This is a genomic window from Arthrobacter hankyongi, from assembly GCF_022012395.1.
In the GTDB taxonomy this organism is placed as follows: Bacteria; Actinomycetota; Actinomycetes; order Actinomycetales; family Micrococcaceae; genus Crystallibacter; species Crystallibacter hankyongi.
In genome coordinates, this window is sequence record NZ_JAKLTQ010000005.1 from 112442 (window position 1) to 226630 (window position 114189).

Annotated in this window: 111 protein-coding genes, 1 tRNA gene and 3 pseudogenes (2 of these 115 only partly in view); 56 read left to right on the forward strand and 59 right to left on the reverse strand. The window is 67.2% G+C overall.

Features of this window, described 5'->3' with window-relative positions:
- A protein-coding gene (locus LVY72_RS09370; protein ID WP_237820123.1) for a multicopper oxidase family protein crosses the window boundary here: on the reverse strand, nt 1-123 show its 5' portion. Its footprint begins 2064 nt before the window's first position; the window shows 123 of its 2187 coding nt (coding positions 1-123); the start codon lies at nt 121-123; its stop codon lies off the left edge, out of view.
- A gap of 322 nt (nt 124-445) precedes the next feature.
- Nucleotides 446-529, reverse strand: a tRNA-Leu gene (locus LVY72_RS09375).
- A 191-nt stretch (nt 530-720) separates the two neighbouring features.
- On the opposite strand from LVY72_RS09375, the gene LVY72_RS09380 reads away from it, so the two are divergent.
- Together LVY72_RS09380 and LVY72_RS09385 are read left to right on the forward strand one after the other, a co-directional pair.
- A complete protein-coding gene (locus LVY72_RS09380; RefSeq protein WP_237820125.1) occupies nt 721-2025 on the forward strand; it encodes a M20/M25/M40 family metallo-hydrolase in 1305 nt (434 codons plus the stop codon).
- Nucleotides 2026-2052: 27 nt separating this feature from the next.
- Nucleotides 2053-3204, forward strand: a complete 1152-nt coding sequence (locus LVY72_RS09385; protein ID WP_237820367.1) for an acyl-CoA dehydrogenase family protein — start codon at nt 2053-2055, stop codon at nt 3202-3204.
- Nucleotides 3205-3209: 5 nt separating this feature from the next.
- Here the strand turns inward: LVY72_RS09385 and LVY72_RS09390 are convergent, their stop codons facing one another.
- On the reverse strand, nt 3210-3443 hold the full coding sequence (locus LVY72_RS09390; protein WP_237820127.1) for a DUF5703 family protein: 234 nt from the start codon (nt 3441-3443) through the stop codon (nt 3210-3212).
- 52 nt (nt 3444-3495) lie between these two features.
- Here LVY72_RS09390 and LVY72_RS09395 point away from each other — a divergent pair, with 52 nt between their 5' ends.
- Nucleotides 3496-3795 (forward strand): hypothetical protein, encoded by a 300-nt coding sequence (locus LVY72_RS09395; protein WP_237820129.1) that lies wholly within the window; start codon nt 3496-3498, stop codon nt 3793-3795.
- Between the two features lie 19 nt (nt 3796-3814).
- On the opposite strand, the gene LVY72_RS09400 is transcribed toward LVY72_RS09395, so the two are convergent.
- A complete protein-coding gene (locus LVY72_RS09400) occupies nt 3815-4753 on the reverse strand; it encodes an aldo/keto reductase (protein WP_237820131.1) in 939 nt (312 codons plus the stop codon).
- Between the two features lie 124 nt (nt 4754-4877).
- Between LVY72_RS09400 and LVY72_RS09405 the strand changes: the two genes are divergently transcribed.
- Nucleotides 4878-5702, forward strand: coding sequence for an undecaprenyl-diphosphate phosphatase (locus tag LVY72_RS09405; protein WP_237820133.1), 825 nt, complete (start codon nt 4878-4880; stop codon nt 5700-5702).
- A 97-nt stretch (nt 5703-5799) separates the two neighbouring features.
- Nucleotides 5800-7056, forward strand: coding sequence for a cysteine--1-D-myo-inosityl 2-amino-2-deoxy-alpha-D-glucopyranoside ligase (gene mshC / locus LVY72_RS09410; RefSeq protein ID WP_269092349.1), 1257 nt, complete (start codon nt 5800-5802; stop codon nt 7054-7056).
- A gap of 86 nt (nt 7057-7142) precedes the next feature.
- Here mshC and LVY72_RS09415 read toward each other — a convergent pair whose 3' ends face one another.
- Entirely contained in the window at nt 7143-8027 is an 885-nt protein-coding gene (locus LVY72_RS09415; protein ID WP_237820137.1) for a PAC2 family protein, read from the reverse strand.
- A 123-nt stretch (nt 8028-8150) separates the two neighbouring features.
- Between LVY72_RS09415 and LVY72_RS09420 the strand changes: the two genes are divergently transcribed.
- From LVY72_RS09420 to LVY72_RS09505, 18 genes are all read left to right on the forward strand, one after another.
- Nucleotides 8151-8894 carry an HAD family hydrolase gene (locus LVY72_RS09420; protein ID WP_237820139.1) on the forward strand — a complete coding sequence of 248 codons (744 nt, stop codon included), beginning with the start codon at nt 8151-8153 and terminating at the stop codon, nt 8892-8894.
- Nucleotides 8891-10072, forward strand: a complete 1182-nt coding sequence (locus tag LVY72_RS09425) for a site-2 protease family protein (RefSeq protein WP_237820141.1) — start codon at nt 8891-8893, stop codon at nt 10070-10072. Before LVY72_RS09420 ends, LVY72_RS09425 begins: the two co-directional genes overlap by 4 nt.
- Before the next feature lie 127 nt (nt 10073-10199).
- Complete coding sequence (locus tag LVY72_RS09430; protein ID WP_237820143.1) at nt 10200-11246, forward strand: tRNA (adenine-N1)-methyltransferase; 1047 nt, start codon at nt 10200-10202, stop codon at nt 11244-11246.
- 252 nt (nt 11247-11498) lie between these two features.
- A complete protein-coding gene (gene arc / locus LVY72_RS09435; protein ID WP_237820145.1) occupies nt 11499-13250 on the forward strand; it encodes a proteasome ATPase in 1752 nt (583 codons plus the stop codon).
- A gap of 14 nt (nt 13251-13264) precedes the next feature.
- Nucleotides 13265-14869, forward strand: coding sequence for a depupylase/deamidase Dop (dop, locus tag LVY72_RS09440; protein WP_237820148.1), 1605 nt, complete (start codon nt 13265-13267; stop codon nt 14867-14869).
- 97 nt (nt 14870-14966) lie between these two features.
- Entirely contained in the window at nt 14967-15170 is a 204-nt protein-coding gene (locus LVY72_RS09445) for a ubiquitin-like protein Pup (protein WP_237820150.1), read from the forward strand.
- 3 nt (nt 15171-15173) lie between these two features.
- Nucleotides 15174-16013 carry a proteasome subunit beta gene (prcB, locus tag LVY72_RS09450; protein WP_237820152.1) on the forward strand — a complete coding sequence of 280 codons (840 nt, stop codon included), beginning with the start codon at nt 15174-15176 and terminating at the stop codon, nt 16011-16013.
- A 2-nt stretch (nt 16014-16015) separates the two neighbouring features.
- On the forward strand, nt 16016-16747 hold the full coding sequence (prcA, locus tag LVY72_RS09455) for a proteasome subunit alpha (RefSeq protein ID WP_237820154.1): 732 nt from the start codon (nt 16016-16018) through the stop codon (nt 16745-16747).
- A 5-nt stretch (nt 16748-16752) separates the two neighbouring features.
- Nucleotides 16753-18114, forward strand: coding sequence for a Pup--protein ligase (gene pafA, locus LVY72_RS09460; RefSeq protein ID WP_237820156.1), 1362 nt, complete (start codon nt 16753-16755; stop codon nt 18112-18114).
- Between the two features lie 99 nt (nt 18115-18213).
- Entirely contained in the window at nt 18214-19143 is a 930-nt protein-coding gene (locus tag LVY72_RS09465) for an FKBP-type peptidyl-prolyl cis-trans isomerase (protein WP_237820158.1), read from the forward strand.
- Between the two features lie 34 nt (nt 19144-19177).
- The gene (locus LVY72_RS09470) at nt 19178-19573 is read left to right on the forward strand and encodes an FKBP-type peptidyl-prolyl cis-trans isomerase (RefSeq protein ID WP_237820160.1); all 396 of its coding nucleotides are present in this window, start codon (nt 19178-19180) and stop codon (nt 19571-19573) included.
- 163 nt (nt 19574-19736) lie between these two features.
- The gene (locus LVY72_RS09475) at nt 19737-21740 is read left to right on the forward strand and encodes a helix-turn-helix transcriptional regulator (protein ID WP_237820163.1); all 2004 of its coding nucleotides are present in this window, start codon (nt 19737-19739) and stop codon (nt 21738-21740) included.
- 3 nt (nt 21741-21743) lie between these two features.
- Complete coding sequence (locus tag LVY72_RS09480) at nt 21744-22085, forward strand: hypothetical protein (protein WP_237820165.1); 342 nt, start codon at nt 21744-21746, stop codon at nt 22083-22085.
- 28 nt (nt 22086-22113) lie between these two features.
- The gene (tatA, locus tag LVY72_RS09485; RefSeq protein ID WP_237820167.1) at nt 22114-22392 is read left to right on the forward strand and encodes a Sec-independent protein translocase subunit TatA; all 279 of its coding nucleotides are present in this window, start codon (nt 22114-22116) and stop codon (nt 22390-22392) included.
- Nucleotides 22393-22398: 6 nt separating this feature from the next.
- A complete protein-coding gene (gene tatC / locus LVY72_RS09490; protein WP_237820169.1) occupies nt 22399-23244 on the forward strand; it encodes a twin-arginine translocase subunit TatC in 846 nt (281 codons plus the stop codon).
- A 90-nt stretch (nt 23245-23334) separates the two neighbouring features.
- A complete protein-coding gene (locus LVY72_RS09495) occupies nt 23335-26166 on the forward strand; it encodes a DEAD/DEAH box helicase (RefSeq protein WP_237820171.1) in 2832 nt (943 codons plus the stop codon).
- A 72-nt stretch (nt 26167-26238) separates the two neighbouring features.
- Nucleotides 26239-27900 carry an amidohydrolase gene (locus tag LVY72_RS09500; RefSeq protein ID WP_237820173.1) on the forward strand — a complete coding sequence of 554 codons (1662 nt, stop codon included), beginning with the start codon at nt 26239-26241 and terminating at the stop codon, nt 27898-27900.
- Between the two features lie 429 nt (nt 27901-28329).
- The gene (locus tag LVY72_RS09505; protein ID WP_237820175.1) at nt 28330-29064 is read left to right on the forward strand and encodes a polyprenol monophosphomannose synthase; all 735 of its coding nucleotides are present in this window, start codon (nt 28330-28332) and stop codon (nt 29062-29064) included.
- Between the two features lie 71 nt (nt 29065-29135).
- Here LVY72_RS09505 and LVY72_RS09510 read toward each other — a convergent pair whose 3' ends face one another.
- The 5 genes from LVY72_RS09510 to LVY72_RS09530 form a co-directional block, all read right to left on the reverse strand.
- Nucleotides 29136-29483 (reverse strand): RNA polymerase-binding protein RbpA, encoded by a 348-nt coding sequence (locus LVY72_RS09510; RefSeq protein WP_237820178.1) that lies wholly within the window; start codon nt 29481-29483, stop codon nt 29136-29138.
- Between the two features lie 173 nt (nt 29484-29656).
- Nucleotides 29657-30595 carry an SPFH domain-containing protein gene (locus tag LVY72_RS09515; protein WP_237820180.1) on the reverse strand — a complete coding sequence of 313 codons (939 nt, stop codon included), beginning with the start codon at nt 30593-30595 and terminating at the stop codon, nt 29657-29659.
- Entirely contained in the window at nt 30592-31074 is a 483-nt protein-coding gene (locus tag LVY72_RS09520; protein ID WP_237820369.1) for an NfeD family protein, read from the reverse strand. The genes LVY72_RS09515 and LVY72_RS09520 overlap by 4 nt, the downstream gene beginning before the upstream one ends.
- A 120-nt stretch (nt 31075-31194) precedes the next feature.
- Nucleotides 31195-32076, reverse strand: coding sequence for a methyltransferase domain-containing protein (locus LVY72_RS09525; RefSeq protein WP_237820181.1), 882 nt, complete (start codon nt 32074-32076; stop codon nt 31195-31197).
- Nucleotides 32077-32095: 19 nt separating this feature from the next.
- On the reverse strand, nt 32096-32728 hold the full coding sequence (locus LVY72_RS09530; protein ID WP_308190733.1) for a peptide deformylase: 633 nt from the start codon (nt 32726-32728) through the stop codon (nt 32096-32098).
- Nucleotides 32729-32806: 78 nt separating this feature from the next.
- On the opposite strand from LVY72_RS09530, the gene LVY72_RS09535 reads away from it, so the two are divergent.
- Nucleotides 32807-33049: a hypothetical protein gene (locus tag LVY72_RS09535; protein WP_237820183.1), complete on the forward strand. Its 243-nt coding sequence runs from the start codon at nt 32807-32809 to the stop codon at nt 33047-33049.
- Here the strand turns inward: LVY72_RS09535 and LVY72_RS09540 are convergent.
- Nucleotides 33043-34005 (reverse strand): hypothetical protein, encoded by a 963-nt coding sequence (locus LVY72_RS09540; protein WP_237820185.1) that lies wholly within the window; start codon nt 34003-34005, stop codon nt 33043-33045. The genes LVY72_RS09535 and LVY72_RS09540 overlap by 7 nt on opposite strands.
- A 34-nt stretch (nt 34006-34039) precedes the next feature.
- On the opposite strand from LVY72_RS09540, the gene LVY72_RS09545 reads away from it, so the two are divergent.
- From LVY72_RS09545 to mgtA, 8 genes are all read left to right on the forward strand, one after another.
- Nucleotides 34040-34861 (forward strand): MBL fold metallo-hydrolase, encoded by an 822-nt coding sequence (locus LVY72_RS09545; protein WP_237820187.1) that lies wholly within the window; start codon nt 34040-34042, stop codon nt 34859-34861.
- A 52-nt stretch (nt 34862-34913) separates the two neighbouring features.
- Nucleotides 34914-35366 (forward strand): SRPBCC family protein, encoded by a 453-nt coding sequence (locus LVY72_RS09550; protein WP_237820189.1) that lies wholly within the window; start codon nt 34914-34916, stop codon nt 35364-35366.
- A gap of 702 nt (nt 35367-36068) precedes the next feature.
- Nucleotides 36069-36716, forward strand: coding sequence for a TnsA-like heteromeric transposase endonuclease subunit (locus LVY72_RS09555; protein ID WP_237820191.1), 648 nt, complete (start codon nt 36069-36071; stop codon nt 36714-36716).
- Nucleotides 36709-38805, forward strand: a complete 2097-nt coding sequence (locus LVY72_RS24625) for a TnsB C-terminal domain-containing protein (protein ID WP_237820193.1) — start codon at nt 36709-36711, stop codon at nt 38803-38805. The genes LVY72_RS09555 and LVY72_RS24625 overlap by 8 nt, the downstream gene beginning before the upstream one ends.
- On the forward strand, nt 38796-39821 hold the full coding sequence (locus LVY72_RS09565) for a TniB family NTP-binding protein (RefSeq protein ID WP_237820195.1): 1026 nt from the start codon (nt 38796-38798) through the stop codon (nt 39819-39821). Before LVY72_RS24625 ends, LVY72_RS09565 begins: the two co-directional genes overlap by 10 nt.
- Nucleotides 39818-40717: a hypothetical protein gene (locus LVY72_RS09570; protein WP_237820197.1), complete on the forward strand. Its 900-nt coding sequence runs from the start codon at nt 39818-39820 to the stop codon at nt 40715-40717. Before LVY72_RS09565 ends, LVY72_RS09570 begins: the two co-directional genes overlap by 4 nt.
- Before the next feature lie 363 nt (nt 40718-41080).
- Complete coding sequence (locus tag LVY72_RS09575) at nt 41081-41650, forward strand: site-specific integrase (RefSeq protein WP_237820199.1); 570 nt, start codon at nt 41081-41083, stop codon at nt 41648-41650.
- A gap of 665 nt (nt 41651-42315) precedes the next feature.
- The gene (gene mgtA, locus LVY72_RS09580) at nt 42316-45039 is read left to right on the forward strand and encodes a magnesium-translocating P-type ATPase (RefSeq protein ID WP_237820202.1); all 2724 of its coding nucleotides are present in this window, start codon (nt 42316-42318) and stop codon (nt 45037-45039) included.
- 447 nt (nt 45040-45486) lie between these two features.
- Here mgtA and LVY72_RS09585 read toward each other — a convergent pair whose 3' ends face one another.
- Both LVY72_RS09585 and LVY72_RS09590 read right to left on the reverse strand, forming a co-directional pair.
- Nucleotides 45487-45936, reverse strand: coding sequence for a hypothetical protein (locus LVY72_RS09585; RefSeq protein WP_237820204.1), 450 nt, complete (start codon nt 45934-45936; stop codon nt 45487-45489).
- Nucleotides 45937-46132: 196 nt separating this feature from the next.
- Nucleotides 46133-46435: a hypothetical protein gene (locus LVY72_RS09590; RefSeq protein WP_237820216.1), complete on the reverse strand. Its 303-nt coding sequence runs from the start codon at nt 46433-46435 to the stop codon at nt 46133-46135.
- Nucleotides 46436-46620: 185 nt separating this feature from the next.
- On the opposite strand from LVY72_RS09590, the gene LVY72_RS09595 reads away from it, so the two are divergent.
- The gene (locus LVY72_RS09595; protein ID WP_237820217.1) at nt 46621-49803 is read left to right on the forward strand and encodes a beta-phosphoglucomutase family hydrolase; all 3183 of its coding nucleotides are present in this window, start codon (nt 46621-46623) and stop codon (nt 49801-49803) included.
- A gap of 39 nt (nt 49804-49842) precedes the next feature.
- Nucleotides 49843-50307 carry a pyridoxamine 5'-phosphate oxidase family protein gene (locus LVY72_RS09600; RefSeq protein ID WP_237820219.1) on the forward strand — a complete coding sequence of 155 codons (465 nt, stop codon included), beginning with the start codon at nt 49843-49845 and terminating at the stop codon, nt 50305-50307.
- A gap of 110 nt (nt 50308-50417) precedes the next feature.
- On the opposite strand, the gene LVY72_RS09605 is transcribed toward LVY72_RS09600, so the two are convergent.
- The 4 genes and pseudogenes from LVY72_RS09605 to LVY72_RS09620 all read right to left on the reverse strand — a co-directional run bounded on the left by LVY72_RS09605 (nt 50418) and on the right by LVY72_RS09620 (nt 54353).
- Nucleotides 50418-50888: a pyridoxamine 5'-phosphate oxidase family protein gene (locus tag LVY72_RS09605; protein WP_237820221.1), complete on the reverse strand. Its 471-nt coding sequence runs from the start codon at nt 50886-50888 to the stop codon at nt 50418-50420.
- Between the two features lie 68 nt (nt 50889-50956).
- On the reverse strand, nt 50957-53380 hold the full coding sequence (gene ppsA, locus LVY72_RS09610) for a phosphoenolpyruvate synthase (RefSeq protein WP_237820223.1): 2424 nt from the start codon (nt 53378-53380) through the stop codon (nt 50957-50959).
- A gap of 155 nt (nt 53381-53535) precedes the next feature.
- Nucleotides 53536-53736, reverse strand: a pseudogene (locus tag LVY72_RS09615) (CU044_2847 family protein); the annotation flags it as partial.
- Between the two features lie 182 nt (nt 53737-53918).
- Nucleotides 53919-54353, reverse strand: a complete 435-nt coding sequence (locus LVY72_RS09620) for an Hsp20/alpha crystallin family protein (protein WP_237820225.1) — start codon at nt 54351-54353, stop codon at nt 53919-53921.
- A gap of 248 nt (nt 54354-54601) precedes the next feature.
- Between LVY72_RS09620 and LVY72_RS09625 the strand changes: the two genes are divergently transcribed.
- Nucleotides 54602-55054 (forward strand): universal stress protein, encoded by a 453-nt coding sequence (locus LVY72_RS09625; RefSeq protein WP_237820227.1) that lies wholly within the window; start codon nt 54602-54604, stop codon nt 55052-55054.
- On the opposite strand, the gene LVY72_RS24630 is transcribed toward LVY72_RS09625, so the two are convergent.
- From LVY72_RS24630 to LVY72_RS09645, 8 genes and pseudogenes are all read right to left on the reverse strand, one after another.
- Nucleotides 55051-55218: a hypothetical protein gene (locus tag LVY72_RS24630; protein WP_308190741.1), complete on the reverse strand. Its 168-nt coding sequence runs from the start codon at nt 55216-55218 to the stop codon at nt 55051-55053. The genes LVY72_RS09625 and LVY72_RS24630 overlap by 4 nt on opposite strands.
- Nucleotides 55219-55361: 143 nt before the next feature.
- A pseudogene (locus LVY72_RS24635) lies at nt 55362-55574 on the reverse strand (cation transporting ATPase C-terminal domain-containing protein); the annotation flags it as partial.
- Entirely contained in the window at nt 55571-56521 is a 951-nt protein-coding gene (locus LVY72_RS24640; RefSeq protein ID WP_308190734.1) for an HAD-IC family P-type ATPase, read from the reverse strand. The pseudogene LVY72_RS24635 and the gene LVY72_RS24640, both read right to left, overlap by 4 nt.
- 145 nt (nt 56522-56666) lie before the next feature.
- A pseudogene (locus LVY72_RS24645) lies at nt 56667-57194 on the reverse strand (HAD-IC family P-type ATPase); the annotation flags it as partial.
- A complete protein-coding gene (locus LVY72_RS24650; protein ID WP_308190736.1) occupies nt 57130-57552 on the reverse strand; it encodes a cation-transporting P-type ATPase in 423 nt (140 codons plus the stop codon). The gene LVY72_RS24650 and the pseudogene LVY72_RS24645, both read right to left, overlap by 65 nt.
- A 4-nt stretch (nt 57553-57556) precedes the next feature.
- Complete coding sequence (locus tag LVY72_RS09635) at nt 57557-59452, reverse strand: heavy metal translocating P-type ATPase (protein WP_237820375.1); 1896 nt, start codon at nt 59450-59452, stop codon at nt 57557-57559.
- Nucleotides 59453-59972: 520 nt separating this feature from the next.
- Nucleotides 59973-60206, reverse strand: coding sequence for a DsrE family protein (locus LVY72_RS09640; protein WP_237820229.1), 234 nt, complete (start codon nt 60204-60206; stop codon nt 59973-59975).
- A 175-nt stretch (nt 60207-60381) separates the two neighbouring features.
- Nucleotides 60382-60639, reverse strand: coding sequence for a metal-sensitive transcriptional regulator (locus LVY72_RS09645; protein WP_237820231.1), 258 nt, complete (start codon nt 60637-60639; stop codon nt 60382-60384).
- A gap of 122 nt (nt 60640-60761) precedes the next feature.
- On the opposite strand from LVY72_RS09645, the gene LVY72_RS09650 reads away from it, so the two are divergent.
- The 4 genes from LVY72_RS09650 to LVY72_RS09665 all read left to right on the forward strand — a co-directional run bounded on the left by LVY72_RS09650 (nt 60762) and on the right by LVY72_RS09665 (nt 64024).
- A complete protein-coding gene (locus tag LVY72_RS09650; RefSeq protein ID WP_237820233.1) occupies nt 60762-61382 on the forward strand; it encodes a rhodanese-like domain-containing protein in 621 nt (206 codons plus the stop codon).
- Nucleotides 61379-62149: a sulfite exporter TauE/SafE family protein gene (locus tag LVY72_RS09655; RefSeq protein WP_237820235.1), complete on the forward strand. Its 771-nt coding sequence runs from the start codon at nt 61379-61381 to the stop codon at nt 62147-62149. Before LVY72_RS09650 ends, LVY72_RS09655 begins: the two co-directional genes overlap by 4 nt.
- Nucleotides 62150-62211: 62 nt before the next feature.
- Complete coding sequence (locus tag LVY72_RS09660; RefSeq protein WP_237820237.1) at nt 62212-62508, forward strand: rhodanese-like domain-containing protein; 297 nt, start codon at nt 62212-62214, stop codon at nt 62506-62508.
- Between the two features lie 112 nt (nt 62509-62620).
- Nucleotides 62621-64024 carry an MBL fold metallo-hydrolase gene (locus LVY72_RS09665; RefSeq protein WP_237820239.1) on the forward strand — a complete coding sequence of 468 codons (1404 nt, stop codon included), beginning with the start codon at nt 62621-62623 and terminating at the stop codon, nt 64022-64024.
- Between the two features lie 76 nt (nt 64025-64100).
- Here LVY72_RS09665 and LVY72_RS09670 read toward each other — a convergent pair whose 3' ends face one another.
- From LVY72_RS09670 to LVY72_RS09700, 7 genes are all read right to left on the reverse strand, one after another.
- A complete protein-coding gene (locus tag LVY72_RS09670; RefSeq protein ID WP_237820240.1) occupies nt 64101-64649 on the reverse strand; it encodes a GIY-YIG nuclease family protein in 549 nt (182 codons plus the stop codon).
- 149 nt (nt 64650-64798) lie between these two features.
- Entirely contained in the window at nt 64799-65497 is a 699-nt protein-coding gene (locus LVY72_RS09675) for a C40 family peptidase (RefSeq protein ID WP_237820242.1), read from the reverse strand.
- 655 nt (nt 65498-66152) lie between these two features.
- The gene (locus LVY72_RS09680; protein WP_237820244.1) at nt 66153-66539 is read right to left on the reverse strand and encodes a hypothetical protein; all 387 of its coding nucleotides are present in this window, start codon (nt 66537-66539) and stop codon (nt 66153-66155) included.
- 148 nt (nt 66540-66687) lie between these two features.
- Nucleotides 66688-67614, reverse strand: coding sequence for a hypothetical protein (locus LVY72_RS09685; protein ID WP_237820246.1), 927 nt, complete (start codon nt 67612-67614; stop codon nt 66688-66690).
- A gap of 668 nt (nt 67615-68282) precedes the next feature.
- Nucleotides 68283-68603, reverse strand: a complete 321-nt coding sequence (locus tag LVY72_RS09690) for a GYD domain-containing protein (RefSeq protein ID WP_237820248.1) — start codon at nt 68601-68603, stop codon at nt 68283-68285.
- 221 nt (nt 68604-68824) lie between these two features.
- Nucleotides 68825-69517, reverse strand: a complete 693-nt coding sequence (locus LVY72_RS09695) for an SRPBCC family protein (RefSeq protein WP_237820250.1) — start codon at nt 69515-69517, stop codon at nt 68825-68827.
- Nucleotides 69510-70142, reverse strand: coding sequence for an ArsR/SmtB family transcription factor (locus tag LVY72_RS09700; protein ID WP_237820252.1), 633 nt, complete (start codon nt 70140-70142; stop codon nt 69510-69512). The genes LVY72_RS09695 and LVY72_RS09700 overlap by 8 nt, the downstream gene beginning before the upstream one ends.
- A gap of 156 nt (nt 70143-70298) precedes the next feature.
- On the opposite strand from LVY72_RS09700, the gene LVY72_RS09705 reads away from it, so the two are divergent.
- Complete coding sequence (locus LVY72_RS09705) at nt 70299-70835, forward strand: flavodoxin domain-containing protein (protein WP_237820254.1); 537 nt, start codon at nt 70299-70301, stop codon at nt 70833-70835.
- A 61-nt stretch (nt 70836-70896) separates the two neighbouring features.
- Complete coding sequence (locus LVY72_RS09710; RefSeq protein ID WP_237820256.1) at nt 70897-72456, forward strand: DUF4389 domain-containing protein; 1560 nt, start codon at nt 70897-70899, stop codon at nt 72454-72456.
- 136 nt (nt 72457-72592) lie between these two features.
- On the opposite strand, the gene LVY72_RS09715 is transcribed toward LVY72_RS09710, so the two are convergent.
- Nucleotides 72593-72904 carry an antibiotic biosynthesis monooxygenase family protein gene (locus tag LVY72_RS09715; protein WP_237820257.1) on the reverse strand — a complete coding sequence of 104 codons (312 nt, stop codon included), beginning with the start codon at nt 72902-72904 and terminating at the stop codon, nt 72593-72595.
- A gap of 161 nt (nt 72905-73065) precedes the next feature.
- Between LVY72_RS09715 and LVY72_RS09720 the strand changes: the two genes are divergently transcribed.
- Both LVY72_RS09720 and LVY72_RS09725 read left to right on the forward strand, forming a co-directional pair.
- The gene (locus LVY72_RS09720) at nt 73066-74052 is read left to right on the forward strand and encodes a S1C family serine protease (protein ID WP_237820259.1); all 987 of its coding nucleotides are present in this window, start codon (nt 73066-73068) and stop codon (nt 74050-74052) included.
- 212 nt (nt 74053-74264) lie between these two features.
- Nucleotides 74265-74582, forward strand: a complete 318-nt coding sequence (locus tag LVY72_RS09725) for an NIPSNAP family protein (protein ID WP_237820261.1) — start codon at nt 74265-74267, stop codon at nt 74580-74582.
- Here LVY72_RS09725 and LVY72_RS09730 read toward each other — a convergent pair.
- A complete protein-coding gene (locus LVY72_RS09730) occupies nt 74579-75373 on the reverse strand; it encodes a putative protein N(5)-glutamine methyltransferase (protein ID WP_237820263.1) in 795 nt (264 codons plus the stop codon). The two genes, LVY72_RS09725 and LVY72_RS09730, sit on opposite strands and share 4 nt — an antisense overlap.
- A gap of 67 nt (nt 75374-75440) precedes the next feature.
- Nucleotides 75441-76112, reverse strand: coding sequence for a helix-turn-helix transcriptional regulator (locus LVY72_RS09735; protein WP_237820265.1), 672 nt, complete (start codon nt 76110-76112; stop codon nt 75441-75443).
- An 88-nt stretch (nt 76113-76200) separates the two neighbouring features.
- On the opposite strand from LVY72_RS09735, the gene LVY72_RS09740 reads away from it, so the two are divergent.
- Nucleotides 76201-76635, forward strand: coding sequence for a DoxX family membrane protein (locus LVY72_RS09740; RefSeq protein WP_237820267.1), 435 nt, complete (start codon nt 76201-76203; stop codon nt 76633-76635).
- 15 nt (nt 76636-76650) lie between these two features.
- Here the strand turns inward: LVY72_RS09740 and LVY72_RS09745 are convergent, their stop codons facing one another.
- From LVY72_RS09745 to LVY72_RS09760, 4 genes are all read right to left on the reverse strand, one after another.
- Nucleotides 76651-77076 (reverse strand): SRPBCC family protein, encoded by a 426-nt coding sequence (locus LVY72_RS09745; RefSeq protein ID WP_237820268.1) that lies wholly within the window; start codon nt 77074-77076, stop codon nt 76651-76653.
- Between the two features lie 62 nt (nt 77077-77138).
- Nucleotides 77139-78647, reverse strand: coding sequence for a multicopper oxidase family protein (locus LVY72_RS09750; RefSeq protein WP_237820270.1), 1509 nt, complete (start codon nt 78645-78647; stop codon nt 77139-77141).
- A 41-nt stretch (nt 78648-78688) separates the two neighbouring features.
- On the reverse strand, nt 78689-79213 hold the full coding sequence (locus LVY72_RS09755) for a hypothetical protein (RefSeq protein WP_237820272.1): 525 nt from the start codon (nt 79211-79213) through the stop codon (nt 78689-78691).
- Nucleotides 79210-79797, reverse strand: a complete 588-nt coding sequence (locus tag LVY72_RS09760; RefSeq protein WP_237820377.1) for a sigma factor-like helix-turn-helix DNA-binding protein — start codon at nt 79795-79797, stop codon at nt 79210-79212. The genes LVY72_RS09755 and LVY72_RS09760 overlap by 4 nt, the downstream gene beginning before the upstream one ends.
- 108 nt (nt 79798-79905) lie before the next feature.
- Between LVY72_RS09760 and LVY72_RS09765 the strand changes: the two genes are divergently transcribed.
- Both LVY72_RS09765 and LVY72_RS09770 read left to right on the forward strand, forming a co-directional pair.
- The gene (locus LVY72_RS09765; protein ID WP_237820274.1) at nt 79906-80283 is read left to right on the forward strand and encodes a DUF3054 domain-containing protein; all 378 of its coding nucleotides are present in this window, start codon (nt 79906-79908) and stop codon (nt 80281-80283) included.
- Nucleotides 80284-80335: 52 nt separating this feature from the next.
- Nucleotides 80336-80617, forward strand: a complete 282-nt coding sequence (locus LVY72_RS09770; protein ID WP_237820276.1) for an Lrp/AsnC family transcriptional regulator — start codon at nt 80336-80338, stop codon at nt 80615-80617.
- 80 nt (nt 80618-80697) lie between these two features.
- Here LVY72_RS09770 and trpD read toward each other — a convergent pair whose 3' ends face one another.
- Nucleotides 80698-81750, reverse strand: a complete 1053-nt coding sequence (gene trpD / locus LVY72_RS09775) for an anthranilate phosphoribosyltransferase (protein WP_237820278.1) — start codon at nt 81748-81750, stop codon at nt 80698-80700.
- A gap of 147 nt (nt 81751-81897) precedes the next feature.
- Here trpD and ctaE point away from each other — a divergent pair, with 147 nt between their 5' ends.
- From ctaE to qcrB, 4 genes are all read left to right on the forward strand, one after another.
- A complete protein-coding gene (ctaE, locus tag LVY72_RS09780) occupies nt 81898-82536 on the forward strand; it encodes an aa3-type cytochrome oxidase subunit III (RefSeq protein WP_237820280.1) in 639 nt (212 codons plus the stop codon).
- An 86-nt stretch (nt 82537-82622) separates the two neighbouring features.
- Nucleotides 82623-83435: a cytochrome bc1 complex diheme cytochrome c subunit gene (qcrC, locus tag LVY72_RS09785; RefSeq protein ID WP_237820282.1), complete on the forward strand. Its 813-nt coding sequence runs from the start codon at nt 82623-82625 to the stop codon at nt 83433-83435.
- Nucleotides 83436-83535: 100 nt separating this feature from the next.
- A complete protein-coding gene (gene qcrA, locus LVY72_RS09790) occupies nt 83536-84573 on the forward strand; it encodes a cytochrome bc1 complex Rieske iron-sulfur subunit (protein ID WP_237820284.1) in 1038 nt (345 codons plus the stop codon).
- 2 nt (nt 84574-84575) lie between these two features.
- On the forward strand, nt 84576-86261 hold the full coding sequence (qcrB, locus tag LVY72_RS09795) for a cytochrome bc1 complex cytochrome b subunit (protein WP_237820286.1): 1686 nt from the start codon (nt 84576-84578) through the stop codon (nt 86259-86261).
- Between the two features lie 143 nt (nt 86262-86404).
- On the opposite strand, the gene LVY72_RS09800 is transcribed toward qcrB, so the two are convergent.
- From LVY72_RS09800 to LVY72_RS09825, 6 genes are all read right to left on the reverse strand, one after another.
- Nucleotides 86405-87193 (reverse strand): GntR family transcriptional regulator, encoded by a 789-nt coding sequence (locus tag LVY72_RS09800; protein ID WP_237820288.1) that lies wholly within the window; start codon nt 87191-87193, stop codon nt 86405-86407.
- 155 nt (nt 87194-87348) lie between these two features.
- Nucleotides 87349-87750, reverse strand: a complete 402-nt coding sequence (locus tag LVY72_RS09805; protein WP_237820290.1) for a cytochrome c oxidase subunit 4 — start codon at nt 87748-87750, stop codon at nt 87349-87351.
- Between the two features lie 2 nt (nt 87751-87752).
- On the reverse strand, nt 87753-89480 hold the full coding sequence (gene ctaD, locus LVY72_RS09810) for an aa3-type cytochrome oxidase subunit I (protein WP_237820292.1): 1728 nt from the start codon (nt 89478-89480) through the stop codon (nt 87753-87755).
- A gap of 18 nt (nt 89481-89498) precedes the next feature.
- Complete coding sequence (gene ctaC / locus LVY72_RS09815; RefSeq protein ID WP_237820294.1) at nt 89499-90341, reverse strand: aa3-type cytochrome oxidase subunit II; 843 nt, start codon at nt 90339-90341, stop codon at nt 89499-89501.
- Nucleotides 90342-90529: 188 nt separating this feature from the next.
- A complete protein-coding gene (locus tag LVY72_RS09820; RefSeq protein ID WP_237820296.1) occupies nt 90530-90916 on the reverse strand; it encodes a HesB/IscA family protein in 387 nt (128 codons plus the stop codon).
- Between the two features lie 120 nt (nt 90917-91036).
- Nucleotides 91037-92452 (reverse strand): dipeptidase, encoded by a 1416-nt coding sequence (locus LVY72_RS09825; protein WP_237820298.1) that lies wholly within the window; start codon nt 92450-92452, stop codon nt 91037-91039.
- A gap of 136 nt (nt 92453-92588) precedes the next feature.
- Between LVY72_RS09825 and LVY72_RS09830 the strand changes: the two genes are divergently transcribed.
- A complete protein-coding gene (locus LVY72_RS09830; protein WP_372463691.1) occupies nt 92589-93185 on the forward strand; it encodes a DUF3043 domain-containing protein in 597 nt (198 codons plus the stop codon).
- 130 nt (nt 93186-93315) lie between these two features.
- Here LVY72_RS09830 and LVY72_RS09835 read toward each other — a convergent pair whose 3' ends face one another.
- Nucleotides 93316-94383, reverse strand: a complete 1068-nt coding sequence (locus LVY72_RS09835; RefSeq protein WP_237820300.1) for a quinone-dependent dihydroorotate dehydrogenase — start codon at nt 94381-94383, stop codon at nt 93316-93318.
- A gap of 85 nt (nt 94384-94468) precedes the next feature.
- Here LVY72_RS09835 and LVY72_RS09840 point away from each other — a divergent pair, with 85 nt between their 5' ends.
- The gene (locus LVY72_RS09840) at nt 94469-95467 is read left to right on the forward strand and encodes an alpha/beta hydrolase (RefSeq protein WP_237820302.1); all 999 of its coding nucleotides are present in this window, start codon (nt 94469-94471) and stop codon (nt 95465-95467) included.
- A 10-nt stretch (nt 95468-95477) separates the two neighbouring features.
- Here the strand turns inward: LVY72_RS09840 and LVY72_RS09845 are convergent, their stop codons facing one another.
- The 3 genes from LVY72_RS09845 to leuA form a co-directional block, all read right to left on the reverse strand.
- A complete protein-coding gene (locus LVY72_RS09845; RefSeq protein WP_237820304.1) occupies nt 95478-96284 on the reverse strand; it encodes an isoprenyl transferase in 807 nt (268 codons plus the stop codon).
- 10 nt (nt 96285-96294) lie between these two features.
- Nucleotides 96295-97047 carry a DNA repair protein RecO gene (gene recO / locus LVY72_RS09850; RefSeq protein WP_237820306.1) on the reverse strand — a complete coding sequence of 251 codons (753 nt, stop codon included), beginning with the start codon at nt 97045-97047 and terminating at the stop codon, nt 96295-96297.
- 85 nt (nt 97048-97132) lie between these two features.
- Nucleotides 97133-98890 carry a 2-isopropylmalate synthase gene (leuA, locus tag LVY72_RS09855; protein ID WP_237820308.1) on the reverse strand — a complete coding sequence of 586 codons (1758 nt, stop codon included), beginning with the start codon at nt 98888-98890 and terminating at the stop codon, nt 97133-97135.
- A 269-nt stretch (nt 98891-99159) separates the two neighbouring features.
- On the opposite strand from leuA, the gene LVY72_RS09860 reads away from it, so the two are divergent.
- Nucleotides 99160-101100, forward strand: a complete 1941-nt coding sequence (locus LVY72_RS09860; RefSeq protein WP_237820310.1) for a M13 family metallopeptidase — start codon at nt 99160-99162, stop codon at nt 101098-101100.
- 100 nt (nt 101101-101200) lie between these two features.
- On the opposite strand, the gene LVY72_RS09865 is transcribed toward LVY72_RS09860, so the two are convergent.
- From LVY72_RS09865 to LVY72_RS09885, 5 genes are all read right to left on the reverse strand, one after another.
- On the reverse strand, nt 101201-102721 hold the full coding sequence (locus LVY72_RS09865) for an LCP family protein (RefSeq protein ID WP_237820312.1): 1521 nt from the start codon (nt 102719-102721) through the stop codon (nt 101201-101203).
- A gap of 278 nt (nt 102722-102999) precedes the next feature.
- Nucleotides 103000-103941 carry a GTPase Era gene (era, locus tag LVY72_RS09870; protein WP_237820381.1) on the reverse strand — a complete coding sequence of 314 codons (942 nt, stop codon included), beginning with the start codon at nt 103939-103941 and terminating at the stop codon, nt 103000-103002.
- 74 nt (nt 103942-104015) lie between these two features.
- Nucleotides 104016-105380: a hemolysin family protein gene (locus LVY72_RS09875; protein ID WP_237820314.1), complete on the reverse strand. Its 1365-nt coding sequence runs from the start codon at nt 105378-105380 to the stop codon at nt 104016-104018.
- A complete protein-coding gene (gene ybeY, locus LVY72_RS09880; RefSeq protein WP_237820316.1) occupies nt 105377-105850 on the reverse strand; it encodes an rRNA maturation RNase YbeY in 474 nt (157 codons plus the stop codon). The genes LVY72_RS09875 and ybeY overlap by 4 nt, the downstream gene beginning before the upstream one ends.
- Nucleotides 105847-106899 carry a PhoH family protein gene (locus LVY72_RS09885; protein ID WP_237820317.1) on the reverse strand — a complete coding sequence of 351 codons (1053 nt, stop codon included), beginning with the start codon at nt 106897-106899 and terminating at the stop codon, nt 105847-105849. The genes ybeY and LVY72_RS09885 overlap by 4 nt, the downstream gene beginning before the upstream one ends.
- A 299-nt stretch (nt 106900-107198) precedes the next feature.
- Between LVY72_RS09885 and LVY72_RS09890 the strand changes: the two genes are divergently transcribed.
- Nucleotides 107199-108197, forward strand: coding sequence for a GerMN domain-containing protein (locus LVY72_RS09890; protein WP_237820319.1), 999 nt, complete (start codon nt 107199-107201; stop codon nt 108195-108197).
- Nucleotides 108198-108275: 78 nt separating this feature from the next.
- Here LVY72_RS09890 and LVY72_RS09895 read toward each other — a convergent pair whose 3' ends face one another.
- From LVY72_RS09895 to hrcA, 3 genes are all read right to left on the reverse strand, one after another.
- Entirely contained in the window at nt 108276-109052 is a 777-nt protein-coding gene (locus LVY72_RS09895) for a 16S rRNA (uracil(1498)-N(3))-methyltransferase (RefSeq protein WP_237820321.1), read from the reverse strand.
- 3 nt (nt 109053-109055) lie between these two features.
- Nucleotides 109056-110183, reverse strand: a complete 1128-nt coding sequence (gene dnaJ / locus LVY72_RS09900) for a molecular chaperone DnaJ (RefSeq protein ID WP_237820323.1) — start codon at nt 110181-110183, stop codon at nt 109056-109058.
- Between the two features lie 70 nt (nt 110184-110253).
- Nucleotides 110254-111267, reverse strand: coding sequence for a heat-inducible transcriptional repressor HrcA (hrcA, locus tag LVY72_RS09905; RefSeq protein ID WP_237820325.1), 1014 nt, complete (start codon nt 111265-111267; stop codon nt 110254-110256).
- A 284-nt stretch (nt 111268-111551) separates the two neighbouring features.
- Between hrcA and LVY72_RS09910 the strand changes: the two genes are divergently transcribed.
- Entirely contained in the window at nt 111552-112394 is an 843-nt protein-coding gene (locus LVY72_RS09910) for a DUF3097 domain-containing protein (RefSeq protein WP_237820327.1), read from the forward strand.
- Between the two features lie 94 nt (nt 112395-112488).
- Nucleotides 112489-112932, forward strand: a complete 444-nt coding sequence (locus tag LVY72_RS09915; RefSeq protein WP_237820329.1) for a DUF4870 domain-containing protein — start codon at nt 112489-112491, stop codon at nt 112930-112932.
- Nucleotides 112933-112977: 45 nt separating this feature from the next.
- On the opposite strand, the gene hemW is transcribed toward LVY72_RS09915, so the two are convergent.
- A protein-coding gene (hemW, locus tag LVY72_RS09920) for a radical SAM family heme chaperone HemW (RefSeq protein ID WP_237820331.1) crosses the window boundary here: on the reverse strand, nt 112978-114189 show its 3' portion. The gene runs 18 nt beyond the window's last position; only the last 1212 of its 1230 coding nucleotides appear in the window; its start codon lies off the right edge, out of view; it ends in the stop codon at nt 112978-112980.

Genomic DNA, 114189 nt, shown 5'->3' on the forward strand with positions numbered 1-114189 from the left:
GGCGAGAAACGGGAGACCCCATCCCTGCGCGGCAACGAGCGCGGCGCCGGCACCTCCTGCCGCACCCAGCCGCAGGAGCGTACGGCGGGAAATTCCACCGTCCTGGGCAGTTTCCTCGGACATCGGTCTGCACCTCCTTCAGGTGGGACGCACCCTCGGGCCTGCGGGCCCGGGCCTTTATCCCAATACCTCCTGGGGCAGTTTCGCCAGGCGGCAACCCCACGCGAACACTGTGGAGTGCGGACCCTATGAAAAAACTGGCAATCGGCCAAAGGCGCGCGCAGCGGCGTAATTCGAGGACGGAGGGGCCGCAGAAGGTTCCCCGGGGTCCGCGCCAGCGGCTTCAGGACGGCCATCAGCGGCTGGTTCCGCTGCGGACTGTCCAGGGCGGGGAGGACAAAAGAAGGCCCCCGGAAATCCTTGGATTTCCGGGGGCCTTTCCCAGTGCGCGGAGGGGGACTTGAACCCCCACCCTCAATAAGAGGACTAGCACCTCAAGCTAGCGCGTCTGCCATTCCGCCACCCGCGCAGGTGTCGATTCCGATTGGTCCGGCGAACCGTTCCGCTCGAAAGCAGCGAAAAAAACTCTAACACGCTTTTGCCGAACTACTAAATCAGCGCCGCGCGCGTCGTGAAAGATGGCCCCCGGCGGCGGCGGATCTCCCGGCAGGCGGCAGACAACGGACGCTAGGCTGGGATTCTGACCACCAAGGAGGCGCCATGACCGTACCATCCCCGGCAGAGGAAGTCGTCCGCATCTGCCAGGATCTGATCCGCTTCGATACGTCCAACTTCGGGGACAACGAGGGCCCGGGGGAGCGGGCGGCCGCCGAGTATGCCGCCGCACTGCTGGACGAGGTCGGGCTCGCCTCGGAAGTCTTCGAGTCAAGTCCCGGCCGGGCCTCCGTGGTGGCCCGGCTGGAAGGCGAAGATCCCGCCGCGGGCGCGCTGGTGGTGCACGGCCATCTTGATGTCGTGCCGGCCCAGCGGCAGGACTGGTCCGTGGATCCGTTTGCCGCGGAGGAGCGCGACGGACTCATCTGGGGCCGCGGCGCGGTGGACATGAAGGACATGGATGCCATGATCCTGTCCGTGGTGCGCAACCTGGCGCGTACCGGCACCAAGCCGAAGCGGGACTTGGTGATCGCATTCTTCGCGGATGAGGAGGCCGGTGGGAAGTATGGCGCACAGTGGGCGGTGGACAACCGGCCGGAGCTGTTCGACGGCGCCACCGAAGCCATCTCGGAGGTCGGCGGCTTTTCCTCCACCGTGGGCGGCCGGCGGGCCTACTTCCTGCAGACGGCGGAGAAGGGCCTGGCCTGGCTGCGGCTCGTTGCCCGGGGCCGGGCCGGACACGGTTCCCAACTGAGCGAGGACAACGCCGTGACCACGCTGGCCCGCGCGGTGACACGGATCGGGGAGTACCGGTGGCCGATCGAACTGACCGATACCATGCGCCGGTTCCTCGACGGCGTCACGGAACTCACCGGCGTCGAATTCGATCCCGACGATCCCGGCGTCCTGCTCAAGGAGCTCGGCACGGTGGCCCGGTTTGTCGGTGCCACGCTGCAGAATACTTCCAATCCCACCGTGCTCAAGGCCGGATACAAGGACAACGTGGTTCCGGGACTGGCCGAGGCGCGCATCGACGCCCGGCCGCTGCCGGGCCAGGACGAGCTGGTGCTGGCCAAGATCAAGGAACTGGCCGGCGCGGGTATCGACGTCAGCTACATCCACAACGACGTCGCACTGGAAGCGCCCTTCGCCGGAAACCTGGTGGACGCCATGGTGGATTCGCTGCACGCGGAGGATCCGGACGCCGTCGTGCTTCCCTACACGCTCTCCGGCGGCACCGACAACAAGGCGCTGCATCGGCTGGGGATCACCGGCTACGGGTTCGCGCCGCTGCGGCTTCCCGAGGAGCTGGACTTCACCGGCATGTTCCACGGCGTGGACGAGCGGGTGCCGGTGGACTCGCTGAAGTTCGGCACCCGCGTGCTGCACCGGCTGCTGACGACGTACTAGGAAGGCAAGGAAGGAATCCGCGTGCCGATCACCATCGAGGAACTGCTCACCGACGGGATGCTGGAGACGTTCCGGGACCGGGCTGCCGGCTATGACGCGGCCAACAGCTTCTGCCATGAAGACCTGGCGGAGCTGAAGGACGTGGGCTACCTGAAGATGTTTGTGCCCGAGGAATGGGGCGGGCTGGGATACCGGCTCGAGGAAGCCTCCCGGGCCCAGATGCGGCTGGCGTCGGCGGCCCCGGCCACCGCCCTGGCGGTGAACATGCACCTGGTCTGGACCGGGGTGGCCCGCGTGCTGCGGGCGCGCGGCGATGACTCCCTGGACTATGTGCTCCGGGAGGCCGGGCTGGGCGAAGTCTTCGGCTTCGGCGTGTCCGAAGCGGGCAATGACCAGGTGCTGTTCGATTCCCGCACCGTGGCGGCTCCGCTCGAGGGCGGCGGCTACAGTTTCACCGGCACCAAGGTGTTCACCAGCCTGTCGCCGGCCTGGACCCGGCTGGGTGTGTTCGGGCGGGACGACACCGGGGCGGAACCGCAGCTGGTCTGGGCGTTCATCGACCGGCAGGAGCCGGGCTATTCGATCAAGGACGACTGGGACACGTTGGGGATGCGCGCCAGCCAGTCCTGCACCACGGTCCTGGCAGGAGCCGAGGCCCCGGCGGACCGGGTGTTCCGGAAGCTGCCGGTGGGGCCGAATCCCGATCCGCTGGTCTTCGGCATCTTCGCCACATTCGAAATCCTGCTGGCCTCCGTTTATGCCGGGATTGGCGGGCGGGCCGTGGAGCTGGCGGTGCAGGCAGCGCAGCGGCGGATGTCGCTGAAGACCGGCAAAAGCTACGCCCAGGACCCGGATATCCGCTGGCGGGTGGCCGATGCCGCGCTGGCCATGGACGGGTTGTACCCGCAGCTCCAAGTGATCTCGCGCGATGTGGATGAGCAGGCGGACCACGGCAGGTTTTGGTTCGCCAGGCTCTCCGGTGCCAAGATCCGCGCGACCGAGACGGCCAAGCAGGTCGTGGAGCTGGCGGTGCGGGTCTCCGGGGGTGCGGGCTACTTCCGCGGCAGCGAGCTGGAACGCCTCTACCGGGACGTGCTGGCCGGCCTGTACCACCCGTCCGACGACGAATCCGCGCACGGCACCGTTGCCACCGCGTGGCTCGGCCCGCTGGAGGACTGAAGCCGCTACACCGTGGCTTCCACGCGCAGGATCCGGCGCCTGAGCCAGTACTTGCGGCTGCCGCCCAGGTACAGCCGGGTCCGGACCAGGTCCCACTTGCCGTATTCGGCGTGCTCGACCAGCGCGCGCCGGGCCTCCTTGAGGGATTCGCCCTTGGTGACCGTCAAAATCAGGTACTCGTATTGGCGGGCATAGTCGCGTTCGCGTGCTGGTTCGTTGGCCAGAAATTGTTCCCTCATTGCCCTCCCATTCTCTTCACTTATTCTTCCCTCTACGGCTAACGTCTACTACATGAGCATTGATCCGCGTGTTGCCCTCCAGTCACTCACGACCGCTCTAGAGGAACATCTGGCGGCTGCGGCCAGCCGGCGCGGTGACGACGATCCTAACGTTGAATCGGCCTTCTCGGCCATCATGGAAGCCTTCGAAACCTATGAGGACGCCCTCTACGACAGCTACGGCGAAGTGACGCCGCTGGTGATCTACGACGAGTCGGCCGAGGAAGACGAAGACGACGAGGAAGAGGACTTCGACGACGCCGACGAAGTCGCCGATCCGTTCGACGACGATCTGGAGATCGAGGAAAAGTAGCGCGGCCGGGCCGCCGGGATCAGGCCGGCGGGGCGGAAATATCGTTCAGGGCCGAAACGATTTCGGCCGGCATGCGCCGCGGCACCGACTTCAGGATCTGCTCCAGCTGCGCCGGGGTCCGCGGACCAATTACCGCGGTATCGATGCCCGGCTGCTGCAGTGCCCAGCTGAGCGCCAGGTCCAGCGGTTCGCCATCCAGGCCGCGGGCCGCGGTGGCCAGGGCGTCCACGATCCGCGACGGGCGCGGTTCCAGGTAGGGCGCGATGGAATCCGCCCGCAATTCCGAGGCTCCGCGCGAGTCCGCCGGGATGCCGCCGCGGTACTTGCCGGTCAGCACGCCGCGGCCCAGCGGTGACCAGGCCATCACGCCGGTGCCGAGCGCGGCCGCGGCCGGGATCACCTCACGTTCGGCCGTGCGGCGGACCAGCGAGTATTCGGACTGGATGGCCACGAGCGGAACGCGGCTGAGGCACGCGGCCCGGGCCAGCTGCCAGCCGGCATAGTTCGAGACACCGACGTACCGTGTCCGGCCGGAGGTCACCGCGAACTCCAAGGCGGACAGTGTTTCCTCCAGCGGCACCTGTGCGTCCCAGGTGTGCACCAGCCACAGGTCCAGGTAATCGGTGCCCAGCCGGGCCAGGCTGGCGTCGAGGGACCGGAGCATGGCCCCACGCGAGGCGTCGACTTCCCGTTCGCCCTTGCGCACGCCGACGCCGGCCTTGGAGACCAGTGTGAGTTCCTGCCGGGGCACCATTTCGCCCAGGAACGAGCCGACGATCGCCTCGCTGTTGCCGTCCGCATAGAGGGCGGCAGTGTCGATCAGCGAGCCCCCGGCATCGAGGTACTTGCGCAGCATCTGCCCTGCATTTTCCTCGTTGGTCTCTTCGCCCCAGGCCATCGTGCCCAGGGAAAGGACCGGGACTTTCAACCCGCTGGTGCCTAAACGCTTGTGCTCCATAGCCCACAAGCTTAAAGCAGGGCCGCGGCAACTTCGTAACGGACCGGCGCGGCGCGGTTGCTACTTCCGTCTTATCCAGTGTCCGGTAGCGGGCCATGCGGGCCGGTGCCCTATTGTCGAATGTGTGAATTGGATAGAAGCGGCGTTCCTGGGCCTGGTCCAGGGCCTGACAGAGTTCCTCCCTATCTCTTCCAGCGCGCACCTGCGCATCGTGGGCGAGTTCCTGCCCGGGGCTTCGGACCCGGGCGCTGCGTTCACCGCGATCACCCAGCTGGGCACGGAGACCGCCGTCGTGGTGTTCTTCTGGCGGGACATTGTCCGGATCGTCAAGGCATGGTTCGGATCATTGACCGGCAAGGTACCCCGTAATGATCCGGACGCGCGGATGGGCTGGATGGTCATCATCGGCTCGCTGCCCATCGTGGTCCTGGGCCTGCTGTTCCAGGACCAGATCGAGAGCACCTTCCGCAGCCTGTGGTTGGTGGCCACCATGCTGATCGTTTTTGGTGTGTTCCTGGCCATCGCGGACACCGTCGGCCGGCAGAAGCGCGAACTGGTCCACCTGACCTACAAGCACGGCATCCTGTACGGCTTCGCGCAGGCGCTGGCGCTGATTCCCGGGGTTTCCCGTTCCGGCGGCACCATCACCGCCGGCCTGTTCATGGGCTACACACGCGAGGCAGCCGCCCGCTACTCATTCCTGCTGGCCATTCCCGCCGTCTTCGGCAGCGGCCTGTACCAGTTGGCCAAGAGCATCGGGGAGCCGGGCCCGTACGGCCTGGGCGAGACGGCGCTGGCCACGGCAGTGGCCTTCGTGGTCGGATTCCTGATCATCCGGTGGTTCCTGCACTACGTCTCGACCCGCAGCTACCTGCTCTTCGTCTGGTACCGGATCGGTCTGGGTACCCTGTTGTATATACTTCTGGGTTTGGGCCTGATCAGCGCCTGAGCCAGGGAATTTCTCCGGCTCTGCGGAGCTTATTCTGTTCGGCCCCTTGAGTCTTCGCGCGGGCGTTATCAGCGGTATTACCGGAAGGAACGAAATTTTGCTTGGTTGGAATGCCCCGGTCGTGCCCGAAATTCCGGGGGGATCGGACGAGCTGTCACTCTATGACACGTCCGCCGGGGCACGGGTGCGGATTGAACCGGCTCCGGCCGGGTCGCTCTACGTCTGCGGCATCACCCCCTACGACGCCACGCACATGGGGCACGCCGCCACCTACGTCAGCTTCGACCTGCTCAACCGCTACTGGCTGGACGCCGGCCGGACGGTCCAGTACGTGCAGAACGTCACCGACATCGACGATCCGCTATTGGAGCGCGCCCAGGCCACCGGGGTGGACTGGGAACAGCTGGCCAAGGACCAGACCGAACTCTTCCGTGCCGACATGGAGGCGTTGAACGTGCTCCCGCCCCAGGAGTACATCGGGGCCGTGGAGTCCATCGCCTGGATCGTACCGGCGGTGGAGCGGCTGATTGCCGACGGCGTGGCGTACCGGGTGCCGGGCACGGCAGGCGAGCCCGACGGCGACGTCTACTTCGACACGGTGGCCGCCGCCGGCAGCGGCTGGGAGGTCGGCCGGACCTCGAGGCTGAGCGAGGCTGAAATGCTGCCGCTGTTCGCCGAACGCGGGGGAGACCCGGATCGTCCGGGCAAGCGGCACCGGCTGGATCCGCTGCTGTGGCGCGTGGCGCGCGACGGCGAACCGAACTGGCCCGGCGGCACGCTCGGCGACGGACGGCCGGGCTGGCATATCGAGTGTTCGGTGATCGCCCGGAAGTTCCTGCCGGAAACCTTCGATGTCCAAGGCGGCGGCTCCGATTTGAGCTTCCCGCACCACGAGATGAGCGCGGGCCACGCCTACGCCCTGACCAGGACCCCGCTCGCGCGGCACTTCGTGCATGCCGGCATGGTCGGCCTGGACGGCGAGAAGATGAGCAAGTCGAAGGGCAACCTGGTGCTCGTTTCCCGGCTGCGCGAGGCCGGCGAAGACCCGGCCGCGATCCGGACCGTGCTGCTTGGACAGCACTATCGCTCCGACTGGTTCTGGACCGATGAACTGCTCGAGGCCGGCAGGGCGCGCCTGGCCGCCTGGCGCGCCGCCGCCCCGTACGTGGCCGCCGCGGCGGTCCCGGCTCTGGCCGACGAGATCCGCAGCGCCCTATCCGCCGACCTGGACGCGCCGGCGGCTCTGGCCGCCGTGGATGCGTTCGCCCGGGCCGCACGCGACGGCGCGGAGCCGGCAGACGGTGCCGAAGCCTTCGCCAAGGTCCTGGACGCCTTGCTGGGCATCCGCCTGTAGCCAGTTCACCATGAATAAGGAAGCCCCGCCGGTTCAAACCGGCGGGGCTCCTTATGTGCCGGCCGATGTCCCGGCGGGCGGCAGGGCTATTCCTTACGGCGCTTCTTGAGGTAGCGCTCGAATTCACGGGCAATTGATTCACCGGTGGCTTCGGGCAGCTCCGCGGTGTCCTTCGCCTCCTCCAGCTGGCGCACATAGGCGGCGACTTCCGGGTCCTCGGTGGCCAGTTCGTCCACGCCGCGTTCCCAGGCCTCGGCCTCCTCGGACAATACCGAGGTCTCCAGCGGAACCTGCAGGATGTCCTCGATCCGGTGCAGCAACGCGAGTTCGGCCTTGGGGGAGGGGGACTGGCCCACATAGTGCGGCACCGCGGCCCACAGCGAGACGGTGGGGATCCCGGCCATCGACGCAACCTCGGCCAGCACGCCGATGATCCCGGTAGGCCCCTCGTACTGGCTGGTTTCGGTGTTCAGCGCCTGCCGGACAGCGTCGTCGTCGCTGGTGGCGGTCACCGGGATCGGCCGGCTGTGCGGCACATCGGCCAGCAGGGCACCGACCAGCAGGATGCAGTTGACGTTCAGCTCCGTGGCATGGGCCAGCAGTTCGGCGGTGTAGGCACGCCAGCGGTAGGAAGGCTCCACCCCGTGGACGAAGATGACGTCGATGTCCGAGCGCGGGATGCTGCACCGGGTCAGCTTCGTGGTTGGCCACTTGATGTGGCGCTGGCCGGACGCGGTGCGGCGGATAATCGGCCGGGTGAACTGGAAGTCGTAGTAAAGGTCCGGATCGATGGTGGCCACCTTCGAACCGTCCCAGAGCCGGCTGAGGTATTTGACTGCGTCGGTTGCCGCTTCGCCTGCGTCATTCCAGCCTTCGAAGGCGGCGATCATGACCGTGAGCCGTTGCTGGCCGCCGTCCGACGCCGGCTTCGGGAACAGCCTCCGCAGGCCCTGCGTCTGATTGTTTTCCATCTCGCTCACCTTTTCACCCTAGCCCTCAGCCAGTGAGTTGTCAGTGAGGCTGGCGCCGGTTCGCGCTGAGCATAGCCGGACCGCGCAGAGGGCGCCAGGCGGCGGAAACCGTAGACTTGAGGCATGCGTTCTCCCGCCGACCCGGGTTATCCGGGCATACAGCCACGCGTCCAAGCCGTCTTTTGGGACATGGACGGAACCCTGGTGGACACCGAGCCTTACTGGATCGATGCGGAGCAGCGGCTCGTCGAGCGGTTCGGTGGTTACTGGTCGGAGGAACTGGGCCGAGGGTTGGTGGGCAACGCGCTGCCTGTTTCGGCCGGTGTCCTGCAGGAGGCGGGCGTCCGGCTGGAAATCCGGGAGATCATCGACGAACTGATCGGCTCGGTGGTAGACCGGGTGCGCGGGCGCATCCCCTGGCGTCCCGGCGCGCGCGAACTGCTGGCCGAACTGTCCGAGGCCGGCATCCCCACCGCCCTGGTGACGATGTCCGAGCAACTGCTGGCCCGGGAAATTGTGGACCAGCTTCCGAGGGGCAGCTTCGACTACCTGGTCACCGGGGACATGGTGGCCCAAGGCAAGCCGCACCCGGAACCATACCTGCGCGCCGTCGAACAGCTGTCCGCCGCCCAGCCGCGGGTGGACAAATCCCGGATCATCGCGCTGGAGGATTCCCTCCCCGGGGCTACCTCCGCCCAGGCCGCCGGGCTGGTCACCGTGGCGATTCCGCACGTGGTGCCGGTTCCCCGGGACCCGGGACGGCATCATTGGGACACCCTGGCCGGGCGTGGCCTGGCGGATCTGGAAGCCCTGGTAGCCAGTGCACCGGGGCTGCCGGAGGCCGCCGGGCTGCGGGGCACGGCATGAGCCGGGTCCAGCCGGACAACGGCAGCGGCCCGGCCGGCCCGGACGAGCCGCAGCCGCGCAGCGAGGGCATCCCGCTGGGCAGGATCGGCGGAGTGCCGGTGATCCTGGCCTGGTCCTGGTTCGCCATTGCCGCCTTCATCGTGCTGGTGTTCACCCCGCAGGTCCAGTCCATCATTCCCGGCATCGGCAGCACCGGCTACCTGGTCTCCTTCGGCTATGCGGTGCTGCTCCTCTTGTCGGTGCTGTTCCATGAGCTGGCCCACGCCCTCAGCGCCCGCGCCTTCGGCTGGCCCACCACACGGATCGTGCTCAACGTCTGGGGCGGGCACACCCAGTTCGACAACTTCCAGGCCTCGGCCGGCCGGTCCCTGGTGGTGGCGCTGTCCGGCCCCGCCGCCAACTTCCTGCTGGCCGGCGCGGGCTGGCTGGTGCGGCCGGTGTTCACCGGCCATCCGGTGGGCTGGCTGCTCACGGACAGCTTTGTGCTGGTGAACCTGGCGGTAGCGGTCTTCAACGTCCTGCCCGGCCTGCCGCTCGACGGCGGCCGGCTGGTGGAATCGGCGGTCTGGAAGGCCACCGGCAGCCAGGAGAAGGGGACGGTGGCCGCCGGCTGGGCGGGACGGATCATCGTGATCCTGCTCGTCTTCGGGTTCGCCGTGCTGCCGGTGCTGCTGGGCCAGCGCCCCGACCTGCCGCTGGTGCTGATGATGGTGCTCGTCGGCGGGTTCCTCTGGACCGGGGCCAGCGCTGCGATCAACCACGCCAGGATGCGCCTGCGGCTGCCGGCCGTGACCGCCGGCGGGCTTCAGCGCCGTGCCACCGGGCTGCCCGCCACCTCCTCGGTGTCGCAGGTGGCTGCGGCACGGCAGGCCAGTCCCGGCACCGAAGTCATACTGACCGCGGCAACCGGCCAGCCGGAAGCAGTGGTGGACCTGCAGGCCCTGCAGAGCGTGCCCGCCGCCGCCGCGGGAGCCACGCCGGCGGCGTCGGTCGCCCGCGCGCTGGCCCCGGGCGCCTATGTGCCGGAATGGGCCGCCGGGCAGGAGCTGGTGCAGTACCTGGCCCGGGTCGCCGGCAGCGAGTATGCCGTCATCGACGGGCAGGGCCGGATCACCGGGCTGCTGCTGCAGGATTCGGTGGTCCGGGCACTGACCGGCAAGGCTTCCGGACGCCGCTGAGCGTCCACGCCACAGCCGGCCCCGGCATAGAATCAATGGGCCGCAGAGAATCATCGGCCACATCCGCCGCCGGACAGTTCCAGCACTGGTCCCGGCACCCGTCCCTTCGACCGGAAGTAGTACCAGCATGAGCGCATCCACCATCCCGCACGGAGCCGACCAGCGCCGGGGGCCTCTGCGGCCAGGCGAGCGGGTGCAGCTGACGGATGAAAAGGGCCGGATGAACACCATCACGCTCACTCCCGGCGGGGCATTCCACACCCACCGCGGGTTCCTGCCGCACGACGACCTGATCGGTGTCCCGGAAGGCAGCGTGGTCACCAACACCGTCGGCCACCAGTACCAGGCGCTGCGCCCGCTGCTGTCCGACTTCGTCCTGTCCATGCCCCGGGGTGCCGCCGTCGTCTATCCCAAGGACGCCGGCCAGATCGTCACCATGGCCGACATTTTCCCCGGTGCACGCGTGGTCGAAGCGGGCGTGGGTTCGGGCGCGCTGAGCATCTCGCTGCTGCGGGCGGTGGGCGACGGCGGCTACCTGCACTCCTACGAGCGCCGCGAGGAATTCGCCGACATCGCCCGCGGCAACGTGGAAACGTTCTTCGGCGGCACACATCCGGCCTGGTCCATCTCCATCGGCGACTTCCAGGACGAGGTGGTCAAGAAGGAGCAGCCGGGCAGCGTGGACCGGGTAGTGCTTGACATGCTCGCGCCCTGGGAATGCCTCGATGCGGTGGCCACCGTCCTGGCCCCGGGCGGGGTGTGGATCAACTATGTGGCCACCGTGACCCAGCTCTCCCGCACCGCCGAGGCGATCCGCGCCGACGGGCGGTTCACCGAACCCGATGCCTGGGAGTCCCTGGTGCGAGGCTGGCACGTGGAGGGCCTGGCCGTACGCCCCGACCACCGGATGGTGGCCCATACCGGCTTCCTGCTCACCGCCCGGCGCCTGGCCGAGGGTGTGACCGGCCTGACACCCAAGCGCCGTCCGTCCAAGACCGGGTTCGCGGCCGAGGACGTCCAGGCCTGGACCGGCGACGAGGATTCCTGGAATGCCGAGGGGCTGGGCGAACGGCAGGTATCGGACAAGCGGCTGCGGCGGGCGGCCAAGGATGCCGCCTCCACGGTCCAGCGGGGCGCCTTCAAGGAGACGCCGGAGTCCGGACAGCCGCAGTAGCGGTCCCCGCGCGCCGGTCCGGTGCTGCGAAACCTTTACCGTATCTTTATCTGGCGGCCAGCGGCTGTTCCGGGCTGCGCCCTGCCGCGTCCCGGCGCGCTTCAGCGCCCGGGGAAGGGTCCTGCCGGCGGCCGCGCGGCCCGGAATTATGGCAGCCTCTGCGGCGTTTTCATTGTCAAGCCGACAAGACTTCGTAAGGTAGACGGATTAGGGTCGTAGGAAGGCACCCGTTTCAAGAGAGCAGGTACGGTGATGAGTGAAAACCAGAACCCGATGCATGAACCGGCGCCGGACGGGGGAGCGTCCGATGAATTGACGGTTGCACAGCGCCAGCTCAATGTCCTGCGGGACAAGATCCGGAACCTGGACAAGCAACTGGCTTCCGCGACCATCAACAACAGCCGGCTCGTAGCCATGCTTGAAGCGGCCAAGAGCGAGATCGTCAGGCTCAAGGATGCATTGGAACGGGACGGCGAAACGCCCTTCAGCTTTGCCACGATCACCCAGGTCAACCATGCCAAGCAGACCCGCACCGGCATGAACGCGGCGGCCACGGTGCAGGACAGCGTGGACATTGTCCAGTCCGGCCGCAAACTGCGTGTGGCGGTCAGCCCGCTGATCAACCTCAGCCAGCTCAGCCCCGGCCAGGAAGTCCTGCTCAACGAGTCCCTGACGGTGGTGGCCGCATTGGGCTTCGAGCGTGCCGGTGAGCTGGTGACCATCAAGGAAATGCTCGACACGGACCGCGTGCTGGTGATCGGCCGGGCCGACGAGGAGCGCGTGGTCAAACTCTCCGGTTCGCTCATGCGCCAGCGGCTGCGGGTCGGCGATGCCATCTCCATCGATGCGCGCAGCGGCTTCGCGCTGGAGAAGATCCCGCGCAGCGAGGTGGAGAACCTGATCCTGGAGGAAGTCCCGGACATCTCCTACCAGGATATCGGCGGCCTCGGCCCCCAGATCGACGAGATCCGCGACGCCGTCGAACTGCCCTTCCTGCATCCCGACCTCTACCGCGAGCACGGTCTGAAGGCGCCCAAGGGCATCCTGCTCTACGGCCCGCCCGGCTGCGGCAAGACGCTGATCGCCAAGGCGGTGGCCAACTCGCTGGCCGTGCGCGCCGTCGAGCGCACCGGCACCAAGGAGGCCCGCAGCTACTTCCTGAACATCAAGGGCCCGGAACTGCTGGACAAGTATGTGGGCGAAACCGAACGGCACATCCGCCTGATCTTTGCCAGGGCAAGGGAGAAGGCCTCGGACGGCAGCCCGGTGGTCGTGTTCTTCGACGAAATGGATTCGCTGTTCCGCACCCGCGGCACCGGCGTTTCCTCCGACGTCGAAACCACCATCGTGCCGCAGCTGCTCAGCGAGATCGACGGTGTGGAAAAGCTGGAGAACGTCATCGTCATTGGTGCCTCCAACCGCGAGGACATGATCGATCCGGCCATCCTGCGGCCGGGCCGGCTGGATGTGAAGATCAAGATCCAGCGCCCGGATGCCGAAGCGGCGGCGGACATCTTCGCCAAGTACATCACCACCGACCTGCCAATCCATGCCGAAGACCTGGCCGAGCACGGCAATGACCGCCAGGCCACCGTGGCCGCGCTGATCCAGCGGACGGTGGAAGCCATGTACTCGACGGACAAGTCCAACGAGTACCTGGAGGTCACCTACGCCAGCGGCGATACGGAAATGCTGTATTTCAAGGACTTCAACTCCGGCGCGGTGATCCAGAACGTGGTGGACCGGGCGAAGAAGAATGCCATTAAGGACCTGCTGACCAGCGGGCGGAAGGGCCTGCGGATCGAACACCTGCTCCGCGGCGTGGTGGACGAATTCCGCGAGCACGAGGATATGCCCAACACCACGAATCCGGACGATTGGGCGCGCATCTCCGGCAAAAAGGGCGAACGCATCACTTACATCCGTACGATCATCCAGGGCAAGGCGGGCCAGGAAGCCGGCAAGTCCATCGAGACCATGCCGAATACGGGGCAGTATCTGTGAGCGTCAACCGGGTCATGGGGACCGAAACGGAGTATGGCATCCATGCTCCGGGGGATCCGCTGGCCAATTCCACGGTGCTCTCCTCGCAGATCATCAACGCCTACGCCGCCACGGTGCGCGCCGGGCTGGGCAACCTGGCCGGCACGCGCTGGGACTATACGGATGAGGAGCCGCTGCACGACGCGCGCGGCTGGGAAGTCTCCCGGGCGGAGGCGGATCCGTCCCAGCTGACCGACATGCCGCCGGTGCTGGACGCCGAGCAGATCGCCCTCGCCGGCGGCCGCCGGCCGTCCGGGAACGATCTCTACGCCGAAGAGTCCTCCGGCGGGGTGCTGATGAACATGGTGCTCAGCAACGGTGCCCGGCTGTACGTGGACCATGCGCACCCCGAGTATTCCAGCCCGGAGGTGACCAATCCGCTGGACGCGGTGCGCTGGGACAAGGCCGGGGACTTGGTGGTGCTCACCGCCCTGCGCCGGATCGCCCAGACGCCTGGCTTCGCCCCGGTGAACCTGTACAAGAACAACACGGACAACAAGTCCGTCTCCTACGGCGCGCACGAGAACTACCTGATGCCGCGCAGCGTGCCGTTCGGGCACATTGTCACCGGTCTGATCCCGTTCTTCGTCTCCCGCCAGATCATTTGCGGGGCGGGCCGCGTGGGACGGGGACTGACCGGGCGGCAGGGCGGCTACCAGATCAGCCAGCGGGCGGATTTCTTCGAGGCCGAGGTGGGCCTGGAGACCACCATCCGGCGCCCGATCATCAACACCCGGGACGAACCCCACGCGGTCGCGGAGAAGTACCGGCGGCTGCATGTGATCATCGGCGATGCCAACCTGAGCGAGGTCTCCATCTACCTGCGGCTGGGCACCACCGCGCTGGTGCTGTCGATGATCGAGCACGGCGACGTGCCGCAGATCCAGCTGCACGAGCCGGTCCAGGCCCTGCAGGCGATCAGCCACGACCCGACGCTGCAGCAGAAGGTGGCGCTCAAGGACGGCAGCATGGTCACCGGGCTGGACCTGCAGGAAATGTACCTGGAGGCGGCCGCGGCGCACTGCCGCCGGCTGGGCACGGACGAGGGCATGACCGCCGATGTGCTGGAGCGCTGGGGCCGGCTGCTTCAGGTGCTGCGCCGGGATCCGCTTCAGGCCGCCGCGCAGCTGGACTGGGTGGCCAAGCTGAAGCTGCTCGAAGCCTACCGGGAGCGGGACGGACTGGACTGGTCCGCGGCGCGGCTGGGCCTGATCGACCTGCAGTACGCGGACCTGCGCCCGGAGAAGGGATTGTATTACCGGCTGGCGGCCCGGGGAAAGATGGAGCGGCTGCTCGAGGATGCGGCCATCCGGGACGCCGTGCGCGAGCCGCCGGCGGACACCCGGGCCTTCTTCCGCGGCAAGTGCATCGACAGGTTCCCCGAACAGGTGGTCGGGGCCAGCTGGGATTCGGTGATTTTCGACCTGCCCAACAACCGCAGGCTGCAGCGGATTCCCACCCGGGAACCGCTGCGCGGGACGCGGGAGCTCACCGGCAGGCTCTTCGAGGAGTCCGCCTCGGCCGAAGAGTTCATTTCGGCATTGCTGGGTCCCGGTCCAGTCAATGGCGTGGCAACATAGGCACTAGTCCGAGCGTGATTACGTTATTAACAGTGCCGGCGCCGCCGGCATCAGGCAGTGGGCACCAAGGGACCGTACAACCGTCAAGGAGGCAGTGATGGCAACCAAGGACCGCAAGAATGTGGAAAGCCGCAGCGTCGAGGAAGAGTACGACGACGTTCCCGCGCCGGAACCTGCCGCCGCCCCGACGGCTACGGTCGAGACCGAGGGCACGGATGACCTGCTCGACGAGATCGACGGCGTGCTGGAGCAGAACGCCGAGGAGTTCGTGCGCGGATTCGTGCAGAAGGGCGGTCAGTAATCCATGACCATGCCGGCAGGCGGTCCAGGTTCGGTTTTTTCGCAGATAGCCCATTCGGCAACGGCTTCGTTCTCCGAGTATCTGGCGCGCACGGCGCCGGAGCTGCTGCCCGGTGCCCGGGGCGCGGTGTCCGGCGGGGTCCAGGTCCCCGCCGGCGCGGTGCCGCATGCCACCACGATCGTTGCGATGACGTTCGCCGGCGGCGTGCTGATGGCGGGGGACCGGCGGGCGACCATGGGCAATGTGATCGCCAGCCGGCATATCGAGAAGGTCTTCCCGGCGGACCAGTATTCGGTCCTCGGGATCGCGGGCACGGCCGGGATCGCCCTGGATGTCACGCGGTTGTTCCAGGTGGAACTGGAGCATTACGAGAAGATCGAAGGCACGCTGCTGAGCCTGGAAGGCAAGGCCAACCGGCTCGGGGCCATGATCCAGGGCAACCTGGGGCTGGCGATGCAGGGCCTGGCCGTGGTCCCGCTGTTTGCCGGTTATGACACGGACCGGCGCGAAGGCCGCCTCTTCTCCTACGACATCACCGGCGGCCGCTACGAGGAACAGGAGCACCATTCGGTGGGTTCCGGCTCGGTCTTCGCCCGCGGCTCGCTCAAGAAGCTGTGGAAGCCGAACCTGGACGAAGCCGCCGTGGTGCGGGTCGCGGTCGAGGCGCTCTACGACGCCGCGGACGACGATTCAGCCACCGGCGGCCCGGACGCGGTCCGGCAGGTGTGGCCGGTGGTGTACACGGTGAATGCGGCCGGTGCCCGGCGCATTCCCGAAGCCGAGCTGGCCGCCACGTCCGAGGCAGTCATCGCCTCGCGCACCATCGCCGGACGGGAGGCCTGAGCATGACGCAGCAGTTCTATGTCTCGCCCGAACAGCTGATGAAGGACCGGGCAGACTTCGCCCGCAAGGGCATTGCCCGCGGCCGGTCGGTCATGGTGCTCAGCTGCCGCGAGGGAATTGCGCTGGTGGCTGAGAATCCCTCGGTGTCGCTGCACAAGGTCGGGGAGATCTACGACCGGATCGCCTTCGCCGCCGTTGGCAAGTACAACGAATTCGAAAGCCTGCGCCAGGCCGGCGTCCGCTACGCGGACGTGCGCGGCTACTCCTACAACCGCGGGGACGTCACGGCCCGCGGGCTGGCCAGCGTCTACGCCCAAAGCCTGGGCGCGGTGTTCACTGCGGACACGAAGCCGTTCGAGGTCGAACTCGCCGTCGCCGAGGTTGGCACGACCCCGGCGCAGGACCACCTGTACCGGCTGACCTTCGACGGCTCGATCGCGGACGAGAAGGGCTTCGTGGTGATGGGCGGCCAGGCCGACTCGCTCAGTGAGTCCCTGCGCGGCAGCTGGCAGGAATCCATGGACTTCCCGGAGGTCATCCGGACCGCCGTGGCGGCCTTGTCAGGCGGCGGCGCCGGCGAGAACCCGGATCCGGGTGCCCGCCGGCTCTCGCCGGACCTGCTTGAAATCGCGGTGCTGGACAGGGACCCGCTGTCCAGCCGGGGCAACCGCCGTGCGTTCCGCCGGCTGCCGGCTGCCGAGGTCGCCGCGGTACTGGGTACAGGGGAGGACTGACAGTCATGGACCGGCGCATTTTTGGTGTGGAGACCGAGTTCGGCATTTCCTACTCGGCTCCGGAATCCCGTCCGCTCTCGCCGGAAGAGGTGGCCCGCTACCTCTTCCGCAAGGTGGTGACCTGGGGCCGGTCCTCCAACGTATTCCTGACCAATGGTTCCCGCCTGTACCTGGACGTGGGGTCGCATCCGGAGTACGCGACCGCCGAGTGCGACGACGTGGCACAGTTGGTCGCCCAGGACCGCGCCGGGGAGCTGATCCTCGAGGACCTGATGAACGAGGCCCAGGACCGGCTGCACAAGGAGGGTTTCGAAGGCAGCGTCTACTTGTTCAAGAACAACACGGACTCCGCCGGAAACTCCTACGGCAGCCACGAAAACTACCTCATTCCCCGGAAGCTGGAGTTCTCCCGGCTGGCGGATATCCTGATCCCGTTTTTGGTCACCCGCCAGCTGCTGGTCGGGGCAGGCAAGGTGCTCAAGACCCAGAACGGCTCGATCTACGCCTTCTCCCAGCGCGCCGACCACATCTGGGAAGGCGTCTCCTCTGCGACCACCCGGTCCCGTCCCATCATCAACACCCGTGACGAGCCGCACGCGGACGCCGAGTACTACCGCCGGCTGCATGTGATCAACGGGGACTCGAACATGTCCGAGACCACCACGCTGCTGAAGATCGGCACCGTGGACCTGCTGCTGCGGATGATCGAGGCCGGGACGATCATGCGGGACCTGCGGCTGGAGAATCCGATCCGCAGCATCCGGGACATTTCCCACGACCTGACCGGCACCAGGGCGCTGAAACTGGCCAACGGCAAGGAAATGTCGGCCGTACAGATGCAGCAGGAGTACCTGGCCAAGGCCAAGGACTTCATCGACGAGCATGGGGCGCACACTCCGCATGTGCCCAGGATCCTCGACCTGTGGGAGCGGACGCTGGACGCCGTCGCCAGCGGAAACCATGAGGGCATCGCCCGGGAAATCGACTGGGCGATCAAGAAGAAGCTGATCGAGCGGGTCCAGGCCCGCCACGGCCTCACCCTGGAATCGGCACGGCTGGCCCAGCTGGACCTGACCTACCACGACATCTCGCGCACCCGCGGGCTGTTCTACCTGCTGCAGAGCCGCGGCGAGGTGGACCGCGTCGTGGACGATGCCGACGTCAAGTCTGCGGTGGACACCCCGCCGCAGACCACCCGGGCCAAGCTGCGCGGGGACTTCGTGCGCGCGGCACGCGAACACGGCCGGGACTTCACCGTGGACTGGGTGCATCTGAAGCTCAATGACCGGTCCCAGCAGACCATCCTGTGCAAGGACCCCTTCCGCAGCACCGACGAAAGGGTCGATACCCTGCTGGCCTCGCTCTGAACGGCGCCGGGACCGCGCTGCCGTCCGGCCCCTGCCTGCCCCGGCACAGTTTTCTCTGAAAGAATGGGCACGGCAATGACCTCCATTGAAAGTTGAACCGTGCGCAAAATATTAGCAATCCTGCTGCCTTGTGCCCTGCTGCTGTCCGCATGCGCAGGCGCCGAGGATGGTTCCAACGGCGGTTCTTCCGCCGGAGCCACGTCGCTGGACGCAGTGAAAGTGACCCAGGCCGGCGCCGGCAAGGCCCCCAAGGTGGAGTTCGACACTCCGCTGGAACTGCCCAAGACCACCGCCAAGGTGCTCAAGGAAGGGGAGGGTGCGGGAGCACAGGACGGCCAGTGGATCCGATACCGCATGGCCGGCTTCGACGCCACCACCGGAACCCAGAGCAGCGAAACCTACACCGCTGCCGGTGCCCAGACCCTTCCGGTCGACAACTCCCTGAAGTCCGGCGATCCGGACCTGTACAACGCGCTCAAGGGCGTCAAGACCGGCTCCGAGGTGGCCTACTACTACAAGGCTCCCGCCGCCGGCAACGCCTCCGCGCCCGCCCAGCACCCGCAGCTGGTGGTCCTGACGGTCGAAGACGTCAAGAACAAGCCCGTCAAGGCCAGTGCCGCCGAGGTCGCGGAGCTGGACAAGGCGGGCAAGCTGCCGAAGATCACCTTGGACGCCAAGGGCGTACCGTCCGTGAAGCTGCCGGAAGGCAACCAAGCGCCGGACAACCTGGTCGTCCAGGTGCTTGAGGAAGGAACCGGCAAGACGGCAACGGCCCAGAGCACCGTCAAGGCGAAGTACGCCGGCTGGAACTGGGGCAAGGGCAAGGAATTCGACTCCAGCTACTCCCGTGGCGAGGCCGCCGAGTTCCCGCTCAACCAGGTCATCGAAGGCTGGACCAAGGGCCTGACCGGACTGAAGCAAGGCTCCAAGGTCATGCTCTCCATCCCGGCCGAAATGGCCTATGCCAGCGGCCAGGGCGACGCCATCGGCGACCTGGTCTTCTACGTCGATCTCACCGAAGTCAAGTAATCCACCACCTGTTCCCCAACGAAAGGAAACACCTATGTCATTCGGCCAGCGCGAATACGACCGCCAGAAGCCCGAGATCGAATTTCCCGGCACCGAGGCCCCGACCGAACTGCGGATCGAGGACATCATCGTCGGCGATGGCCCCGAGGCCAAGTCCGGGGATACCGTCTCCACGCACTATGTCGGCGTGGCCTGGTCCACCGGCGAGGAGTTTGACGCTTCCTGGAACCGCGGGGCCCCGCTGGACTTCCGGGTAGGCGTCGGCCAGGTCATCCAGGGTTGGGACCAGGGCCTGCTGGGTATGAAGGTCGGCGGCCGCCGCCGGCTGGAGATCCCCTCGGAAATGGCTTACGGCGGCCGCGGCGCCGGCTCGGCAATCGGCCCGAACGAGTCCCTGATCTTCGTGGTGGACCTGCTCGCCGTCCGCTAGGGATTGGGTTCCTCCCAGCGTGTCGACTTCGTCGCCACGCTGGGGCCCTCGGAACCCACTCAAAGGGCATCCGGGCGGGGTGGCGATGAACGTTAGGTCATCGTTACCCCGCCCGTTTCATTAACTTCGCCGCCTGGCACGTCCAGACAGTAACGTTGGAGCCATGTCCGTGTCCAAGACCGAGCGCCTGCTGAACCTGACCATCGCCCTGTTGGAGCGGCGTCGCGGGTACAGCAAGGAAGAACTGCGCTCCCTCATCCCGTCCTACCAGGAGGCTTCCAGCGAGGAAGCCTTCAACCGCCAGTTTGAGCGGGACAAGGAAGAACTGCGGGACATGGGAGTGCCGGTCGAGACTTTCTCCGAGGACACCTTCTTCGACCACGACCAAAGCGCCAGCAGGTACCGGATCGACCGCAGCGCCTACCGGCTGCCGGAGGTTTCCTTCACCGCGGAAGAGACCGCAGTACTCTCGCTGGCGTCCCGGGTCTGGCAGCAGGCGTCGCTGGGCTCGGCCGCGGCCCGGGCAGTGCGCCGGCTGGACGTGCGCGGTGCGTTGGCCGAGTCGGATACGCTGATCGGCGTCGAACCGCGGCTGCGGACCGCAGAACCCGCCTTCGATGACATGCTCGATGCCGTCCTGGACCGCTACCCGGTGTCTTTCGCCTACCGCGCCGGCGGCGCCGGCGAGGTCACCGCCCGCCGGGTTGAACCGTGGGGCCTGGGCAACCGCTTTGGCAACTGGTACCTGGTCGGCCGGGACATCGACAAGGGCGGCGAGCGGACCTTCCGGCTCTCCCGCGTGGTGTCCGAGGTCAAAAAACTGTCCGGCCGCTTCGAACGGCCCGATGGTTTCACTATGCGTGCGGCCCTGGCCGCGCTGGATCCGAGCGGGCGTGACCAGATGGCAGAGCTGCTGCTGCGGCCAGGCCGGGCGAATGTGTTCCGCAGCGGCGCGGCCGTGGCGGACTCCGCGCAGTCGGGCTGGGACCGGGTCGCTTACCGGTTCAGCGACGTCGACGTGCTGGCCGAGGAAATCGCGGCGCACGGGGCGCAGGTGCGTGTGGCCGCGCCGCCGGAACTGGCGGAGGCCGTCCGGCGCCGGTTGGAAGGGGCGCTGGCGGCGGCCCGGGAACCCGCGCCGTCGTACCGGCTGCCGGAACCGGCAGTGCGTGCCGGGGCCCCGCGCCAGAAGACGTCCTCGCTGGACCGGCTGCCGCGGCTGCTGGACCTGGTTTCCTACGTCACCGCCAACCAAGGCGCGGATCTGGCCGAAACCGCCAGGCTGTTCCACATCTCGACCGCCCAGCTGGTCAAGGACCTGAACCTGCTCTTCGTCTGCGGTGCCCCCGGCTACGGCCCGGACCAGCTGATCGAAGCGGATTGGGAGTCCGGCAGCATCTTCATCCGGAATGCGGATGAGATCGCCCAGCCGGTGCGGCTGGGGCTGGATGAGGCGTTGTCCCTGGTGGTCGGGCTGCAGGCCTTGGAAACCGTACCCGGGGTGGGGGACCGCAGGGCCCTGACCACCGCCCTGCGCAAGCTGCTGGAGGCGACCGGCGGCGACGACGGCTTCCGCGCTGTAGCCGCGGATTTCGACGACGCCCAGGCCGCGCCGTACGTGCAGCAGCTCCAGGACGCGGTGCTGGCGCACCAGACGCTGAGCATGGAATATCTTGTGCCCTCACGCGACGAGGTCACTGTCCGGCAGATCGATCCGCTGCAGGTCTTTGCCCAGGACGGGCACTGGTACCTCAGCGCCTGGTGCCACAAGCAGCAGGGCAAGCGGCAGTTCCGGGTGGACCGGATCCGTTCCCTGGCCGCCAGCGGCAGGCACTTTGCCGGGCCTGAAGGCCCCGACGCCGGATTCCCGCAGAGCCTGTTCACCCCGCGCGAGAGCGACGAGCATGTGGTGCTGCGCATTTCGGCACGGCTGGCCACGCTGGCCGAGCAGTACAACGCGGTGCGCCGCGTCAGCCTGGCCGACGGCGGGATCGTGGCCGAACTGCGGCTCGCCTCGACGGCATTGGTACCGGGACTGGTGGCGCGGCACGGCGGCGAAGTCTCCGTGCTCGAGCCGGCCGGCCTGGCCGCCGGCACCCTGGCCTGGCTCCGCGAAGCGGCCGAAGCGGCCGGGCCGTTGGCCGCCACCTGCCGGAAGGGGGCCTGAGCCGTGCCGTTCTGGTTCTGGATCCTGCTCTGGGTGGCACTGTGCGCAGTTGCCCTGCTCTTTGTGATCTTCCTTGGCTGGCGGATCTTCCGGGCCTTCATGGCCACCCTGGCCGAGTTCGAGCAGGCGGCTGCCAAGTTCCAACCGCCGCCGGCAGCCGGGCCGGACGCGCCGGATACCGGCATTGAGGCCTTCGTGCCGGCGGTCTTCCTGGACCCCGGGCAGGCCCGCGCGGACTTCACCGAGGGCAAGGACCGCCGGCGCCAGGCCCGGCGGGACCGGCGGGTGGCGCGCCGGGCGGCGCGGGGCCAGCGGCAGTCATTGAGTGACATCGGACTGACGTAGGATTGATTCGAACGAAAGGAACTGCGTTATGGGACGCCTCTTCGAAAGCCCGACGACAATCATCATCCTGGTCATTGTTGTCATCCTGCTCTTCGGTGCGCCGAAGCTTCCCGGCCTTGCCCGCAGCGTGGGTCAGTCCCTGCGGATCTTCAAGTCCGAGGTCAAGCAGATGAAGGACGATGATCCTTCGGCACCTGCCCCGGACCAGCCCGTGGAAGGCCGTGTGGTGAATCCGCCGCAGAATGTCCGCAACGAAGAACAGGCGCCCAACGCCAACGGCGGCACCAAGCCGCCGAGCCAGCAGTAAAGGCCGATGGCTCGAAAGACCGGACGAAAGGCCAACCCGGAAGGACGGATGCCGCTCAAGGAGCACATCCGGGAACTGCGGAACCGGCTGATCGTCTGCGCTGTTGCGGTGCTGGCCGGCGCCGTCGGAGGATGGTTCCTCTACGATCCGGTGATGGCGGCGGTCCAGCAGCCAATGTTCGAAATCTCGGCCCAACAGGGACGCCAGGCCGAGATCAATTTCGGCAGCGTGGGCTCGCCCTTCGACCTGAAGATCCAGATCTCGATCTTCCTGGGCATCCTGATCAGCTCGCCCATCTGGATCTACCAGGTCTGGGCCTTCATCACGCCGGGTTTGAAGACCAAGGAACGCCGCTACACCCTGGGCTTCATGTTGGCCGCGGTGCCGCTGTTCCTGCTTGGGATCTATTTCGGCTGGCTGGTGCTGCCCGAGATCGTCAAGGTCCTAACGATGTTCACGCCCGCCGGCGGCTCCAACATCATCCTGGCGACGGACTATCTGACCTTCGTGATGCGCATGCTGCTCTCGCTCGGTGTTGCGTTCCTCACCCCGGTGGTCCTGGTCGGGATCAACTTTGCCGGACTGCTCAGTGGTCGCCGGATCGTCAAGAGCTGGCGGATCATTGTGTTCGTCGTGTGCGTGGTGGCGGCCATGGCCGCCCCGGGCCCGGATGCGATGTCCATGTTCCTGCTGGCCGGACCGCTGCTGTTCCTGTTCTTCGTCGCCGTGGGTGTCTGCCTGGTCAATGACAAGCGCCGGGAACGCCGGCAGGCAGCGCGGGAGGCCGACATCGCCAAGACCGCCGGCCGGGCGACCCCGCTGGAGGAACTCGGCGGATCCGCCGAATCCTGAGCGCGGGGTGCCCGCGGCCCGCGCCCTCAGGCTGCCAGCCGGGTGCGCACCGGTTTTAGGGCGCCGCCGGACAGCGCGTAGGCTTCTAATATGAGTTCTCCATCCGAGCGGTACCGGGCCGCGGCCGACAGGGCGGCGTTCCAGAAAACCAGCCTGTATGCCTTTGCGCAGACCCTCGGATTCGAGCTGGACCCGTTTCAGCGCGAGGCCTGCGAAGCGGTCGAAGCCGGCCGCGGTGTCCTGGTGGCCGCACCGACCGGGGCGGGCAAGACGGCGATCGGAGAATTCGCCGTGTACCTGGCCCTGCAGCGCGGGTTGAAGGCCTTCTACACCACGCCGATCAAGGCGTTGAGCAACCAGAAGTACAACGAGCTGGCGCGCACCTACGGCTCCGAACGGGTGGGCCTGCTGACCGGGGACGTCTCGGTGAATCCGGATGCCGATGTGGTGGTCATGACCACCGAGGTGCTGCGCAACATGCTCTACGCCAACTCGGACACGCTGGCGGACCTGGGCTTCGTGGTGATGGACGAGGTGCACTACCTGGCCGACAGGTTCCGCGGCGCCGTGTGGGAGGAAGTGATCATCCACCTGCCCGAGGACGTGCAGCTGGTTTCGCTGTCCGCCACGGTATCCAACGCCGAAGAGTTCGGCGCCTGGCTGGACACGGTCCGGGGTGATACCGACGTCGTCGTCTCCGAGCACCGCCCGGTGCCGCTGTGGCAGCACGTTATGGTCGGCAAGGACATCCTGGACCTGTTCGCCTCGGAAGTTGCCTTCGACGAGGCCGCGCCGGCGCTGGCCTCGGATTCGGCCCGGCCGGACAGCCGGTACACGGTCAATCCCGAGCTGGTGAAGCTGGCCAGTTCAGAGAGCCGGCTCAACCGCAGCGCCAACTGGGGCCGCCCGGGCGGCCGGCGCGGGCGGCGCGTCCCCGGCCGTCCGGTCCAGACGCTGACCCGGATTCCCAAGGCCAGCAGGCCGCAGGTCATCGCCCGGCTGGACAAGGAAGGGCTGCTGCCGGCCATCACCTTCATCTTCTCCCGCAACGGCTGCGAGGCAGCGGTCCGCCAGTGCCTGGAGTCCGGGCTGGTGCTCACCACCGAGCGGGAGCGGCAGATCATCGCCGACCGGGTGGACGAGGCCACCCGGGACATTCCCGACGAGGACCGGGACGTGCTCGGCTACTGGACCTGGCGCGAAGGCCTGGTCCGCGGGATCGCCGCCCACCATGCGGGCATGCTGCCGGCGTTCAAGGAGGTGGTGGAGCAGCTCTTCGCGGACGGGCTGATCCAGGCCGTCTTCGCCACCGAGACCCTGGCCCTGGGTATCAACATGCCCGCCCGCACGGTGGTGCTGGAGAAGCTGGACAAGTTCAACGGCGAGGCGCACGTGAACATCACCGCCGGCGAGTACACGCAGCTGACCGGCCGGGCCGGGCGCCGCGGCATCGACGTCGAGGGCCACGGGGTGGTGCTCTGGCAGCCCGGTACGGACCCGGCTGCGGTGGCCGGCCTGGCCTCGCGGCGGACCTACCCGCTGAACTCCAGCTTCCGGCCCACTTACAACATGAGCATCAACCTGATTGCGCAGTTCGGCCGGTCCCGGGCCCGGGAGATCCTGGAAACCTCCTTCGCCCAGTTCCAGGCCGACCGCTCGGTGGTCGGCCTGGCCAAGCAGGTGCGCAGCCGGGAGGAATCCCTGGCCGGTTACACCAGCGCGATGGCCTGCCATCTCGGGGACTTCACCGAGTACGCCGAGCTGCGCCGGCAGCTCAAGGACGCCGAACACGACTCCGCGACCTCGCGCTCCCGGCAGCGCCGGCATGCGGCCGCGGACTCAATGGAAAGGCTGCGGCGCGGGGACATCGTGGAGGTCCCCGGCGGGCGCAGCGAGGGCTACGCCGTCGTGCTCGCAACGGACTTCTCCGGACACGAACCGCGGCCAAGCGTGCTGACCATGGATAAGCAGGTCCGGCGGCTGTCCGTGCAGGACTTCGACGGCCCGGTGGAGGTGGTCTCCAGCATCCGCGTGCCGAAGACCTTCAACGAGCGCAGCCCGAAGTCGCGCCGGGACCTGGCCTCCTCCATCCGCAATGCCCTGCACGAGCACCGGCCACCGCGGCGTGGTGCCGAGTTCCGTGACTTCGTCCTGCCCGGTTCGGAACGGCACGAGCGGCAGATCACCGAACTGCGGCGCAGGCTCAAGGCCCATCCGTGCCACGGCTGCAGTGAACGCGAGGACCATGCCCGCTGGGCCGAACGCTGGTACAAGATGCGCCGCGAAACCGACCAGCTGATGGGACAGATCCAGGGCCGGACCAATACCATCGCCAAAACGTTTGACCGGGTATGCGAGGTGCTGGCCGCCTACGACTACCTGCAGACGCAGCCGGACGGCAGTGTATCGATCAGTCCTGCGGGCGCCAGGCTGCGGCGGATCTACGGAGACCGGGACCTGCTGGTGGCGCTGTGCCTGGGACGCGGGGCCTTCGACGACCTGGACGCTGCCGAGCTGGCGGCCTTCGTCTCCGTGCTGGTGTACCAGTCCAAACGGGAGGAACCCGGGCTCCGGCCCCGGATGCCCGCCATCGCCCTGGAAACCGCGGTGGAAACCGCCGTGCAGGAATGGGCCGCGCTGACCGAACTCGAGGAGCGGCACCGGCTGCCCTTGAGCAGCGAGCCGGAATTCGGCCTGGTCTGGCCGATCCACAAGTGGGCCCGCGGACGCGGGCTGCAGGCCGCGCTGCAGGGTACCGACCTGGCCGCCGGCGACTTTGTGCGCTGGGCCAAGCAGGTGATCGACCTGCTGGACCAGCTGGCGAAGGTGCCGGGTCTGGAGCCCCGGATCGCCCGGCTCTGCCGCGAGGCGATCGGGCTCGTCCGGCGCGGCGTCGTGGCCTATTCGGGCATTTCGGACTAGGTCCGCCCTGCGGCGCAGGGCGCCCGTGTCGCCAGCCGGCGGAAATCGACTGTTTTACTGCGAAGGAGCCTCATGAGCACATCCCTGCCGTCCGCCACGCCGGAACACACCGGCCCCACCCTCTACCGCAACGGATCGGTCTACAGTCCCGCGGATCCCTACGCCACCGCCATGCTGATCGATAACGGCACGGTTGCCTGGGTCGGGTCCGAGCCTGCCGCGTCCTCCATCGCGGACGGCAGCATGTCGATCGTGGACCTCGACGGCAGGCTGGTGGCACCCGGCTTCGTGGACTCGCATGTGCACCTGACCGAGGCCGGCCTCGCGCTGGAGTCCCTGGACCTGACTGCGGCGGCGTCGGTGGCCCAGGTGCTCGAGCTGGTGGCCGAGCAGGCAGGCCGGGAGGCGGGCCCGGTCCTGGGCCACGGCTGGGACGAGACCCGCTGGCCGGAACACCGGCCGCCGACCGCGGCCGAGCTGGACCGGGCCGCCGGCGGCCGGGAGGTTTACCTCAGCCGCGTGGATGCCCATTCCGCGGTCGTCTCCGGCAGCCTGGCGGCCCGCGCCGGACTGACCGCGGCCGAGGGCTGGTCCGCGTCCGGGCAGGTGCGCATGGCCGCCCACGAGCTGGCACGCGCCGCCGTCCGCGGCCTGGCGCCCGGGCGGCGCCGCGAAGTGCAGGAAAGGGCGCTGCACCATGCTGCCGCACGCGGCTACGTAGCGGTGGCCGAAATGGGCGCCCCGCAGATCGCCCCGGCCGAAGACCTGCTCTCGCTGCTGGAACTGGACGGGACCGGCCCGCGCCAGCTGCCGAAGGTGCTGCCCTACTGGGGCGAACTGGTCCGGACGCCGGAGGAACTGGCCGGGCTGGTGGAGCACTTCGGTGGCCGGCTGCGTGGCCTGGCCGGTGACTTGAACATCGACGGCTCCATTGGATCACATACCGCCTGCGTCCACGGCGGTTATGCTGACGCAGCAGGGGAGCCGGGGATGCTGTTCCTCGGTGCCGAGGAAGCTGCCCGGCATTTGGAGCTGTGCACCGAAGCGGGGATCCAGGGCGGGTTCCATGTTATCGGTGATGCCGGTCTGGACCGCGCACTGGAGGCGCTGGAACTGGCCGCGCAGCGGGTGGGGGAGGCGAAGCTCCGTGCCGCGGGCCACCGGCTCGAACACGTCGAGATGCTCCCGCCGGGCGCCGTCGGAAAACTGCTCGACTACGGCATCAGCGTCAGCATGCAGCCGCTGTTCGATGCCTACTGGGGCGGGAATTCCTCGCTGTATGCGGCACGGCTGGGCACCGACCGCGCCCTGGGCATGAACGCCGTCGGCACGCTGCAGACCGCCGGCGTGCCGGTCTGCCTGGGTTCCGATGCCCCGGTCACGGCCCAGGATCCGTGGGCCACGGTCCGTGCCTGCCTCGAGCACCACAACCCCGCCGAGAGGATCTCCGCGCGGGCCGCCTTCCTGGCCCATACCCGGGCCGGTTGGCGGGCCGCGGGGGAGCCGAACCCGCTCCAGGGGCAGCTGGCGCCGGGGACTCCGGCCACCTTCGCCGTCTGGGACGTGCAGGAACTTTCGGTGCAGACCCCCGACAACCGGGTGTCGGCCTGGAGCACCGATGCGCGTGCCGGCACGCCGTTGCTGCCGTCGCTCGACGTCGACCGGATGCCGCGCTGCGAACGCACGGTGATCGACGGCGCCACGATCTACGACAGCGGCGCACTCGGCCGCTGAGAGGTCCGGGCCGGTCCGCCACGCGGGCTGCCGCGGCAATTTGCGAACGCCCATACGCCAGCCTGACCTGCGGAAACAGGGCATTGCGGCAGGCCAGAGCGCCATTGACAGCAGCCGCAGACCACGTAAGCTAGGTGCTCACCGGGCGGGAAAAACCATCAGGGTCCCGCCCCGCCGGTCCCGGACAGGCCCGCCAGGACGTTTGTTCTTGTGCGCCCGGCAGCCGCAGCGGAACCGGCGCCTAAATGGGTAGGTCTGCGTGCCCGTAGATAACGAGCTGCCGGTTCACGGGGAAGCGGCAGCTCGGCCCGAAGGCGCGCAGGCCTACCTTTTGTCTGGCCTGGCCCGGGCTGCCGGCAAGCCTCGATATACTGAACTGTTTGCGCCGCCAGCCGCGGCGCGGCAGCGAAGACTTCGAAAGGCAGCTGAGTGCGGGTCGTCACCATCATTCCCACCTACAACGAGATCGAGTCCCTCCCACTGACGGTCTCACGCCTGCGGAAGTCGGTCCCCGGCTCGGATGTGCTGGTGGTCGACGACAATTCCCCGGACGGTACCGGAGCCTTGGCGGACAGGATGGCGGCCGAGGACCCTGCCATCCATGTGCTGCACCGGCGGGGCAAGGAAGGCCTCGGGGCGGCCTACATCGCAGGCTTCAAGTGGGGCCTGGACCAGGGCTATGACGTGCTGGTGGAAATGGACGCCGACGGCTCCCACCAGCCCGAAGAACTTCCCCGGCTGCTCGACGAGCTGGCACGGGGCGCGGATATGGTGAAGGGATCGCGCTGGGTGGCCGGCGGCAAGGTGGTCAACTGGCCGCTGCACCGCAAGCTGCTCTCCCGGGGCGGCAGCCTGTACTCGCGGATCCTGCTGGGAGTGCGCGTGCACGACATCACCGGCGGTTTCAACGCTTTCCACGCCCGGACGCTGCGCAGCATCGACCTGGACGCGGTGGAATCGGTCGGTTACTGCTTCCAGGTGGACCTGACCTGGAAGACCTTGCGGCGCGGTCTGACCGTACGCGAAGTCCCCATCACGTTCGTCGAGCGCGAATTCGGCCAGTCCAAGATGAGCGGCAACATCGTGCTCGAATCCATCCTGCTGGTGACCAAGTGGGGTTTGTCCGCCCGCTGGCGGAAGCTGGCCGGACGGGCCACCGGCTGACCGACACGGCCTTAACGCAGCAGGAGGGGCACCCGTTCGGGTGCCCCTCCTGCTGCGTTTGGTCCGGCAGCCTACGCGGAGCGGCGCTCTCCACGGCGGGCGCGGAGGTCGTTCAGCCGGTCCTCGAGGATCTGCTCGAGCTCTTCGATGCTGCGGCGCTCCAGCAGCATGTCCCAGTGGGTGCGTACCGGCTTCTCGTTGCCGTCCACCGGCTTCTCGCCGTTGACCAGGATGGCTTCCTTGCCGGTCTTGGAAACCCAGGTCGGGGGGATCTCAGCCTCGGCGGCGAAGGTGACGAAGACCTGCTCGCCGTCCTCGCAACGGTATTCAACGCGCTGCCGCGGTGCCGGCTCGACGCCGGATTCCGTCTCCATGCTCTGCGCTCCGAGGCGCATACCCCGCAGGCTACGATCGCTCATGATCTCTCCCTCTTGTCTTGGTAGGCCACTGCCGCACGGCCCATGACCCGCACTAGCTTCAACGACGGCACCGGGTCAACTGTTCCCGGCCACCGCGCAGCCAGGCGCGCTTCAGCTTCTCAGGCAAACAACCAATTATAGTGCGGAACCGGCGCTCCGGTAAACCTGGCCCGTCACGGCTTCCCGAGTTCCGGTCCGGCCGGTCCGGACTCCGGCGGGGCCTCCGCTGCCTCGGCGGGGGAGCCGAGCACGTTGCCGATGCCCTTGAGTGCCTCGCCCACTTCGCTGGGAATGATCCAGAGCTTGTTGGCCGTGCCTTCGGCCAGCTTGGGCAGGGTCTGCAGGTACTGGTAGGCCAGCAGCTTCTGCGTCGGATTGCCCTTGTGGATGGCGTCGAAGACCTTCTCGATGGCCTGGGCCTCGCCGTCGGCCCGGAGGATGGCAGCCTGGGCATCGCCTTCGGCCTTCAGGATCGAGGACTGGCGCTGGCCTTCGGCGGTCAGGATCTGGGATTGCTTCGTGCCCTCGGCGGTCAGGATCAACGCCCGGCGGTCCCGCTCGGCCCGCATCTGCTTCTCCATCGACTCCTGGATCGAGTGCGGCGGATCGATCGCCTTCAGCTCCACCCGGGCGACCCGGATGCCCCAGCGGCCGGTGGCCTCGTCCAGCACCCCGCGCAGCTGCCCGTTGATCTGGTCGCGGGAGGTCAGGGTCTGCTCCAGGTCGAGCCCGCCGACGACGTTGCGCAGGGTGGTGGTGGTCAGCTGCTCGACGGCTTGGATGTAGTTGGCGATCTCGTAGGTGGCCGCCCGCGCGTCGGTGACCTGGAAGTAGACCACCGTGTCGATGGAGACCACCAGGTTGTCGGAGGTGATCACCGGCTGCGGGGGAAAGGAAACCACCTGCTCGCGCAGGTCCAGCAGCGGCAGCAGCCGGTCCACGAACGGGATCAGGATGGTCAGCCCGGGATTGAGTGTGCGCTGGTACTTTCCCAGCCGTTCGACGACGCCTGCCCGCGCCTGCGGAACGATCCGCACCGACCTGGACAGCACGATCACCACGAAGATGACCAGGACCAGGAGGACGATTCCCGCGCCGGTAATGCCGTTCATGCTTCCCCCACTTCGTTGTCTTTGAACGCCCCGCCGACCGGGGCCACTACCGCGGTCGCACCGTCGATGCGTGCCACCTGCACCCGCTGTCCGGCCGGAATCTGCGAGCCGTCGCTGGAACGGGCGGTCCAGGTGTCGCCGCCGATCTTCACCGTGCCGGAGTTGTCGGTCACCGCTTCCAGGGTCATCGCCGTCTCGCCGATCAGCCGTTCCACGTTGGTCCGCAGATCCGCCGGTCCCCGGTTCAGGTGGCGCAGGGCCACCGGACGGACAAAGAGGATCATGAGCAGGGAGACCACGCAGAAGATGACCACCTGCGCCCAGAAGGGGCCGCCCAGCAGCCCGCCAAAGAGCGCGGCCAAGGCGCCGGCGGAGAGCATGATGAAGAACAGGTCCAGTGTCACGATTTCGATGATGGCCAGCAGCAGGAACATCGCCAGCCAAAATACCCAGCTGTTGGTTATAATCCAGTCGAGCATGGTTACCCCTTCCACTGCTTCCATCATGCATGATCCGGTGCCGCGGCGGAGCGCCGGTCCCGGCCGGAGCGGGGAAACGGGACAACCGTGGCCAATTTGTGACCATGCGGCCCCCGGCAGTTACCGGACCGGGTCCTGCCGCCGGAACACACTGAGCGTGAAACGGGCCTCCACGGCCAGCGGCAGGGCGGTGCCGGCGAGCGCGGCACGAATGGCTGTGGCGTCGGTGTGGTGGGCGTTCGGTCCCATCAGCACCAACTGCTCCACCCCGTCGGCATCCAATTCCAGCGGAGCGGACACCTCGGTGGCCGCGGTTTCGACGAAGTGGCCGGAGAGCGTCTCCGCCAGCTTGGCCGCCTTGTCCTCGCCGATCGCCAGCAACGGCAGGACATCGCGCAACTGGGCCAGATGGCCCGGCGCCGGTGTGACCACCAGCAGATGCCCGCCCGGAGCTAGCACGCGGGCATATTCGGCCGCGTTGCGCGGAGCGAAGACATTGAGGACCAGGTCCACGCTGGCCGCGGCCAGCGGCAGCGGCCGCCACAGATCCCAGACCAGGCAGAGCGCGCCTGGCACAGCGCGGGTGGCGCGGCGCAGCGCGAATTTGGAGATGTCCAAGGCTACCGCGGCGGCGTCCGGACAACCGGCCAGCACGTGCGCCAGATAGTAGCCGGTGCCGGCACCGGCGTCGAGCACCGCCGGCGAGGTGCGGCCGGCGAGCAGTTGCGCCGCTTCGGCGGCCACACGTCCGGCCAGCGGAGCGTAGCCGCCGGCGGACAGGAAAGCCTCCCGGGCCGCCACCATCGCGGCGGTGTCCGGGGTGAAGGAGGTACCGCGGCCGGTGAGCAAATTGATGTAGCCCTGCCGGGCGCCGTCGAACCGGTGGCCCTCGGCGCAGCGGATGCCGTCGGCCGGCCGTGGCCCGTTGGGGAGCATTTCGGCGGCGCAGACAGGACAGAGCAGGAGCCGGAGGGCGGCGAGCGGATCAGGATTGGAAGGCACGCCTCATCCTACCGGCAGGCTAGAAGCCGAGTCCGTCCCGGGCCGGTCCGATGTCCGGCTGGGCCCAGCGGTCCTGGTATTCGGCGTCCCCGGCCAGGGAGCGGGTCAGGACCTTGTCCAGGTAGAGCATTCCGTTCAGGTGGTCCGTCTCGTGCTGGACGATCCGGGCCGGCCAGCCGGTGAACTCCTCGCTGGCGCTGCTGCCGTCCGGGCGCTGGAAGTCCAGCCGGACCGTCCGGTGCCGCTCCACCACGCCTTGGAACCCGGCGAAGGACAGGCAGCCCTCATAGAACAGCGCGGTTTCCGGGCCTACGCCCGTATAGCGGGGATTAATGACCGCAAAGTAGGGCAGCGGGCTGCGTTCGCGCACGGTGGCAACGGCCGGATCGCCGGCGAAGCGGTCCTCCAGCACCGCGATCCGCAGCGGGATCCCCAACTGCGGCGCGGCCAGGCCGACGCCGGGGGCATCGTGCATGGTACGGCGCATCAGCTCCAGCAGGGCTGCCAGTTCGGTGTCGTCCAACTGGCCGTCGAACTCGACGGCACGCCGGCGCAGCGCCGGATGGCCGAGCTGGACGATCGGGGCCGGGCCGCCGGCCTCCAGCAGCGGCATTACCAGGGCGCGGAGGGCGGATTGTTCGTCAGCGGTCACGGGGCCAGTCTAGGTGCCGGCAGGCCGGAGACGTCCCATTCCTTGTGCGGCCAACCGGCCCGGCGTATAACCGGGAGTATGTTTACCGAAGAGAGTGCTCTGTTGGACTGGATCCAGTTCCTGCTGTGGGGATTGGCGTTGGTTTCCTTCGTCGTCTTTCTCGTATCCAGTGATGCGCTGGCCCTCAGCCATCCGAAGGGCAACCGCGTGGTCGACGACAAGGAGCGGTTCCGGACCATGGTGATCAGCGGCTGGGTGGCCGGCCTCAGTGTCATGATCGCCTATGTGCTCGCGGTGGCCGCAACTTCTTCGACCTACTGACCGGCCGGCCGCTCGGAGGACGCCCCGGAGGGAGCCACAGCGGGTCCGCCGCCAGCGCAGGCCGAGGCGATAAACGCATACAGGGCCCGTTCCAGTTCCGGCGGCGGTTCCAGCCGCAGCGTGCCCCGGTAGGATCCGGCGGCGAGCCGGAACGGCAGCTTCAGGCCCAGTCTGTCCTCGGCTACCGCGTGTGCGTCGCAGCGGGCCGGGACAAAGTGGAGCGCCAGCGTGCGCGGCCCGCCCGTGCCGGCGATCACAACGTTCCGCGGCCAGGGATGGGCCGGATCTTCTTCCAGCAAGGTGGTGGGAGCGGGGGCCTCGAGGGTGAGCGTCTGCGTGCCACCGGCCGGCGCAATGCGTAGACCGACGACGGCGGAACGGGCCTGGCCGGAGCCGGATACTTCCAGCCGCGGCGCCAACGTCAAGGCGGCTACCCGGCCGGCGGCCTCGGCCAGGCAGTCCCGGGTGTGGCTGCGTTCGAGGAACCCGAACGGATCCGGTACAGCCATGCGCAGCCGGGCGGTGCCGGCAGCGGTCTTAACGGTCAGGGCGGCAGCGGCATCCCCGGCGGCGCCGGTCGGCGGCGGCCCGCACCGGGGCGCCGGCAGGGTCACGGTCAGGCTCACCGTGCTGCCGGCGTCGAGCGTGGTGCCCCCGGCACGCACCGGAACCCAGGCCGCGGCGCCGTCGTACAGCGGAGAATGCAGCGCCGCCGCGCTGATCTCCACCGGCCCGCCGGAGACGTTGTCGATCTGCAGGATCAGCCGGTGCTTGGTCTCCTGGCCCCGGCGCTGGGAGATCTGCACCGTGACCGGGCCGGGCGCAGGGGACGAGGCACCGGCCTGCGAAGACGGACCGGGTCGCCCGGCGGGGGAACACGCCGCACCGAGCGCGGCCAGCAGCAGGACCCCGGGCACCATCCACCGGCGCACCCGGGCGGGCGCACGGGACACCATGGGGAAATCCTACGCCGCTCGGCTAGAGTCGGCGGTGCAGACAGCAGCAAAGACCTTCCTCAGGAGCAGCAGCATGGGGCCCAGCCCGTTCCTTGCCCGCCGGCACACGCCCTGGCACGAATCCACCGCAGTGACCGAACCGGCGGAGGGAGTGTTCTTCGTCGAAGGGCCAGCCTCGAACTGGATCATCGCCCGCGAAGGGCAGGACTTCACGCTGATCGACGGCGGCTACCCGGCCGACCTGCCCCGGGTGCTTGATTCCATCCGGCATACCGGGCTGCGGCCCGAGCGTGCGGCCGCGATGCTGATCACGCACGGGCATGTGGACCACACCGGATCCGCCGCGTGGTTCTCGGCCGAGTACGGCACGCCGGTGCTGTGCAGCCCGGGGGAGTACCGGCAGCTGCTCGGCGAAGAGAAGTACCAGGTGTCCCCGGGCCAGGTCATTCTCCGTGCCTGGCGGCCGCGCGTCTTTAACTGGCTGGTCCATGTCCTGCAGGCCGGCGGCCTGCAGGAGAACGACATTCCGGACGCCGGAATCTGGGACATCGCACGGCTGGCCGGCCTGCCCGGCGCTCCGGTGGCTGTGCCCACGCCCGGGCACAGCCCAGGCCACGCCGCCTACCGGCTGCCCGGCGCCGGTGCCGTGGCCACCGGTGATGCCTTGGTGACCGGGCATGCCATCAGCCCCGCGGCCGGACCGCAGATGCTGCACCCGATGTTCCACCACGACATCGAGGCTGCGTATCGCGCGCTGGAGGCCCTGGCTGCGGTGCCCGAACGGTTGGTGCTGCCCGGCCACGGGCCGTCGATGACCCTGGACCTGGCCGCTGCCTCGGCGGCACTGCGCCGCTAAACCATTGACCGTACCGGCCATCGGCAAGCGCCAAGACAAAACGGAGGGAAAGATGGACAACAAACCGAAGATCGACTATGTGATCTACGTCGAAGGCACGCCCGAACGGGTGTGGCAGGCGCTGACCGACCCCGGCCTGACCGCCGCATACTGGGGCCACAGCAACGTGTCCGACTGGCAGGAAGGATCCGCCTGGGAGCACCGGCGCACCAACGGCAGCGGGATCGCCGACGTCGTCGGCACGGTCGTCGCCAGCCAGCCGCCAAGGCGTCTGGTGACCACTTGGGCAGACCCGGGGGAGAGGGGCGGTACGGAACCGTCGCAGGTGTCCTTTGTGATCGAGCCTTACAACGGGATCATCCGGCTCACCGTGACCCACGAGAACCTGGCGGACGAAGCCGAACGGGACGAAGCCGCCAGGGGATGGGCCGCGGTACTGTCCAACCTGAAGTCGCTGATCGAAACCGGGCACGTTCTGTCGGCCAGGCCATGGGAGATGCCGTAACGGAGACCCGGTTTGCGTCGGGATTGCCGGGTCCGTAGTTATGTCAAGTAATTCGGCTGCGGCGCCGGAGAATCCGCGCCGCCGTGCTGGTGGCTGCGTGGGGGCTCTGGGCCGCACGCAGCCACCAGCACGGCATCCAGTGGTCCAGCGGTCCCGGGGACGGATCGTCAGTCCCGGCTCCGCACCCAGGCAGGTGTTCCACGGATGTCGTCCAAGGTTCTGCCGCGATGCGGTGGCCATCGATGCCGCTGCCGATACGCAGATACGGCGGGACCCGCACAGACGGACAGCTGCAATGGAGGACAATGCCGGCGGCGTGCCAATGATGGATGACGATGGTGCCAACATAGCTGTTGGCAGACCGGATATTGAACCGAATTCCACCCCTCCCGGCGCATTGGATAAAACGCCGATAATCTACATTATGTCAAGTTGAAGTGATCCAATCGTAGACACTGCCGAATAGGACCCGGTGATACGGCTGTCCTGTCTCAGTTAAGTTGGCGCAGTCTCACTTAAGTTGTCACATCGGGCTGGTGTGTCTCAGGTTAGTTGTCGCATCGTTCGGCCTTGTCTCACTATTCTTGTCGCATGGCGGCGGCCGCCGTCCGGGTTGACGGCCAGGTTCCCGGATGTATCGGATTATCGTCACGCGAAAGCGCTGGCGGGCCTGTGGCTGTGCGTCCGCTGGCGGAGTCATGGATGCTTCGGTTTGAGGACTACGCGCCGGTCAGGTCCATGAATGCCCGCAGGCGGCAGCGCAACTTCAGCGGCTTGTGGTGGTGCGCTTCGACCGGACGCCTGGTCGGGTACGAGTCCTGGCTGGAACGGGACCACCTGATGTGCCTGGACTTCGCCGCGGACGTTACCGGCATCGCGGCGCAGCCGTTCCGCCTTGATTTCCCGGATCTGCCCGGCGGACCATGCCGGCATGTTCCGGATTATTTTGCCAGGCTCTCCAACGGTGCGGCGGTGGTGATTGACGTCCGCCCGGATGCCAGGATCGGAGGGCGGGACCGAGAGGTATTCTCGGCCACGGAATCCGCCTGCGCGTCCGTGGGATGGGTCTACCGGCGGGTGGGCGAGCTGCCGAAGGTTTATACCGCAAACCTGCGCTGGCTGGCCGGGTACCGGCATCCACGGTGCCTGAACGCGGTCCATGCCGCGGCGCTGCTGGAGGCGCTCGGGTCCGGGTCCACGATCGGGGCCCTGGCTGCGGGGGCAGGTGATCCGGTCGCCGTGCTCCCCACGCTCTACCACCTGCTCTGGACGGGAGCCCTGAGGGCCGGACTGCAGGGCACTGCCCTCTCCCCCGGCACCCGGATCGGTCCGGGAGCTGCCGGTGGCTGAGAACCCGCTGCGGGCCGTCGGCATCGGCGACGTCGTTGAACTCAGGGGCCTGACCTACCGGCTGGAGGGCCTGGACGGTGATGTTGCCATGCTGGCCATCCCGGGAAGGAATCCGGTCGCCATTAAGGTCGGCGCGCTGCTGGCCGATGACAGTTTCAGGGTTCTGTCCTCCGGCACCGGGACACGGCCGCGCGGCGGCCGGACGGGGCTGCCCGGGTTCCTGCCGGCACCGGTGAGGGAGCGGATCGGGCGGCTTGAGGACCACATCAGCGAGGTTCTGGACGGCATACCGCTTTCGGCGGCCGTCGGGACACGCCCGCGCCCCGAATACGATCCCGCCCGCCGGACCCTGCGCCAGCGCGAACTGGCCAAGCACGATGAACTGGCCCGGGCCGGTGAGCAGATGAGCCTGAGGACCCTGCAGCGCCTGCGCCGGGAATATGAGGCCAGGGGCGCCGAGGCCCTGATCGACCGGCGTTTGCTGCGGCGCAGACCGGTCGCCGGTCAGGTCGATGAGCGGTACGTCGAGGCCCTGCGCCGGATTTTGGAGAAGAACACGCTCCGCTCAACGGGATCGCTGGACCGGCTCCGGCACGAGGCGGCCATGGCCGTGGAAGCCGAACACGGTGCCGGCGAGGTCGCCCTGCCGTCCCGTGCCACCTTCCATCGTCTGGTGGCACGCATGGCCGAGGGCCGCCACGCCACCGGATCCGCGCGCACCCGGCAGACTCTGGACCAGCAGCCCGACGGCCCCTTCGGTGCCGTGTATCCGGTGCGCCCCGGCGAGCTGATGCAGATCGATTCGACGCCCCTGGACATCGCCGTCGAGCTCGGGGACGGGATCACCGGCCGGGTCGAGCTGACCGCGCTGGTCGATGTCGCCACCCGCAGCATCTGCGCGGCGGTGCTGCGCCCCACGACCAGGGCCGTCGATGCCGCCCTGCTGCTGGCCCGGTGCATGACGCCGGAACCGATGCGCCCGGGCTGGGCCGAGGCCGTGTCGATGGCCTCCTCGGCGCTGCCCTACCGCTCGATGCTTTCCGTGGACGCGCGGCTGCAAAACGCCGCGGCGAAGCCGGTCATCATCCCCGAAACGATAGTTTGCGACCATGGCAAGGCCTACCTCTCGGACGCCTTCCGGAACGCCTGCCGGACCCTGGGGGTCAGCCTCCAGCCCGCCCACCCGGATACGCCCACGGACAAGCCGGTGATCGAACGCACCCTGGGCTCCGTGGGCACCCTGTTCGCCCAATACGTCACCGGCTATCTTGGCTCGTCGGCGGAACGCCGCGGCAAAAATGCCGACCGGCAGGCAGTTTTTTCCCTCATCGAGCTGCAGGACCTGCTGAAGGAATGGATCGTGACCGCCTGGCAGAACCGGCCCCACGAGGGACTGCGGGATCCGCTGACACCGTCCCGGGTCTTCACCCCGAACGAGAAATACGCCTCGCTGCTGGCCGTGACCGGTTACGTGGCCGTGCCGCTGGGCGGCGACGACTATATCGAACTGCTCCCGGCGCTGACCAGGGCCATCAACTCCTACGGGATCAGGATCAGGCACCGGGTCTACGACGGGCCCGGGCTGAACCCCTACCGGGGCCAGAAGTCCGGCATCACGGCCCTGAAAGACCTCTGGGAAGTGCACTACGATCCCTACGACGTGACCCGCGTCTGGGTGCGCAACCATCACGACGGCGGCTGGATCACCGTGTTCTGGCGGCAGCTGCAGGCAGCCCCGCAGCCGTTCGGGGAGGCCATCTGGGAACGGGGCCGACAGATCGTTGCCGAACGCGGGACGACCGGCCCGTCGGAGCAGGCCATCACCGAAGCCGTGGAGAACCTGCTGGAGAGGGCATCGCCGGTTCCCGGTAAACCCGGGAAGAAGCCCAGGGATAAGAGGGCCGCCGCCCGCCAGGAGGCCATACCGGCCCCGGCATGGCCCCGCCCGCCCGAAGAACCTGCCCCCGGCGACGGCGGGACAGGCCCCGGATCCTGCATCGATGCCGGAGAGGACGACTACGAGGACCCCGCCAAGATCATCCCGCTGAAGGTCTACGACGCTCAGGAAGAGGCCAAGAAATGGTGGTAACCCCGGACCCGCCAGCGATCAGCCGTGCCCCCACCACAACGCTGGAGGGCTGGCGCAACTTCGTGAATACCGAACCGGCAGACGCGCCGATGCTGCCCGCCGCCGAGCTGGACCGGCTCGACCCGTCCGACAGTGAACGCTATGACGAGCGCAGGATCAGCTACCACTCCGAACTGGTCATCGTCCAGACCTCCACCGTGCGCGGCATCGTCCACCAGGGGCGCCTGCTGACCATGCTCAACCAGCGCGAGATTAGTGCCCGCCGCGGCCTGGTCGTCTCGGGGCCCTGGGCCTCGGGGAAAACCACCGCCGTCAAGCAGCTGGGCAAAACCCACGAGCACCGCATCAGGCTGCGTTACCCGGACCAGGACCGCATCCCGGTCGTTTACATCACCACCCCGCCGAAAGGCTCTCCCAGGAAACTGGCCGCCGAGTTCGCCAACTTCCTGGGCCTGCCCCAACGTCCCCGGCAGAACGTCACCGACATCGCCGACGCCGTCTGCCACGTCCTGACCGACGCGCGGACCGACCTGGTCATCGTCGACGAGATCCACAACCTGAACCTGGCCACCAGCGCCGGGGAGGACATGTCCGACCACCTGAAATACTTCGCCGAGCACCTGCCGGCGACCTTCGTCTATGTCGGCATCAACGTCGAGAACTCCGGCCTGTTCACCGGCCTGCGCGGCCGCCAGCTCTCGGCCCGGACAGTGCTCAAGACCACCGGACCGTTCCCCTACGGGGAGGAATTCAAATCCCTCGTCGCCACCCTCGAAGAGGCGCTCCGGCTTCACGACCACGCCCCGGGCACCCTCACCCGGGATGCCAGGTATCTGCACCGCCGCACCGGAGGCGGGATCAGCAGCCTCTCGCACCTGATCCGCCAGGCGGCCATCAGCGCCATCCTGACCCAGACCGAACGCATCGACCGCAACCTCCTGGACCAGACCTGCATCGATCACGCCGCCGAGACAGCCAGTCCCCGGCCGACCGTGCACCCCGGGAAGGCACGGTGACCGGCCGGGACCCTGTCCGTCTCCGGCCCCTGCCCCGGCGGATACGCCCCTATCCCGACGAAACCACCGCATCGTTCATCCGCAGGCTGGCAGCGGCAAACTTCATCGACCCGGCGCAGATACGGGACCTGCTGCGCCGGCCCGGAATCCCGCCCGGCCCGGGTCTGGCAATACTGGCAGGCTGCGGCGAGCAGCCGCTGATTCTGGCCATGCCGCAACTGGGCGCCGAAACCGAGCCCGGCCCGCACCTGGCCGGGCGGCCGGACCGGCGGACCCAAGGAATTGCCTGCCACCGCTGCGCCCTCGCCCGCGGGGCGGGCAGCCACGTCGGGATCTACACCACCCACGAGAAGGTGAGCTGTCCGCGCCACCTGCTCTGGCTCGGCACCGAAGTCCAGGAGCCCGGCGACCAGATACCACTTCAGCCCTGCCCGGACCTGCCGGCCGCCTTCCGCCGCCACCGGAACCTCATCGCCAGACTCGGCCGGCCGGCAGTATGCCGGGGATTCGCGATCGCCACCATCATCACCTGGCGCTGGCACGACCAGGGCCGCCAGCCGGACAGCTTCACCGCCCGGCTCCGTGCGCTCATCCCCGCCGGCCACCGGACCTGGGCCAGGCACCGGACAGCAACGGCCGCCGCACTCTACCCCTGCGTCGTCGGCCTCACCGCGGCAATAGCCTCACCTGCCTGGGCCCAAACCGCCCACTCGTCCCGGCCGAACGACTTCCTCCGCAGGATCAGCCTCCAGGCCACCGACGGCTGGATCCCCCAAGGCCAGCACGACCCGCTCCTGCACTGGATGCAGACCGGCTGGCAACCCGGATTCCCCGGACCCGACACGCTCCAACCACCCGGCCCGCCTCACATACCGCCGCCAACACGCGATCTGTGACAACTAAAGTGAGACAAATCCGCCCAGGCAGTCTCACTTTAGTTGTCGCATCCCACGTCAGAGCCCCACGGCTGCGCCAATTTAACTGAGACAGGACAACGGCTCCCCTGCTTTCGGGTGCCTGGGCACTGGAATCCCCACCGATACAGGGATTCCGGCCTGACCGGCGCCCGGTGGGTCCGATGTACAGGGTTCGGAGGGTGATGGTACCCGAAGAGGGCCGGTTGATCCGGCTTCCGCTGCGTCAGGGAGCATTTGCCGCAGAGGCCGTGTTCGACATGCTCGCCGGCTGGAAACAGCAGCAGCTGGCCCGGAACTTCAGGTTCGGCACGATCCGGGGACGGGAGGGCCTGGTCCGGCGGTTTGTCGATCGCACCCGTTCCCTGGGACTGGACGGTCGAGGATGCCGACGAGTTCTTCGCCCATGAGCGGTCCATCCTGAACCTGGCGTTTGCCACCATCCGCGCCCACCAGGCCCATCTGAAGCTGTTCTGCGACTTCCTGACCGATCCCGGCTATGAGTGGGACCGGATCTGCGTGCAGGGGTTCGGCCGCTCCCCTGTCCAGATCATCACCGAACTCAACCGGGCACGCCACGCCCAGAACAACGAACAGGCACCGGCCAAAAGGCCCTTTAGCCGGGCCGAGTTGCAGAGATTCTTCGATCTGGCCGACCTCGAGGTCGAACGGGTCCTGGCATCGGGGCGCAAGGGCGCGGTGGCCGCCTACCGGGACGCAACGGTGTTCAAGACCGCCTACGCCTGGGGCCTGCGTCCTGGATACCTGGATCCGGACCGGGCTGCCCTGGCTGTCCCCTGCCGTGTGGGAAATCTTCCCCACGGCCACCGCGGTGCAGGTTCCCAAGTCGAACCCGCACCGCCGCTTCCGGGACTATATCGACGAGCTCGGTTATCTGCCGGGCCCCGCGTCTGAGACAGGACAGCCCGGCTGGATGCCGGGCAAAGCGTTGTCTTTTCCCTCGGGGATTAACCCGGTCCTGGTCTGCCGGTCCCGCTCCCCATCAGGCAGGGACAGTAAAACTCCCGTCAACGTGGCTCAGATTTCGCCCCGCGAAACGGCTCACTTTTCGACCGGCGCTGACAGCCGAGATGCTGGTTATCGGCCACGGCGGGTTTGGCGGTCTGCTGGTCCGGTCGGTCAGCTCAGCGTACATCGCCTACTGCCCGCTGTTTGCCGTCCATGCGCCCGGTGACAGAACGGCATGGAATTGGTCCGTCTGCTCAGCCGGCCGCGTTGATCTTCAGCGGGTCTAACGCTCCGTTGATTACTCGAATCCTGATCGCACGCGTTGGGCAGAACCTACGCTGGCCTTCCGCCAGATGAGCTAAACGGACAGCCAGGTCCGGCCCGGTTAGGCAAAGCTGCACAGCGCTGGGGTCTTGTGCGCCGGTACTCCGCTTTGGGCCTCTTCGCTACCGGACACGCACCTGATGTACTCGAACACACTCGGAGGCCTCATGCAGCAACACGAGGAGTCCCCCAGCCCGCTGGTGGAAGACGTACAGTCATTGCCGGGCCATTCACAGATCCGCGACGTAGCCTTAGGATCAGGCGGGACGTTCGCGGAGGTGTGCCGTATGCCGGATCTGGCAGTCGCAACGGACCAGCTTGCGGAAATGGCCGGACGCACGGCAGCACAGGTGCTGCTGGATCTGAAATCAGACGAGTCCGGCCTGAGCAGCGCGGAAGCCGACCGACGGCTGGCGCGCTGGGGTCCCAACACGGTCAGAACGCACAAGGCCGAGGTATGGCCGGTCCTCGGGCGCCAGCTCCGCAGTCCCATCCTGATCCTGTTGATTGTCACCGCAGGCGTTTCCCTAGTCCTGGGCGACGCCGTCAACTCCATCATCATCGGCGTGATCCTGGTTGCGAGCGTGGGCCTGGGTTTCAGCAATGAGTTCAGGGCCGAACGCGCGGCGGAGGCGCTTCACTCCCGGGTGTCACACAGCACCATCGTTGTGCGCGACGGTGTGCCCCGCCAGATCCCCGTCACGGGAATCGTACCCGGTGACATTGTCCATCTCGTGCTAGGTGCCGTCGTGCCGGCCGACATCCGCCTGCTGAGTGGCGAGGATCTACTCTGCGATGAGAGCATCCTCACCGGTGAGTCCCTTCCGGTGCCCAAGAATCCCGCTCCAGTGCGCGGATCCACACGTGAAGCCGGACTTGCCTCGTGCATACTAATGGGAACCGTCGTCCGTTCCGGAAGCGCAAAAGGAGTCGTCGTCGCCACCGGGGCGCGGGCCGAATTCGGCCGCATTGCACTGGGCCTCGGTGAACGGCAACCGCAGACGGAATTCCAGATCGGCCTCCGGAGGTTCTCCTTCCTCCTGCTTCAGGTAGCGGTCGTGCTCACCACCCTGATCTTCGTCGTCAATCTGCTCCTGCGGCGCCCCCTGATTGAATCGCTGCTCTTCTCGCTGGCGATCGCCGTGGGCATCACACCGCAGCTGCTGCCCGCGGTGGTCAGTACCAGCCTCGCCACCGGCACCCGGGAACTTGCCCGTCGCAAGGTCCTGGTAAAACGCCTCGTGTGTATTGAGGACCTCGGCGACATGGACCTGCTCGTCACAGACAAGACCGGCACGTTGACCGAGGGCCGCATTAGCTACACCGGTACGGTACCGGCTGGCCCGGATGCGTCCGGCGACGGCGTCTTTGTCCTGGGCCTGCTGGCTACCGAAGCCGATTACACCCAGGGACGCCCGGACGCAGCGGGCGGGAATCCGCTCGACCTTGCCCTTTGGGAGGCACCGCTGGCAAAGACATTCGAGCCAAACTGCTATGAACGGCTGGATGTGATTCCCTTCGATCACGAACGCCGCATGATCAGCGTCCTCGTCCGCGGTACCGACGGCTCCAGGCGGCTGATCACCAAAGGTGCTCCCGAGGACGTGCTGGCACGCTGTGCCAACATCCCGCCTGGAGCACAGGATCTGCTCGACAGCCAGTTTAGGGTCGGGTCCCGGGTCGTTGCGGTAGCCGTCCGGGACCTGCCCGGAGCCTCCTCCATCGAGCCGGCCGACGAGAAGAGCATGACTCTGGCCGGGTTCCTCATCTTCCTCGACCGGCCCAAGGCCCACGCCGGGACGTCCCTGGAGCGGCTGGCCTCCCTGCGGATCTCCGTCAAGGTTGCCACCGGTGACAACGCCCAGGTCGCCGAGAAAGTCTGTGCCGACCTCGGCCTGACGACGGGAGGCACGCTCACCGGTGCCGACGTCGACCGGCTCTCGGACCAGGAACTCGCCGACGCTGCCGGGAAGGCAGGCATCTTCGCCCGGGTTAACCCCGAACAGAAGGCACGCATCATCCGCCAATTGCGCCGGAATGGGCACGCGGTGGGTTTTCTTGGCGACGGCGTCAATGACGCCCTTGCACTCCACCATGCGGACATCGGCATTTCCGTCGACAGCGCCGTCGACGTCGCCAAGGACGCCGCCGACGTCGTGCTGCTGGACAAGGATCTGGGCGTGCTGGCTGACGGGGTCATGGAGGGGCGCCGGATCTTCGCCAACACCATCAAGTATGCACTGATGGGCACCTCGAGCAACTTCGGCAACATGTTCAGTGCCGCCACCGCGTCGGTCTTCCTGAGTTTCCTGCCGATGCTTCCCGGGCAGATACTGCTGAACAACCTCCTCTACGACGCGGGCCAGCTGGCCATCCCCGGCGACCGCGTGGACAAGGAGCAACTGGTTGCGCCTTCGCACTGGAACATCGGATTCATCCGCCGGTTCATGGTCCTCTTTGGCCCCATCAGTTCCCTTTTCGACTTCGCCACGTTTGCCCTGATGCTCTTCGTTTTCCAAGCGGCTCCCGGTCAATTCCGGGCCGGATGGTTCATCGAGTCCATCGCCACCCAGACCCTGATCATCTTCGCCATCAGAACCCGCCGCGTACCGTTCGTGCGCAGCCGTCCATCGGCCGGCCTTCTCGGCGCATCCCTGGCCGTCGTGGCCGTCGGTATTTACCTGCCCCTCTCGCCGCTGGCCCCGGTGCTGGGCTTCGACCCGCTTCCGGCCCCCTTCTTCCTCGCATTGTTCGGGATGATCGTGGCCTACCTGATCGTCGTCGAAGTCGCGAAGCTTTGGTTCTTCAGCCGTGCCGCGCAGCTGCCGCCGGGCGAACGCCGGCGCACCCGCGAGCATCATGTCCACCGCCGTGCTGCCCGCTTCAGCGCCCCCGTCCCCGTCCGGATCCTCCTTCCGAAGCCCGCATCCAGACCGCGCCACAGGTTGCGTCGTCCAGGCACCCCCATATCCGGACCATCCGGTGACGGGAAAACCGCTAATAGGTCATAAACGAATCGGACGACCGGGCGAAAACACAGAGCCGGTACAGTCGGAACACCTAGGTAGAGGACCGCGACGGCGGCTGCGACTCTGATCGCTTCCCTGAAGCCGCATTCCCCTCCGCACTGGAGCTGATGGAGCGTCTCCGCGCGGCACGGACTCCACTGGTCCTGATCACGGCCAGCCGGAACACCGGAGTGGTTCTGGAAGCGGCCCGGCTGGCGGACGCCTTTGACCTAGCGGTGGACGACACCACGGCCGAGGAACTGAACCTGCCTGGAAGCCGGCTCCCACGATGTTCCTGGAAGCAACACGGAGGCTGGGCCTGCCGCCTGCCAGGATCGCGGTCCTCGAAGACTCCGCGGCGGGCGTGTTAAGTGGTCTTCCGCTGAAGCCCACGCACGGGTATGACGGCTCGACGCATCGTCCTTCAGGACCGGGAGTCACCCCGTCAGGTCATTCCAAGCCCGCCCTCGTGGCGTCATCGAGTGAGATCGACCAGGCCCGTGGCGGTGAAACCTTGAAACGCCGCCCGGTAATGGAATCGGCAGTGATTCGGACGAAGTGGTCCTTACTTCCGGCTTCCCAGGGGAAAAGCAGCTGCGCAGCAGAATCGGGCACGTCCTCGGTATGCCCCGATTCCGCGGCACGGCTCTTCACCATAATGCTCCATGCGACGCCGGTATTGGTATCGACACTGTCCGCTTCCCTACGGGCAAAACGCGCGTTGAGGATGCGCTCGGCATCCTCCCAGGGTTGTCGGTGCCCACCGCCCCAGCCGACACCGCGCGGGCCGCGGAGCAGCAGGATCACCACCGCGACAACGCTGCCCCAGAACAACAGCACCATCAGGGCCATGGCGATCCAACCGCCGATACCCCAGCTTCCATCCCATCCGTACATCATGAAGGGCCTCCTTCTGTAATGTCGCCCTACGGACGACCCCCGGTCCGTTTGGCATATATTTCATTGGCACTGATCTGCCGTTTCCCCGTGGTCGCCGGAAGGCCACATCACGGCCGAAGAGGATCAATCCAAGGACCGCGCCATTTAGAGCAGGAGCGCTGGTGCTTGCCTCAAGTCCATGTGCCGGGCAACAAACTCAGCGGATCCCGGCGCCGCGCGGCTTGGGCGGACCCGACGCCGCGTCGACGACGAATTCGTTGGTGCCGACTTCCACCTGTTTCTTGATCTCATAGCGCAGCAGTACCATGCTGTTTTCACACAAGGTGGCCGCGACCGGTTTCAGGTCCTGCCGATCCTCGAAAATGCGCGTTCCGTTAGCGCTCCGCTCCTTGAACTCCCGGATGATGGCGGCTGCGTCGTGGTCACGGAATATGGCTCCCCAAACACGAACCTGAGCCCGCCGTCCTCCTCGGCGGCGGTGTTGTCGACGGCCACCCACTGCTGGACTATGAGTCTTCGGATGGCGCAAACCGTAGCCCGGTGGTCCGGGTGGGCGCGGGGACCGGCCGCTCCCCCGGCCTCCGGGAGAACCGCCGCACAGAGCCCGGCCGGAGGCGTATGCTCGGTCTTGTCAGCCATAGCCCGAGGGAAACAGGCAGCACGGATGGCAACGGACCGCAACCCATGAACGTGCCACCTGCCTATCCTCTGGCCAGAGGAACGCTCTCGCCGACGGTTGCCGGGACGCTGTCACCCTTCGACGCGGTGATCTTCGATCTTGACGGAGTGGTCACCAACACTGCCGCGGTGCACCAAGCGGCGTGGAAAGAACTGTTCGACAGCGTGCTGGCGGACTCTCGAATGCCCGTGGACAATGGCGTGCCGGAGTTCGCGGATGAAGATTACCGCCGCTACATCGACGGCCGGCCGCGTGAAGACGGCGTCCGGTCATTCCTCCGGTCGAGGGGAATCGCCCTGCCCGAGGGCTCACCCCAGGACACGGAACAGGACTGGACGGTATTTGGTCTGGGCAAGCGGAAGAACAGGATTTTCCAGGAGTTGCTTCGGCGCACCGGCGTTAAGGCGTTCCCCTCGACACTGGAGTTGATGGAGCGTCTCCGGGCGGCACGGGTGCCGCTGGCCTTGGTCACCGCCAGCCGCAACACCACAGCGGTCCTGGCGGCAGCCCGTCTGGCGGATGCCTTCGACCTCGTTGTGGACGGCACCACCGCCAAGGAACTGAACTTGCCGGGCAAGCCGGATCCGGCGATGTTCCTGGAGGCGGCCCGACGGCTTGGCCTCCCGCCCGCCAGGATCGCGGTTCTGGAGGACGCCGTGGCCGGCGTCCAGGCAGCCAGCCGCGGCGGCTTCGGGCTTGTGGTGGGCATCGACCGTGCCGGCGAACGGACCGCCCTTGAAGACGCCGGAGCCGGCATCGTCCTCAACGATGTCGGCGAACTGGACATCGGGCTGGTGCTCACGGACCCCTGGATGCTGGCCTACGAGGGCTTCGATCCGGCCCACGAGGGCCACCGGGAGGCCTTGACCACGCTGGGAAACGGCTACCTGGGTACCCGGGGCGCCGCTCCCGAAAGCAGCCACAGTGCCGTGCACTACCCGGGCACCTACCTCGCCGGGGTCTACAACCGCCTGCACAGTGTGATCCAGGACCACGCCACCGAGGACGAACACATGGTCAACGTCAGCAACTGGCTGCCGCTGGACCTGCGGACTGAGAACAACCGCTGGTGGTCCGAAGGAGGCCTGAAACTGCTGTGGGAACGCCGCGAACTGGACCTGCGCAGGGCGGTCCTGACCCGGCATATCCGGCTCGAAGATGAGCAGGGACGCCACCTCGAGCTGACGCAGCGCCGGATCGTGTCCATGGCCGAACCCCACCTGATGGCCTTGGAGACCCGCGTGACGGCCCGGGGCTGGAACGGGCCGGTCAGCATCCGCAGCGGGGTCGATACCGGCGTCCTGAACGCCAACGTTCCGCAGGATGCGCTGCTGGCCAACCGCCACTTGGTTCCGCTCACCTCGACGGTCACGGCGGATGGGATCCAGTGCGTCGAGGTGGAGACATCCCAGAGCCATATCCGCATTGCCACTGCCGTCCGCACCGAGCTCTCCGAACCGCCCGCCCCGGCGTCCGTCGAACAGGACGCAGAGCGCTCCTACCGGCGCTTCGAGGTCCGCCTCGCGGACGGGGTGCCGCTGGTCATCACCAAGACCGCTGCCATGGCCACCTCCCATGACCGGGCCATCTCCTCGCCCCTGTCCGGCGCCATGGCCGTGCTGGCCCGCTCCCCCGCACGGTTCAGCGACATGCTGGCCCCGCACGAGGCGGCCTGGCGCCGGCTGGAACGCCTGTTCGCCGTTGACCTGGACGCCGATCCGCAGAGCCGGCTGATCCTGAACTTACACGTCTTCCACTTGCTCCAAACCATCACGCCGCATACCGCGGGGCTCGACGTCGGCGTTCCGGCACGCGGCCTACACGGCGAAGGATACCGCGGCCATATCTTTTGGGACGACCTGTTCGTCCTGCCCCTGGTCACCTCACGCCTTCCGTCGGTTGCCCGGGCGTTACTGAACTACCGCCGGCGGCGGCTCGATGCGGCGCGGGATGCCGCCAAAGCAGCGGGACTGACCGGGGCCATGTTCCCGTGGCAGAGCGGCAGCGATGGACGCGAGGAGACGCCCCAATGGCTGTACAACCAGTGGTCGGGGCACTGGGTCCGGGATCACTCGAGCCAACAGCGTCATGGCGGACTTGCCGTGGCTTTCAACGCGTGGCAATACTTCGAGGCCACCTTGGACCGTGTCTGGCTCAGCGAGGCAGGGGCCGAACTGATCGTCGAAGTGGCCCGCCTGTTTGCAGCCATGGCGGAATACGACGAGCAGGCGGACAGGTTCCACCTGCGCGCCGTCCTGGGCCCGGACGAGTACCACGATGGCTATCCGGAGAACCCCGGCGGCGGCCTGGACGACAATGCCTACACCAACGTTATGGCGGCCTGGGTCTCCGAGCGGGCCCTGCATATCCTGGCCACGGCCCCGGACCGGGAAGATATGCAGGAACGGTTTGCGGTCACTGAGCCGGAACGTATCCGCTGGGAGCGCGTCAGCCGCCGGATGTTCGTCCCCTTCCATGACGACGGGATCATCAGCCAGTTCGACGGCTACGCCCGGCTGCAGGAACTGGACTGGGACCGCTACCGGTCGATGTACGGGAACATCGAGCGCCTGGACCTCATCCTTGAGGCCGAAGGCGACAGTCCCAACCGCTACCGGCTGGCCAAGCAGGCGGATGTCCTGATGCTGCTCTACATCCTGGGCGATGAGCAACTCATTGCCTTGCTGGCACGCTTGGGCTACACGGTCACCCAAGCCGATCTGGCCCGGATCGTGGACTACTACCTTGCCCGCACGGTCCACGGGTCCACCCTGAGCCGGGTCGCCCACGCCTCGGTCCTGGCTGCGGCAGACCCGGAGCGGGCCTGGGCCACCTTCCGCGAAGCCCTCGACGCCGATCTGGACGACACCCAGGGAGGGACCACTCGAACCGGCATCCACCTCGGTGCGATGGCCGGTAGTATCGACGTCGTCCAGCGCAGCTTCGCCGGGCTGCGAATGAAGCAAAACGCACTGGTCTTCAGTCCCCGCATGCCCACCGAACTCCGGCAGGTGCGTTTCCAGGTCCGCTACCGCGGCCACCTGCTGGACATCAGCCTCGGGCACGCGGAGTTGACGGTTACGGCGGCCCCCGGCGAGGCCGCACCGGTCACCATCCGCGTCGGCGAGCGGACTGCCCTGGTAGCTGCGGGGCAAAGCGCCGTGTTCGCTTTGCCGGGGGCAGCGTAGCCATTGCCGCAGGAACCGCCATTCTAGGAGACTTGGACCATGACAAACTCTGTGCCGGCTCCTGATGCGGAAGTACTGGGCAGAAAGACATGCTGGCAGCTGCTGCGCGGGGTTTCGGTCGGGCGGCTGGCACTCTGGGTGCTGGACCATCCGGACATCTTTCCGGTCAACTACGCGGTTGATCAGGAATCGTTGGTTTTCCGAACGGGGCCGGGGACCAAGCTCGACGCCGTCCTGGGCGGGTTTCCGGTCGCACTGGAGGCAGACGGCGTAGATCCAGCCACGGGAGTCGCCTGGAGTGTTGTTGTCAAAGGCAAGGCCCTGGCGGTGCGGCCGGGACAGGAACTGCTGGAATCGGTGACTCTGCGGCTTTTCCCATGGCATGGGGGACCCAAGGAGCACTTCATCCGAATCGTCCCCGATTCCGTTACCGGCCGCCGTTTTGTGGTGGTTTCTCCACGCGTATGGTGGCAGCCGCTGAACGAAGGCGCCGGCGCGGAGTAATGGCAGCGTAGCAGCCATGCCTGGCCCCGGTGCGAGTCACGGTAGTTGGAGTTCCAGGAATCTTTCCGGTCAGCGGGGGTGACCGGTATTGGCCCCATGGGCCTTCTGGTTCACTCCAGGCCTGCCCTTGTTGCATCGTCGAGTGAAATGGACCAGGCCCGCGGCGCTGCAACCTTGAAGCGCCGACCCGTGATGGAATCGGCCGTGATCCGGACGAAATGATCTTTGGGACCGGCTTCCCAGGGGAAGAGCAGCCGCGCAGCGGAACTGAGCAGCTCGTCATCGTGCTCCGCTGCTGTGGCCCGGCCTTTCACCATGACGCTCCAGGCGACGCCCGCATCGGCATCGATGCCGTCGGCCTCCAAGGCGACCGGATTTTCGCCCAGGGCAGCTGTCAGTTTCGTTCCGGGGCCGGTGCGGAAGACAAGAGCCCCGTCAACAACCCTGATGTTGACGGGAAAAATCTCAGGATGGTCATCCACCCAGACAGCCAGCCGTCCCAGGGAAACGTCCCGCAGAAGGGACCAGCATTCACGGGACTCCAGGACTTCCGTCTCCGGCTTCGATAGATTGTTCTTCATGGCGGCGAGCCTACTCCGCATAGCTGCGGGGAACCAGCATCTGCGATGCCTCACGAAGCAAACCGGCGTTACGAACCATGGGGCATCCCCCAGACAGACTGTGGTGCGGCGTCATACTGCCGTTCGGCCTCGGCGATCCTGGGGATGGTCTTGAGGACCGTATCCGGATTCAGCGAGATGGAGTCGATGCCCTCACGGACCAAAAAGGCCGCGAAGTCCGGGTGGTTGCTCGGACCTTGCCCGCAAATGCCGATTTTGATGCCCGCGGCATGGGCCTTGCCGATTACTTCGCTGATCATGCGCTTGACGGCCTCGTCCCGCTCGTCGAACAGCGGGGCCAGCAGCTCGGAATCCCTGTCCACGCCCAGGACCAGCTGGGTCAGGTCATTCGAGCCAATCGAGAATCCGTCGAAGCGTGTGGCAAACTCTTCGGCGAGCACCACATTGGAGGGGATCTCGCACATCATGTAGAGCTGCAGCCCGCTCGTCCCCCGGGCCAGTCCGTTGGCCGCCATGACTTCAAGTACCCGGTCCGCTTCGGCCGGCGTGCGGCAGAACGGAATCATGATGACCACATTCGCGAAGCCAAGTTCCTCGCGTACCTTCTTGAGCGCCCGGCATTCGAGGGCGAAACCTTCGCGGTAGCGGTCATCGTAGTACCTGCTGGCGCCGCGGAAGCCGAGCATGGGGTTTTCCTCCGACGGCTCGAAAGCGGCGCCACCGAGCAGGTGGGCGTACTCATTGGTCTTGAAATCGCTGAGCCTGACGATGACCGGATGCGGATGGTAGGGGGCACTGAGCTTGGCCAGGCCAGCGGCCAGCGTGTCGACGAAATAGTCCCCCGGATCCTTGAAGCCGCGGGTCAGCTCCCGGATTTGGGCCGCTTCCCGGACGTCCGCCACCCGCTCCGGATGCACCAGCGCCATCGGATGGACTCTGATGAGGTCGTTGATGATGAACTCCATCCGGGCCAGCCCGATGCCGTCCACCGGCAGCCGCCACCATTGGAAGGCAGCAGCCGGGCTGGCGACGTTGACCAGGATGTGCGTCCGCGTCTGCGGCACCGTCCGCAGGTCGATCTTCTCCGTCGAGTAGTCCAGGGCCCCTGCGTAGACATGCCCCTGCTCGCCTTCAGCACAGGAGATGGTGATCATTTGCCCGTCTTCGATCACCTCCGTAGCGTTCCCGGTGCCGACGACGGCGGGAACGCCGAGTTCCCGGCTGATGATGGCCGCATGGCTGGTGGTGCCGCCATGCTCTGTGACGATGCCCGCGGCCCGCTGCATCACAGGAACCCAGTCCGGATCCGTCATCTCGGTGACCAGCACCGCCCCGTCCCGGAACCGATCAATATCCGCCACACTGCGGATCACGCACGCCGGTCCGACCGCTACGGTCTCACCGATGGCGGCTCCTGCCGCAAGGACCTTCCCGCTCCCGGTGAGGCGGTAAACGGTGAATTCCCGACCCGCACGGCGGGACTGGACCGTCTCGGGCCGGGCCTGTACGACGAACAGCTCACCGGTCAGTCCGTCTTTGGCCCACTCCATGTCCATCGGACAGCCGTAGTGGTCCTCGATGGCAGCCGCCCAGCGGCCCAGCTGCAGAATCTCGCCGTCGTCGAGGACCAGTGCGTGCCGTTCCCGCTCGGTCGTATCCAACAGGCGGGTCCGGGCGCTGCCGCCTCGGCCGTAGACGAGTTTCCGCTCTTTCGCGCCCCTCGATCGTTCGAGAATTGGTACGATTTCCGGATCCCGCAGCAGTGGCTTGAAGAGGACATACTTGTCCGGGTTGACGGTCCCCTGCACCACTGTCTCCCCCAGCCCCCAGGCCGCGCTGATCACCACCACCTGCGGGAACCCCGTCTCGGGGTCGAGGGAGAACATCACGCCGGATCCTCCAAGGTCGGCCCTGACCATCCGCTGCACCCCGATGGACAGCGCCACATCCAGGTCGTCGAACCCCTTGAGGGCGCGGTAACTGATCGCCCGGTCCGTGAAGAGTGAGGCAAAGCATCTCCGGCAGGCATCCAGCAACGATTTGTCCCCCGCGACGTTCAGGAAGGTCTCCTGCTGGCCCGCGAAGCTGGCATCGGGCAGGTCCTCGGCGGTGGCACTGCTGCGCACCGCCACCGGAAGGTTCTCCGTGCCCGCTCGGCCGGACAAGGCGTGGTAGGACTCAAGCACGGCAGCGGAAACGTGTGCCGGGAACTTCCCCGCGAGGAACATTTCACGTACTTGCCGGCCGGCTTCCCGCAGGGGCATCCGGCCGTCCCGGTACCGCCCCAGCCGGTCGCGTATGATCTGCTCCAGCGCATTCGCCTGGACATAGTCGCGATACGCCTCGGCAGTAATGGCGAACCCTTCCGGAACACGTACCCCTTGGGTGGCCAAGGTCCGCAGCATTTCCCCGAGCGAGGCGTTCTTGCCGCCCACTGAGGCGATGTCCCCCAGGCCGGTTTCCTCGAACCATACTGTGTATCGCCGTTCCACGCTGCCTCCAGCTTTGTCAACGTTGATGCTGAGGTCCCCGGACTTCCAGTTCGCGACGCAGCGCCGGCGTCAGGTGCCCGTCGGGCGCAGGCGATTCCCACGGCGAGGTTGCTGCTCCACGGGATTGGACCATGTCCCTCACTTGCGCAGCCTGGTCATTCTTCCTCCTCCGGCGCCGTCATGCGCGCGGGCGACCATGACATGCGCACGATGAAGTGCCCGTCCGCGGTGTTCCGGGCGATCATCGCCCCGGCTTCCCCGGCGAGCTTGACCCCGAACTGTATTTCCATGTGCTCGGGGGCCAGTTCGGCCAGAGCCTCGACAGCGGCTGCGGCGGCCGGCCGGAGTCCAGGATTCCCTGCTCGTTGCGCAGCGGGTGTTCCACCCCGTAGCTGTCGTCGTCCACCTCGACCAGCACGGCTCCGGACCCGACTTCATACCGCAGGATTTCAGTCACATTACCCCCTCTCCCACACTGCGGGCGGGCACGCGGGCCGGCCGCCGCTTCGGCGGCGGACCCGCTCGGGCACGTGCTGGCCTAGCCGCGGGTGATCTGGATCTTCTGCGGCTCCTCTTCCGCTGCCGGCTGCGGAACCGGAGCTTTGACCTCGAGTACCCCGTCCTTGTAGGTGGCCGTGATGTCTCCATCCTTGATGCCCTTGGGCAGGGGCACGCTGCGATAGAAGGAACCGTAGCGGAACTCCGAGCGATAGGTGCCTTTCTCCTTCTGTTCGGACTCTTCGCGCCGCTCGCCCCGGATATGCAACTGCCCTTCGGAGACCGAAATCTCCACATCCTTCTCCGGATCGATGCCCGGCAGTTCCGCGCGGATTGTCAGCACGTTGTCCTTGACTTCCTCCTCGACCCGGATCATGGACTTCTCCGATTCGCCTTCGAAGAGGCGCCGTAACGGTTCCATCATTTCAAAGGGCGAGCGGCGCTCGAACGGCGACCACCTCAACAAATCACTCATGGCTCCAACTCCTGTGGCAGAATCTGGCAGTTTGATGGCGCAGGGCCTCGGGGCTCCCCGTGATGGCGCCAAGTACCGGTGCTGAAGCAGCCACGCCAGGGAGCCTGGTCTTGTGCGATACGAGAGCATAGTAAGCCCGCCGCACTGGATCGGGAAGGGGATACCGGCCGGTTAAATGTTGTCCTACCGTCCGGCTCCGGATACGGGGCACACTGGAGGCAACCCGGCGCACCGGACAGGAGACAGGCATGGCCGCAGACAATCAGGCAACGCGGATCGTGGTGGGAGTCGATGGCTCGGAGGCCTCCGTCGAAGCCCTGAGACAGGCCCAGCGCCTCGCCGAACCACTGCATGCCGAGGTGGAGGCGATGGCATGCTGGGAGTATCCGCAGATGTACGACGGCTACGTCATGGTGGGTATCGAGGGCTTCGAGGAACGTGCCCGGCAGATCCTGGAGGAGTCGATCGCGAAGGCGTTCGGGCCGGCGAAGCCGCCACACGTCAAGACCCGGCTGGTGCAGGGTGCGGCACGGTCCACGCTCATTGAGGCGAGCAAGGGAGCGGACCTGCTTGTGGTTGGCCGCCGCGGCCATGGTGGCTTCGGTGGCCTGCTGCTGGGCTCGGTCAGTTCAGCTTGTGTCGCCCATGCCCGCTGCCCTGTGCTGGTGGTCCATACGCCGGTGGACGGCAGCAAGCATTAGCCAATCCCATTCCGGCTGTGGCGGCGCTTGAGCAGTTTGTAGCCAAGATCCACCGCGAGCAGGGCAGGAATCGACAGGACCGCGATGGCAAGGCCGGCCGGTGGCGGCGGGGCCTGCCCGAGCATCCTGGCCACCGGCTCCAGCAGCAGGAAACCGGCAGGCAAATGCGTTGGCCAGCTGCGCCAGGACCACCGTGGCAAAGGCCGCCCCCCGAGGATGCCGCGAGTGTTCCGGCATCCGGGATGCTTCCGCCGGGGGCCCAGCCAGCCAGCCACAGCACCAGGGTGAACGCCGTCATTTCAAAGAGCGCTTCCACCGGTCCCAGCACACCGAAGACCCGGAGCATCAGCGTGCCATCCATCAAGTGCCGGCGCTCGGGCGGGCGGGATAGTACGCGCCTGCCCGGCTTTTCACTGCCGAGCGCCAGCGCGGGCAGCAGGTCCGTGCCGATATCCAGGAACAGGATCTGCAGGACGCCCAGGGCCAGCGGGAACCTGCCGCCGGACAGGGCCCAGATCACGAAGGGGTCAGTTCGGCGACATTGTCTGTCAGGTGGTAGGTGAGGAAGCGGCGGATGTTCGCGTAGGTGGCCCGGCCCTGCTCGACCGCCGTGATGATGGTGGCAAAATCATCGTCCAGCAGGACCAGGTCGGCCGCCTCCCGGGCGACGTCGGTGCCACTGGCCCCCATGGCCACGCCGATGTCCGCCTCCTGCAGCGCGGGGCCGTCGTTAACGCCATCGCCGGTCATGGCCAGGACGTGTCCGCGCAGCTGCAGGGCCCGTGCGACCCGGAGCTTCTGCTCAGGCGAGACACGGCTGACAACCACCCCGTCCCGGTCCAGCATCGCGCCGAGCACATGGTCATCGCCAGGCAGGTTCTGCCCTTCCAGGACCATGCGGTCCGGTCCCAGCAGTCCGATTTCCCGGGCGATTGCGGCAGCGGTGGTTTGGTGGTCACCGGTAACCATGGCGACCTTGATGCCCGCAGTCCGCGCGCTTCGCAGCGCTGCAGCCACTGAAGGACGGGGCGGATGGTGCAGGCCCACGAGTCCAAGCAGCCTCAGATGCGCCTCGAGTTGCTCCGGGCGCGCCGGCCATTCCTGCGGTCCCGTGGCTGTGCCATCGATACGGCGCGCGTCTATCGCGAGCACGCGCAGTCCGCGGGAAGCCATGGATTCCACGGCACCGGATGCCTCGTCCAGGTCCGTATCGGTGTCACACAGCGGCAGGACACTCTCCGGAGCCCCTTTGAGCAGCAGTTCCGATCCGACCACCACCGACTCACGGCGCCGCACCGCGTCGAAGGCCCAACGGGTGTCGACGGCGGCCGGCTCCGGCCCCTGCGGCCCCGCCAGTCGGCGGGCCAGCGCGTCCAGCGCCGCTTCCATCGGATCGCCCTCGGCAATCCATTCGTCGTGGCGCAGCACAGCTTTGCCCCGGGAAGCCGCCCGGGCTGCCCAGCCCACGCGGCGCGCGCTCGATGGCCTGTTCGCTGCCGTCGATCTCAGCGGCAGGCGAGTAACCGGCTCCTGCCACGCTGACGGTGCCGTCGGGAGTCCAGACCTCTACTGCGTTCATGCGGTTCTGGGTCAGGGTTCCCGTCTTGTCGGTGCAGATAAAAGTGGTCGACCCCAAGGTCTCCACCGCCCGCAGGTGCCGCACCAGCGCCTTTTTCCGCACCATCCGCTGGTCTCCCATCGCGAGTGACAGTGTCACCGTGGGCAGCAGGCCCTCAGGAATCAGGGCGACGCACACACCGATGGCAAACAGGAACGCATCGCGCCAGGACGTCCCGGCCAACAGGGAAACGCCGAAGCAGACGCCGCCCAGGCTCAGGGCGATGGCGGCAATCAGCCGCACGATCCGGCGCAATTCGACATTCAACGGGCTCTGCGGAGGCTGGACCGTGGTAGTCAGCGAGGCGATGGCGGCGATCCTCGTTCTGCCGCCGGTGGCCGCCACGGTTGCCTCGGCGGCACCGTGAGCCAGGAAGGTTCCGCCGAAGCCCTTGTCCCCCAAAGCTTTGGTTACCGGTTCGCTCTCGCCGGAAAGCATCGATTCGTCGACAGTGCAGTTATCGGTCTGGGTGAATTCGACGTCCGCGGGGATCCGGTCCCCCCACGGTGAGCATGATGACATCGCCACACACCAGGTCGGCCGCTTCAGCGCGGACCGGGTGCCCGTCCCGGACCACAACGACCTGGGCTGGCAGCAGGGCCCGCAGCTTGGCTGCAGCGTGTTCGGCTCGTTCCTCCTGGATATAGGAGAAAATGCCGTTGACTATCACCACGATCAGGACTGCCACGCCGAACTGCGGCATGCCTGCCACGAAAGCCAGGGCCGCGGCCACCCAGAGCATCAAGGCAAAGAAATGGATGAACTCCGCCGCGATCCGGCGCCAGCGCGGCACCGGGTGCACGTGCAGCAGCACATTAGGCCCGTCCCTGGTCAGCAGCCGCCGGGCCTCGTCGGTACTGAATCCGAGGACCGTGGTCATGGGACTATTCTCCGGCCCGGGAATAGTCCCGGATCCGGCCCGGCTGGGACCGGATGCCCCCCGCCGCGCGTGCCGGCACCAAGGCTCGCAGGGCATTGAGGATTGTGGCCAAGTCCACGAGTTCCTGGGAAAGGGCGCCCGCCACCGCCGGGATATGGCCGAAGGCCGCCGCGACCATCAACCCGACGCTCAGGAGGATGCCGATCCAGATACTCTGCAGGGCCACCTTGATGCTTCGTTGGCCGATTTCGACGGCCTGGGCCACTTTGGACAGATCATCGAGCATGATCACCACATCCGCGGATTCACTCGCCGCGGTGGAGCCTTTGGCGCCCATCGCCACCCCGACGTCGGCCGCTGCCAGCACCGGGGCGTCGTTCACACCGTCGCCGACCATCATGACCGGACGGCGCGGCAACGCTCTGACCGTTTCCACTTTGTCGGCCGGCAGGCATTCGGCCTGGATGCGGTCCAGACCCACTTCGCGGGCAATATGCTCGGCGGTTTCCCGGGCATCGCCGGTGAGCATGATCATCTCGTCCAGCCCCAGCCGGCGCAGCTGCTCCAGCGTGCTGGCCGCATTCGGCCGCACCGCATCACTGAGCACGAGAGCACCGGCATAGGCACCGTCCACACCGATGTAGACCGCCATTTGGCCGCTGGCCAGCGGCGTCTTCACCGTACCGCGGGCCTCTTCGGCGACGAACCTGCGCTTGCCGATGACGACGGCGCGTCCGCCGAAGTCGGCTATGACGCCGTGGGTGGCGTGTTCGGTTGCGTCCCGGGCCGGCACCAGCACGAGTCCCCTTGCTTCCGCGGCTTCCATGACCGAAGCGGCCAGCACATGGGAGGAATATTGTTCTGCTGACGCCGCCAGCCGGAGCAGTTCGTCTGCCGGAAGTTGGCCAGCGGGCCCGTCCATCGCCCGGATCTCCAGCAGCACCGGTCGCCCGCCCGTCAGAGTGCCGGTCTTGTCGAAGGCCACCGTGCGGACGCGGCTGAGCTTCTCCAGCGTGCCACCGTTCTTGATGATGATCCCGGACCGTGCCGCCCGGCCCATGCCGCCGACGAAGGCCACCGGGGCAGCGATCAGCAACGGACATGGGGTGGCCACCACCAGCACTTCGGCGAACCTTCCGGGGTCGCCACTGGCCAGCCAGGCAGCACCGGCCAGCAGGAAGGCAAAAGCCGTGAACGGCACGGCATAGCGGTCCGCGAGCCGGACCACGGGGGCCCTGCTGGCCGACGCCTCCCGGACCAAGGCAACGATCCGGCTGTACTGGGAATCACCCACGGAAGCGGTAGCCTGCATCCGCACGGCGGCTTCGCCGTTGACCGAACCGCTCAAGACGGGGTCGCCGGCGGTCCGTTCGACCGGCAGGCTTTCGCCGGTGAGCGCAGACTCATCGAACGAGCCGAAGTCCGAAACCAGCACGCCGTCCACGGGAACGACCTCCGCGGGCCTGAGCAGCAGCAGGTCCCCCGGCACGACCTGCTCGACGCTGATCTCCTCCGGGGGCCCGCCATCGCGTTCCCGGTGGGCAACCTGCGGGGCACGCTCAAGCAGGGCTGTGAGTTCACGTTTGGCCCGCCCTTGGGCAAAGTCCTCAAGGGCCTGGCCGCCGGAAAGCATCAGCACAATGATCAGCGAAGCAATGTACTCACCCACAAGCACCGTGCTCACCACGGCAGTTACCGCCAGCAGGTCGATACCCCAGCGTCCGCGGGCAAGTGCCCTGACCATGCCGACGGCGAGCCTGGCCGCCACGAACAACGAGAAGCCACTGGCCAGCCACTGTGCCGCGCTGTCCTGCCCGACAAGCAGGAAGCTGGCCACCGCCACGCCGCACAGCAACGTAGCGACCACCAACGGATACCGGTTGATGAAGCCCAACGTCATTCCGGCCTTTCGTGCCGCGGTCACACCGGCGGGCGCTTCATCCGTGCCGCGGGCAGGGAAGCCTCCGTTGCGCCTCCACTTACCAAGACGGATTTTCCCACGACGTCGCCCATAACCCCTCCCGTCCGGCCACAGTCACCAGTATCCGCCGGACAACCGCATTCCGCGATGCCCGTAGGAGTTCCGCGATTCCGCCAGCACCGTTGACCATACGCGTGCTGGTTGGGCCGCACATTGCCCTCAAGACTGACTGCCTACATTGAAGCATGGTCGTGTTCAGCGTGGATTGGCACTCCAGCCCCCAGCAGTCGCTGTCCCGAGGAAACATGTAGCCGACGTCATTCGCAACTGGACGGACAGCTGGCGCTTCGTCGCTGCTTTCGCCAACACGTTGCGCCGCGGAAATACGATCGTGGATCCGGCACCGCAGGCGCCGGGCAGAAGTAGCGTCCCACAGGGTGTTCCGGTACATCGTTCGACCGAATCACCGCTACTTGTTGCCAGGGTGCCGGGGCCTGGTTCAGAGCCGGACGTAGGCCCAGCCCTCCCACTGGCGCCGGGCGAGGTAGGCGACCGCTGCGGGAACGGTGCCAACGCCGGCCGTCAGACCGCCGGCATCCAGTCCTGCCGAGCGCATGCTGTTTTCACAGGCCAGGATCGCGATGCCGTTCCGCAGCAGAACCGCCAGGGATTCACTGAGGTCGGTACCGCGTGCGAGGCTGGTTACTGCCGCTCCTTGGACGACAACTTCCAAGCCGACGCCCGTACCGAGGGCCTCGACGGTATTGGCCGCACTGCGCAGTACGCCTGGCAGGCCCGAGGACGGGCCGGCATGCAGGAGGAGCCCCGGTGCCGGACTGGCAGGCCCGCGGCACGGCCAGGGTGTGCATATGGCTCATGGCATCTCCTTCACTGCAGGGGACCGGTGGTCAGGCCAGGGAGAGGAAAAGCTTCTCCAGCTCCTTTTTGTCCATGCTCCCGTCTTCGCGCGCCATGCACTGCTCCAGTCCGGTGGCAATGATGGCGAAGCCGGCCCGATCCAAGGCCTTGGAGACAGCGGCCAGCTGCGTGACGATGTCCTTGCAGTCCCGGCCCTCCTCCAGCATCCGGGTCACCGCCGCCAACTGGCCCTGGGCGCGCTTGAGCCGGTTGACCACCGGGGTCAGTTCCGTGGGGTCGAGTTGCATGCGGGGTCTCCATCCGTAGGTCGGGGTGCTTCCAGCATATACCCCCAGGGGTGTCTTGCATACCCTAGGGGGTATGTGTCATAGTCGGAACACACCCCCTCCAATCCTTTGAAAGGAATCCCGTGAGCACACCCGCAGCCCCAGCCGTGACCAGCATCGATCCGCAGACCCTGCTGGACTGGATCGACCAGCACCAGGACGTGGCCGTCATCGATGTCCGCTCGGCCGCCGAATTCGAAACCCTGCACATCAGCGGCTCCTACAACGTGCCGCTGCCGCTGCTCTCCGAGCACACCGACGAACTGGCCCGGCGGCTGGGCAACCGGGTGGTCCTGGTCTGCCAGTCCGGCGTGCGCGCCGAGCAGGCCCGCCAGCGCCTCGGCGGCGCCGGCCTCGTCTCTGCCTACGTGCTGGCCGGCGGGGCACCGGGCTTTGCCGCGGCCGGCGGCAACGTCGTCCGCGGGCGTGAACGCTGGGACCTGGAGCGCCAGGTGCGCATGGTGGCCGGTTCCCTCGTGGTAGCAGGCCTGGCCGGGGGCAGGTTCCTCTCCCCCAAGCTGCGCCTGCTCGCCGGCGCCATCGGAACGGGCCTGACCTTCTCGGCGGCCACCAACACCTGTGCGATGGGCAAGGCCCTGGCCGCGATGCCATGGAACAAGACCGGGCAGGAGCCCACCCGCGAATCCGCCATCCTGCAGTTCCCGGCACGCGGCGAAGCGGCACCGGAGTCCCGCGCCTCATGATCACGGCCTTGGCCCTGGGGCTGTTGATCGGCGCGGTACTGGGCCTGGTCGGGGCCGGCGGCTCCATCGTCGCCGTCCCGGCCCTGGTCTACGGGGTCGGCATGGGCGCGGCGGAGGCAATTCCCATCTCCCTGCTGGTGGTCGGCGCCTCATCCGCAGCCGCAGTGCTGCCGCGGCTGCGGGGCCAAGTGAACATCCCCATGGCCCTGGCCGTCGGCGCGGCAGGCATTCCGACCGCCTGGGCCGGCACGGCGGCAGGGCGGCTGATCGATCAGGACATCCTGATGCTCGCCTTCGCCGCGATCATGGTCCTGGCCGGGATCCGCATGCTCGGCAAGACCCGGGAAGCCAGCGGCCCCTGCAATACCGCCGCCGGCCCGGCCTGGCGCTCCTGCCTGCCCCGCGCCGTCGCCGTCGGGCTCCTCGTCGGGTTCCTCACCGGACTGCTCGGCGTCGGCGGAGGGTTTCTGATCACCCCGGCCCTGACCCTGTTCCTGGGTCTGGGCATGGCACAGGCGGTAGGCACCTCGCTGCTGATCATCGTGATGAACTCCGCCGCCGGCTTCAGCGCCCATGCCGCCGGACTCGCCATCGACTGGCCCATGGTCCTGGCGTTTGCCGTCCCGGCCGTCCTTGGCTCACTGGCAGCGGCCGGCCTGGCCCACCGACTCAAGGACCGCCACATCCGCATCACCTTCGCCACGCTCATTTTCACCGTCGCGACAGGCGTTGCGGCCACCACCCTGACCGGCCTCGCCACGGCCTGAGCCCGCCGCAAGACCCCGCCCGACGGAACGAACCAGTTCGGAAACAAGGAAACAGAGAAACCATGTCAGAAATCACCATCGACCAAGCCAACGCGCGCCGCGGCAGCGACCAGATCCTCGACGTCCGCGAGAGCCTCGAGATCGCCGACGGGATGATCCCCGGCGCCATCCATATTCCGATGGGGGAACTGGGCGCCCGACTGGCCGAACTCGACGGATCCCGGCCCGTTATCGCCGTCTGCCGCAGCGGCAACCGCAGCGCCCGCGTGGCCGATGCCCTGAACGAGGCCGGCTTCACCGCCGACACCATGGCCGGCGGGATGACCGCCTGGACCCGTGCCGGGCTCCCCGTCCGCTGAATCCTGGACCGCCCTTCCGACGGGAATACCCCCAGGGGTATATCCGTTGTGATTAGACAGATCACCCTAAGCGTCCGATCCGAACCTTCCCCCACCCCACCAAGGAGAACAGATGCTCATCGAACGGATTTACGACGAAGACCTGGCCCAGGCCGGTTACTTCATCGGCTGCCAGGCCAAGGGCGAGGCGGTGGTCGTCGACGCCCGCCGCGATATCGGTGTGTACCGGAAGCTGGCTGCCGCCAATGGCATGAAGATCGTCGCCGTGACCGAGACCCACATCCACGCCGACTACCTCTCCGGCACCCGCGAGCTGGCCGCAGCGACCGGGGCGGCAATCTATGTTTCGGGCGAAGGCGGCGAGGACTGGCAGTATGGGTTCGACGCCGAACGGCTGCACGACGGCGATGCGATCGCGATCGGCAACATCACCATCCAGGCCCTGCACACTCCGGGCCACACCCCCGAACACCTGTCCTTCCTGATCACCGACGGCGCTTTCAGCGACCAGCCCGGCTACCTGCTCTCCGGTGACTTCGTCTTCTCCGGCGATCTGGGCCGGCCGGACCTGCTGGATGAAGCCGCCGGGGGCATCGACACCCGGTTCGAGGGGGCGAAGGATCTGTTCAGAAGCCTGCAGACCAAGTTCCTGACCCTGCCCGACCACGTCCAGGTCCACCCGGGCCACGGCTCGGGCAGCGCCTGCGGCAAGGCCTTGGGCGCTATCCCCTCCACCACCGTCGGCTACGAGCGGCTCTATGCCTGGTGGGGCCCGTACGTGGCTGCCAACGATGAACAGGGCTTCATCGACGAACTGCTCGAGGGCCAGCCCGATGCCCACGCCTACTTCGGCCGGATGAAGCGGCAGAACCGGCTCGGTCCGGAGATCATTGGCGAACGCGCGCCGCTGCCCGAACTGGAGAACCAGTCCGTCGCCGCGGACCTGGCAGCCGGCAGGGTCACGTTTGTCGACACCCGGCCCAACGCCGAGGTCCACCAGGGTACCGTCGCCGGGGCCTTGAACATCCCGATGGGCAACAAGGCCGCCAGCTTCGGCGCCTGGGCCTACGACCCGGAGACCGACAACCGGCCCCTAGTCCTGCTCGCCCTCAGCCAGGAAGCGGCGCAGGACATGCGGGACCATTTGGTCCGGGTGGGCATCGACAACGTCGCCGGCTACACCACCGGCCTCGGAGGTCTGCCCGCCGCAACACCGCGGCTGATCCAGCCCGAGGAACTTGAGGGCTTCGACGCCGCGCTGCTTCTGGACGTGCGCAACAAGACCGAGTACGCCGCCGGCCACATCCCCGGCTCGAAGCAGCTCAGCGCCGGCCGTGTGCTGTGGAACCTGGACCAACTGCCGGCCGAAGGCACTATCGTGACGTACTGCCAAAGCGGGGTGCGCAACTCCGTAGCCGCCAGCGCCCTGCGCCGTGCCGGCTACGACGTCGTCGAACTCGACGGCAGCTACGCAGCCTGGACCGCCTGGCAGGAATCGATGGCGTCGATACACTGACCCGGAATCAGGATCAGGAACTTCACGTCAGCAGCGGGCGGGCCTGCCGGCCCGCCCGCTGGCATCAGGCTGGTACTCACCGGCCCGGCAGGCCGGTGCTGGCGAGCATCTTCTCGAATTCCGGCTCGGTGATTCTGCTGATCTTCTGCAGTTCGGCTCCGAAGTAGTTGATCCAGTCGCAGGCCCCGGCCGCGTCCTCGCGCCGCCCGCGCCGCCACAGGTCCAGGGCTTCACACCATTTGCGGGCGGCCAGCAGACGCAGGCTGCGGTACTTGGCGCCCTCGGCCTCGACTACCCCGTACCGTTCCAGTTCGAGTTCCAGCTCCGGGCAGAGGCGGCCTCCCTCGGAGTAGGTACCGGGCTGCAGCCTGCCGGAGGCCGTGCCGTGCCGGGGCGATTCCAGGACCGCGGCCACCCGTTCGGCATAGGCCGCCTCGTCCGGGTCATGGAACCGCTCCCAGCGCGCCGCGGCGGCCTCCGGCCACCAGCGCCGGTGACGGTTTCCGTGTGCGCCGAGCCTCAGGTCCGGGCCGTCAGCTGTGCCGACATACAGCAGGGCCCCGTGCCGGTCATAGATCCGGTACAGGTAGGTGTTCCGCACGGTCGGGTTGTTCCGGTGGATCATCGTGCCTCCCTCTCGGGGTCCGTCCCCCGGCCCTGGTTTGGCCGGTGCCAGACAGCCATTCTCGCCCCGGATCACGCAACGGTCATGCAGGAAGCGAGCTCAATCGTTTCCCCGGCGCGCCGCGCAGGCTCGGCGCTGTGCCATTCCGGCTATTGCAGGGTGTAGAACTTCGCCGGCATCCAGGACACCGGATGCGTCTGGGTGCCCTGTGCTTGGCTTAGTGCACTGATCATCTTTCCGTGACCGGTGTAGATGCCCACGTGCGAGCCATGATTCTGGACAACCAGGTCACCGGGCCTCGGCTTGGACGTCCGGGTCATCGCGGTCCATTGCTTGATCCGCGGCAGCGTCACCCCGGCCTTGGAGTAAACCCACCCCACGAAGCCCGAGCAATCCCAGCCGCGCGGACTGGTGCCGCCCCAGGCATAGGGCTTGCCGATCCCCTTCCGCGCCATCGAGACGATCCTGCCGGCTCTGGCTGCCTTGCTTGCCAAACGCTTCCTGGTGGCCGCCTGCTTTTGGGCGGCTTTGGTCTTCTTCGCCCATGGCTTCTTCGTTTTCGACGCCTTCGAGGCGGCGGACACACGTACCAGACTCGCCAAGGCGCCGGTAGGCACGGAAAATGTGCGGGACAGCGGCGTTCCGGACTTCTCTGCCAGCGCCAAAGTCGGACCTGTGTGGGCTGGAATTGTGGCCACGGCGGCAGTGCCGAGGGCGAGCAGCAGGCCGGTGGCAGCCGCCACCAGTGCGTGTATCCGAGGGGCGGTCTTACGAGGTGAGGCGAGCCGCCTTTCACGACCTGCGGGATTCTCGGCGCTGCTTTGGCCGAAGCCTTCGCGTAAAGTCATAAGTACTCCGGGGTTGGGGACAGTTCCTACCTCTAGGTATCCCAACCCCTGACAGACGTCATACGTCTGTGACCTGAGGCTTAGTGGCCGATGGCCGCGCTTGCTTTAGCGCGGCCCACCGGCATTCCCTGGGGCACCAAGAAGGCATACGGCGGACCGCACGCACAGCCTAGCCACCGCTTCCGCCGGTAGACCGCAGCATTGGCGCAGGATTTCCCGGCTATCGTCTCAAGCCTGGTCTCCCGGATTTGCCCGGGACCAGTCCGAAACCGCCTTCGCCACGGCCGTCGTCGTACGCCCGTCCCACGCACACGCTCCCATCAGCACAGGACGTCCAGCCGGCTCACCTGGAATCTAATCCCCTGCTCCCCCGCGCCACTGACCATGGTCCCAGGGTCCGCGACCGGGCAGGCAGGGTGGTGAAGAGCTCCTACGGCCAGTTCTTCCGGGGATCAGCGCCAGGGAAGGGTCCCTATGCCGTCGTTCCACTCGAATCGATGCCGTTTGCCGGTGCGCAGACACGCCCTCGACTCCGCCTTTTGGCCCGCGTGGAGATCCCACAGGGACTTTCCCGGATGGTTCCCCAAGAGCGTACGGCCGCGTGAGAACACCGGGCTGCTGGTCATGGATCGCTAGAGCGGCTCCTGATGGCTCGTCATGACGGTTCCCGGCCCGGTGCCCGGGAACCGTCCTGAACGTCCGCATCGCGAATGACCGCCGCCCGCCCCACTCCCGCGGCCATGCCCACGATCATGCCCACGCCGAGCGGGAAGGCCCAGGTGCCGGGGACCAGCGAGCAAGCGACCGCCGAGGTCAGCAGCGCAAACCCGATCATGAACACCAGGACGTGGAGCCACTGCCGGCGCACCGGACGCAGCAGCAATCCCAGGATCAGTGCTGCCGGCGCACCGATCAACACGGCGGTGAATAAGCTGAACAGCACCACCACGCCCCAGTAACTCCAGGCCTGGGAACCCGGCGAGGAGAGCGAAGCGATGATGGTGACCAGCAGGGAAAAGACAAGCCACACCCCGAAGGACACCAGCCAACCCTTAATTAGTGCATAGGCTCCCAGCGTGACCCGGTGGTGCGCCGGACAAGGCTTCTCCGAGTGCCGGCGGTGAAGGATCTCCTCGTTCCCTGGCCACGCGAACCGCGGATGATCAGCCGGCCTGCCCCTGGCCACAGGCTTACCCCACCGGTCGCCGTCGTCGATCCAACCGGCGCATGGCAATACCGAGGACCACCACGATGACAGCGAGGACCACAAGCGCTAGGGATCCGCCCCGGAACCCGAGCGCGCCGCCGAACACCTGCGCACCGTACGCCGCCATTTCCGCCGGACGGCCGGCGAGAACCCGAGTTCCGGCCGCAGCACTGATAGCGGTGAACGCGGCCGGTCCGATCCATAGCACGAGCAGGCTGCCGACCACTGCGAACAGTTTGCCGCTCGTGCCGAATCCGCACCATACCACCGCGAGCCCCACGATGATGGCGGGAAGCCAACGCAACGCTCCGAGCAGCACCGTGTGCGAATCAGTTGCGACGGTGCCGAAGGGCAGGATGATTCCACCCAGCCACGCACCGGCGAGCACGCCGGCGATGCTCAGGCCAACCGCTGCCCCGGCCTTGGGTGGCCGGGCGATGAGCAGCAGCACGAGGATCCCGATCAGAATCGCCGCAACCGTCCCGGCAACCAACGCGGTGAGATACAACTCCGCAGTGGAGGTCTCACTCAATCCGCGTGAAAGTGTGAGGGTGGTTTGGACGACGGCAATTGCCTGCACCACGACCACACCGACGGTGATCGCGCCCGGTGCGGATCGGCCGAGATTTGCGCGAGTTGCTCTGGCGAAACATCCAGCGAGTCCTGATCCCATGACGATCATCGCGACCAGGAGTGTCAGTGCATACTGGCTGAACGGCAGCAGGGCAATTGGCATCTGCTCCGGGGGTGTTTGAACTGCCCAAAGATTTTGCAGTAGAAGGCGCATGCCCGTGATGAGCCACGGCAGCAGCCCAAGGGTCGCCAACGCTGCCCCGACGAACAGGCTCAGAAGGACACCTATTGCTTTCAGGCGCAGGGACGTGCCGTCAGAAACTGTCGTGGGTCGCATGACGCAAGCCTAGTCCGCGGTGTTCACGCCGTTTGCCCGCTGACTGTCCGTTGGCTGGATTGGCACCTCCCGTCCGCATAGGGCCCCTAAGGGGCTGTGGAAAACCGCAGGTGCTGCATATGCTCTCGGTGATCCGCAACGAGGACATCAGGTATCCGATCTCCGCCGTCGCAGAGGAGACGGACGGGACGGGCCGCCGATCCCGGGCCAAGATCTGGGTCAGCAACAGAGCGCATTCCTGGAAGGTTGGGAAGGGTGACCAGGTCACCTCCGACAATCCGGGCAACGGTTTGGTATTCCAGCCCGGGGATCCTAGTGAGGATTTAGGGCGGAAACATGATGGCTGGATGCCACGGGTCGTCCAACTGTCCTATCCGCTTCGACTGCGCATTTGGAACGGATACGCCGATGACCTGCGGATCACGGGAGCGGACCGCCGGGACGGCGGGGTGCTGTTGGCCCTGGCGTACCGCGAGGACGAAGCGTTCACAGCCACGACGTTGTTCGACGGCGGGTACGGCGTGGTGACCGAGTTCCGGCAGCCGTCGGGTTCGCTGATCCTGACCGGCCTCCGGACAGACATTCCGGCCCGGAGCAGGCAGCCTGGCCGGAATGATGTCCGCACGGACTCCCGGCCAGGCCGGGAATCCGGCCCGGCCAGCCGTCCGCTATTGGCCGGGCGCCCGGTAGGAAGGTGTTTTGCTGGCAGCGGCGTCGAGATCTTCGGGCGTCATCAGCGGGGTCAGCCGCAGACTTACCGCGCCGCTGGAATTGATCATCAGTGAAAGCGCTGCGGCGCTGGACTGATCCGGTATGTCGAAGACGCCCAGGACATCTGTCTCACCGAAGGCGTAGTACATACATTCCAGCGATCCCCCTACGGACTCCAGGGCTTGGACAACTGCTGCCTGCCGTTTAGTCCCGCCCTCTTGCATCAAGCCTTTGATTCCCTGGCCGACGTAGTTTGCCTGGAACAAATACTTGGTCATGATCCATTCCTGTTCTGCCGATGTCCAGAACACGAACCCCATCCGGGCACCCCGGACACCGAGGGGAAGGGCTCTGGAGTTCTCCCCGCCAAGGGGCTGTGGCCGAGTCTAGGCCTCCCCCTCAGTCCTGACAACAGCCGACGCCCCGGTTCCAGGCCTGCCCGATTCCGCTGCGGCGTCCCGCCGAACCTGGCAGACCAGGACGGCGGGACACGGTCCGGCTATGCGAAAGTCCTCTCCAGCCAGGAGCCCCAGGCCTTGGCCGTAGCCTCGGAGTCAGCGCCGCCGCCGAAATCATGGACCGTCATGCCCACCGGCGCCCCGAAAGCGTTCCGGCCGAAGAAGCGGTACAACGCATCCGCCGTCCGCAGCCCCAGGAAGTTTTCGTTGGAGAAGTCGATTTCACCGGAAATCCACCCCACGGCGTCGAGCTCCAGCGTCACGACGTCGCCCCGTGCGGCGCCGTCGACGCCCAGTGCTTTCGTCAGCCGCACGAATCCATCCGGGGTTTGCGACGCGGCCGGCGCCTGGATGTCCGTGAACACCACCGGCTTGCCGTCGAAGTACTCCAGATACTGGCCCAACGTGTGGAGGTAGAACTCGGTGTGCTTGCTGGCGCCGTCGTACTGTTCGTCCCAGTTGTCCGTGAAGATCCCGCTGTGGACATAGTGCAGGCGGGCCCGGCCGCCGCCGAGGGGTTCGAGCACGTGCTCGAGCTGGTTGAACCAGCCGTCCGGACCCTCCATGCGCGAGACCAAGTGGCTGGGGTACTCCTCCACGGTTTTGACATCGGGCCACTGATCCGTAGGAAACATCCAGCCGGCGGTGTTGTTGGTGACCGCTGCCCAGACCCGCTCGGGGGTGCCGGGGAGGTCGGTGTCATAGACGATCTCGAATTCCCGCTTGTCAGTCATTGTTCTGCTCCTGTGGTAGAGGAATGGTGGATGGTGCCTTGAGCGTCGGATGAAGTGCGACGACGAGCCGGTGCTTGCGGCCGGCTCCGCCGGGTGTCCCCGTCGGGCCGGAATCGTACTTGTCCACGAGCCGGGCCACTGCGTCGCCCAGTTCTGCGGCAAAGGCGGCCCGGTCCGCGGCGGAGCGGAAGACGAGCTCGCCATCGATGGCGAAGGTGGCAAGCTTCTGCTTGGCCTGCGCCGCACCGGTAATCAGCTGGCCGAGTTCCTCGACCAGGCGGCCGCCGAGCGCGAGTAGCCAGAAAGCCGAGAACCGGTCGGCGAACCGGTGCGGGTCCGGTGCCACTTGGGCCAGCGCGGCCGGGGAAATCAGGTAGGACGCTGCGGTGGCCCGCAGAATGCGTTCGGTGACATTGCCTTTGCGGCGTTCCTCCATAAGCTCCACGAGCCCGTACCGCTCCAGGGCCTTGAGGTGGTAGTTCACCTTTTGGCGCGGCAGGCCCAGCCTGCCTGCCAGTTGCGTGGCGGATCCGGGCTCGGAGAGTTCATGCAGGATGCGGGTCCGGATGGGGTCCAGCGACGCTTCCGCCGCGGCGGGATCCGCGATCACTTCGATATCCAACACAACTAAAGTGTGACCACCGACGATTTTTTTTGTCAAGACTATTTTTACTTTCGGACCGCGCCCGCGCTGAGCCCGGGTAGGAACATTGACCCGCCGGGCTGTTGTGTCCCGCACGCTTCCGCCCTAGGCTGGGTCCAGCCTGCGAGGGGAAACAGGATGCGGACACTGGTTGGATACGCGACTGTACATGGCTCAACTGCGCAGATCGCCCAGCGCATTGCCGGCGTCCTGCGGCAACGGGACGCGGTGGTGGACGTGCTGCCGCTGGCCCAGGTAGAGGCTCCCGGAACGTACGACGCGCTCATCCTCGGCAGCGCCATCCACAACCAGGCATGGCTGCCGGAGGCGAGCGGGTTCGTGCACCGGCACCGTGCGGAACTGGCTGCCCGTCCGGTATGGCTGTTCAGTGTCGGCATGTCCGACGGCTTGCCCCGCCCGGTCCGCCGCGCTGCCCGTGACGGACAGAACAGGCGGCTTGCAGCGGCCCTCCGGGACGTGGTGCACCCGCGGGGTCATGGCCTGTTCTCCGGGGTATGCCGGGCCGGAAACCTGCCGCGCTGGGCCGGTGTCCTGTTCCGCTGCCTGGGCGGCCGCTTCGGCGACTACCGCGAGTGGGCGCAGATCGAGGGCTGGGCCCGGGACATTGCCCGCGAATTGGACGCCGACAGGATCCGGTCAACCAGGGACACCTGAAGCACTCCCGCCCCCCGGTACACACCGTCCGGGAAGTTATCTGCAGACCGAAGGGATCGTCATGAATGCGTACCCTCTGCCAGCGAACGAACATCCTCAGCGTGCCGCGCCGGCCGGACGCATGAAGCCAGGCCACTGGGTCCTGCTGATCATCGGCGCCTTGCTGGCCCCCCTCGGTCTGGGACTGGCCATCGCCGGCACCTCGTTGCTGGTCGCGGACGCGGCCCAACAGGACGGGCAATACCTGACCGGGTCCGTGGACCGGCACGAGACGAGCGGGTATGCCCTGACCGCGCCCTCGCTGGTCATCGACCCCGGCCAGGCCGGCCTGCCGGGCGCTCCGCAGGTCAGCGACCTGGCCAGTGTGCAAGTGCGCGCAACCTCCGTGGTACCGGGCCAGGAAATCTTCCTGGGCATCGCCGATTCCTCCCGCGTTTCGGCCTATCTCGACGGCGTCGCCCAGGCTCAACTGTCGGATACCGCCCGTCATCTGGGAAGCAGAGCCGCCGAACAGCCAGGAACCCGGGTGCCGGCACCGCCGGCCCAGCAGGACTTCTGGGCCACGTCCGCCTCCGGCACCGGTGTCCAGGAGCTGACCTGGGACCTGCAGCCGGGCCACTGGAGCCTGGTCGTGATGAACGCCAATGCCACCCGTCCGGTGTGGGTGGACCTGCAGGCGGGCGTCCGCTCGAGCCTGCTTGGGCCGCTGGGGACCGGGCTCCTCATCGGCGGGCTGGTCGGACTCGTCGTCGGACTACCGCTGCTGCTGCTCGGTGCCGCGGGGCTCGGCCGCGATATTCGGCCGGCTGCGGCGCACCCGGGCATGGGCCCCGGCGCGGCATTGGCCGGACCAACCGGCGGTGACGGGCTGGGCGCGGCAGCGTTTGGCGTCTATCCTGTCTGGTTCGTGGGTTGGCTGGACAACCGGCTCTCGCGCGGGCTGTGGCTGGTCAAGTGGCTGCTGGCCATTCCGCACTACATCATCCTGGCCCTGCTCTGGTTTGCCTTGGTCGTGACCACCATTGCCGCCGGAGTGGCTATCCTGTTCACCGGCCGCTATCCACGCTCCTGGTTTGCCTTCTGCGTGGGAGTGCTGCGGTGGAGTTGGCGGGTGGGCTTCTACGCCTACGCCGCGCTGGGCACCGACAGGTATCCGCCGTTCACCTTGGCACGCGCGGACTACCCGGCGGACTTGGACGTGGCATATCCCGAGCGGCTGTCCCGTGGACTGGTGCTGGTGAAGTGGTGGCTGCTCGCGATCCCCCACCTGGTCATCATCGCCATCTTCACCGGGAATGCCGGTGCCACCTGGATCCGGGGAGACGACAACTGGGTCCGTGCTTGGGGACCGTCGCTACTGGGCTTGCTGGTGTTCATCGCAGCCGTGATCCTGCTTTTCACGGGCCGCTACCGGCTCGAGCTGTTCAACTTCATCGTCGGCATCGACCGCTGGGTTTACCGGGTGGGCGCCTATGTGCTGCTGCTGCGGGATGAATACCCGCCGTTCCGCCTGGACCAGGGCCCCGCCGATCCTCCGGCCACCGGCCTGCCACCGGCAGGGCCCGGGCCGGCAGCAGGGACGATTCGGCCGCAGGAACCGCTGCCGCCACCCGGGCAGTAGCCTGCCGGCCAGGATCGGAGCAGCAGGCCGACCGGCGGCCACACAGTGATTCCGCGCTCGCCGGCAGCCACTTCCCGTGCGCCAGGCCTGCGCCCCGTCCTGAAGGATATGCGGCTGGGAGTGGGTCGACGCGGCCTTAGCCGGCGAATCCCCCGCCGATCACCACAGCCTCGTCCAAGGTGTGTGGTTCGAAGCGTTCGATCAGATCCTTGATCGGTTCGAGGCTTCCGGTGAAGGCCTCTGAGGCACGCCACTGCTCGATCTGCTCGACCGACTCCCACGGACCGGTGCTGATGAACCGGTTGTGGACATCGCGGTCGTGCATCAGCACTGCCTTCCGGCCGGGGAATTCCTCTTCGGTGCGCCGGGCCAGTTCCTGCCAGGCCCGCTCGAAGTCACCCTCGCGGCCGGGTTTCACCAGCCAGATGCCAAGGCTATACACGGACATTTCATGGTCCTTCCGTGATCCAATGAGGTACCCCGATTATCTGCCTGTGCAGGGTTCGGCGAAAGGCCCCGGCCGGTTCACTCTGGGCGTACTGCCGGCCGGATTAGCCGTGCACCGCCTCCGGTTGTACATAGACAACCACCAGTCCCAGGAGGTGTGTGGTGAACACTCTGCCCGAGGCACAGCCGGCGCCAGACCGGTACGCAGAGAACCCGCTCGATGCCTATTCGCGGACCGTAATCCGGGTAGCCGAGACCGTCACTCCGCATGTGGCGGCCATCGAAGTGACGGCCACCCGCCGGAACGGCCAAGTCCGCATCGGCGGCGGTTCCGCGGTGGTCTTCACCGAAGACGGCTACCTGCTGACCAACGCGCACGTTGTCGCCGGTGCCAGCGCCGGCCGCGCCGCCTTTGCCGACGGCACCCGGATGGACATCGACATTGTCGGTGCCGATCCGCTCTCGGACCTCGCGGTCCTGCGGGGCAGGATACCGACGCCGGCCCCGGCGCTGCTGGGCGACGCCGATCAGCTGAAGGTGGGACAGTTGGTGATCGCCGTGGGCAATCCTCTGGGGCTGGCCGGATCGGTGACTGCCGGCGTCGTCAGCGGCCTCGGACGTTCCATTCCCACGGCGGTGGGACGGACCAGGCGCGTCATCGAGGATGTCATCCAAACCGACGCAGCGCTGAACCCGGGCAGTTCGGGCGGAGCGCTGGCCGATGCCGGCGGCCGGATTGTCGGGATCAACACGGCCGTGGCCGGCGTGGGCCTGGGCCTGGCGGTACCGATCAATGCCACCACGCGGCGCATCATTGCGGCACTGCTGACGGACGGCAGGGTCCGCCGGGCCTACCTGGGGTTGGTCAGCACGCCGGTACCGCTGTCGGAGCCGGACGTGCTGCGCACTGGGCAGCGGCGTGCCCTGCGCGTGGTTGAAGTCATGGCCGGCTCACCTGCCGAAACCGCGGGCCTGCACGCCGGGGACCTGGTGCTCAGCGCCGGCGGCCGGCCCGTTGCCAGCGCCGAAAGCCTGCAGAAACTGCTGTTTGCGGACGCCATCGGCGTACCGTTTCCGCTGGCGGTCCTTCGTTCGGGTACGGTGCTGGAGGTCCTTACGATGCCGCAGGAACTGACTGACGCAGCCTGAAGGTCATGGCCGCCGCGGATGAATCCTCCGTCGCGCAGCCTGTGCGGCCCGTGTCCGCCCGGCAGTGGGATTGGAATCACCACACCGACGTCTCATTGTGCTGTGACGACAGGTGCGGCCGGAGTTCTCTGGCTGGTTGGACTATTGCGGGATGCGGCCGCCGGATCTACCGTGATCGGCGTCAGCAACCGCAGCCTTCGATAGGAAGAGTCATGGCCGGATTCGTGCAGATCATCGAGTTCAAGACCTCCCGGATCAATGAGATTGAAGAGCTGGGCAGGCCGTCGCGGGACGAGGGCAGCACTCCGTCGACGTTCCGCCGCATCACCGCCACGGCAGACCGGGACCGTCCGGGCACCTACTACACCATCGTGGAATTCGACTCCTACGAGTCGGCGATGGAGAACTCCAAGCGGCCGGAAACCTCGGACTTCGCGGCGAAGATGGCCGCCCTGTGCGACGAACCGCCCGTCTTCCGCAATCTGGACGTGCAGTGGGAGGACACCGGCGACAGCGGTAGCGCAGGCTAGAGAGCGCCGGCGGCGGGCAGCCTGCCGACGACGACGGTGGCCTCCCACTGTTCGGATCTGGCCACCCGAGGCACGAACCCGGAGCGGACAAACAGGGCCGCCGTTTCCGGCGTCTGCCGCGCACTCGTTTCAAGCAGCAGGTGCCCGCCTGGCACCAGCCACGCCGGGGCGCCTGCGACAACCCGCCGCTGCAGGTGCAGCCCGTCCGGCCCGCCGTCCAAGGCCGCGCGGGGTTCGTACACGCGTGCCTCCGGCGGCATCAGGCCGATATCGCCGGTGGGCACATACGGCGCATTGGCCACCAGGACGTCGACCTGCCCGCGAAGCCCGGCGGGCAAGGCCGCATAGAGGTCTCCCCCATGCACCTGGCCGGCCGGACCGATGTTCCGCCGGGCACAGCGCACGGCGGCAGGGTCGAGGTCGGCCGCGTGCAGTTCGATCTGATCCACCTTGGCGGCCAGGGCCGCACCAACGGCACCGGAACCGCAGCACAGGTCGACGACGACGGCGCCGGGGCGCGCCAGGGCAGCGGCCTCCCGGACCAGCAGCGCGGTGCGGCTGCGCGGCACGAACACCCCCTGTTCCACCGCAATCTGCAGGCCGCAGAACTCCGCCCAGCCCAGAATGTACTCAAGGGGGTGGCCGGCGGCTCGCAGGCTGAGCATACGTTCCAGCTCGGCCGCCGAGGCCGCCGCAGCCATCAGCAGGCGCGCCTCCTCGTCGGCAAAGACGCACCCGGCGGCACGGAGCCGGCCCGCAACTGCGGAACGGGAAGGGACGGAAGATTTCATGCAGGCGCCTTTGTGTTGCCGGAACCAGCAATGCTAGCCGGGCCCGCGGACGAAGGACAGGCCCGGACTACTGCCCGCCGGCCGGACGCAGCCGCACACAGCACCGGTCCGGGCCGGGATCCGCAACCGCGTTGAAACGAGGCCCGTCCACCTGGACCGCGGCTGCGGCCAGGAAACCCAGGTTGAGCCCGCAGATTGTCTCTTGGTGCGTGCGGGCCAGCCGGTGGAAGGGACAGTTGGCCAGCGTGATGGAGCCATCCGCCTCGCGGCACGGTTCGAAGCCGTACTGCAGCAGAACCTCCTCCAGGGTCGCCGCATTCAAGCCGGCGGCAGTACCGGCAGCGGCGGCGTCCTGCCGCAGGCAGTCCTCCACCGGTGCTCCGGTCCGGACCGAACGCTCCACCGCGGCGGCCAGGATTTCCGCCGCCAGGTCGTAATGGCGCTCCGGCAGGCTCACGGACAGTTCCGTCTCGGCAGGACCGTAGAATTTCGCGGGCCGCCCGGAACCGGGTCCGGAGCGTCCGCCCGGCCGCCGGTAACTGACGGTCAGCAGCCCTTCCCGGGCCAGCCGGTCCAGATGGAAGGCCGCCGTCCCCCGGACCAGCTTCAGGGCTCCGGCCACGTCGTCCCGGCTGACCGGCCCGTCGGCCCGAAGCACATACTCGTAGACCGCCCGGCGGGACGGATCATGCAGCGCCGCAATCGCCGCCAGCGGGTCCGGATTCCTCTGTTCATCCATGACTGCCCAATCTAAAAACAAATTTCGTTGACGTAAGAGTCCATTCTTTCTAAAATCAATATTACCTTCTTTTAGAAAGGAAACGGCCATGGCCACCCAGGAAATGCGGCTGCCGGCTGCCTCATTGCGGGACGATCCCTCCCGCCAGGCATTCCTGCTGCTGCGCAGTGTCTACACCGTCGCGCCGATCCTCTTCGGCCTGGACAAGTTCTTCAACATCCTCACCGACTGGACCCAGTACTTGGCACCTGTTGCCGTGCAGGTGGTGCCGGTTCCCGCCCAGACTTTCATGTATGCAGTGGGGGTGGTGGAAATCGCCGCCGGCCTGCTGGTGGCATGGAAACCCCGGATTGGCGCCCTGGTCGTGGCGCTCTGGCTGGCAGGAATCATCGTCAACCTGCTGCTGGTGCCGGGCTACTACGATGTCGCCCTGCGCGATTTCGGCTTGCTGGCAGGGGCGCTCGCGCTGAACCGACTGGCAGTACTGCATGCCGGACGCCGGGTCCGGGCAGAGGTCCGCTGAGGACCGGCTACGCTCTCACCCCGCCGGCAACTGCCGCTCGGCATGCTCCTTCAGGTCCGACAAGTGGTACGGCCAGGTCTCGCGGTGATCCTCCGCGAGTTCCTGGCCGTGGGCCAGTGAACCGAAACCTGTCTCGGTGAGCAGTACGCGGGTCCCGGTGCCGGCGGCCTCGAATTCCCAGCGGACTGTGGTGGCCCCGTCCCAATCCGGCTCGGACCAGGCGAACACCAGGCGGCGCCCGCTGATGACGTCCTTGACGGCGCCGACCGCGGCATATTGGACCCCGTCCACCTCCCACTCCTCGCGCAGCAGGGAACCGATGACCGGCCAGAAATCAAGCTCCGGCCACCACTGGCCGCGCTCATGGGCAAAGGCGGTCCAGACGCGGTCCAGCGGAGCACTGATGGTTGTCTCCAACTGAATCTGGTCCACCGCTTCCATGCCCCCTTTATGCCACAGCCCGCGGCGGGCGACAATGCCGCACGGGATCCGATGGCAGCATGCTAATGCTGGTGCTGAACGGCGGCCGGCGGCGCAGACCCGGTCTGGCCGGGTTCCACCACCGTGAACTGCCCCATCATGCCTTCGTCCTCGTGCCAGAGCAGATGGCAGTGGTACATGTACGGCATGGCCGCATCCGTATAGTTGCCAAACGGCACGGCCAGTCGGGCCGAAGCCCGCACCGGCAGAAAGACAGTATCCTTCAGCCCGGCCAGCTCCGGCGGCGGCGGTGCGCCGTCGATATCCAGGATCCGGAAGCGCACGTCATGGATGTGGAAGTTGTGCGGCTGGTTATGGGTATTGGACACGTTCCAGATCTCCGTCGTACCGGCACCGACCACCGTGTCGATCCGGTTGTGGTCCAACTGCCGGCCGTTGATGTGCCTGCCGTTGAGAATGAACGTTCGGGTGGCGGCAATCGCGGACAGATCAGGCGCACCCGGTCCGGGGAGGGCCGCTGGCAGTTCCGGAGATGGTGACAGCCGCGCCGCGGCACGGAACTGGAGGATCGAGAGGGTGTCGTTGCCGCCGGCACCGTTGGCCAGCGCCGTTGTCATGCCCAGCTCGTGCGGGAACGACCGCAGCTCCACGCGCTCACCCGGCGCAAACCGTACCACCACCTCCGCCCGCTCCCCCGGCGAAAGCAGAACCCGGTCGACAGCGGCCGGTGCCGCCAGCAGGCCGCCGTCGGAGGCCACCACCGCAAAGCCGCGGCCGTCGTCGAACCCGAAACTGTAGCTGCGGGCGCTGGAGGCATTGAGCAGGCGCAGCCGTACCGCCTCGGTGGACACCGCCAGATGCGGATTCCAGGTGCCATTGACCAGGATGCTGTTCCCGGTGAGGCCGGTCAGGGCGCGCGGGCCGTCATGGAAGGAGCCGTCCTTGGCGAAATTGCGGTCCTGGACGACGACGGGAAAATCATCCCGCCCATAGTCCCGGGGCAACCCATCCGGGGCCGCTTCCGGATCCTCGACCAGGAACAGCCCGGCCAGTCCGCGGTTGACCTGCTGTTCGGTAGCGCCGTGCGGATGCGGGTGGTACCAAAGGGTCGCCGCAGGCTGGTTCACCACCCATTCCGGCGTCCAGGTTCCGCCCGGGGCGACCATTTGGTGGGGTCCGCCGTCCATCCCGGCGGGCAGATGCATGCCGTGCCAGTGCACCGAGGTGGCCTCCGGCAGCCTGTTCACGACGGCGATGCGCACCTTCTCGCCGCGCGTAGCCCGGAGGGTCGGCCCGAGGTAGCTGCCGTTGTAGCCCCAGGTGGGGGTGGGCCGGTCCGGCAGGAACTGCGTCGACCCTTCGGCTGCCGCCAGTTCGAAGACCCTGGCGCCGTCGGAGGAGCGGGTGGCGGGGGCCAGCGGAGGAATCCGCAGCGGATTCGCGAAGTCCAGCGTGCCCACGGTGCTATAGGCGTCCCGCGTGTTGCCGTCTCCGCAGCCGGCCAGCAGCCATGCCGCCGCCGAACCCACCAGCCCTGCCTTGAGCAGGCTGCGGCGGGTCGGAAGGTTCACGCATCCATCCTATGCCTGCCGGCGGAGCCGGACGGCGTTGCTTAACGGACCATGACGGCGATGCCCGTGGCCGCTGCGGCCCAGAGCACACTGGCGAAGGTGCCCAGGATAAAACGTTCGGCGGCACCGGCCTGGCCGAGCTCGCTGTACCGGCCCAGCCCCTTCACCGCCAGTACGACGGCGAGCCCTTCGGGCCACCCCGCGAGCAGCGTGGCGGCAATGGAAGTGCGTTCCAGCACCCCGATCCAGGCGCCGCCGCGCAGCACGGGGGCATCCTCGGGGTCGGCGGTATTCTCCGGATGCGAGGCATTAAAGGAGAGCCGCAGGATGGTCACCGTCGCCGGTCCGCCGCCGATGGCGGCTGCTGCGACGGCAAAAGCGTAGACGCCCCGGCCCAGGCCGCCGCCGCCCAGGCTTCCGGCCAGGGCCGCGGCGCCCAGCAGGACGAGCGAGACGGCACTGGCCGTGTACAGATAGCGGTTGTCCCGGCCTTGGAAGCGGTGGAAGTACATCGGCGCTGCCACCGCCGCGGCAGCGCAGAGCAGGACAATGCCAGCCAGGTTCACGCATCGGCTCCTTCCAGTAAGGCCACGGCGGCCTCGGCGGCACGGCGGCATTCGTGCCAAAGGCCGCTGTGCAGCCGGCCGGAGACCGCCTGCTGGCTGATGCCCAGACGCTCGGCGACCTGCTGCTGGGTCAGCCCCTCATCCACGAGTAAACCAGCCTCCACCGACAGACCACTGCGTTTGCGTGCCACCGAGGCGACGAGTTGCAGTACGGCTTCGGCCTGGCCGGCCAGAGCGCTGGCCCCGGACACGGCGATGTTGCCCGGAGCGGTCTTGGCCGCGGTCACCGCTTCCCGGGCCCGTTCAAACGCTTCGCCGGCACCGGCACGGGTGTTGGAGGGCAGCGGTTCGCGTACCGGCCCCACGCCCACGCCAATACTCCACTGGCCGCCGGCGGCCAACTCGAGAGCTATTCCGGCCGCGGTGGCCGCACTGTCCGTGACCGCCTGCATCTCATCCCCCGCCGTACGGTCAAAGGCAAGGCGCAGCGGCCAGCGCCGGTCCTTGTTCAGCGCGGCCATGGTGCTCTCGACCAGGTCCTCGCGCTGGCGCGACCGGCGCTGGTCGATGGTCAGCACATACATCACAGCCTCCAAACCTTGTAGAGATCAATACAAGCATAGTGTGTTGTGGTTTGCGCCTCCCACCCCCTCGCTGCGCTCGGGGCGGGCTGGGAACGTTAGGCTGGATGGGTGAAAAGTCCTGCAGTTCCTGCCCTCATTGCCGACTTGGCCGCCGTCGTCGTCTTTGCCGCGTTGGGGCGCGAAACCCACGAGCACGGCCTGGATCCGGCCGGTGTCCTCCTCACCGCGGCGCCGTTCCTGGCCGGAACCATGATCGGCTGGCTGCTCTCCCGGGCCTGGCGCCGGCCGCTGGCCGCCTGGCCTTCCGGCGTCGCCATCTGGTTGTGCACGGTCGTGTTCGGGTTGCTGCTGCGTGGCGCAACCGGCGGCGGCCTGGCCTTGGCGTTCCAGATCGTCAGCCTCATCACCTTGGGCGTCTTCCTGGTGGGCTGGCGTTTGGCAACCCTGCTCGTCATCAGACTTCGCCGGGTGCGCACTCTCCCCTAACCTCGTAATAACCAGATCGATAACAACATCAGGGTGTTGAAAGGCAGTGACAGTGGTAACAGCGTTTGTATTCATCAAGACCGATTCGTCCCGCATTCCCGAATGCGCCGAGGAGATCTCGGAACTGCCCGGGATCGCCGAGGTCTACTCCGTCACGGGTGAATGGGACCTGATCGCGGTGGCCCGGGTGGCCCGCCATGACGACCTGGCCGAGGTGATCGCGGACAAGCTCTCCAAGGTCCACGGCGTCCAGCAGACGACGACGCACATGGCCTTCCGCGCCTACTCCCGGCACGATCTGGACGCCGCCTTCGCGCTGGGCTTCGAGCACTGACCTGGCGGCAGCGCAGGTCGGGCCCGGAGGATGTCCTCCGGGCCCGACCTGTTTAAGTTTCGCTGTGTCCCGCCGGCAGACTAACGGGTCGCGGCAACCCAGCGCTCCAGCGCCGCTGCCGCTGCGCCGCTGTCGATGGATTCATTGGCCCGGCGCAGTGCGGCCTCGATCCGATCCTCCAGCGGGCCTTCGGCTGAGCTCTCCAAGGCGACCAGCGCCGCAGCCGCGTTCAGCACGACGGCGTCGCGGACCGGCCCCTTGTCCCCGGCCAGCAACCGGCGGACCACCTCGGCATTGGCCTTGGCATCGCCGCCGCGCAGATCGTCCAGGGTGGCGCGCGGGATGCCCAGGACCAGCGGGTCGAACTCGGATTCGGTCACTTTGCCGTCGCGGACCTCCCAAATCATGGAAGGCCCGGTGGTGCTCAATTCGTCCAGTCCGTCGCCGCCCCGGAACACCAGGGCACGCACCCCGCGTACGGCCAGCACACCGGCCACCAGCGGGGCGAGCCGGGCATCGGCGACACCGATGGCGGCAGCGGTGGGCTGTGCCGGGTTGGTCAGCGGACCCATGAAGTTGAAAACCGTCGCGACGCCGAGGTCGCGCCGCGGCACCGCCGTGAAACGGAAGGAGGGGTGGAAAACCTGGGCAAAGCAGAACGTGATGCCCGCTTCCACCGCTGTACGCGCCACCCTGTCCACCGGCAGGTCGAGCCGGACACCGAGGGCCTCGATGACGTCGGCCGAACCGGAGGACGACGACGCGGCACGGTTCCCATGCTTCACGATCCGCGCACCTGCACCGGCGCATACGAGGGCGGCCATGGATGAAATGTTCACGGTGTTGTGGCGGTCCCCGCCGGTGCCGACAATATCCAGCTTCTCGCCGGGGATGTCGATGGGCCGTGCGTTCGCCACCATCGCCTCGACCAGACCGGTAAGCTCCTCCACCGTTTCGCCCTTGGCCCGCAGGGCGACAAGGAAGCCGGCAATCTGAGAATCCGTGGCGTCACCGGCCATGATGGTGTTCATTGCCCAGCGGGTCTGCTCGGCGGTGAGGTCCTCCCCGGCGATCAGCGCGGAGATCAGGACAGGCCAGGTGGGAGCGTTTCGATAGTCAGTTTCGGAGGTCACCGTCCTAGATTATCTACGTTTTGTAGAAAGCGGCGAATGTTAATTTCCGCGGAATGGCGCGGATTGGCGCGGTTCGGGAACCACGACGGCTCGCCGAGCGTTCGGATGCGTTGGTGAACAAGGCTGAAATACAGACATAATGGCCTTGTGACAACTGCAACCCATGCCCCCAGTACCCCGGCGCATCCAACTCTGAACCGCCCGAACCTGGTTTCCGTAGGAACCGTTGTTTGGCTCTCCAGCGAGCTGATGTTCTTCGCCGGCCTTTTCGCCATGTACTTCACGCTCCGGGCCACCTCGGGCGAGCTCTGGGCGGTCGAGTCCGCCAAGCTTGACGTACCGTTCGCCCTGATCAACACGATCGTGCTGGTCTCGAGCTCCTTCACCTGCCAGTTCGGCGTATTCGCCGCCGAGCGCCTCCAGCCGCACCGCACCGGCGGTGTATTCAACATTGCGCGCTGGGGCATGGTCGAGTGGTTCCTGCTGACCTTCCTGCTCGGCGCCATCTTCGTCTCCGTGCAGGCCTACGAGTACACCCACCTGGTGTCCGAGGGCGTATCGCTGTCCTCGAACGCCTACGGTTCGGCCTTCTACATCACCACAGGCTTCCACGGCCTGCACGTGACCGGCGGCCTGATCGCCTTCCTGTTGATCATCGGCCGGGCCTACGTCGCCAAGAAGTTCGGACACTTCGAGGCAACCTCGGCGATCGTGACGTCCTACTACTGGCACTTCGTCGACGTCGTCTGGATCGCGCTCTTCATCATCATCTACTTCCTGAAGTAAGCCGATTTGACTCTTCTTCTACAAGGGGAAGAATTTCAGGAAGCTGCACTCGACACTCACGCACCACAGATTAAGGAACGACCACAGTGAAGGCACTCTCCCAAAGGCGACGACACCCGCTGGCGGCCATTGCCCTGCTGCTGCTGGGACTGCTGGTTACCGGCGGCCTCTATGCAGTCGCGGGCACCGTCAACGAAGCCAAGGCACAGACCACCACGTACAGCGCGCAGGATGTTGAGCAGGGCGAAAAGCTCTTCGTTGCCAACTGCGCCACGTGCCACGGGATCAATGCCGTCGGTGCCGAGCCAGGAGCCCACGGCTTCCAGGCAGGTCCTTCACTGATCGGCGTCGGCGCCGCCGCCGTCGATTTCCAGGTCGGTACCGGCCGCATGCCGATGCAGATGTCCGGCCCGCAGGCGCAGGTCAAGCCCAAGCAGTTCGACGAGGAGCAGACCCGCCAGCTGGCCGCATACGTTGCCTCCCTCGGCGCCGGCCCCGCCGTGCCCAGCGAGGAAGTGCTGGATACGACCAAGGGCAACGCTGCCAAGGGTGGAGAGCTCTTCCGCACCAACTGCGCCATGTGCCACAACGCCGCCGCTGCCGGCGGTGCGCTGACCCGCGGCAAGTTCGCTCCGGCGCTGGGCGGCGTGACCGGCGAGCATATCTACGAGGCCATGGTCACAGGCCCGCAGAACATGCCCGTATTCAACGACGCGAACATCTCCCCCGAGGGTAAGCGCGACATCATCACCTTCCTGCACACCATCGAGGAGCAGGGCTCCCCCGGCGGTGCCGCACTGGGCTCGCTGGGCCCGGTGTCCGAAGGCCTGCTGCTGTGGACGGGTGGCCTGGCCGTCATCATCGGCTTCACGATCTGGCTGACCCAGCGGTCGTCCTAGGATCTTCGTCCCGGCAGCCCGTCCCGGGCAGCCGGGAAACCACCGAAACAACATTCACGCACTTTTAGAGTCATTAATTATGAGAAGGATGAGAGGGATCATGGGCGACCATAGTCACGGCGACCCGAACACCTCGGGCACCGTTGCTACGGCTGGCCAGGCGGAAGTGGAGAAGTTCCAGGATCCTGGACTACCCCCGCACCGACCGCGCCTTGCCGACAAGGATCCCCGGGCCGAAAAGCGAGCCGAACGGCAGGTTGCGATCCTCTTCGCAATCTCGATGCTCGGAACCTTGCTTTTCTTCGTCGGGTACTTTGCCATCCAGTTGGATGAGACCACTGCGATATCCACGCTGCGGCTGCAGAACCTGCTGCTGGGCATGGGCACCGCCTTTGCCATGTTCGGCATCGGTATCGGCATCGTCCACTGGGCCAAGACCCTGATGCCGGACCATGAAGTCGCTGAGGAACGGCACGAAATCCGTCCTGAAGAAGACCGCCAAGTTGCCGAGAAGATGATTGGCCAGATCCTGGACGAATCCGGGATCAAGCGCCGGCCGCTGATCCGCAACACCCTTATCGGTGCCGGCGTGTTGGCCATCCTGCCGGCTATCGGCATTTTCCGCGACCTGTCGCAGAATCTTAATCCGGATATCCTGCGGCAAACCATGTGGGCCAAGGGCGTCCGTCTCGCCCGGGACCCCGAGGGTACCCCGATCAAGGCCGCCGATGTCACTATGGGCTCCGCCTTCCACGTCATTCCCGAGGGCCTGAACGACCTGCATGAAGGAAAGCTGGAGGCCAAGGCCAAGGCCGTCGTCCTGCTCATGAGGCTGGACCCGGCTGACCTGAACATCTCCCCCGGACGCGAGGACTGGAACTACAACGGCATCGTTGCCTACTCCAAGATCTGCACACACGTCGGTTGCCCGGTGGCACTGTACGAGCAGCAAACCCATCATCTGCTCTGCCCCTGCCACCAGTCCACCTTCGACTTGACACACGAGTGCAAGGTCATCTTCGGTCCGGCCGCGCGCCCGCTGCCGCAGCTGCCTATCACCGTCGACAGCGAGGGCTACCTGGTCGCCCAGAGCGACTTCCATTCACCCGTCGGCCCGAGCTTCTGGGAGCGTGGCTAGCGATGAGCGCGACATCATCAACTGAAAACTACGTCCCGAAGACCAGCGTGGGGCGGATTGCGAACTTCGTCGACTCCCGTACGGGCGGATCGGCGATGGTCAAGGAACTGGGCCGGAAGATCTTCCCGGACCACTGGTCCTTCATGTTCGGCGAAGTGGCACTGTACTCCTTCGTCATCCTGCTGCTCTCGGGCACCTTCCTGACCTTCTTCTTCAATCCGTCGATGGCGGAGACGCACTACACCGGCTCCTACGTGCCGCTCCAGGGCGTGGAAATGTCCGTGGCGTATGCCTCCACCCTGGATATCTCCTTCGATGTCCGCGGCGGCCTGTTCATGCGCCAGGTACATCACTGGGCGGCCCTGCTTTTCGTGGCGTCCGTCTCCGTTCATATGCTGCGTGTCTTCTTTACCGGAGCATTCCGCAGGCCGCGCGAGCTCAACTGGGTTGTCGGCGGCGTGCTGCTGATCCTGGCCCTGGCGGCCGGCTTCACGGGCTACTCGCTGCCGGATGACCTGCTCTCCGGAAACGGCCTGCGGATCATCGACGGCGTGATCAAGGCAATCCCGCTGGTCGGAACCTACATCTCCATGCTGCTGTTCGGCGGAGAGTTCCCCGGAACCGCCATTGTGGGACGTCTTTACGTGCTCCACATCCTGCTGGTGCCGGCCATGATCCTGCTGATGATCGCCATCCACCTGTTCATGCTGATTGTGCACAAGCACACCCAGTACCCCGGTCCGGGACGCACCGAGAACAACGTGGTCGGCTACCCGGTCGGACCGGTCTACGCGGCCAAGGCCGGCGGCTTCTTCTTCATCGTTTTCGGTGTGGTTGCGCTGCTGGCGGCGAATTTTCAGATCCTGCCGATCTGGGACTACGGCCCCTACGATCCCTCCCCGATTTCCGCAGGCACCCAGCCTGACTGGTACATCGGCTTCGTCGACGGCGCCCTGCGCCTGATGCCCGGCGTGATCGGCAACTTCCCGTTCGAATTCGTGATCCTTGGACATACGCTCTCGCTGAACGTCCTGCTGCCCGCCCTGGTGCCGGCCGGCATTCTGTTCACGCTGCTGTTTACCTGGCCCTGGATCGAACGCTGGGTCACCCGCGACGACCGAGAGCACCACCTGCTGGACCGTCCGCGCAACGCTCCGACCCGCACCGGCATCGGCGTCGCCGGTGTGATCTGGTACTGCGTGATGTGGGCTGCCGCCAGCTCCGACCTGATTGCGACCCACTTCCATGTCTCGCTCAACGACGTGACTTACTGGCTGCGGGTCCTGTTCTTCCTCGGCCCGATCGTGGGCTACATCGTGGCCAAGCGGATTGCCTTGGCGCTGCAGCGGAAGGACCGCGAGATCGCACTGCACGGCCGCGAGACCGGACGTATTGTCCGCCTGCCGCACGGTGAATTCATCGAGGTGCACGAGCCGCTCGATGACTACCACCAGTTCCGGCTGGTCAACTTCGAGTCCCCCGAGGTCCTGCCGGCCCAGCCGGATGCCAACGGGCGTATCAGCGGCAAGGAGAAACTGCGCGGACGCTTGTCCCGCCTGTTCTTCGAGGACCGGGTTGCTCCGGTCACTCCGGCGGAACTCGAGGCAGCCCACGAGCACGGACACCATCCGGCCATCGAGGAAACTGCAGCGGAAACTGCGGCAGAGACCCAGGTGACCGGCCGCTAGTCCCCGCGGCGCGGTATGGCCGTACCGAACAAGCGAAGGCCCCGGACTTAGTCCGGGGCCTTCGCCGTTTCCGCAGCCAGACCGCTCTGTCCGCTGCCTGGCACAGTCCGGCTTCCGCGGGCCGCGGTGGCTGTCTCCGGCCTTCAGTAGCGTTTCATGTTGTACGAGCGCGGCGACCGTCCGCCGGGCCGCTGCAGCGGCACCCAGAGCTTGTAGCGGTCCGCCCGGTAGTAGGAGATCGAAAAGTCCACCATCGCGCGGTGTACGAAAGCGTGGCGCTGGATCTTCAGCAGCGGTGCCCCAATATCAACGTTCAGCAGCCGGGCTATGGACGGCTGGGCCGCCGTCGCCTCGATGGTGTCCTCACCCCACTCCATCACCAGGCCGTACCGCTCGCTGAGCACCTGGTAGAGCGAGGCCGGGGGCGGGTCATCCAGCAGGCCGGGTACCTGGCTGGCGGGAATGAAGTTCTCGTCCACGCTCATGGGATCGCCATCGGCCAGCAGCAGGCGCCGGAACCGGACCACCGGCTGCCCTTCCTCGATCTGCAGTTCCCGGGCCACCAGCGGCGCCGCCCCGATCTGTTCGAAGCTCAGGACCTTGGCATCGGGAACCATGCCGCGCCGCTGCATTTCCTCGCTGTAGGACGTCAGCTTGACCTGCAGGTCCAGTTTCGGCTGGGTGACGAAGGTGCCCAGCCCCACGACGCGTTCAAGCACCTGCTCGGCGACAAGGGAATCGATCGCCTGCCGGACCGTCATCCGCGCCACGCCGAAGCGCTCACTCAGTTCGCGTTCCGAAGGGAAAGGTCCGCCGGGTTCGCATGCCTCCTGGGCATGGCGGCGCAGGATGGCACGCAGTTGGGCATGCTTGGACTGGGTGGAATCCGGGTCGATGTCGCCGGCGATGGCTGTTGCCGCCTTGGAGACCATGTTCGTCCGCTCCTTCGCTGATCGTGCGGGAGATGTTCCCCACCCATCTTACGGCAGTGGTCTAGACCGCATCACCTGATACGTTCCTGGTTAAATACAGCGCGGGCCCGGAACCTTCAGGTTCCGGGCCCGCGGCCGGTCAGTACCGGGCTTGCCTAGTGTGCGTGGAGTCCGCGGCTGTACTCGTAGACCCAGCCGATGATCGAGACGGCCGCGAAGCCGACGCCAATGTAGACGATCCACCAGCCCACGGCCAGGCCGAGGAAACCGGTAGCGGCAGCTGCCGACAGTGTGATCGGCCACCAGCTCCAAGGGCTGAAGTGGCCCTGTTCGCCGGCGCCCTCGTGGATTTCCGCGTCGAGGCGGTCCTCCGGGCGGGTTCCGACCCGGCGGGCGGTAAACAGCAGGTAGAACCCGATCATTCCGGACAGGCCCGAGAGCATGAACATGCCGAGGTAACCGACAGGCTCATGCCAGTTGACCATGAAACCGTAGACGGTTGCCGTGAGGGCGAAGAACGGAACCAGTCCGATGAAAAGCCAGGACTCAATCTTCACGGTTACGCGTCCTTCTGGTCGGCCGGGCCGAGCAGCTGGGCTGCCGGGGCCGGGGCGGTCGGGGTATGCCGCGGAGCGAGCTCCGGGTGGTGCAGGTCCAGGGCCGGACGCTCGGAACGGATGCGCGGCAGCGAGGTGAAGTTATGCCGCGGCGGCGGGCAGGAGGTGGCCCACTCCAGCGAGGCGCCGAAGCCCCACGGGTCGTCCACTTCCACCTTCTTGCCGCTGCGCCAGGTGATGTAGACGTTCCACAGGAACGGGATCATCGAGGCGCCCAGGACGAAGGAGGCAACCGTGGAGAACTGGTTCATCGTGGTGAACCCGTCCTCGGGCAGGTAGTCCGCGTAGCGGCGGGGCATGCCCACCACGCCGAGCCAGTGCTGGATCAGGAAGGTGCCGTGGAAGCCCAGGAACAGCATCCAGAAGTGGATCTTGCCCAGGCGCTCGTTGAGCATCTTGCCCGTCCACTTCGGCCACCAGAAGTAGAAGCCGGCGAACATCGCGAACACCACGGTGCCGAAGACCACGTAGTGGAAGTGCGCGACCACGAAGTAGGTGTCCGAGACATGGAAATCCAGCGGCGGGGAAGACAGGATGATGCCGGTCAGACCGCCGAAGAGGAAGGTGGCCAGGAAGCCCAGGCTCCAGAGCATCGGGGTCTCGAAGGTGATCGAGCCGCGCCACAAGGTGCCGATCCAGTTGAAGAACTTCACACCGGTCGGGACCGCGATGAGCATGGTCATGAAGGCGAAGAACGGCAGCAGGACCGAGCCGGTGACGTACATGTGGTGTGCCCACACGGTCACCGACAGGGCGGCGATGCCGATGGTGGCGAAGACCAGGCCCTTGTAGCCGAAGATCGGCTTGCGGCTGAACACCGGGAAGATCTCGGAGACGATGCCGAAGAACGGCAGCGCAATGATGTACACCTCGGGGTGGCCAAAGAACCAGAACAGGTGCTGCCACAGGATCGCCCCGCCGTTGGTCGGGTCGAAGATGTGGGCGCCGAAGCGGCGGTCCGCACCCAGGGCGAACAGCGCGGAGGCCAGCGGCGGGAAGGCCATCATGACCAGGATCGCGGTCACCAGGGTGTTCCAGGTGAAGATCGGCATCCGCCACATGGTCAGGCCGGGGGCCCGCATGGTGATGATCGTGGTGATGAAGTTGACCGAGCCCAGGATGGTGCCGAAGCCGGACAGTGCCAGGCCGAAGACCCAGAGGTCACCGCCCACGCCCGGGGAGAACGTGGTGCTGGACAGCGGCGCGTAGGCGAACCAGCCGAACGAGGCGGCGCCCTGCGGGGTGATGAAGCCGGCCACGGCGATGGTGCTGCCGAAAAGGAAGAACCAGAAGGCCAGAGCGTTCAGGCGCGGGAAGGCCACGTCCGGGGCGCCGATCTGCAGCGGCATGATCACGTTGGCAAAGCCGGCGAACAGCGGTGTGGCGAACATCAGCAGCATCACGGTGCCGTGCATCGTGAACAGCTGGTTGTACTGTTCCTTGGTCTGCAGGATCTGCATGCCCGGCTCGAACAGCTCGGCCCGGATGACCAGGGCCATCACGCCGCCGAGGCAGAAGAAGATGAACGACGTGATCAGGTACATGTACCCGATGGTCTTGTGGTCCGTGGAGGTGATCCAGTTGACGACAATGCGTCCCTTGGACCGGGGAACAACACGCGGCGCCGCTGTAGTCCCGGCTTCGCCGGCGGTGTATTCGTAAGTAGACACTAGTTTTCCCTCGCTTCCTTACTCAGCCGCTGCGTACGGGTTTCGGTCATATTCTGCGCCGAGCTGCCCGGTCTTCAGCTTGGTCATCTGCTGATTGAACTCGGCCTCGGACACAACCTCGACACGGAAGAGCATCTCGGAGTGGTATTCGCCGCAAAGTTCGGCGCACTTTCCGTCATAGACACCCTCGCGCTGGGGGGTCAGGTTGATGTAGTTGGTCTTCCCGGGGATCATGTCGACCTTCTGCAGGAAGGCGGGGACCCAGAAGGAGTGGATGACGTCGCGGGAGTTGATCTGCAGTTCCACAGACTTGTTCACCGGCAGGTAGAGCGTCGGCAGCGTTTCGGGGATCCCCGGCTTGCCCGTCAGGTGGGCCTGCTCGCCGGCGGAGTACTTGTTCTGCTTCACATAGTTGAAGTCCCAGGCCCACTGCTTGCCGCGGACATCGATGACCACATCCGGGTTGTCGGTGCGTGCGGTCAGGACTGTCTGGTCCCGGTCGGTGAAGTAGAAGAAGACGAAGACCATGACCAGCGGGATGGCCGTGTAGAAGATTTCAATCGGCAGGTTGTAGCTGAGCTGCCGCGGGAATCCCTCGTCCTGCTTGCGCCGGCGGTACGCGACGATGCACCAGAGGATCAGCCCCCAGGTGAGAACGCCAACAGCCAATGCGGCAATCCAGGAGTTCACCCACAGATCGACAATCCGATCAACGTGATTGGTGGTGCCCGGCTCCGTGGGCAGCCACCCCATGCGAACTTCTTCTGAACATCCCGTCAACAGCATCGTGCCGAGCACGCCCAGGCCTGTGGCCTTGGCTATTCTGGCACGTCGGCTGCCGGTTCGGTCCTGCGAACTCACAGACGGCCCTTCCTCTTGTTTCGTGCAAGTGATGCGCGCGCCCGTGGCGCAAAACAGCGCCCCGTAGGCGCGCGCATATCCAGTTTTACTACTCAATGTAGAGCTTACCCTCACGCGTGACGATCGTGTGACAGGCTCCCCGCAGTGAGTCGCTGCCCAGCTGCCCCCCGGCGCCGGAACGGATCTCCTTAGTGGAAGGAGTCTCCGCAGGCGCAGGAGCCACCGGCATTGGGGTTGTCGATAGTGAAGCCCTGCTTCGAGATGGTGTCTTCGAAGTCGATCGTGGCACCGGACAGGTACGGAACGCTCATCTTGTCCACGATCACCTCGACGCCGTCGAAGTCCCGTACGGCGTCGCCGTCCAGCATGCGCTCGTCGAAGTAGAGCTGGTAGATCAGCCCGGAGCAGCCACCCGGCTGCACCGCCACCCGCAGGCGCAGGTCGGTGCGGCCTTCCTGCTCGAGCAGGCTGCGGACCTTGCCGGCAGCCACCTCAGTCAGGGCAATTTCGTGCGTGGGCAGCTCGGCCGGTTCGGGGGCCGTGGTGCCGGTGGTTTCGCTCGTTGATGCGCTCATTCTTGTTCCTTATCTGTACGGGCCGCCAGGTGACCTTCTGCTATTACTCAGGGGTGCTGCGGCTTCGAGTTCCATGGTACGTCCCCGGATACCGGCGACGGTAACTGCCGCCGGCCCCGTTCAGGCCCCGCCGCGGGCGTTGAGCCGGGCCAGCAGCAGGGCCTCGGCCAGCACCGCATTGCGGAAATCCGCCAGGTGCAGGGACTCGTTGGCCGAATGGGCCCGCGAGTCCGGATCCTCCACGCCGGTGATGAGGATCTGCGCCTGCGGATACAGTTCGGTCAGATCCGCGATGAACGGAATGGAGCCGCCCATGCCGGCCTGCACCGGCGCGGTTCCCCACGCTTCGCCGAGAGCCCACAGGGCCGCCTCGGCGGCCGGGGCGGCCGTGTCCGCGGCGAACGCACTGCCCTGCTCCCCAGGCGTGAACTCCACCTGCGCGCCGAACGGGGCGTGCCGCCGGATATGGTCGGCCAGCGCGTCCATGGCCGCCCCAGGATCCTGGCCGGGAGCGAGCCGCAGGCTGATTTTCGCCTTGGCGGCCGGAACCAAGGTGTTCGAGGACAGTTCGACCGAGGGAACATCCATGCCGATGATGGACAGCGCCGGCTTGTTCCAGAGCCGGTCCGCGATGCGTCCGCTTCCGGCCAGGCGTACCGAGTCCAGCACGGAGGAATCACGGCGGAAGTCCGCCTCGGGATAGTCGACGGCGTCCGTGTCCCGGGCCACCAGTCCGTGGACGGCCACCGCGCCGTCGTCGTCGTGGAAGGTGGCGATCAGCCGGGCGAGCAGGGTCGGTGCATCCAGCACCGGGCCGCCGAACATGCCCGAGTGCACCGCGTGTCCGAGCACCCGGACCTCGACGGTGGCGTCGACCAGGCCGCGCAGGCTGGTGGTCAGCGCCGGGACGCCGACCTTCCAGTTGCCTGAATCGGCCACCACGATCACGTCCGCCCGCAGCAGTTCCCGGTGTGCCTCCAGGAAGGCGCGGAACGTTGGGGAGCCGGCTTCCTCTTCACCTTCGATGAAGAAGGTCAGGCCGACGCCGAAATCGTCGCCCACCGCGTCCAGCAGTGCGCTCAGGGCTCCGGCGTGGACCATGATCCCGGCCTTGTCGTCCGCGGCCCCCCGGCCGTAGAGCCGGCCCCCGGACTCGGTGGCGGTGAACGGTTCGGTGGTCCACAGCCGGCGGTCCCCCGGCGGCTGCACGTCGTGGTGGGCGTAGAGCAGGACCGTGGGCTTGCCCGGTGCCGCCGGCCGGCGCGCGACGACGGCGGGGCCGCCCCGGGTGTCCCCGGAGGCGGCGCTGAGGATCTGCACATCGGTCAGGCCGAGGCCGCGCAGCACGGCGGCGACCGCCTCCGCACTGCGGGTCAGTTCGGCCGGGTCGAAGGCGGCCCAGGCGATGCCGGGAATGGCCACCAGTTCCTTCAGGGTGGAGATCGTCTCCCCCATCCGGGCATCCACTGCCCGGGCCAGGGCGTCCACGTCTATCCCCGAGCCGGGAAGGACTGCGCTGTCAGGAGTACTTGTCATACCCGACACCCTACCGCCGTGCCGGTCCGGCCGCCGGAAAAGCGCCCGGACCTGCGGCAGCAGCAGCTGCAAAACGCCCGGTCAGCGCGGGCTTTGAATCAACGCCGCGGGGCCCGCCGCGGGGTATTCTTGATAAGTGTTTGGACGAAAAAAAGCGGCATCCGAGCCTCAGGGCGAAACTGACCAGCAGACCACCGCAGGACCCGGCCTGCCCGACGGCACGGCAGGCAAGGGCACCCCGACGCCCCGCCGGAAGGACCAGGAAGCCGCGCGGCGCCGGCCGCTGGTGCCGCAGGACCGCAAGGCCGCCCAGGTGGCGAACCGCGACGCCGTGAGGGCCGAGCGGATCCGCATGCGCGAGGCAATGAATACCGGCGATGAACGCTACCTGCCGCTGCGCGACAAGGGGCCGCAGAAGAAATATGTCCGCGACTTTGTCGACGCCCGCTGGGTGCTGGGCGAGTTCCTGATTGTCTTCGCGCTGGTGTTCGTGGTGCTCAGCTTTATCCGCAACATCCAACTGCAGTCCATCATCCTGGTCGGCTTCTGGGTACTGCTGGCCGTGGTGGCCGTGGATGCCTTCATCCTCGCCCGCCAACTGAAGAAGCGCCTGACGGCAAAGTTCGGGCAGGTGGAACGCGGCGCCGTCTGGTACGGCGTGATGCGCGGCCTGCAGCTGCGCAAGCTGCGCCTGCCCAAGCCCCAGGTCAAGCGCGGCCAGTACCCCGCCTGACCCTGGTTCTCCCCTAAACCCGCTCGACCCTTCATCGACTAGACAGATGATGCCCTTCCCAACGTTGGGAAGGGCATCATCTGTCTAGTCGATGCGCTGGAGGGGCGGAGGGAGAGGGTTGGCGGGCCGGTTAGCGGCGGTTCCTGGCCAGGTCCTTGTTGATCCGGGCTGCCCAGAAGGGACCTTCGTAAAGGAAGGCCGTGTAGCCCTGGACCAGTGTGGCGCCGGCGTCGAGCCGTTCCTGCACGTCCGCTGCCGTCTCCACGCCGCCTACCGCGACCAGGACCAGCGAGTCGCCCACGGTGCCGCGCAGCCGGCGGAGCACCTCCAGCGAACGGCGCTTCAGCGGTGCCCCGGAGAGACCGCCGTCGCCGCAGGCGGCGATCCGGGCCGGATCCGAAACCAGGCCCTCACGACCAATGGTGGTGTTCGTGGCGATGATGCCGTCCAGCTTCAGCTCCAGGGCCAGCCGGGCGACGTCGTCCACATCCTCGTCGCTGAGGTCCGGAGCGATCTTCACCAGCAGCGGCACGTGCCGTCCCGCCGCCGCGTCGGCCGTCTCCCGCACCGCGGACAGCAGCGGCCGCAGGGTCTCGACGTTCTGCAGCAGCCGCAGGCCCGGAGTGTTCGGGGAGCTCACGTTGACCACGAGGTAGTCGGCGTGCGGGGCCAGCAGCCGGGTGCTCTTGAGATAGTCCTCGGTGGCGTGCTCGAGTTCCACCAGCTTGGTCTTACCGATATTGACGCCAATAACCGGCCGGGGCCGGACACCGGAGCGCTCCAAGACCCGGCGGGCTGCCGCGATCCGCGGCGCCACGGCCGCCGCGCCGTCGTTGTTGAAGCCCATCCGGTTGACCACGGCCCGGTCCTGGACCAGCCGGAACAGCCGAGGCTTCGGGTTGCCCGGCTGGGCCGTGCCGGTGATGGTGCCCACTTCCACCGCGCCGAAGCCGAGGTCTGCCAGGGCCTCGATGGCCAGTCCCTCCTTGTCGAAGCCGGCGGCCAGTCCGAACGGCGAGGGGAAGCTGATCCCGAAGGCCTCGGTCCGCAGCACGGGCGCGGGCCGGGTCAGCGGGCGCAGCAGCCTGCCCGCGCCGACCTGGTGCGAGGACCGGATCAGGCGGTAACCGATCCGGTGGGCGCGTTCGGCGTCCATCCAGGAAAAGGCGGCACGAAAGAAGAGAGGGTAGAGACGCATGGTCCTAGTTTTCCGGTAAAAACAGCAGTGGCCAAACCGGCCGGCTCCGGCGCTAGCATGAAGCTGTCGAAGAAAGGAAGAATCGGTGGCGTATGGCTGGCGGCCGGACATTCTCGGTCCCGGATTCGAATCGGCGGCGCTGGACCTGCCCTCCCCCACCGGCGGCCGGGCGACCCTCGTACGCTACCTTCCCAACGGCGCCGCGGCCCTGTCCGGCAACCACGCGGTGCTGTACCTGCATGGCTGGAGCGACTATTTCTTTAATACCGAACTGGCCGGCTTCTGGCACAGCCTGGGGGTGGCCTTCTACGCGCTGGACATGCACAACCACGGGCGCAGCCTCCGCGACGGCGACGTGCCCGGTTTCGTGGCGGACCTGCGCGACTATGAGGCCGAGATCACCCTGGCGCTGCAGCAGGTGGCCGCCGACGTCGCAGAACGTCCCGATGTGCCGGCAGCACCCCGCGGGGAGCCGCGCCTGACCTTGATGGGGCATTCAACCGGAGGCCTGGTCGCGGCGCTGTGGGCTGCCGACCACCCCGGCCAGCTGCATTCGCTGGTGCTGAACAGCCCGTGGCTGGAGATGCACCGCAGCCCGCTGGTGCGCTACGCGGCGGCATCGGTGATCCACCCTCTGTCCCGGCTGCGGCCGGTGGCGCAGATCCGGCTGCCGGTGCGCGGCTTCTACTGGCGCAGCATCAGCAACCAAGCCGACGGCGAGTGGGAGCTCGACCCGGTGCTGCGCCCGCCGTCGTCCTTCCCGGTGCACGCCGGCTGGCTCAGCGCGGTCTGGCGAGGCCAGGCCCGGGTGGCCCGGGGCCTGAGGATCCCCGAACCGGTGCTGGTGCTGGCCTCCGGGCGGAGCCTGAACGGGCCGCGCTGGCGGGAGGACATGAAATACGCCGACGTTGTCCTGGATATCCAGACCATGGCCGCGCGGGTGGTCAAGCTGGGCAGCAGCGTGACCCTGGAGCGGATCGACGGCGCGCTGCACGATGTCTTCCTCTCCCGGCAGGAGGTGCGCCGGGACGCCTACGAGCGGCTGGAGCGCTGGACCCGGGCCTATATCCTGCAGCGCAACTGAGCCGGCGGGATCAGCGTCCGGCGGCGCGCGTGAGTGCGTTGTCCACCGCTGCGCCGTAGCGCCGGTCACGGCGGGCATAGATTTCCACCGCGTCCCACAGCGTGCGCCGGTCAACATCGGGCCACAGCACGTCCAGGAAGACCATCTCCGCATAGGCGGACTGCCAGAGCATGAAATTGGAGAAGCGCTGCTCCCCCGAAGTGCGCAGAAACAGGTCCACGTCCGGCAGCTGCGGTTCGTCCAGGAAGCGCTGGATGGTCTTTTCCGTCACCGCCGAAGGCCTCAGCCGCCCGGCGGCGACTTCGGCCGCAATGGCCGCGGCGGCGTCGGCAATCTCGGCGCGGCCGCCGTAGTTCACACACATGTTCAGCGTGCAGACCGAGTTCGCCTCGGTCTGCCGTTCGGCCACCTCGAGCTCGCGGATGACCGACTGCCACAGCCGCGGTCGCCGGCCGGACCAGCGGATCCGCACGCCCCACTGGTCCAGCTGGTCCCGCTGCCGGCGCAGCACGTCCTTGCTGAAGCCCATCAGGAAGCGGACTTCCTCGGGTGAACGCTTCCAGTTCTCGGTGGAAAAGGCGTAGACGCTCACATACTTGATGCCGATTTCGATGGCACCGGCCACCACGTCCAGCAGGGCGGCCTCGCCGGCCCGGTGCCCCTCGGTCCGCGGCAGGCCGCGCTGGTTGGCCCAGCGGCCGTTGCCGTCCATAACGATGGCGACATGCCCGGGCACCAGTTCCCGGGGCAGCGCCGGCGGTACGGCACCGGAAGGGTGGGGGGCAGGCCACACGGGCCCGGTCTGGCGGGTACTCATCTGCTCGTGCTCACACTCGCTCAACATGTCGAAGGGATTTCAGGGACCGTTCCAGGTGCCACTGCAGGTAGCTGGCCACCAGCCCGGCGGACTCGCGCCGCGCCGGCGCGGCCGAGGCGTCCGCCCGCGGCCAGTCCGCGCTGAGCAGGGCCGCGAGCAGCTGCATGGTCTCGGGGGCCGGCGAGGCGCTGCCCGGGGGCCGGCACTCGTGGCAGACCGCCCCGCCGAGGGCAGGCGAGAAGGCTGCGTGCGGACCGGGCGCGGCGCAGCGGGCGCAGTCAGTGAAGCTTGGTGCCCAGCCGGCCGTGGCCAGGGCCCGCAGCAGGTAGGAGTCCAGGACCAGTTCCGGGTCGTGCACGCTCCGGCTCAGCGCGGACAACGCCCCGATGACCAGCGCGTACTGCGTGGCGCCGGAGTCGCTGTCGACATCGGTCAGCTTCTCCGCGGTCTCGCAGATGGCGGCGGCCGCGGTGTACTTGCGGTAGTCCGCCGCGATGTCCCGGCCGTAGGGGCCCAGGGTCTGGGCCTGCGCCACGATGTCCAGGTTGCGGCCGGACACCAACTGCAGGTCGGCCACCATGAACGGCTCGAGCATGGCCCCGAACTTGCTGCTGGTGCGGCGCACGCCGCGGGCCACGGCCCGGACCTGGCCGTGCCGCTTGGTCAGCAGCGTGATGATCCGGTCCGCCTCGCCAAGCTTGTGGGTGCGCAGGACGACCCCCTCGTCCCGGTAGGTGCGCGAGGCAAAGGATCGGCTGGTCACTCCCCTATTCTCTCACCCGCAGGGCCCGCCCCGCCGACAATCGGCGGAACGGGCCCTGCCAGGGTTGCCCGGTGCTCTGTGGCCGCTACTGGGCTGACGTGGCTCCGGCTTCGGCGCGGCTGTCGCGGATGGCGCGGTTGACCGCGGAAACCACCGCCTTCAGCGACGACATCGTGGTATTCGTGTCGATGCCCACGCCCCAGAGGACCCGTTCGCCCACGGCGCACTCGACATAGGCCGCGGCCTTGGCGTTGCCACCCTCGGAAAGGGCGTGCTCCGAGTAGTCCAGGACGCGCACGTCCACGCCGTCCTGGGCGAAGACGTCCAGCAGGGCAGCGATCGGGCCGTTGCCCTCGGCAGTCCGCTTGCTCGGCACGCCGTCGACCCGCATGGACGCGGAGAGCCGGAAGGAGCCGTCTTCGGCCGTGTCCGCATTCACCGACCCCAGGGCGTAGTGGCCCCACGGGTGCTCGGTGGAGGGCAGGTACTCGTCGTTGAAGATGCGCCACAGCTCGGCGGCGCTGACCTCACCGCCCACGGTGTCCGTGCGGCGCTGGATGACCCCGGAGAACTCGATCTGCGCCCGGCGGGGCAGGTCCAGATTGTACTCGTTCTTGAGCAGGTAGGCGACTCCGCCCTTGCCGGACTGGGAGTTCACCCGGATGACTGCCTCGTAGCTGCGGCCCAGGTCCTTCGGGTCGATCGGCAGGTACGGCACGGCCCAGACCATCTCGTCCACGCTCTTGCCGGCGGCGGCGGCGTCCGCCTCCATCGCCTCGAAGCCCTTCTTGATGGCGTCCTGGTGGGAGCCGGAGAAGGCGGTGAAGACCAGGTCTCCGCCGTAGGGGGAGCGCTCGGGCACGGGCAGCTGGTTGCAGTACTCGACGGTGCGGCGGATCTCGTCGATGTTGGAGAAGTCGATCATCGGATCGATGCCCTGGACGAACATGTTCAAGCCCAGGGTCACCAGGTCCACATTGCCGGTCCGCTCGCCGTTGCCGAACAGGCAGCCCTCGATCCGGTCCGCACCGGCCAGGTAGCCCAGTTCGGCCGCGGCCACGCCGGTGCCGCGGTCATTGTGCGGGTGCAGGGACAGGATGACGTTCTCGCGGTTGTTCAGGTTCCGGGACATCCACTCGATGGAGTCCGCGTAAACGTTCGGCGTGGCCATCTCCACCGTGGCCGGCAGGTTCAGGATCACCTGCCGGTCCTCGGACATCTCCAGCACGTCGGTCACTGCGTTGCAGACCCGGGCGGCGAATTCCAGCTCGGTGCCGGTGAACGATTCGGGCGAGTACTCGTAGGTGACGTGGGTGCCCTTCAGCGACTCCTCGTACTTGCGGCACAGCCGGGCACCCTGCAGGGCGATGTCCACGATACCGTCCTGGTCTTCGCGGAAGACCACCCGGCGCTGCAGCACCGACGTGGAGTTGTACAGGTGCACGATCGCCCGGTCGGCACCTTCGAGGGCCTCGTAGGTGCGCTCGATCAGGTGCTCGCGGGACTGGGTCAGAACCTGGATGGTCACATCGTCGGGGATCCGGTCCCCTTCGATCAGCTGCCGGAGGAAGTCAAAATCCGTCTGCGAGGCCGAGGGGAAGCCCACTTCGATCTCCTTGAAGCCCATCCGGACCAGGAGGTCGAACATCTTGTGCTTGCGATCGGGGCTCATCGGATCGATCAGGGCCTGGTTGCCGTCGCGCAGGTCCACGGCGCACCAGCGCGGGGCCTTGGTGATGACCTTGTCCGGCCAGGTGCGGTCCGGCAGCTCGACCTTGATCTGGTCCTGGAACGGAATGTACTTGTGGATCGGCATTCCGGAGGGCTTCTGTGCGTAACGCATTTTGTGAATGGCCTTTTCTACGGGGAAATTTCGAAATTCGGCCGGGCAACACAAACTCCGCAGCGAGGGGTAGGCCTGTCAAACAGCAGTTTGCGAAGCCTCGCCGCGGCAGCTAAGAAGGAGAGTTCCTGCGCGCACCTTTTCACAGTAGCACGGCCATCAGGCTGGCTGTGAACTGTGCCGCAGCCGCCCGAAACTGCCTAAAGTGGACACGAAGCACCACAACTTTCCGCACTGTCCCCAGTGAATCCTCCAGCGAAAGGCACCCCGTGGCCCGTTCCGGCATTGTCCTCACCAACATCGATCCGGCCGTCCGGCCGCAGGACGACCTCTTCCGGCATGTCAATGGCAAATGGCTGTCCGAGACCGTCATTCCCGAGGACCGGCCGCTGGAAGGCTCCTTCACCGCGCTGCGGGACGCGTCCGAGGAAGCAGTGCGGGCGATCATCGAAGACGCCGCGGCCGAACCCGGCGCCTCCCCGTCCGCGGGCAAGATGGGCCGGCTGTACGCGGGGTTCATGGACACCGCCGGCGTCGAAGCCAAGGGCTTCACGCCGCTGGCTGCGCAGCTGGCGGCCATTGACGCCGTCGTCGACGCCGAATCCCTGATTGCGCTGCTGCCGGGCTTCGCCCGCAGCGGCGCCGCCTTCCCGCTGGCCTTCTATGTCAACAACGACGCCGGCGATCCCACCCGCTATCTCCTGCACCTGTACCAGGCCGGCCTCGGCCTGCCGGACGAGGCGTACTACCGCGAGGAAACCTTCGCCGAGATCCGCACCGCCTATCTGGACTATGCACGGCGGATGCTCACGCTCGCGGGCCTGGATCCGGCCGACGCCGACCGGGCCTTCGAGCTGGAACACAAGCTCGCCGCCGGCCATCTGGACAAGGTTTCCTGCCGGGACCCGCAGCAGACCTACAACCTGCGCACGGTGGACCAGCTTGCCGGCACCGTGCCGTGGATCCGCAGCTGGCTGGACGGGCTTGGGGACGCCGGCGCCGCCGTCGAGGAACTCGTGGTCAGCCAGCCGGACTTCGTCACCGCGCTGGCCGGACTCGTCCAGAGCGAACCGGCGGCCAGCTGGCGGGCCTGGCTGCGCCTGCACCTGCTGACCAACGCGGCCCCCTACCTGCATGACGAGGCGGTCAAGACGCAGTTCAGCTTCTACGGCCAGGCGCTCAGCGGCATTCCGGAGCTGAAGGAGCGCTGGAAGCGCGGCGTCGCGCTGGTGGAGGGGGCGCTTGGTGAAGCGGTGGGCCAGGAGTACGTGGCCCGGCATTTCCCGCCGACGCACAAGCAGCACATGGAAGGGCTCGTGCAGAACCTGCTGCAGGCCTACGAACGCAGTATCTCCTCCCGGCCGTGGCTCAGCCAGGAGACGATCGGGCGGGCCCTGGAGAAGCTGGCCGGCTTCCGGACCAAGATCGGCTACCCGGCCAAGTGGATCGACTACGCCAGCCTGCAGATCGGCGACGACGTGTGGTCCAACGTGCAGGCGGCCAACGACTTCGAGACCCAGCGCAACCTGGCCAAGCTCGGCGGGCCGATCGACATCGAGGAATGGCACATGACCCCGCAGACGGTCAATGCCTACTACATGCCGACCATGAACGAGATTGTCTTCCCGGCAGCCATCCTGCAGCCGCCGTTCTTCGACGCCGACGCTGACGATGCGGCCAACTACGGGGCCATCGGGGCGGTGATCGGCCATGAGATCGGCCACGGCTTCGATGACAAGGGCTCGCAGTTCGACGGCACCGGAGCGCTGCGCAACTGGTGGACGGAGGAGGACCTGGCCGCCTTCCGGGCCTTGACCTCCAAACTGGTCCAGCAGTATGCGCAGCTGAACCCCGAGGAGGCCCCGGGCCATACGGTGAACGGGGAGCTGACCCTCGGCGAGAATATCGGTGACCTGGGCGGGCTGGCCATCGCCTACCGGGCCTACCAGCTCAGCTTGGGCGGCCAGGAGGCGCCGGTGATCGACGGCCTGACCGGCGCCCAGCGGTTCTTCTACTCCTGGGCCGAATGCTGGCGGCAGAAGATCCGGCCCGAGGAGTCCGTGCGGCGCCTGACCGTGGACCCGCATTCGCCCAACGAATTCCGCTGCAACCAGGTGGTGCGGAACCTGGACGAGTTCCATGAAGCGTTCGACGTCGCGGCGGCGGACCGGCTCTGGTTGGATCCGGCCGAACGCGTGCGGATCTGGTAGCCCCGGCATCTCCCCGCGGCCTTGGCCGACCGCACAGCGGTCGGCCAAGGCCGCGGGTCTGGCTGCCGGAATCCCGGGGCCGGACCCGCGCCGGAACGACCTAGAATCCTCCGGACTGCTGGCAGGTCACCTGGTCCGCGGTCTGGCCGGACAGGTTGCCGCCGAGTTTCCCGGTGGCGGCGAGCTTGTTCCCGCTGGTGAAGTCCTTGCCCACCACGACCGACACCCCATAGGCCGAGCCGCCGGCGAGCACGCTTGCCTTGGGCACCCCGAGTTGGTTGGCCAGTTCGTGGGCCACATCCTCGAAGCCGTCCGAGTACAGGATCTGGGTGGCCGGACTGGTGCCGTCCTCCGCTGCCGCCGCCGTCGCCTGCGCATAACCCAGGCCTTGGAGGTGCTTGGCCACGGCCTCGGCGCGTTGTCCGGCACCCGATTCGTTGCGGACCTGGATCGGCTGGGTGGCCGGGTCGAAGGACAAGGCGGTTTCGGTCGCTGCCGGCTCGGGACTGCCGGATCCCGCCGTGCCGTCGGTCTGGCTGACGACCTCGCCGGTGGTGGTTTCGGTGGCGTCCGCGGAAGGCGTCTCGGTGGCCTTCGCGCTGACCTGCTTGTCGATGGCGGTCACGTCCCCGTCTTCGCGCAGGATCCGGAACAGCTCCTGCCCTTCGGCCTCCTTCATCACCAGACGGTTGGGATCCGGCTCATAGAGCTCGGTGGGCAGGGATACGAAGGCGACCTTGCTCAGGTTCACGTTCTTGACCCGGTCTGCCAGCGCGAGCAGCGACGGGATCTGGGCCAGGCCGTCGTCGACCGTCAGGTTCCGGGCCACCGCTTCGGCGATGGAGTACAGCCTCGGGACGTCGGTGAGCGTACCCTCGCTGGTCAGCTTGCGCACCATGGAGGCCAGGAAGCTCTGCTGGGCGCGCACGCGGCCGCGGTCGCCGCCGTCGCCGAAGGAGTGGCGGGTGCGCAGGAACGCCAGCGCCTGCTCGCCCTGGACGCTACTCACACCGGCGGGCAGGACCAGCTTTGAGTAGGTGTCGTGGATCGGCTCGTTGACGCAGACGTCCACACCGCCGATCACGGTGGTCAGTTCCTTGACGGCGTTGAAGTCAGCCATCATGAAGTGGTCGATCTGCAGACCGGTGAGCTCATTGACCGCGGCCACCGTGCAGCCCGGACCGCCGTACCCCAGGGCCATGTTCAACTGCGCGAACTGCTGTTCCGGGTAGGTCTGCCCGGTCTGTGGATCCGTGCAGGCAGGGATCGTGGTCAGCAGGTCGCGGGGCAGGCTGACCACGGTGACCCGCTGCCGGTCCGCCGACAGCTGCATCAGCATCATCACGTCGGAGTTGCCCGAGCCGTTGGACGAGGGGTCCCCGCCGTATTTGCCCCCGGTGTTCTTGCGCGAGTCCGTGCCGAGCAGCAGGATCTGCATCGGATCCTTGCTTTGGTCCACCGGCAGGGCGTTGTGGTCCGTGCCCAGGTTCAGCGGCGCGCTGGTAATGCTTGAGCGCAGGGCCACGAGCTTGACGGCCACGAAACCGACGCCGGCTACCAGCCCCAGGGCCAGCATGGCGGTTGTCAGCTTCAGCCACAGCGGGATACGGACCGCGCGCATATGCCTGGCGTTCCCCGGTCCGCCGGCCAGGACGGCGGCCGCCGGAACACGCCTGATCCGCGTGCCGCTTGAAGGATTCACCGGGTCAGCGCCGGAACTGCCGCGACGACCCACGCCTGCCCCACTTTCTCTGTACTGGAAAATTACCTGTGCAAAGTATCTTATGCGGGCAACCTGCCAAGATACGCCCAAACATGGCGCAACGGGCTGAAGATTGACTGTGAATTAGCTTGAAACCGGATAGGACCCCGGTACGAGCCGACACCGGGCGACGGGGGTCAGAAGCCCAGCCGCACCAGTTGCTTGGGATCGCGCTGCCAGTCCTTGGCAATCTTCACATGCAGGTCGAGATAGATCCGCGTGCCGAGCAGGGCCTCGATGCCATGCCGGGCCCGGGTACCCACCTCCCGCAGCCGCGCACCGCCCTTGCCGATAATGATGGCCTTCTGGGAGGAGCGTTCGACGAACAGGTTCACCCGTACATCCAGCAGCGGATTCTCCGGACTGCGCCCCTCGCGGGGGACGATCTCCTCCACCACCACAGCCAGCGAATGCGGCAGCTCGTCGCGGACGCCTTCCAGCGCCGCCTCGCGGACCAGTTCGGCGACCATCACCGCCTCCGGCTCGTCCGTCAGCTCCCCGTCCGGGTACAGCGGCGGCGAAACCGGCATGTGCGTGATCAGCACGTCCGTCACGGTGTCCACCTGGAAACCGTCGGCCGCCGAGACCGGGACGATGTCGCGGAAACCCTCGGCACCGAAGATTTCGGTGCCCAGCCGGGTAACCGCCAGCAGCTGCTCTGCCAGCGCGGCACGGTCCACCAGGTCCGTCTTGGTGACCAGCGCGACGACGGGCTTACGGTTCAGGGCCGCCAGCTGCTTGGCGATGAACTTGTCCCCCGGACCGATTTTTTCGTTGGCCGGCAGGCAGAAGCCGATGGCGTCCACCTCGGCAAGCGTGTCTGCCACGAGGTCGTTGAGCCGCTGGCCCAGCAGGGTCCGGGGCCGGTGCAGCCCGGGGGTATCGACCAGCACGAGTTGGGCATCGGAGCGGTGTACGATTCCGCGGATGGTATGCCGGGTGGTCTGGGGCTTGGCCGAGGTGATCGCCACCTTCTGCCCCACCAGCGCATTGGTCAGGGTGGACTTGCCGGCGTTTGGCCGGCCAACCAGGGAAACAAAGCCTGCGCGGTAGCCCTCAGGCCAGCCGCTGGTGGGCATGGCCACTGTCTTCGCCGGGTGCTTGTCGTGATGGCTGTTCACGGTTCTATCTCCGATGTTCCGTCTCCGATGATCTATCTGCGATGTTCCGTCTCGGAATCTTCGCGCAGGGCCGCGCGGGCCGTTTCCGTCCGGCCCGCCCCGCCTTGGTTCGTGCCGTTGCCGGAATGGGTGCCTTCATCTTGGGCCGCCGGCTCCAGCCAGGCAAGCACATGGCTGATCCGGTTCCGGCGCCCCTCCATCCGTTCGGCGCGCAGGTGCAGGCCGTCCAGATCCACTTCGCTGCCGACAATGGGCACCCGGCCCAGGTTCTTGGCGAGCAGGCCGCCGACGGTGTCCACTTCCTCGTCGTCAAGGTCCAGATCAAACAGTTCGCCGACATCGGCGATGCTGGTACGGGCGCTCACGCGATACTGTCCGCCGTCGAGCTTTTCGATTTCGGGCCGCTCCGAGTCGTACTCGTCCACGATCTCGCCGACAATCTCCTCGATCAGGTCCTCGAGGGTGACCAGTCCGGCGGTGCCTCCGTATTCGTCGATGACGATGGCCACGTGGGTGGATTCGCGCTGCAGTTCCTTGAGCAGGTCCGCGACCGGTTTCGACTCAGGCACATAGCGGACGTCGCGGCAGACCTCGTCCACCAGCACCGTGCGCTCGGCCCCGCCGCTGTAGAGCCGCGCGGTGACATCCTTCAGGTACAGGATGCCCCGGACCTGGTCCGCGCTGTCCACGATCACCGGAATCCGCGAATATCCCGACCGCAGGAACAGGGACATGGCCTGGGCCAGCGTGGAGCCGGACTGGATGCTCACCATGTCGGTGCGCGGCACCATCACGGCCCGGACCAGCGTGTCCCCGAGGTCGAACACGGACTGGATCAGTTCCGCTTCCGCGTCCTCGATCATGTCCGATTCGGTGGCCCGCTCGACCAGTTCGCGGAATTCCTCCTCGGAGAAGAACGCCGCGTCGGCGCGCGGCGCATTGGGGGCCACGAGGCTGCCAAGCCGGATCAGCCAGCCCGGGATCGGCCCCAGCACGGCACACAGGATGCGCACCGCGGGCGCGGTGAACAGCACGACGCCGCTGCCGTGCATACGGCCGAACTGCCGCGGCGAGACACTCACGAGTACGAACCCGATGGCCGCCATCACGGCCGTGGCCACCAGCCCGGCGATCCAGATGTTGTCCAGGAGGTAGTAGAAGAGCAGGGCGATGGCCACCGCCCCGGCCATTTCGAACCAGACCCGCCACAGGCGCAGGGCGTGCATATGGGCGGCCGGCGCCTTCAGGACGGCTGCCAGGGCGCCGCTGCGGCCGTCCTTGAGCAGCTGCTCGGCCTCTTGGCGGGGCAGATAGGCGAAGGCGGACTCGGCGGCGGTGAACAGTGCGGCGACCGCGATGCACGCCAGCGCCAGGCCGGCAAGCAGGGCAACACTCAAAGCATGGTCTCCGTGGGGGCATCCTTGCCGAGGAAGCTGGCCAGCAGCTGTCGCTGCAGGGAGAACATCTCTTCCTTTTCCTCCGGCTCGGCGTGGTCATAGCCGAGCAGGTGCAGGATGCCGTGGGTGGCCAGCAGCAGCATTTCCTCCGCCGCCGGGTGCCCGGCCTTTTTGGCCTGCTCCTGCGCGACCTGGGGGCAGATCACGATATCGCCCAGTACGCCGGCGGGCGAGGGCTTGGCGGCGGTACCCGGGCGCAGCTCGTCCATCGGGAAGGAGAGCACGTCCGTGGGACCTGGCTCGTCCATCCACTCGATGTGCAGCCGTTCCATCGCGTCGGTATCGACCAGGATGATCGACAGCTCGGCCTCCGGGTGGACATACAGGCTGTCCAGCACAAACCGGCCCAGCCGGCTAAGTTCTTCCTCGTCTGCCGGCAGGGCCGATTCGTTGTTGACTTCGATGCTCATGGGCGCTGCTCCTGTCGTCTGCGCGGATGCTGCCCACGCTCCGGCACGGTCCGGACCCGGCGCTGTTCGTCCCATCTTCCGTAGGCGTCCACGATGTCGCTGACCAGGCGGTGCCGGACGACGTCGGAGGCCTCGAGCAGGGCAAAGTGCACGTCCTCGACACCTTGGAGGATCTCGCTGACGATCTTCAGTCCTGAGCTGGTCCCGCCCGGCAGGTCGATCTGCGTGATGTCGCCGGTCACCACCATCTTGGACCCGAAGCCCAGGCGGGTCAGGAACATCTTCATCTGTTCCGGCGTCGTATTCTGCGCCTCGTCCAGGATGATGAACGCGTCGTTGAGGGTCCGGCCGCGCATGTAGGCCAGCGGGGCCACCTCGATGGTGCCGGCGGCCATCAGGCGCGGAATGGAATCCGGGTCCATCATGTCGTGCAGGGCGTCATAGAGCGGACGCAGGTACGGATCGATCTTGTCGCTGAGCGTACCGGGCAGGAACCCCAGCCGCTCCCCCGCCTCGACGGCGGGACGGGTGAGGATGATCCGGTTGACTTCCTTCTGCTGCAGCGCCTGGACAGCCTTGGCCATCGCCAGGTAGGTCTTGCCGGTGCCGGCCGGGCCGATGCCGAAGACCACCGTGTTGGCGTCAATGGCATCCACGTACTTCTTCTGGTTCAGCGTCTTGGGCCGGATGGTGCGCCCGCGCGAGGACAGAATGTTCTGGGTAAGCACGTCCGCCGGCCGGGCCACGGACTGCTCCTTGAGCATCCGCAGCAGCTGTTCGACGACCTGCGGCGTCACCCGCGTGTCCGCGGCGGCCAGGGTGCGGATCTCGGTGATCAGGCGTTCGGTCCGTTCGACGGCGGCGGCGGGCCCGCTGATCAACAGCTCATCGCCGCGTACGAGGAGGTCGATGTCCCGGAATTCCGCTTCGATCAGCCGGAGCACCTCATCGTGTGCACCGAGCGTCCTGACCATGTGTTCCGGGGACTCAAAGTGGACGGAACGGCTGCTGGATCCGAGCGGATCGACGTCCAATCGTGTTTCCGACATAATGCGGCCCGCAGGCCTGTCCTCGCTCCTTAGATTGTCCGTGCAGTACCCTTCCATGCTACGTCACCGGCGGCCTGCGGCCGGGCCCGGACAGTGCACCGACTACAGCTAAATCGTAAAACCAGGGCTAGGTCTCGATCCTGTTTCAATCGTGCATCAGTCCGGTTGAGAGGTGCCCAAACACGGTTTCCGCCCGCTCCGGCTGTGCCAAGCTTGTCTGGCAGGCCCCAAGTGGGACCGGCACAGGACTACCCGGCACCGGCACCCCCCAATTTCCGGCCCGGACCCCAAAGAGGACCATGAGCACTACGCCCCCGTCGCCCGGACGCCCCACACGTCCCGAAGTACCGCCCCGGCAGCGGCTGCGCGCCTTCAGCGCGTGGCTGGCCTTGCTGACGGCCGGTTCCCTGGGTCTGATCGGCTGCACGGCACTGGATCATCGGGGAACCACCGGGCCGACCTCCATGCCCTCGGCAGGCGCTTCGCATGCGCCGGTACAGTCCGCCCCCTTGGTGACCAGCAGTCCGCTGGAGACGGTGCAGAGTTCGGAGCTTTCGCCCGTGTACTTCCTTGGCGAGAACGGCAGGAACATCTTCCTCTACCGCGAGTTCCGCCAGGCCGAGGACATGGGAGACCCCATCACCACCGCGGTGAGCGCGATGACGCGGCTCAAGCCGCGCGACCCAGACTATTTCAATCCGTGGAGCCCGGCGGCCAAGGTGGGCGCGTCCATCATGAATGGCTCCGTGATCACCTTGGACATTTCCTCGGACGCCTTCAAGGCGAATGTGGACGAGGGAATTGCCGAGCGTGCCGTCCAGCAGCTGGTTTACACCGCTACCGCCGCCGCGGCCAACGCCGGCCTGACCACCGCGGACAATCCGCTGGAGGTGGTGGTCCTGGTCGACGGGCACACGGGGTACATGGCCTTCAGACATGTACGGCTGGGCGCGCCGATGTCCCGCGACTACACCCTGGCCGCGCCGGTTTGGATCATCGACCCGCAGGAGGGGGACACTGCTGCGGACCAGGTGCGGGTGCTCGGCCGCGGCGTCGCCTTCGAGTCCCAGCTGTCCTGGCAGATCTACCGGCTCAAGAGCCCGAAGGACACCGGTGCGGGGGAACTGGCCGAGAGCGGCACCGTACCGATCAGCGCCCCGATGGGCCAGGCCGGGGAGTTCGAGTTCACCCAGCAGCTGGACCCTGGTTCATACCGGTTGTATGTCTACCACGAAGACATGAGCGGGCGGACCCAGGAGCGGCAGAATCCGGACAGCAAGGTTTTCACTATCCGCTGACCCTTCCCCCATCCCGTCGACTGGCCGGACAACGCCCTTTTCAGCCGTCAAACGGGCGTTATCCGGCCAGTCGACAGCTTAGGTCCAGCGGCCGAGCTGCACACTGAGCAGCGCGACGGCGGCCGGACCGGCCGTGGATGAACGCAGCACGTGCGGCCCGAGCCTGACGGCCTGCGCCCCGGCCTCCAGCATGGCCTCGACCTCGCGCGGGCTCATGCCGCCCTCCGGCCCAACGATCATCACGACCGTGCCCTCCGCGGCTTCCTGCCCCGGCGCGTCCGCGCCCAGTGCAGCGGCAGCGGATACGAGCGGCTGCTCGGCTTCCTCGTGCAGGATCAGCGCCAGGGCGCTGCGGCCGATCAGCGCGCACAGTCCCTTCAGGTCCACTGGCGCGCCCACTGCGGGGATCCGCGCGCGGCGGGACTGCTTGGCGGCAGAGCGGACGGTGGACTCCCACTTGGCCACACCCTTGGCCTGCTTCTCGGCCCGCCAGCGGACAATGCTGCGTTCGGCCTGCCACGGCACCACCTCGTCGACCCCGAGCTCGGTGGCGGCTTCGACCGCCAGTTCGTCCCGGTCCCCCTTGGCCAGGGCCTGGACGAGCACCAGCCGGTACGGCGGCGCAGCCTCGTCCAGCACCGCTTCGACATCCAGCACCAGTTCGGTGCCGGCCGCCGAGCGCACCGTGCCGGTCACCCGGCGGCCGGCACCGTCAACGATGTCCGCTGCTTCCCCGGCAGCCAGGCGCCGGACGCTGACGGCATGCCGCGCCTCGGCACCGGCGAGGCGGAAGGCCGAGCCGGCCGCGACGTCGTCGAGCTCGCCCGGGTCGGCGAAGAAGACCGGATTCGTCACCGCTTAGAGGTTGCCGAGTTTGTCCCGCAGCCGGGCGAAGACACCGCTGCCGCTGGGAGCCAGTTTGCCTTCGGCCAGATGCTCGCCGCGCAGCTGCGCCAGCCGGCGGAGCAGTTCCTCCTGCTCGGCGTCGAGCTTGGCCGGGGTCTCGACATGCAGATGGACCTTCAGGTCCCCGCGGCCGAAACCGCGCAGGTGGGTGACGCCCAGACCGCGCAGGGTGATCACTTCGCCGGACTGGATACCGGGCTTCAGGTTCAGTTCCTGCTCGCCGTCGAACGTTTCCAGGTTCACGGAGGTGCCCAGCGCCGCGGCCGTCATCGGCACGGCCAGCGTGACGTTGAGGTCGTCCCCCTCGCGGATGAAGTTCTTGTCCGCGGCGACCCGGATCTCCACGTAGAGGTCCCCCTGCGGACCGCCGGCCGGGCCCGCCTCGCCCTGGCCGGCGAGCTGGATCCGGGTGCCGGTGGCCACGCCGGCCGGGATCTTGATGGTCAGCGAACGGCGGCTGCGGATCCGGCCCTCGCCGTTACATTCGTTGCACGGGTCCGGGATGATCGTGCCGAAGCCCTGGCAGCTTCCGCACGGGGAGGCCGTCATGACCTGGCCGAGGATGGAGCGCACGGCGCGCTGGACCTGGCCGGAGCCGCCGCAGATGTCGCAGGTACGCGGATGCGTGCCCGCGCGGCAGCAGCTGCCGTTGCAGGTGGGGCAGACGACGGCGGTGTCCACCTCGATCTTCTTGTTCACGCCGAAGACGGCGTCCTTCAGGTCGATCCGGACGTTGATCAGGGCGTCCTGGCCGCGGCGGGTGCGGGTGGCCGGGCCGGCCGAGCCGGCGCCGCCGAAGAAGGTCTCGAAGATGTCCTGGAAGGCGAAGCCGGAACCCGAGTAGGCGCCGCCGAAGCCCGTGTCCGTGCCGTTCTCATTGCCGGTGGTGTCGTAGATGCGGCGTTTCTGCGGGTCCGACAGCACCTCGTAGGCGTGGCTGACCTGCTTGAACTTGTCCGCGGCCTCCTCGCCAGGATTAACATCCGGATGCAGCTTGCGGGCCAGCTTGCGGTAGGCCTTCTTGATTTCCTCGGTGCTGGCGTCGCGGCTGACACCGAGTACGTCGTAGTGGTTGCTCACCTTTGAATACTTCTCTTCCTGCGAATCGTGTTCCGGCGGCCCGGCCGCCCTGTCGGTGCTTGCCCTGTACTCAGCCTGCCAGAATCCTGGACAGATAGCGTGCCACGGCCCGGACCGCGGCCATGGTGGTTGGATAGTCCATCCGGGTGGGACCAAGCACGCCCACCTTGGCCGAGGCATCCGGACCGTAGCCGGTGGCCACCACCGAGGTCTCGACCAGCGAGTTGTACGGGTTCTCGCTGCCGATCCGGACCGAAATGCCGCGGGCATCCTGCTGCATCTCCGAGAGGAGCCGCAGCATCACCACCTGCTCCTCCAGCGCCTCCAGGATCGGGGAGATGCTCAGCGGGAAATCCACGGTGGAACGAGCCAGGTTGGCCGTGCCGGCCAGCAGGATGCGCTCCTCGCGGGTGAGTGCCGACAGGTGGACCAGCTCGGCGCACAGCGTGCGGAGGGCCTCGGCCAGCTCGGCGGCCACCCCGGGCACGCCGGAGGAAAGTTTGGCCTCCACCTCAACCAGCGGCGTGCCGGCCAGGGTGCCCAGCAGCGCGGTACGCAGGTCGGCCAGATCGGTTTCGGCAATGTCCTCGGACAGCCTGATCACGCGCTGTTCCACCTTGCCGTTGTCCGCGATCAGCACGACCAGCACCTGGCGGGGAGCCAGCAGCACGAATTCGAGGTGCCGCACCCGGGCCCGGCCCAGCTGCGGATACTGGATGACCGCCACCTGGCTGGTCAGCTGGGACAATAGCCGCACGGTGCGGTCCATCACGTCATCCAGGTCCTCGGCGCCGTCGAGCAGCGTCTGGATGGCGCGCCGCTCCGCGGCGGACAAGGGCTTGACGTCCGAAATCCGGTCCACGAACAGCCGGTAGCCCTTATCCGTGGGAATGCGGCCCGAGCTGGTGTGCGGGGCCACGATCAGCCCGTCCTCCTCCAGCGCCGCCATGTCGTTGCGGATGGTCGCGGAGGAGACACCCAGGTGGTGGCGGTCGACCAGTGCCTTGGACCCGACAGGCTCGCGCGAGTGGACATAGTCCTCGACTATGGCGCGCAGCACCTCCAGGCGGCGGACCTCGCTCAACGGAACCTCCTGACGAACCTCTCCCGCCCGCGCACCATGCGCGGGAACCGTTAGCACTCACCGTGCCTAAGTGCTAAGTCTAATACGTCGGCACGCCCCATGGCATTGCGCCCAGCCGCCTGCCGGTTCGATGCTGGCCGCAAACGCTCCGCACCGGAGCCCCGCGGGCCGACCCGCGAGGCTCCGTCCGGCTGTGCCCAGGCTGGGCTAGCATTGGGAGGCTGGCGGCGCGGAAGCGCCCCGGCGAGCCTGACGAGCAGCACCGAGCCGAAGGACTTACCACCATGACCAACTACGGTTGGGGACCCCAGGACATCACCGCGAAGGCGGCCCGCCGCGAACTGGCCGAAGTGCCGGCCGAGCCGGGGCTGGTGCTCGAGGACGTCCAGAGCGGCTGGGTGGGCGCCGTGGTCCGGGTGGAGAAGTCCGGCGGCATGCATGTGGTGGCCTTGGAGGACCGCCGGGGCAAGACCCGCTCCTTCCCGCTGGGCTTCGGCTTCCTGCTCGAGGGCAGGCCGGTCAAGGTGGTGCCTGCCACCGCGGCCGCCCCGAAGAAGCCCCAGCGCACGGCCTCCGGCTCGGTCCGGGTCGAGGGACTGCGCGCCCAGGTCGCCAAAGCCAGCAGGATCTGGGTGGAAGGCAAGCACGACGCCGAACTGGTGGAAAAGGTCTGGGGCCACGACCTGCGCGTGGAGGGAATCGTCGTCGAACCATTGCACGGCGTCGACGACCTCGCCGCGGCCGTGGCGGAGTTTGCGCCCGGGCCCGGGCGCAAACTGGGAATCCTGGTGGACCATCTGGTCAAGGATTCCAAGGAGTGGCGGATCGCGCAGGCGGCCATGGCCGTCCCGGCGGCACGCGGCAACGTGCTGATCGTGGGACATCCCTACGTGGACGTCTGGCAGGCGGTCAAACCCTCGGTCATCGGGCTTCAGGACTGGCCGGTGGTACCGCGCGGAATGGACTGGAAGACCGGCATCCTGGCCGGCCTGGGCTGGCCGAACCGGACTCCGGCCGACATCGCCGAGGGCTGGCGGCGGCTGCTCGGCAGCGTCAGCACCTACGCAGACCTGGAGCCGTCCCTGCTGGGCCGCGTGGAGGAAGTCATCGACTTCCTCACAACGTGAGCCGGGCAGTTGCCGCTAACCTAGTTCATAGCAGTACCCGGGCCCGGCCCGGTCAAGACATATCCCGCTACCGAGCAACTCTGAGGTAGGTCCTGTGCAAGAGAACGCCGCGCGTAAAGCTGACCGCAGCGCAAACAGCGATAACTCCCCGCGGAGCCCGGCTCCCCGTCCGCAGTACCAGAGCGCCTCGTCCACGGCCCTGCCGCTGACCCCGTCCGAGGACCGGCAATGGGCCACGCTGGCGCACTTCGGCGGGATCCTGGGCTGCATCCCCTCGCTGGTGATCTACCTGATCTTCAAGGACCGCGGCCCGTTCACGGCCCAGGAATCCAAAGAAGCCCTGAACTTCACCCTGCCGCTGACCGTCGCCGCAGTGATCGTCAACCTGCTGATCAACATCCCGGCCGTCAATGCCCTCTTCGCGGTGCTGGCCGCGGCGATCTGGGTCTTCCTGACCGTCTACTCGGTCATTGCCGGGATCGAAGTCAACCGCGGCCGGCCCTACCGGTACCCCCTGAACCTGCGCCTGATCCGCTAACCCCCCGTTTCCCGCCCGCCCACACTCCATTAGGGCCCGAGGCGTTTAGGGCTCGAGCAGGCGGCGAACGACGGCGTCGGCCAGCAACCGGCCCTGAAGCGTCAGCCGCACCCGCCCGCGCACGGCCTGGGCGCCGTCGATCAGGCCCTCGGCAATCAACCCGGCCACTTCCCGCCGTCCCTGCGGGCCCAGCTCCGCGGTCGCCAGCCCGTCGATGATCCGGGTCTGCAGCATGACATGCTCCAACTGCCGGGTTGCCTCGTCCAGGGTTTCGCGGCCGGCGGCCGGCGACTCCCCCGCGGCCAGACGGCCGGCATAGGCAACCGGATGCTTCACATTCCACCAGCGCACGCCGCCGACATGGGAATGGGCCCCCGGCCCGGCGCCCCACCAGTCGTCGCCGTGCCAGTAGGCGAGGTTGTGCCGGCAGCGGTCCGCCTCGGTCCGGGCCCAGTTGCTGACCTCGTACCAGCCGTAGCCGGCCGCCGCCAGCCGCTCGTCGGCCAGCTGGTACTTGGCTGCATGGTCGTCGTCGTCGATATCCGGCACCTGGCCGCGGCGGATCTGGGCAGCCAGCCGGGTGCCATCCTCGACGATGAGCGCGTAGGCCGAGACGTGGTCCGGTCCGCAGGCGATCGCGGCCTCGAGGCTGGCTTCCCAGTCCTGCAGGGACTCCCCCGGGGTGCCGTAGATCAAATCCAGGCTGACCTTCAGGCCAGCGTCGCGGGCCCAACGCACTGCCTCGGGCACCCGGGCCGGATTATGCGTGCGGTCCAGCACCTTCAGCACGTGCGGGACGGCGGACTGCATGCCGAAGGAGATCCGGGTAAAGCCGGCGTCTGCCAACAGCTGCAGGGACTCGGGCGTGACCGAGTCCGGATTGGCCTCGGTGGTTACCTCCGCGCCAGGTTCCAGCTGCCAGAGCCGTCGGGCCCGGTCCAGGATCCGCGCCAGGTCCACCGCGGGCAGCAGCGTGGGCGTGCCGCCGCCGAAGAACACCGTGGACAATGGGCGCGACGGCACCCCCGACTGCTCCAGGACCCGGGCGGCCAGGTCCAGTTCGCCGCCGACGGTACCTGCGTACTCATCCTGGGCCGCGCCCGGACCAAGCTCGGTGGCTGTGTACGTATTGAAGTCGCAATAACCGCAGCGCACGGCACAGAACGGGATGTGGACATACAGGCAGAAGCGCCGGCCGCCCGCGCCGCTGCCCGCCTGGGCCGGCAGCACGCCGTCGGCCGGGGCCGGATCCCCCAC

Coding starts and splice junctions, on each gene's coding strand:
- LVY72_RS09645 (WP_237820231.1), bottom strand. CDS start 60,639: ATGCAACTCGACCCCACGGAACTGACCCCGGTGGTCAACCGGCTCAAG.
- LVY72_RS09910 (WP_237820327.1), top strand. CDS start 111,552: ATGACCAACTACGGTTGGGGACCCCAGGACATCACCGCGAAGGCGGCC.
- LVY72_RS09885 (WP_237820317.1), bottom strand. CDS start 106,899: ATGTCGGAAACACGATTGGACGTCGATCCGCTCGGATCCAGCAGCCGT.
- arc (WP_237820145.1), top strand. CDS start 11,499: ATGAGTGAAAACCAGAACCCGATGCATGAACCGGCGCCGGACGGGGGA.
- LVY72_RS09425 (WP_237820141.1), top strand. CDS start 8,891: ATGAGCCGGGTCCAGCCGGACAACGGCAGCGGCCCGGCCGGCCCGGAC.
- LVY72_RS09715 (WP_237820257.1), bottom strand. CDS start 72,904: ATGTCCGTGTATAGCCTTGGCATCTGGCTGGTGAAACCCGGCCGCGAG.
- LVY72_RS09670 (WP_237820240.1), bottom strand. CDS start 64,649: ATGATCCACCGGAACAACCCGACCGTGCGGAACACCTACCTGTACCGG.
- ybeY (WP_237820316.1), bottom strand. CDS start 105,850: ATGAGCATCGAAGTCAACAACGAATCGGCCCTGCCGGCAGACGAGGAA.
- LVY72_RS09495 (WP_237820171.1), top strand. CDS start 23,335: ATGAGTTCTCCATCCGAGCGGTACCGGGCCGCGGCCGACAGGGCGGCG.
- LVY72_RS09675 (WP_237820242.1), bottom strand. CDS start 65,497: ATGACTTTACGCGAAGGCTTCGGCCAAAGCAGCGCCGAGAATCCCGCA.
- LVY72_RS09735 (WP_237820265.1), bottom strand. CDS start 76,112: ATGGATGAACAGAGGAATCCGGACCCGCTGGCGGCGATTGCGGCGCTG.
- LVY72_RS09565 (WP_237820195.1), top strand. CDS start 38,796: ATGGTGGTAACCCCGGACCCGCCAGCGATCAGCCGTGCCCCCACCACA.
- LVY72_RS09415 (WP_237820137.1), bottom strand. CDS start 8,027: ATGGAAAACAATCAGACGCAGGGCCTGCGGAGGCTGTTCCCGAAGCCG.
- dop (WP_237820148.1), top strand. CDS start 13,265: ATGGGGACCGAAACGGAGTATGGCATCCATGCTCCGGGGGATCCGCTG.
- LVY72_RS09890 (WP_237820319.1), top strand. CDS start 107,199: ATGAGCACTACGCCCCCGTCGCCCGGACGCCCCACACGTCCCGAAGTA.
- LVY72_RS09845 (WP_237820304.1), bottom strand. CDS start 96,284: ATGAGTACCCGCCAGACCGGGCCCGTGTGGCCTGCCCCCCACCCTTCC.
- LVY72_RS09535 (WP_237820183.1), top strand. CDS start 32,807: ATGTTTACCGAAGAGAGTGCTCTGTTGGACTGGATCCAGTTCCTGCTG.
- LVY72_RS09635 (WP_237820375.1), bottom strand. CDS start 59,452: ATGACGTTGGGCTTCATCAACCGGTATCCGTTGGTGGTCGCTACGTTG.
- LVY72_RS09625 (WP_237820227.1), top strand. CDS start 54,602: ATGGCCGCAGACAATCAGGCAACGCGGATCGTGGTGGGAGTCGATGGC.
- prcB (WP_237820152.1), top strand. CDS start 15,174: ATGACCATGCCGGCAGGCGGTCCAGGTTCGGTTTTTTCGCAGATAGCC.
- LVY72_RS09620 (WP_237820225.1), bottom strand. CDS start 54,353: ATGAGTGATTTGTTGAGGTGGTCGCCGTTCGAGCGCCGCTCGCCCTTT.
- LVY72_RS09800 (WP_237820288.1), bottom strand. CDS start 87,193: ATGGTCTCCAAGGCGGCAACAGCCATCGCCGGCGACATCGACCCGGAT.
- LVY72_RS09600 (WP_237820219.1), top strand. CDS start 49,843: ATGACAAACTCTGTGCCGGCTCCTGATGCGGAAGTACTGGGCAGAAAG.
- LVY72_RS09445 (WP_237820150.1), top strand. CDS start 14,967: ATGGCAACCAAGGACCGCAAGAATGTGGAAAGCCGCAGCGTCGAGGAA.
- LVY72_RS09820 (WP_237820296.1), bottom strand. CDS start 90,916: ATGAGCGCATCAACGAGCGAAACCACCGGCACCACGGCCCCCGAACCG.
- qcrB (WP_237820286.1), top strand. CDS start 84,576: ATGAGCGCGACATCATCAACTGAAAACTACGTCCCGAAGACCAGCGTG.
- LVY72_RS09400 (WP_237820131.1), bottom strand. CDS start 4,753: ATGGAGCACAAGCGTTTAGGCACCAGCGGGTTGAAAGTCCCGGTCCTT.
- LVY72_RS09695 (WP_237820250.1), bottom strand. CDS start 69,517: ATGACTGACAAGCGGGAATTCGAGATCGTCTATGACACCGACCTCCCC.
- LVY72_RS09550 (WP_237820189.1), top strand. CDS start 34,914: ATGGACAACAAACCGAAGATCGACTATGTGATCTACGTCGAAGGCACG.
- LVY72_RS09470 (WP_237820160.1), top strand. CDS start 19,178: ATGTCATTCGGCCAGCGCGAATACGACCGCCAGAAGCCCGAGATCGAA.
- LVY72_RS09760 (WP_237820377.1), bottom strand. CDS start 79,797: ATGTATGTGCTGACCATCGACCAGCGCCGGTCGCGCCAGCGCGAGGAC.
- LVY72_RS24650 (WP_308190736.1), bottom strand. CDS start 57,552: ATGACCACGGTCCTCGGATTCAGTACCGACGAGGCCCGGCGGCTGCTG.
- LVY72_RS09655 (WP_237820235.1), top strand. CDS start 61,379: ATGATCACGGCCTTGGCCCTGGGGCTGTTGATCGGCGCGGTACTGGGC.
- LVY72_RS09500 (WP_237820173.1), top strand. CDS start 26,239: ATGAGCACATCCCTGCCGTCCGCCACGCCGGAACACACCGGCCCCACC.
- pafA (WP_237820156.1), top strand. CDS start 16,753: ATGGACCGGCGCATTTTTGGTGTGGAGACCGAGTTCGGCATTTCCTAC.
- LVY72_RS09510 (WP_237820178.1), bottom strand. CDS start 29,483: ATGAGCGATCGTAGCCTGCGGGGTATGCGCCTCGGAGCGCAGAGCATG.
- LVY72_RS09660 (WP_237820237.1), top strand. CDS start 62,212: ATGTCAGAAATCACCATCGACCAAGCCAACGCGCGCCGCGGCAGCGAC.
- LVY72_RS09725 (WP_237820261.1), top strand. CDS start 74,265: ATGGCCGGATTCGTGCAGATCATCGAGTTCAAGACCTCCCGGATCAAT.
- LVY72_RS09380 (WP_237820125.1), top strand. CDS start 721: ATGACCGTACCATCCCCGGCAGAGGAAGTCGTCCGCATCTGCCAGGAT.
- LVY72_RS09740 (WP_237820267.1), top strand. CDS start 76,201: ATGGCCACCCAGGAAATGCGGCTGCCGGCTGCCTCATTGCGGGACGAT.
- LVY72_RS09825 (WP_237820298.1), bottom strand. CDS start 92,452: ATGACAAGTACTCCTGACAGCGCAGTCCTTCCCGGCTCGGGGATAGAC.
- qcrA (WP_237820284.1), top strand. CDS start 83,536: ATGGGCGACCATAGTCACGGCGACCCGAACACCTCGGGCACCGTTGCT.
- LVY72_RS09420 (WP_237820139.1), top strand. CDS start 8,151: ATGCGTTCTCCCGCCGACCCGGGTTATCCGGGCATACAGCCACGCGTC.
- tatC (WP_237820169.1), top strand. CDS start 22,399: ATGGCTCGAAAGACCGGACGAAAGGCCAACCCGGAAGGACGGATGCCG.
- LVY72_RS09605 (WP_237820221.1), bottom strand. CDS start 50,888: ATGAAGAACAATCTATCGAAGCCGGAGACGGAAGTCCTGGAGTCCCGT.
- leuA (WP_237820308.1), bottom strand. CDS start 98,890: ATGCGTTACGCACAGAAGCCCTCCGGAATGCCGATCCACAAGTACATT.
- LVY72_RS09710 (WP_237820256.1), top strand. CDS start 70,897: ATGAATGCGTACCCTCTGCCAGCGAACGAACATCCTCAGCGTGCCGCG.
- LVY72_RS09865 (WP_237820312.1), bottom strand. CDS start 102,721: ATGCGCGCGGTCCGTATCCCGCTGTGGCTGAAGCTGACAACCGCCATG.
- LVY72_RS09705 (WP_237820254.1), top strand. CDS start 70,299: ATGCGGACACTGGTTGGATACGCGACTGTACATGGCTCAACTGCGCAG.
- LVY72_RS09730 (WP_237820263.1), bottom strand. CDS start 75,373: ATGAAATCTTCCGTCCCTTCCCGTTCCGCAGTTGCGGGCCGGCTCCGT.
- LVY72_RS09745 (WP_237820268.1), bottom strand. CDS start 77,076: ATGGAAGCGGTGGACCAGATTCAGTTGGAGACAACCATCAGTGCTCCG.
- LVY72_RS09430 (WP_237820143.1), top strand. CDS start 10,200: ATGAGCGCATCCACCATCCCGCACGGAGCCGACCAGCGCCGGGGGCCT.
- LVY72_RS09690 (WP_237820248.1), bottom strand. CDS start 68,603: ATGACCAAGTATTTGTTCCAGGCAAACTACGTCGGCCAGGGAATCAAA.
- LVY72_RS09520 (WP_237820369.1), bottom strand. CDS start 31,074: ATGCTCGACTGGATTATAACCAACAGCTGGGTATTTTGGCTGGCGATG.
- LVY72_RS09475 (WP_237820163.1), top strand. CDS start 19,737: ATGTCCGTGTCCAAGACCGAGCGCCTGCTGAACCTGACCATCGCCCTG.
- LVY72_RS09515 (WP_237820180.1), bottom strand. CDS start 30,595: ATGAACGGCATTACCGGCGCGGGAATCGTCCTCCTGGTCCTGGTCATC.
- LVY72_RS09835 (WP_237820300.1), bottom strand. CDS start 94,383: ATGCGTCTCTACCCTCTCTTCTTTCGTGCCGCCTTTTCCTGGATGGAC.
- LVY72_RS09395 (WP_237820129.1), top strand. CDS start 3,496: ATGAGCATTGATCCGCGTGTTGCCCTCCAGTCACTCACGACCGCTCTA.
- mgtA (WP_237820202.1), top strand. CDS start 42,316: ATGCCGGATCTGGCAGTCGCAACGGACCAGCTTGCGGAAATGGCCGGA.
- LVY72_RS09685 (WP_237820246.1), bottom strand. CDS start 67,614: ATGCGACCCACGACAGTTTCTGACGGCACGTCCCTGCGCCTGAAAGCA.
- LVY72_RS09555 (WP_237820191.1), top strand. CDS start 36,069: ATGCTTCGGTTTGAGGACTACGCGCCGGTCAGGTCCATGAATGCCCGC.
- prcA (WP_237820154.1), top strand. CDS start 16,016: ATGACGCAGCAGTTCTATGTCTCGCCCGAACAGCTGATGAAGGACCGG.
- era (WP_237820381.1), bottom strand. CDS start 103,941: ATGCCCACCAGCGGCTGGCCTGAGGGCTACCGCGCAGGCTTTGTTTCC.
- tatA (WP_237820167.1), top strand. CDS start 22,114: ATGGGACGCCTCTTCGAAAGCCCGACGACAATCATCATCCTGGTCATT.
- LVY72_RS09665 (WP_237820239.1), top strand. CDS start 62,621: ATGCTCATCGAACGGATTTACGACGAAGACCTGGCCCAGGCCGGTTAC.
- LVY72_RS09390 (WP_237820127.1), bottom strand. CDS start 3,443: ATGAGGGAACAATTTCTGGCCAACGAACCAGCACGCGAACGCGACTAT.
- LVY72_RS09595 (WP_237820217.1), top strand. CDS start 46,621: ATGAACGTGCCACCTGCCTATCCTCTGGCCAGAGGAACGCTCTCGCCG.
- LVY72_RS09585 (WP_237820204.1), bottom strand. CDS start 45,936: ATGATGTACGGATGGGATGGAAGCTGGGGTATCGGCGGTTGGATCGCC.
- LVY72_RS09540 (WP_237820185.1), bottom strand. CDS start 34,005: ATGGTGTCCCGTGCGCCCGCCCGGGTGCGCCGGTGGATGGTGCCCGGG.